At 57.8% G+C, this 114,716-nt stretch carries 109 protein-coding genes and 1 tRNA gene (2 of these 110 running past the window's edge); 50 read left to right on the top strand and 60 right to left on the bottom strand.

From position 1 onward, the window contains the following. From rsmH to ftsZ, 15 genes are all read left to right on the top strand, one after another. On the top strand, positions 1–921 hold the 3' portion of the coding sequence (gene rsmH / locus J2S31_RS04580) for a 16S rRNA (cytosine(1402)-N(4))-methyltransferase RsmH (RefSeq protein WP_237097884.1). It extends 18 nt beyond the left edge of the window; 921 of the gene's 939 nt are visible here — the last part of the coding sequence; its start codon lies beyond the left edge, outside the window; the stop codon is at positions 919–921. After that, positions 914–1,237: a cell division protein FtsL gene (locus J2S31_RS04575; protein WP_237097883.1), complete on the top strand. Its 324-nt coding sequence runs from the start codon at positions 914–916 to the stop codon at positions 1,235–1,237. The genes rsmH and J2S31_RS04575 overlap by 8 nt, the downstream gene beginning before the upstream one ends. Before the next feature lie 10 nt (positions 1,238–1,247). After that, a complete protein-coding gene (locus J2S31_RS04570; protein ID WP_237097882.1) occupies positions 1,248–2,990 on the top strand; it encodes a peptidoglycan D,D-transpeptidase FtsI family protein in 1,743 nt (580 codons plus the stop codon). A 62-nt stretch (positions 2,991–3,052) separates the two neighbouring features. Further along, entirely contained in the window at positions 3,053–4,555 is a 1,503-nt protein-coding gene (locus J2S31_RS04565; protein WP_237097881.1) for a UDP-N-acetylmuramoyl-L-alanyl-D-glutamate--2,6-diaminopimelate ligase, read from the top strand. Beyond that, positions 4,548–5,942 carry a UDP-N-acetylmuramoyl-tripeptide--D-alanyl-D-alanine ligase gene (locus J2S31_RS04560; protein ID WP_237097880.1) on the top strand — a complete coding sequence of 465 codons (1,395 nt, stop codon included), beginning with the start codon at positions 4,548–4,550 and terminating at the stop codon, positions 5,940–5,942. Before J2S31_RS04565 ends, J2S31_RS04560 begins: the two co-directional genes overlap by 8 nt. Before the next feature lie 9 nt (positions 5,943–5,951). Continuing rightward, positions 5,952–7,037, top strand: a complete 1,086-nt coding sequence (gene mraY / locus J2S31_RS04555) for a phospho-N-acetylmuramoyl-pentapeptide-transferase (protein WP_237097879.1) — start codon at positions 5,952–5,954, stop codon at positions 7,035–7,037. Between the two features lie 7 nt (positions 7,038–7,044). Beyond that, positions 7,045–8,382 (top strand): UDP-N-acetylmuramoyl-L-alanine--D-glutamate ligase, encoded by a 1,338-nt coding sequence (gene murD, locus J2S31_RS04550; protein ID WP_237097878.1) that lies wholly within the window; start codon positions 7,045–7,047, stop codon positions 8,380–8,382. Positions 8,383–8,427: 45 nt separating this feature from the next. After that, positions 8,428–9,537 carry a putative lipid II flippase FtsW gene (ftsW, locus tag J2S31_RS04545; RefSeq protein WP_237097877.1) on the top strand — a complete coding sequence of 370 codons (1,110 nt, stop codon included), beginning with the start codon at positions 8,428–8,430 and terminating at the stop codon, positions 9,535–9,537. A 10-nt stretch (positions 9,538–9,547) separates the two neighbouring features. After that, the gene (murG, locus tag J2S31_RS04540; RefSeq protein ID WP_237097876.1) at positions 9,548–10,642 is read left to right on the top strand and encodes an undecaprenyldiphospho-muramoylpentapeptide beta-N-acetylglucosaminyltransferase; all 1,095 of its coding nucleotides are present in this window, start codon (positions 9,548–9,550) and stop codon (positions 10,640–10,642) included. A 39-nt stretch (positions 10,643–10,681) separates the two neighbouring features. Then, positions 10,682–12,100, top strand: coding sequence for a UDP-N-acetylmuramate--L-alanine ligase (gene murC, locus J2S31_RS04535; protein ID WP_237097875.1), 1,419 nt, complete (start codon positions 10,682–10,684; stop codon positions 12,098–12,100). Next, positions 12,094–13,155, top strand: a complete 1,062-nt coding sequence (gene murB / locus J2S31_RS04530; protein ID WP_237097874.1) for a UDP-N-acetylmuramate dehydrogenase — start codon at positions 12,094–12,096, stop codon at positions 13,153–13,155. Before murC ends, murB begins: the two co-directional genes overlap by 7 nt. A gap of 141 nt (positions 13,156–13,296) precedes the next feature. After that, a complete protein-coding gene (locus J2S31_RS04525) occupies positions 13,297–14,220 on the top strand; it encodes a D-alanine--D-alanine ligase (RefSeq protein ID WP_237097873.1) in 924 nt (307 codons plus the stop codon). A gap of 6 nt (positions 14,221–14,226) precedes the next feature. Beyond that, positions 14,227–15,135 (top strand): cell division protein FtsQ/DivIB, encoded by a 909-nt coding sequence (locus tag J2S31_RS04520; RefSeq protein WP_237097872.1) that lies wholly within the window; start codon positions 14,227–14,229, stop codon positions 15,133–15,135. 18 nt (positions 15,136–15,153) lie between these two features. After that, positions 15,154–16,386: a cell division protein FtsA gene (ftsA, locus tag J2S31_RS04515; protein ID WP_237097871.1), complete on the top strand. Its 1,233-nt coding sequence runs from the start codon at positions 15,154–15,156 to the stop codon at positions 16,384–16,386. A 23-nt stretch (positions 16,387–16,409) separates the two neighbouring features. Then, positions 16,410–17,606, top strand: coding sequence for a cell division protein FtsZ (ftsZ, locus tag J2S31_RS04510; protein WP_371831643.1), 1,197 nt, complete (start codon positions 16,410–16,412; stop codon positions 17,604–17,606). A 77-nt stretch (positions 17,607–17,683) separates the two neighbouring features. On the opposite strand, the gene J2S31_RS04505 is transcribed toward ftsZ, so the two are convergent. After that, complete coding sequence (locus J2S31_RS04505; RefSeq protein WP_237097869.1) at positions 17,684–18,409, bottom strand: DUF547 domain-containing protein; 726 nt, start codon at positions 18,407–18,409, stop codon at positions 17,684–17,686. Positions 18,410–18,603: 194 nt separating this feature from the next. Here J2S31_RS04505 and J2S31_RS04500 point away from each other — a divergent pair, with 194 nt between their 5' ends. Together J2S31_RS04500 and J2S31_RS04495 are read left to right on the top strand one after the other, a co-directional pair. Then, entirely contained in the window at positions 18,604–19,470 is an 867-nt protein-coding gene (locus tag J2S31_RS04500; RefSeq protein WP_237097868.1) for an HAD family hydrolase, read from the top strand. 71 nt (positions 19,471–19,541) lie between these two features. Beyond that, positions 19,542–20,195, top strand: coding sequence for a peptidyl-prolyl cis-trans isomerase (locus J2S31_RS04495; RefSeq protein ID WP_237097867.1), 654 nt, complete (start codon positions 19,542–19,544; stop codon positions 20,193–20,195). A gap of 166 nt (positions 20,196–20,361) precedes the next feature. Here J2S31_RS04495 and J2S31_RS04490 read toward each other — a convergent pair whose 3' ends face one another. Genes J2S31_RS04490 through queF form a run of 4 tightly spaced genes read right to left on the bottom strand, consistent with a single transcriptional unit; the run spans position 20,362 to position 21,918 of the window. After that, positions 20,362–20,694, bottom strand: a complete 333-nt coding sequence (locus J2S31_RS04490) for an HNH endonuclease (protein ID WP_237097866.1) — start codon at positions 20,692–20,694, stop codon at positions 20,362–20,364. Then, a complete protein-coding gene (locus J2S31_RS04485) occupies positions 20,669–21,133 on the bottom strand; it encodes an Lcl C-terminal domain-containing protein (protein ID WP_237097865.1) in 465 nt (154 codons plus the stop codon). Before J2S31_RS04485 ends, J2S31_RS04490 begins: the two co-directional genes overlap by 26 nt. After that, complete coding sequence (locus J2S31_RS04480; RefSeq protein ID WP_237097864.1) at positions 21,130–21,477, bottom strand: YkgJ family cysteine cluster protein; 348 nt, start codon at positions 21,475–21,477, stop codon at positions 21,130–21,132. Before J2S31_RS04480 ends, J2S31_RS04485 begins: the two co-directional genes overlap by 4 nt. Positions 21,478–21,516: 39 nt before the next feature. Further along, positions 21,517–21,918 carry a preQ(1) synthase gene (queF, locus tag J2S31_RS04475; RefSeq protein WP_272908586.1) on the bottom strand — a complete coding sequence of 134 codons (402 nt, stop codon included), beginning with the start codon at positions 21,916–21,918 and terminating at the stop codon, positions 21,517–21,519. Positions 21,919–22,179: 261 nt separating this feature from the next. Between queF and J2S31_RS04470 the strand changes: the two genes are divergently transcribed. The 3 genes from J2S31_RS04470 (at position 22,180) to J2S31_RS04460 (ending at position 25,681) form a co-directional block, all read left to right on the top strand. After that, on the top strand, positions 22,180–22,473 hold the full coding sequence (locus tag J2S31_RS04470; RefSeq protein ID WP_237097863.1) for a co-chaperone GroES: 294 nt from the start codon (positions 22,180–22,182) through the stop codon (positions 22,471–22,473). Between the two features lie 40 nt (positions 22,474–22,513). Beyond that, positions 22,514–24,166, top strand: coding sequence for a chaperonin GroEL (gene groL / locus J2S31_RS04465; RefSeq protein ID WP_237097862.1), 1,653 nt, complete (start codon positions 22,514–22,516; stop codon positions 24,164–24,166). Between the two features lie 300 nt (positions 24,167–24,466). Then, entirely contained in the window at positions 24,467–25,681 is a 1,215-nt protein-coding gene (locus tag J2S31_RS04460; protein WP_237097861.1) for a hypothetical protein, read from the top strand. 19 nt (positions 25,682–25,700) lie between these two features. On the opposite strand, the gene J2S31_RS04455 is transcribed toward J2S31_RS04460, so the two are convergent. The 4 genes from J2S31_RS04455 to J2S31_RS04440 all read right to left on the bottom strand — a co-directional run bounded on the left by J2S31_RS04455 (position 25,701) and on the right by J2S31_RS04440 (position 29,062). Next, on the bottom strand, positions 25,701–26,210 hold the full coding sequence (locus J2S31_RS04455; protein WP_237097860.1) for a hypothetical protein: 510 nt from the start codon (positions 26,208–26,210) through the stop codon (positions 25,701–25,703). A gap of 210 nt (positions 26,211–26,420) precedes the next feature. Next, positions 26,421–27,002: a hypothetical protein gene (locus J2S31_RS04450; protein WP_237097859.1), complete on the bottom strand. Its 582-nt coding sequence runs from the start codon at positions 27,000–27,002 to the stop codon at positions 26,421–26,423. A gap of 70 nt (positions 27,003–27,072) precedes the next feature. Beyond that, positions 27,073–28,308 carry an outer membrane beta-barrel protein gene (locus tag J2S31_RS04445; protein ID WP_237097858.1) on the bottom strand — a complete coding sequence of 412 codons (1,236 nt, stop codon included), beginning with the start codon at positions 28,306–28,308 and terminating at the stop codon, positions 27,073–27,075. Positions 28,309–28,495: 187 nt separating this feature from the next. Next, positions 28,496–29,062: a hypothetical protein gene (locus tag J2S31_RS04440; RefSeq protein WP_237097857.1), complete on the bottom strand. Its 567-nt coding sequence runs from the start codon at positions 29,060–29,062 to the stop codon at positions 28,496–28,498. Here J2S31_RS04440 and glgC point away from each other — a divergent pair. Beyond that, positions 29,046–30,281, top strand: a complete 1,236-nt coding sequence (gene glgC, locus J2S31_RS04435) for a glucose-1-phosphate adenylyltransferase (RefSeq protein ID WP_237097856.1) — start codon at positions 29,046–29,048, stop codon at positions 30,279–30,281. The two genes, J2S31_RS04440 and glgC, sit on opposite strands and share 17 nt — an antisense overlap. 24 nt (positions 30,282–30,305) lie before the next feature. Continuing rightward, positions 30,306–31,487, top strand: a complete 1,182-nt coding sequence (locus J2S31_RS04430; protein WP_237097855.1) for an exo-beta-N-acetylmuramidase NamZ family protein — start codon at positions 30,306–30,308, stop codon at positions 31,485–31,487. Positions 31,488–31,493: 6 nt separating this feature from the next. On the opposite strand, the gene J2S31_RS04425 is transcribed toward J2S31_RS04430, so the two are convergent. After that, positions 31,494–32,906: a sigma-54 interaction domain-containing protein gene (locus J2S31_RS04425; RefSeq protein WP_237097854.1), complete on the bottom strand. Its 1,413-nt coding sequence runs from the start codon at positions 32,904–32,906 to the stop codon at positions 31,494–31,496. A gap of 365 nt (positions 32,907–33,271) precedes the next feature. On the opposite strand from J2S31_RS04425, the gene J2S31_RS04420 reads away from it, so the two are divergent. Further along, positions 33,272–33,670, top strand: a complete 399-nt coding sequence (locus J2S31_RS04420) for a hypothetical protein (RefSeq protein ID WP_237097853.1) — start codon at positions 33,272–33,274, stop codon at positions 33,668–33,670. 89 nt (positions 33,671–33,759) lie between these two features. Next, positions 33,760–34,176, top strand: coding sequence for a hypothetical protein (locus J2S31_RS04415; RefSeq protein WP_237097852.1), 417 nt, complete (start codon positions 33,760–33,762; stop codon positions 34,174–34,176). A gap of 161 nt (positions 34,177–34,337) precedes the next feature. Here the strand turns inward: J2S31_RS04415 and J2S31_RS04410 are convergent, their stop codons facing one another. Beyond that, positions 34,338–36,020 (bottom strand): TldD/PmbA family protein, encoded by a 1,683-nt coding sequence (locus J2S31_RS04410; protein WP_237097851.1) that lies wholly within the window; start codon positions 36,018–36,020, stop codon positions 34,338–34,340. A gap of 289 nt (positions 36,021–36,309) precedes the next feature. Between J2S31_RS04410 and J2S31_RS04405 the strand changes: the two genes are divergently transcribed. The 5 genes from J2S31_RS04405 (at position 36,310) to J2S31_RS04385 (ending at position 41,422) form a co-directional block, all read left to right on the top strand. Then, a complete protein-coding gene (locus tag J2S31_RS04405) occupies positions 36,310–36,756 on the top strand; it encodes a GatB/YqeY domain-containing protein (RefSeq protein ID WP_237097850.1) in 447 nt (148 codons plus the stop codon). Between the two features lie 104 nt (positions 36,757–36,860). Continuing rightward, a complete protein-coding gene (dnaG, locus tag J2S31_RS04400) occupies positions 36,861–38,627 on the top strand; it encodes a DNA primase (RefSeq protein WP_237097849.1) in 1,767 nt (588 codons plus the stop codon). A 60-nt stretch (positions 38,628–38,687) separates the two neighbouring features. Then, positions 38,688–40,451 (top strand): RNA polymerase sigma factor RpoD, encoded by a 1,764-nt coding sequence (rpoD, locus tag J2S31_RS04395; protein WP_237097848.1) that lies wholly within the window; start codon positions 38,688–38,690, stop codon positions 40,449–40,451. Between the two features lie 8 nt (positions 40,452–40,459). After that, a tRNA-Ile gene (locus tag J2S31_RS04390) sits at positions 40,460–40,536 on the top strand. Between the two features lie 244 nt (positions 40,537–40,780). Beyond that, the gene (locus J2S31_RS04385; RefSeq protein ID WP_237097847.1) at positions 40,781–41,422 is read left to right on the top strand and encodes a M48 family metalloprotease; all 642 of its coding nucleotides are present in this window, start codon (positions 40,781–40,783) and stop codon (positions 41,420–41,422) included. A gap of 149 nt (positions 41,423–41,571) precedes the next feature. Here the strand turns inward: J2S31_RS04385 and J2S31_RS04380 are convergent, their stop codons facing one another. Continuing rightward, the gene (locus tag J2S31_RS04380; protein ID WP_237097846.1) at positions 41,572–41,751 is read right to left on the bottom strand and encodes a hypothetical protein; all 180 of its coding nucleotides are present in this window, start codon (positions 41,749–41,751) and stop codon (positions 41,572–41,574) included. Between the two features lie 255 nt (positions 41,752–42,006). On the opposite strand from J2S31_RS04380, the gene J2S31_RS04375 reads away from it, so the two are divergent. From J2S31_RS04375 to J2S31_RS04365, 3 genes are all read left to right on the top strand, one after another. Continuing rightward, entirely contained in the window at positions 42,007–42,357 is a 351-nt protein-coding gene (locus J2S31_RS04375; RefSeq protein WP_237097845.1) for a helix-turn-helix domain-containing protein, read from the top strand. 244 nt (positions 42,358–42,601) lie between these two features. Then, complete coding sequence (locus J2S31_RS04370; protein WP_237097844.1) at positions 42,602–43,054, top strand: Hsp20/alpha crystallin family protein; 453 nt, start codon at positions 42,602–42,604, stop codon at positions 43,052–43,054. Positions 43,055–43,206: 152 nt separating this feature from the next. Then, positions 43,207–43,557, top strand: a complete 351-nt coding sequence (locus J2S31_RS04365; RefSeq protein WP_237097843.1) for a hypothetical protein — start codon at positions 43,207–43,209, stop codon at positions 43,555–43,557. A gap of 49 nt (positions 43,558–43,606) precedes the next feature. Here J2S31_RS04365 and J2S31_RS04360 read toward each other — a convergent pair whose 3' ends face one another. The 4 genes from J2S31_RS04360 to J2S31_RS04345 all read right to left on the bottom strand — a co-directional run bounded on the left by J2S31_RS04360 (position 43,607) and on the right by J2S31_RS04345 (position 45,676). Next, positions 43,607–43,831: a hypothetical protein gene (locus tag J2S31_RS04360; RefSeq protein ID WP_237097842.1), complete on the bottom strand. Its 225-nt coding sequence runs from the start codon at positions 43,829–43,831 to the stop codon at positions 43,607–43,609. Positions 43,832–43,901: 70 nt separating this feature from the next. After that, positions 43,902–44,111, bottom strand: a complete 210-nt coding sequence (locus tag J2S31_RS04355) for a hypothetical protein (RefSeq protein WP_237097841.1) — start codon at positions 44,109–44,111, stop codon at positions 43,902–43,904. A gap of 122 nt (positions 44,112–44,233) precedes the next feature. After that, positions 44,234–45,049, bottom strand: a complete 816-nt coding sequence (locus J2S31_RS04350) for a sterol desaturase family protein (protein ID WP_237097840.1) — start codon at positions 45,047–45,049, stop codon at positions 44,234–44,236. A gap of 183 nt (positions 45,050–45,232) precedes the next feature. Continuing rightward, a complete protein-coding gene (locus J2S31_RS04345; RefSeq protein WP_237097839.1) occupies positions 45,233–45,676 on the bottom strand; it encodes a hypothetical protein in 444 nt (147 codons plus the stop codon). A 199-nt stretch (positions 45,677–45,875) separates the two neighbouring features. Between J2S31_RS04345 and J2S31_RS04340 the strand changes: the two genes are divergently transcribed. Beyond that, a complete protein-coding gene (locus tag J2S31_RS04340) occupies positions 45,876–46,583 on the top strand; it encodes a cytidylate kinase-like family protein (RefSeq protein ID WP_237097838.1) in 708 nt (235 codons plus the stop codon). Between the two features lie 81 nt (positions 46,584–46,664). Beyond that, the gene (locus tag J2S31_RS04335) at positions 46,665–47,987 is read left to right on the top strand and encodes an MFS transporter (protein ID WP_237097837.1); all 1,323 of its coding nucleotides are present in this window, start codon (positions 46,665–46,667) and stop codon (positions 47,985–47,987) included. Between the two features lie 9 nt (positions 47,988–47,996). Here J2S31_RS04335 and J2S31_RS04330 read toward each other — a convergent pair whose 3' ends face one another. Both J2S31_RS04330 and def read right to left on the bottom strand, forming a co-directional pair. Continuing rightward, the gene (locus tag J2S31_RS04330) at positions 47,997–48,353 is read right to left on the bottom strand and encodes a hypothetical protein (RefSeq protein ID WP_237097836.1); all 357 of its coding nucleotides are present in this window, start codon (positions 48,351–48,353) and stop codon (positions 47,997–47,999) included. Next, positions 48,350–48,925, bottom strand: a complete 576-nt coding sequence (gene def / locus J2S31_RS04325) for a peptide deformylase (protein WP_237097835.1) — start codon at positions 48,923–48,925, stop codon at positions 48,350–48,352. The genes J2S31_RS04330 and def overlap by 4 nt, the downstream gene beginning before the upstream one ends. Before the next feature lie 312 nt (positions 48,926–49,237). Between def and J2S31_RS04320 the strand changes: the two genes are divergently transcribed. Beyond that, positions 49,238–49,516 (top strand): HU family DNA-binding protein, encoded by a 279-nt coding sequence (locus J2S31_RS04320; protein ID WP_005005830.1) that lies wholly within the window; start codon positions 49,238–49,240, stop codon positions 49,514–49,516. A gap of 159 nt (positions 49,517–49,675) precedes the next feature. Here the strand turns inward: J2S31_RS04320 and J2S31_RS04315 are convergent, their stop codons facing one another. Together J2S31_RS04315 and J2S31_RS04310 are read right to left on the bottom strand one after the other, a co-directional pair. After that, positions 49,676–50,134 carry a hypothetical protein gene (locus tag J2S31_RS04315; RefSeq protein WP_237097834.1) on the bottom strand — a complete coding sequence of 153 codons (459 nt, stop codon included), beginning with the start codon at positions 50,132–50,134 and terminating at the stop codon, positions 49,676–49,678. 73 nt (positions 50,135–50,207) lie between these two features. Continuing rightward, positions 50,208–50,789 carry a lytic transglycosylase domain-containing protein gene (locus tag J2S31_RS04310; RefSeq protein WP_237097833.1) on the bottom strand — a complete coding sequence of 194 codons (582 nt, stop codon included), beginning with the start codon at positions 50,787–50,789 and terminating at the stop codon, positions 50,208–50,210. A 368-nt stretch (positions 50,790–51,157) separates the two neighbouring features. On the opposite strand from J2S31_RS04310, the gene J2S31_RS04305 reads away from it, so the two are divergent. Then, complete coding sequence (locus J2S31_RS04305; RefSeq protein WP_237097832.1) at positions 51,158–54,283, top strand: zinc-ribbon domain-containing protein; 3,126 nt, start codon at positions 51,158–51,160, stop codon at positions 54,281–54,283. On the opposite strand, the gene obgE is transcribed toward J2S31_RS04305, so the two are convergent. From obgE to rplU, 3 genes are read right to left on the bottom strand one after another with little or no spacing between them, the layout of a single operon-like run. After that, entirely contained in the window at positions 54,284–55,345 is a 1,062-nt protein-coding gene (gene obgE / locus J2S31_RS04300) for a GTPase ObgE (RefSeq protein WP_237097831.1), read from the bottom strand. 32 nt (positions 55,346–55,377) lie between these two features. Beyond that, positions 55,378–55,635: a 50S ribosomal protein L27 gene (gene rpmA / locus J2S31_RS04295; RefSeq protein WP_237097830.1), complete on the bottom strand. Its 258-nt coding sequence runs from the start codon at positions 55,633–55,635 to the stop codon at positions 55,378–55,380. A gap of 15 nt (positions 55,636–55,650) precedes the next feature. Beyond that, complete coding sequence (gene rplU, locus J2S31_RS04290; RefSeq protein ID WP_237097829.1) at positions 55,651–55,962, bottom strand: 50S ribosomal protein L21; 312 nt, start codon at positions 55,960–55,962, stop codon at positions 55,651–55,653. A 225-nt stretch (positions 55,963–56,187) separates the two neighbouring features. Here rplU and J2S31_RS04285 point away from each other — a divergent pair, with 225 nt between their 5' ends. Both J2S31_RS04285 and J2S31_RS04280 read left to right on the top strand, forming a co-directional pair. Further along, positions 56,188–56,763 carry a class I SAM-dependent methyltransferase gene (locus J2S31_RS04285; RefSeq protein WP_237097828.1) on the top strand — a complete coding sequence of 192 codons (576 nt, stop codon included), beginning with the start codon at positions 56,188–56,190 and terminating at the stop codon, positions 56,761–56,763. 1 nt (position 56,764) lies between these two features. Next, on the top strand, positions 56,765–57,625 hold the full coding sequence (locus J2S31_RS04280; protein WP_237097827.1) for an SHOCT domain-containing protein: 861 nt from the start codon (positions 56,765–56,767) through the stop codon (positions 57,623–57,625). A gap of 21 nt (positions 57,626–57,646) precedes the next feature. On the opposite strand, the gene J2S31_RS04275 is transcribed toward J2S31_RS04280, so the two are convergent. From J2S31_RS04275 to J2S31_RS04260, 4 genes are read right to left on the bottom strand one after another with little or no spacing between them, the layout of a single operon-like run. Continuing rightward, on the bottom strand, positions 57,647–58,279 hold the full coding sequence (locus tag J2S31_RS04275) for an O-methyltransferase (protein WP_237097826.1): 633 nt from the start codon (positions 58,277–58,279) through the stop codon (positions 57,647–57,649). A gap of 14 nt (positions 58,280–58,293) precedes the next feature. Continuing rightward, a complete protein-coding gene (locus tag J2S31_RS04270) occupies positions 58,294–58,953 on the bottom strand; it encodes a DNA-3-methyladenine glycosylase family protein (RefSeq protein WP_237097825.1) in 660 nt (219 codons plus the stop codon). Next, a complete protein-coding gene (locus J2S31_RS04265) occupies positions 58,953–59,753 on the bottom strand; it encodes a hypothetical protein (protein WP_237097824.1) in 801 nt (266 codons plus the stop codon). The genes J2S31_RS04270 and J2S31_RS04265 overlap by 1 nt, the downstream gene beginning before the upstream one ends. A 3-nt stretch (positions 59,754–59,756) precedes the next feature. After that, positions 59,757–60,275, bottom strand: coding sequence for a shikimate kinase (locus J2S31_RS04260; RefSeq protein ID WP_237097823.1), 519 nt, complete (start codon positions 60,273–60,275; stop codon positions 59,757–59,759). 243 nt (positions 60,276–60,518) lie between these two features. Between J2S31_RS04260 and J2S31_RS04255 the strand changes: the two genes are divergently transcribed. Both J2S31_RS04255 and J2S31_RS04250 read left to right on the top strand, forming a co-directional pair. Continuing rightward, positions 60,519–60,980 carry a tetratricopeptide repeat protein gene (locus J2S31_RS04255; protein WP_237097822.1) on the top strand — a complete coding sequence of 154 codons (462 nt, stop codon included), beginning with the start codon at positions 60,519–60,521 and terminating at the stop codon, positions 60,978–60,980. Continuing rightward, positions 60,977–61,648, top strand: a complete 672-nt coding sequence (locus tag J2S31_RS04250) for a hypothetical protein (RefSeq protein WP_237097821.1) — start codon at positions 60,977–60,979, stop codon at positions 61,646–61,648. Before J2S31_RS04255 ends, J2S31_RS04250 begins: the two co-directional genes overlap by 4 nt. Positions 61,649–61,727: 79 nt before the next feature. Here the strand turns inward: J2S31_RS04250 and J2S31_RS04245 are convergent, their stop codons facing one another. After that, positions 61,728–62,669 carry a hypothetical protein gene (locus tag J2S31_RS04245; protein WP_237097820.1) on the bottom strand — a complete coding sequence of 314 codons (942 nt, stop codon included), beginning with the start codon at positions 62,667–62,669 and terminating at the stop codon, positions 61,728–61,730. 385 nt (positions 62,670–63,054) lie between these two features. On the opposite strand from J2S31_RS04245, the gene J2S31_RS04240 reads away from it, so the two are divergent. Continuing rightward, a complete protein-coding gene (locus J2S31_RS04240; RefSeq protein WP_237097819.1) occupies positions 63,055–63,291 on the top strand; it encodes a sulfurtransferase TusA family protein in 237 nt (78 codons plus the stop codon). 155 nt (positions 63,292–63,446) lie between these two features. Here J2S31_RS04240 and J2S31_RS04235 read toward each other — a convergent pair whose 3' ends face one another. The 5 genes from J2S31_RS04235 to J2S31_RS04215 form a co-directional block, all read right to left on the bottom strand. Beyond that, positions 63,447–64,220 (bottom strand): type III pantothenate kinase, encoded by a 774-nt coding sequence (locus J2S31_RS04235; RefSeq protein WP_237097818.1) that lies wholly within the window; start codon positions 64,218–64,220, stop codon positions 63,447–63,449. A gap of 40 nt (positions 64,221–64,260) precedes the next feature. Beyond that, a complete protein-coding gene (locus tag J2S31_RS04230) occupies positions 64,261–66,099 on the bottom strand; it encodes a carbamoyltransferase family protein (RefSeq protein WP_237097817.1) in 1,839 nt (612 codons plus the stop codon). A 12-nt stretch (positions 66,100–66,111) separates the two neighbouring features. Further along, positions 66,112–66,261: a DUF5989 family protein gene (locus tag J2S31_RS04225; protein WP_237097816.1), complete on the bottom strand. Its 150-nt coding sequence runs from the start codon at positions 66,259–66,261 to the stop codon at positions 66,112–66,114. A gap of 12 nt (positions 66,262–66,273) precedes the next feature. After that, a complete protein-coding gene (locus J2S31_RS04220; RefSeq protein ID WP_237097815.1) occupies positions 66,274–66,699 on the bottom strand; it encodes a hypothetical protein in 426 nt (141 codons plus the stop codon). A gap of 91 nt (positions 66,700–66,790) precedes the next feature. Then, positions 66,791–67,864, bottom strand: a complete 1,074-nt coding sequence (locus J2S31_RS04215) for a multicopper oxidase domain-containing protein (RefSeq protein WP_237097814.1) — start codon at positions 67,862–67,864, stop codon at positions 66,791–66,793. Positions 67,865–67,986: 122 nt separating this feature from the next. Between J2S31_RS04215 and J2S31_RS04210 the strand changes: the two genes are divergently transcribed. The 3 genes from J2S31_RS04210 (at position 67,987) to J2S31_RS04200 (ending at position 69,252) form a co-directional block, all read left to right on the top strand. After that, positions 67,987–68,337: an STAS-like domain-containing protein gene (locus J2S31_RS04210; protein ID WP_237097813.1), complete on the top strand. Its 351-nt coding sequence runs from the start codon at positions 67,987–67,989 to the stop codon at positions 68,335–68,337. A gap of 205 nt (positions 68,338–68,542) precedes the next feature. Continuing rightward, the gene (locus tag J2S31_RS04205; RefSeq protein WP_237097812.1) at positions 68,543–69,034 is read left to right on the top strand and encodes a hypothetical protein; all 492 of its coding nucleotides are present in this window, start codon (positions 68,543–68,545) and stop codon (positions 69,032–69,034) included. Further along, positions 69,031–69,252, top strand: coding sequence for a hypothetical protein (locus tag J2S31_RS04200; protein WP_237097811.1), 222 nt, complete (start codon positions 69,031–69,033; stop codon positions 69,250–69,252). The genes J2S31_RS04205 and J2S31_RS04200 overlap by 4 nt, the downstream gene beginning before the upstream one ends. Positions 69,253–69,258: 6 nt before the next feature. On the opposite strand, the gene J2S31_RS04195 is transcribed toward J2S31_RS04200, so the two are convergent. The 4 genes from J2S31_RS04195 to J2S31_RS04180 all read right to left on the bottom strand — a co-directional run bounded on the left by J2S31_RS04195 (position 69,259) and on the right by J2S31_RS04180 (position 72,761). Next, a complete protein-coding gene (locus tag J2S31_RS04195; RefSeq protein WP_237097810.1) occupies positions 69,259–70,545 on the bottom strand; it encodes a NupC/NupG family nucleoside CNT transporter in 1,287 nt (428 codons plus the stop codon). Between the two features lie 81 nt (positions 70,546–70,626). Further along, positions 70,627–71,514 carry an SDR family oxidoreductase gene (locus J2S31_RS04190; RefSeq protein ID WP_237097809.1) on the bottom strand — a complete coding sequence of 296 codons (888 nt, stop codon included), beginning with the start codon at positions 71,512–71,514 and terminating at the stop codon, positions 70,627–70,629. Then, on the bottom strand, positions 71,511–72,500 hold the full coding sequence (locus J2S31_RS04185) for a CobW family GTP-binding protein (RefSeq protein ID WP_237097808.1): 990 nt from the start codon (positions 72,498–72,500) through the stop codon (positions 71,511–71,513). The genes J2S31_RS04190 and J2S31_RS04185 overlap by 4 nt, the downstream gene beginning before the upstream one ends. 48 nt (positions 72,501–72,548) lie before the next feature. Then, positions 72,549–72,761: a hypothetical protein gene (locus J2S31_RS04180; protein ID WP_237097807.1), complete on the bottom strand. Its 213-nt coding sequence runs from the start codon at positions 72,759–72,761 to the stop codon at positions 72,549–72,551. Between the two features lie 219 nt (positions 72,762–72,980). Here J2S31_RS04180 and J2S31_RS04175 point away from each other — a divergent pair, with 219 nt between their 5' ends. From J2S31_RS04175 to J2S31_RS04165, 3 genes are all read left to right on the top strand, one after another. Further along, positions 72,981–74,471 carry a mannose-1-phosphate guanylyltransferase/mannose-6-phosphate isomerase gene (locus J2S31_RS04175; RefSeq protein WP_237097806.1) on the top strand — a complete coding sequence of 497 codons (1,491 nt, stop codon included), beginning with the start codon at positions 72,981–72,983 and terminating at the stop codon, positions 74,469–74,471. A gap of 136 nt (positions 74,472–74,607) precedes the next feature. Continuing rightward, positions 74,608–75,753 carry a glycosyltransferase family 4 protein gene (locus J2S31_RS04170; protein WP_237097805.1) on the top strand — a complete coding sequence of 382 codons (1,146 nt, stop codon included), beginning with the start codon at positions 74,608–74,610 and terminating at the stop codon, positions 75,751–75,753. 22 nt (positions 75,754–75,775) lie between these two features. Beyond that, the gene (locus tag J2S31_RS04165; protein WP_237097804.1) at positions 75,776–76,576 is read left to right on the top strand and encodes a transporter; all 801 of its coding nucleotides are present in this window, start codon (positions 75,776–75,778) and stop codon (positions 76,574–76,576) included. A gap of 46 nt (positions 76,577–76,622) precedes the next feature. Here J2S31_RS04165 and J2S31_RS04160 read toward each other — a convergent pair whose 3' ends face one another. The 13 genes from J2S31_RS04160 to J2S31_RS04100 form a co-directional block, all read right to left on the bottom strand. Then, positions 76,623–77,825: a response regulator gene (locus tag J2S31_RS04160; protein WP_237097803.1), complete on the bottom strand. Its 1,203-nt coding sequence runs from the start codon at positions 77,823–77,825 to the stop codon at positions 76,623–76,625. Continuing rightward, positions 77,818–80,541 carry an MASE1 domain-containing protein gene (locus J2S31_RS04155; RefSeq protein WP_237097802.1) on the bottom strand — a complete coding sequence of 908 codons (2,724 nt, stop codon included), beginning with the start codon at positions 80,539–80,541 and terminating at the stop codon, positions 77,818–77,820. The genes J2S31_RS04160 and J2S31_RS04155 overlap by 8 nt, the downstream gene beginning before the upstream one ends. A 304-nt stretch (positions 80,542–80,845) precedes the next feature. Beyond that, a complete protein-coding gene (locus J2S31_RS04150) occupies positions 80,846–82,006 on the bottom strand; it encodes a response regulator (protein ID WP_237097801.1) in 1,161 nt (386 codons plus the stop codon). Between the two features lie 234 nt (positions 82,007–82,240). Next, positions 82,241–84,931, bottom strand: a complete 2,691-nt coding sequence (locus tag J2S31_RS04145) for an ATP-binding protein (RefSeq protein ID WP_237097800.1) — start codon at positions 84,929–84,931, stop codon at positions 82,241–82,243. 468 nt (positions 84,932–85,399) lie between these two features. Then, entirely contained in the window at positions 85,400–85,837 is a 438-nt protein-coding gene (locus tag J2S31_RS04140; protein ID WP_237097799.1) for a tetratricopeptide repeat protein, read from the bottom strand. Between the two features lie 167 nt (positions 85,838–86,004). Next, the gene (locus J2S31_RS04135) at positions 86,005–86,481 is read right to left on the bottom strand and encodes a tetratricopeptide repeat protein (protein WP_237097798.1); all 477 of its coding nucleotides are present in this window, start codon (positions 86,479–86,481) and stop codon (positions 86,005–86,007) included. Positions 86,482–87,135: 654 nt separating this feature from the next. After that, complete coding sequence (locus tag J2S31_RS04130) at positions 87,136–87,318, bottom strand: hypothetical protein (protein WP_237097797.1); 183 nt, start codon at positions 87,316–87,318, stop codon at positions 87,136–87,138. A 358-nt stretch (positions 87,319–87,676) separates the two neighbouring features. Further along, a complete protein-coding gene (locus J2S31_RS04125; RefSeq protein WP_237097796.1) occupies positions 87,677–88,681 on the bottom strand; it encodes an ethylbenzene dehydrogenase-related protein in 1,005 nt (334 codons plus the stop codon). A gap of 131 nt (positions 88,682–88,812) precedes the next feature. Continuing rightward, on the bottom strand, positions 88,813–90,090 hold the full coding sequence (locus tag J2S31_RS04120; protein ID WP_237097078.1) for a 4Fe-4S dicluster domain-containing protein: 1,278 nt from the start codon (positions 90,088–90,090) through the stop codon (positions 88,813–88,815). A gap of 117 nt (positions 90,091–90,207) precedes the next feature. After that, positions 90,208–93,669, bottom strand: a complete 3,462-nt coding sequence (locus J2S31_RS04115) for a molybdopterin-dependent oxidoreductase (RefSeq protein ID WP_237097795.1) — start codon at positions 93,667–93,669, stop codon at positions 90,208–90,210. A gap of 440 nt (positions 93,670–94,109) precedes the next feature. Further along, positions 94,110–94,754 (bottom strand): response regulator transcription factor, encoded by a 645-nt coding sequence (locus tag J2S31_RS04110; RefSeq protein WP_237097794.1) that lies wholly within the window; start codon positions 94,752–94,754, stop codon positions 94,110–94,112. Positions 94,755–94,762: 8 nt separating this feature from the next. Beyond that, positions 94,763–96,247 carry a GAF domain-containing sensor histidine kinase gene (locus tag J2S31_RS04105; RefSeq protein ID WP_237097793.1) on the bottom strand — a complete coding sequence of 495 codons (1,485 nt, stop codon included), beginning with the start codon at positions 96,245–96,247 and terminating at the stop codon, positions 94,763–94,765. A gap of 435 nt (positions 96,248–96,682) precedes the next feature. Then, a complete protein-coding gene (locus tag J2S31_RS04100; protein WP_237097792.1) occupies positions 96,683–96,862 on the bottom strand; it encodes a hypothetical protein in 180 nt (59 codons plus the stop codon). 502 nt (positions 96,863–97,364) lie between these two features. Between J2S31_RS04100 and aceE the strand changes: the two genes are divergently transcribed. From aceE to lpdA, 3 genes are read left to right on the top strand one after another with little or no spacing between them, the layout of a single operon-like run. Beyond that, positions 97,365–100,043, top strand: a complete 2,679-nt coding sequence (aceE, locus tag J2S31_RS04095; protein WP_237097791.1) for a pyruvate dehydrogenase (acetyl-transferring), homodimeric type — start codon at positions 97,365–97,367, stop codon at positions 100,041–100,043. Between the two features lie 14 nt (positions 100,044–100,057). Further along, on the top strand, positions 100,058–101,449 hold the full coding sequence (locus J2S31_RS04090) for a 2-oxo acid dehydrogenase subunit E2 (RefSeq protein WP_237097790.1): 1,392 nt from the start codon (positions 100,058–100,060) through the stop codon (positions 101,447–101,449). A 4-nt stretch (positions 101,450–101,453) separates the two neighbouring features. Then, a complete protein-coding gene (gene lpdA / locus J2S31_RS04085) occupies positions 101,454–102,845 on the top strand; it encodes a dihydrolipoyl dehydrogenase (protein ID WP_237097789.1) in 1,392 nt (463 codons plus the stop codon). Positions 102,846–102,956: 111 nt separating this feature from the next. Here lpdA and J2S31_RS04080 read toward each other — a convergent pair whose 3' ends face one another. The 10 genes from J2S31_RS04080 to J2S31_RS04035 all read right to left on the bottom strand — a co-directional run. Beyond that, positions 102,957–103,136: a hypothetical protein gene (locus tag J2S31_RS04080; RefSeq protein ID WP_237097788.1), complete on the bottom strand. Its 180-nt coding sequence runs from the start codon at positions 103,134–103,136 to the stop codon at positions 102,957–102,959. Between the two features lie 380 nt (positions 103,137–103,516). Next, positions 103,517–104,785 carry a tetratricopeptide repeat protein gene (locus J2S31_RS04075; RefSeq protein ID WP_237097787.1) on the bottom strand — a complete coding sequence of 423 codons (1,269 nt, stop codon included), beginning with the start codon at positions 104,783–104,785 and terminating at the stop codon, positions 103,517–103,519. A 154-nt stretch (positions 104,786–104,939) separates the two neighbouring features. Further along, entirely contained in the window at positions 104,940–105,758 is an 819-nt protein-coding gene (locus J2S31_RS04070; protein WP_237097786.1) for a glycine/sarcosine N-methyltransferase, read from the bottom strand. Positions 105,759–106,190: 432 nt separating this feature from the next. Further along, a complete protein-coding gene (locus J2S31_RS04065; protein WP_237097785.1) occupies positions 106,191–108,422 on the bottom strand; it encodes an NADP-dependent isocitrate dehydrogenase in 2,232 nt (743 codons plus the stop codon). 627 nt (positions 108,423–109,049) lie between these two features. Then, on the bottom strand, positions 109,050–110,180 hold the full coding sequence (locus J2S31_RS04060) for an ABC transporter permease (RefSeq protein ID WP_237097784.1): 1,131 nt from the start codon (positions 110,178–110,180) through the stop codon (positions 109,050–109,052). Between the two features lie 2 nt (positions 110,181–110,182). Then, positions 110,183–111,316 carry an ABC transporter permease gene (locus J2S31_RS04055; protein ID WP_237097783.1) on the bottom strand — a complete coding sequence of 378 codons (1,134 nt, stop codon included), beginning with the start codon at positions 111,314–111,316 and terminating at the stop codon, positions 110,183–110,185. Beyond that, the gene (locus J2S31_RS04050) at positions 111,313–112,287 is read right to left on the bottom strand and encodes an ABC transporter ATP-binding protein (protein ID WP_237097782.1); all 975 of its coding nucleotides are present in this window, start codon (positions 112,285–112,287) and stop codon (positions 111,313–111,315) included. Before J2S31_RS04050 ends, J2S31_RS04055 begins: the two co-directional genes overlap by 4 nt. Further along, on the bottom strand, positions 112,274–113,221 hold the full coding sequence (locus J2S31_RS04045; RefSeq protein WP_237097781.1) for an ABC transporter ATP-binding protein: 948 nt from the start codon (positions 113,219–113,221) through the stop codon (positions 112,274–112,276). Before J2S31_RS04045 ends, J2S31_RS04050 begins: the two co-directional genes overlap by 14 nt. Beyond that, the gene (locus J2S31_RS04040; protein WP_237097780.1) at positions 113,218–114,378 is read right to left on the bottom strand and encodes an HlyD family secretion protein; all 1,161 of its coding nucleotides are present in this window, start codon (positions 114,376–114,378) and stop codon (positions 113,218–113,220) included. The genes J2S31_RS04045 and J2S31_RS04040 overlap by 4 nt, the downstream gene beginning before the upstream one ends. A gap of 198 nt (positions 114,379–114,576) precedes the next feature. Then, on the bottom strand, positions 114,577–114,716 hold the 3' portion of the coding sequence (locus tag J2S31_RS04035; protein WP_237097779.1) for a sigma-54-dependent Fis family transcriptional regulator. It continues 1,522 nt past the right edge of the window; the window shows 140 of its 1,662 coding nt (coding positions 1,523–1,662); its start codon lies off the right edge, out of view; its stop codon occupies positions 114,577–114,579.

Genomic DNA, 114,716 nt, shown 5'->3' with positions numbered 1-114,716 from the left:
CCAGTTCTGTTAGAGGAGGTCCTTCATTATATAGAACCCCAAAACAAGAGGCTCATTGTCGATGGCACCCTGGGGGACGGGGGGCACACGCAGGCAATGCTAGACGCCGGGCCGACATTGCGGGTCCTGGGAATCGACCGGGATACCGAAGCCCTGGAACGGGCCAGACAACGACTGGCCGCCTACAAGGAAAGGGTCATTCTGGTGCACGGCAGCTTCAGCGAAGTCAAAAGCATACTGACCCGGCAAAACGAACGGGAAATGGACGGCATCCTGCTGGATCTCGGGGTGTCTTCCCGGCAATTGGACGTCGCCGAGCGGGGGTTCAGCTTCCGTTTCGAAGGACCGCTGGACATGCGCATGGACCGCAGCCAGGAAGGACCCACGGCGGCCGACCTGCTCGAATCGCTTTCCGATTTCGAGCTCGAACAGATTTTTCGCAAGTATGGAGAAGAAAAAAAGCCCAGGCAACTCGTACGGTTGATCCGCAAAGCGCAGGGCTCCCATCCCATCAAAACAACCTTCGAACTATCCCAAATCCTCTCCAGCGCGGCGAAACCGTCGCGTAAGCCCCGAATTCACCCAGCCACAAAAGCCTTCCAAGCCCTGCGCATTGCGGTTAACCGTGAGTTGGACCACGTCCAGAAAGCGCTTGAGGACGCCCTCGACTGCCTCGCCCCCGGCGGGCGCATGGTGGTGATCTCCTTTCATTCTCTCGAAGACCGAATCGTCAAAGATTTTTTCCGTACCGAAGCAAAAGGCTGTATTTGCCCGCCCAAGACGCCGGTGTGCGTGTGCGGGCGCAAAAGCAGGCTCAAGGTTCTGACCCGGAGGGTGGTCAAACCGTCGGCCCGGGAAGTGGAGCTCAATCCCCGGGCCTCCAGCGCGAAGTTGAGAGCGGCGGAGCGCATCCATGTCTAGTCGACAATCCTGGCTGAGATGGGCCCGGACCCAGATCCCCCTGTCCCCGGCGGAGTTCCGCCTGGTGACGGTGGGGTTGTTTTTGTTTCTTCTGGGAGCGCTCTTTTACGTTTGGCCGAACGTAAAGATGGTCAAGCTGGCCTATGAATTTCAGGTCCAGCAGAAGCTCCACACCAAACTGCTCCGCGAGCACACCCTCCTCCAGTTGGAACGGGACAGCCTGCTGTCCCTGGACCGGGTCCAGTACCTGGCCGAAAACCGGTTGGGCATGAAGGACCCCCAGCCGGAACAGATCGTCACGATCTTCGTGAAGTGAGGGCGTGCCCATGCGCCGCATCAAGAAAAACTCACCGCAATCCCTGTATTCCGCCCTGAAGGGGCGCATGGCCGTGGTCTCGGTTTTGATCGTCGCCTTCGGCCTGGCGCTGGCGGGACGGCTGGCGCACCTGCAGATCTTCCAGCACGACAAACTCATTTCGCAGGCGCAGAAACAGTACCTGCGGACGGTGGAAATCGCCACCGGACGGGGCCATATTTTTGATAAAAACCGCAGTCTTTTGGCCACCAATGTGGATGTGGAGTCCGTTTACATCGATCCCCGCGAGATCTTCAATCCCGCCGAAACCGCCCGCACTCTGGCCAGCTCGCTGAACCTGGAACCGGAAACCGTCTTGCAAAAAGTGCATTCCAAAAAACATTTCGTCTGGATCAAGCGCAAAGCGCGGCTGGATGAGATCGCGCGCCTGCGCCAGTTGGACCTGCCGGGTGTCGGCTTCATCAAAGAGAGCCAGAGGTTTTACCCGCGCCGCCAACTGGCCGCCAGCACACTGGGATTCGTCGGCCTCGACAACCAGGGCCTGGCCGGAATCGAACACGAACAACAGTCCCTGCTCAAAGGCAAGCTCCGCCGCAAGGTGGTGGAGAAAGACGCGCGCGGCCGTTACCTGCAAACCGGTCTGGGCGACGATGCCGCGCACCGCAACCGCGACCTGGTGCTCACTCTCGACGAGGTCATTCAGTTCTACGCCGAGCAGGAACTGGAAAAGCAGGTACGCGAGTTCCAGGCCAAACGCGGTCTGGTGATTGTCATGGACCCGAACGACGGCGGCATCCATGCACTGGCCTCGTACCCCGGCTTCAATCCGAATAACTTCGCCGCCTTTCCGCGCAAGCGCTGGGGCAACCCCGCCGTGACGCACGCCTACGAACCGGGATCGATCTTCAAGCCCATCGTCGTCGCCGCGGCGTTGGAAGAAGGCGTGGCGCGGCCGAACGACATCTTTTTCTGTGAAAACGGCAACTACGAAATCGGCGGCATTCACATCGGCGAAGCCGCCAATCACCGTTTCGGCTGGCTGACCCTGCAGAACATCATCTCGAAGTCGAGCAACATCGGCGCCATCAAGGTGGCGCAGAAACTGGGCGAGGCACGCTTTCACGAGTACATCCGAAACTTCGGCTTCGGCTCCCGGCTGGGCGTGGATTTGCCCGGCGAGACGCCGGGCATGGTGCGCGACCTGCCGGACTGGTCCGGCCTGTCGCTCGCATCCATTTCTTTCGGCCACGAGATCTCCGTGTCGCCCCTGCAAATGACCGCCGCCATGGCCGCCATCGCCAACGGCGGCCTGCTGATGAAACCGCACGTCACACACGCGGTATTGAAAAACGGTGAGACAGTGGAGCAATTCGGAGGACAGGTCATCCGCCGCGTGCTCACCCGCCATACCAGCAGGCAGATGATCGACATGCTCAAGCAGGTGGTGAAGAACGGCACCGGCAAGCAGGCGGCCATTCCCGGGTTTGAAGTCGCGGGCAAAACCGGCACCGCGCAAAAGATCGATCCCGAAACGCACACGTATTCCACCTCCGCCTATCTCGCGTCGTTCATCGGCTTCGTGCCGGCGGACGCGCCGCGGCTGGTAATCCTGGTGATGATCGATGAACCGCAAAAATCGTACTGGGGCGGAGAGGTGGCGGCGCCGGTGTTCCAGCGTCTGGCTGAAAAAACCCTGCGCTACCTGCACATTCCATCAAGCAGGGAGCGCGTGTTTGTCCTGGACCGGACATGATCGTCGTCAAAACGGCAAACAATGAAGCATCGTCATCCGCTCACTGCGGAGTGTATTTTGTGATGAACCAGAAACTGGCCAAATTGATCAACGGATTTCCCCTGCAGAACCTTGTGGGCACGCTCGACCGCGACATCGTGTCGATCGCCTACGACTCACGCAAGGTGGAACCCGGCGCGTTGTTCGTCGCCATGCCGGGGCACCACCACGACGGCAGTCTGTTCATCGCCGACGCCTTGGAAAAAGGCGCGGTGGCCTACATCACGGAATCCGGCGTCGAAGACATGATGGAACAGGGCATCGGTGTGCAGAACGCCACCGGCCTTCACGTGAAGGACGCGCGTCACGCACTGGCCTGGGTGTCGGCGCGGTTCCACGGTGACCCATCGCACCACATGGAACTCACCGGAATCACCGGCACCAACGGGAAAACCACCCTCACCTACCTGTTGGAAAGCATTTACAAAGCCAACGAAGAACCGAGCGGCGTCATCGGGTCCATCAACTACCGCTACGCGGACACGCTGCGGCCGGCGCCGATGACCACGCCGGAAGCGCTGGAGATCAACCGCATGCTGGCGGAGATGTGGGCGGCGGGGGTTCAGCGCTGTGTCATGGAGGTGTCGTCGCATTCGCTTGCGCTCAAGCGCGTGCGCGAACTCAAATTCGCTGTCGCCGTGTTCACCAACTTCTCGCGCGACCACCTCGATTACCACCAGACGCTCGACCATTACAAGAAAAGCAAAAAAAGCCTGTTCCTCGATTGCACCGTCGGCAAGCAGGTGATCAACATCGACGACGCCGTCGGCCGCGAGATCGCTTCCGAACTGGAATCAGTGACCCTGACCACCGGACTCGAGCAGTCCGCCAGCGTTACGGCTGAAAACGTGAAGACCGACCCCGACGGCGTGCGCTTCACCTTGAAGACGCCCTACGGCAGCGCGGAAATCCAATCGACCCTGCTTGGCCGCCACAACATCTACAACATTCTGTCGGCGGCGGCGGTGGGATTGATCCAGGGCATTGCTCTCGACACCATCGCGCGCGGCGTGCGTGAACTGGTGCGGGTGCCGGGCCGGTTCGAAAAAGTGGATATGGGGCAGAACTTCACCGTGGCGGTGGACTACGCCCATACCGACGACGCCCTTTTGAACGCGCTCAAGGCGGCACGCACCATCTCCTCCCGCAAGGTGATCGTCGTGTTCGGCTGCGGCGGAGACCGCGACAATACCAAGCGCCCCGTCATGGGCCGGATCGCTACGGAACTGGCCGATTTCGCCGTCGTCACCTCCGACAATCCGCGCACGGAAGACCCGAACAAGATCATCGACCAGATTCTGGAAGGCATTCCCGACAGCGTGAACGCCGAGGAACGCTACATGGTTCTGCCGGAGCGGCGCGACGCCATCCGCTTTGCCATCAACAAGGCGCAATCGGGCGACCTGGTATTGATCGCGGGCAAAGGGCATGAGGATTACCAGATACTCGGCAAGGAAAAGATTCACTTCGACGACCGCGAAGAGGCCGCCGAAGCACTGCAACAAAGGTTCAACGTGAATGGATAGTGACTTGCAAACCGTGATCGAAGCTGTGAAAGGAGAAAAGGTGGTGGGTTCTGCGACGTCGCGTTTCTCCGGCGTGTCGATCGACTCACGCACGCTGAAGGCGGGCCAGTTGTTCGTCTGCATCCGGGGCGACCGCTTCGACGGCCACGATTTCCTGCACGACGCCATCGCCAAAAAACCGGCGGGGGTGATCGTCTCCGACCGGACGCGCCTGCCCCTCGACAAAATGCAGAGCGGTCCGTTCGCCGTCGCCGTGCCCGACACGTTGAAAGCGTTGCAGGATCTCGCGGCGCATCACCGCAATCAGCACAACGTACGAGTGATCGGCGTCACCGGCACCAACGGCAAATCGACCACGAAAGAAATGATCGCCGCCATCACGAACACGCAATTCAAAACGCTGAAGACGCAGGGCAACCTGAACAACCACATCGGCCTGCCGCTCACGCTTCTCAACCTGACACGTGAGCATGAAGTGGCGGTGTTGGAAATGGGCATGAGCGCGGCGGGAGAGATCCGCCGCCTCGCGGAAATCGCCAAACCCGAAATCGGCGTCATCACCAACGTCTCGGAAGCACACATGGTGCAGTTGAAAACCATCAAAGACGTGCAGGCGGCAAAAGGCGAACTGTTCGAGGCTCTGGATGAAAACGGCACCGCCATCGTCAACGCCGACGACCCGCTGGTGCTGGAGCTGGCGAACGGTTTGCGCGCGCGGGCCATCACCTTCGGGCTCGATCCGTCCGCCGACGTGCAGGCGCGCGACATCCGCGCCGCCAACACGACACAAATCGAATTCACGGCAAAGGTGTTCGACGCCACCGCACCGGTGCGCCTGTCATTCTCCGGCATGCACAACGTAAGGAACGCTCTTGCGGCGCTGGCCGCGGGCGCGGCGCTCGGCATGGCGGTGGAACGCATGACTCCCGGACTCGAGGCGGCCCAGGGACTCAACCAACGCGGCCAGGTGTTTGAACACGGCGGCATGACGATCCTCAACGACACCTACAACGCCAACCCGCGCTCCATGCAGGAAGCCATCAAAACGCTCAGCGCCCTGCCCTGCTCCGGGCGCCGCTTTCTGGTGATCGGCGCCATGCTGGAGCTGGGAGACCGGGAAGACGCCGCGCACCGTCAGGTCGGTGGATGGACGGTGGAGAGCGATATCGATTACCTCGTCACTGTCGGACCGCTGGCGGGGCTGGCCGCCGATGCCGCCGTCGAGCGCGGCATGGATGCCAAACACATTCACCGCGGCGAGACGCACGACGACGCCGCGCAATTTTTGAAACAACACGCGCGCAAAGGGGACTGCCTGCTGTTCAAGGGGTCCCGTGGATCGCAAATGGAAACCGTGATCGAAAGGTTCACCGGCACCGCCCGGTAAAAGGGAATCATGTTCTATCACCTGTTCTATCCGCTCAGCTCGGACTATTCCATCCTCAACGTGTTTCGTTACATCACGTTCCGCTCGGCCTACGCCGGCATCACCGCGCTCGTGCTGTGCCTGATCTTCGGCCCCATGGTCATCCGCGCCCTGCAGAAACTGGAGATCGGCGAGACCATCCGCACCGACGGCCCGCAGTCACACATCACCAAATCCGGCACGCCGACGATGGGTGGCCTGCTCGTCATCTTCACCTTCCTGCTCGCCACCCTGCTGTGGGCGAACCTGACCAACATGTACGTCTGGCTGTTGATCTTCGTCGCCGTCGGTTTCGGCCTCATCGGGTTCGTGGACGATTTTCTGAAACTGCGCAAAGGCAAGGGACTAACCGCACGTTCCAAACTGTTCTGGCAGATTCTCGTGGCTACGATGGTGGGCCTGTTCTGCACGTATTTCGATCCCAACCGCATGGGTTTCGCCACCAACCTGTACGTGCCCTTCTTCAAGGATTTCACGCCGGACTTGGGCGGCTGGTATGTGGTCTTGATCGTCATCGTCATCGTCGGCACCTCCAACGCAGTGAACCTGACCGACGGCCTGGACGGCCTCGCCATCGGCCCCATCATCATCGCCACGCTCACTTACACGGCGCTGGTGTACATCACCGGACATTTCAAATTTGCAGGTTACCTGAACATCCAGTACGTCGGCGGAGCGGGAGAGATCGCCGTGCTCACCTCCGCCATCGTCGGCGCGAGCCTCGGCTTCCTCTGGTTCAACGCCTACCCGGCGCAGATGTTCATGGGCGACGTCGGGTCGCTTTCGCTGGGCGCGATTCTCGGCACCGTCGCGGTGATCGCCAAGCAGGAACTCCTGCTGATTCTGGTCGGCGGCATCTTCGTCATCGAGGCGCTGTCGGTCATCATCCAGGTTGCTTATTTCAAGTACACCGGGGGCAAGCGGTTTTTCAAGATGGCGCCCCTGCACCATCACTTCGAACACATGGGCTGGGAGGAGCCGAAGGTGATCGTCCGCTTCTGGATCATCGCCGTCGTGCTGGCCATGCTCAGTCTGAGCACGCTGAAGTTGAGATGAATCGTTTATGGACGTAATGGGAAAACACATCGCCGTCATCGGCCTCGCCCGTACCGGCGTCGCTACCGCCAACTTTCTGGTTCAGCGCGGCGCAAGGGTGACGGTGTGCGACCAGAAACCGCGCGAACAGCTTGTGGATGCGGTGATGGAACTCGAGCCCGGCATCGAAACCCGGTTTGAGACGCCGGCTCCCGAAGAGGCGGCAGTGGACCTCATCGTGCTCAGTCCCGGCGTGGACATCCACAACCCCGCGCTCGCACCGGCACGTCAAAGAGGCGTGGAGATCATCAGCGAACTGGAACTGGCATCGCGCCTGTGCACGACGCCGATCATCGCCGTCACCGGCACCAACGGCAAGACGACAACCACCTCGCTCATCGGCGCGCTGTTGAAAGGTGCGGGGTACGACATCAAGGTCGGCGGCAACATCGGCGTGCCGTTCGTGGCGCTGGTCGATCCGCCACCCAAAGATTACATGGTGATCGAGGTCAGCAGTTTCCAACTGGAGGCCGTCGAGACGTTTCATCCCTTCATCAGCGTGATCCTCAACCTGACACCGGATCACCTGGACCGGCACGGCTCAATAGAAACCTACGCCGCGCTCAAGGAACGCATCGCCGCCCGCCAGACGGAAGACGACTGGATGGTGGTCAACGCCGACGACCCGTGCGTGAAGAAAATGGTCGAGGACAAAAAAGTGCAGAAGGTGTGGTTCAGCACGCAATACGAGCTGGCGGTCGGCGGTTATCTGGAGGAAGACACCGCCTTCCTGCACTGGGGCGGCAGCACCATCCCGGTGATCGAGATGGCCGAACTGAAACCCTCGCTGGCCCGGCAGATGGAAAACGTGCTGGCGGCCGTGATCGCCGCTTACCTCGCCGGGGTGGACCCGGCGGCAATGGCTCCCGTCCTCCGCGAGTTCGAGGGCCTGCCGCACCGGCTGGAGTGGGTGCGCACAGTCAATGGCGTCGATTTCATCAACGATTCGAAAGGCACCAACATCGGTGCGATGAAAAAATCGCTCAACAGTTTCGACCGCCCGGTGATCCTGATCATCGGCGGCAAGGACAAGGGCGGTGACTTTTCCGCCCTCAAGGAAATTTTCCAGGGCCGGGTGAAGTTTTTGATTCTGATCGGCGAAGCCCGGCCGAAGATCGAAGCGGCGCTGAATGGATCGTTCGATCACGAGGCGGCCGACAGCATGGATGCCGCCGTGAAAGCCGCCTTTCGGCACGCGGAGCCCGGCGACGTGGTTCTGCTCTCGCCCGCGTGCGCCAGCTTCGACATGTTCCGCGATTACGCGGACCGGGGAGAACGCTTCCGCGAATGCGTTCAACGATTGTAAACGGAGCGGCGGAGCCGATGCGGCTTTCGCCGGATGATTGGGTTTATGGCGCAGAAACACTCACAACAGGGATGCGACCGCATTTTGGCTTTCGCCGTGGCTTTGCTTGTGCTCATCGGCATCGTCATGGTGTTCAGCTCGAGCGCGGTGTATGCGATGGAGGAGTACCAGGATTCCTGGTATTTCCTGAAACGCCATCTCCTGTGGGTCCTGCTGGGCACGGCGATGCTGTTCGCGGCGAAGTCCGTGGATTACCACAAACTCGACGGCGCGACCTACCCCGCCATGGCGGCGACGGTATTCCTGCTCATCGCGGTGATGATGCCGGAGATGAGCAAGGAAGTCGGCGGCGCCCGGCGCTGGATCGTGATCGGCGGTTTTTCATTCCAGCCGTCGGAGCTGGCCAAGTTCGCCGTCATCCTGTTCATGGCCAAATCGCTGGTCAAGCGGGCCGACAAGCTGGGCAACTTCGCCTACGGGTTTTTGCCGAACCTCATCGTGCTCGGCATCTTCTTCATGCTCATTCTCATGCAACCGGATTTCGGCACGGCGCTCATCATCTCGATCGTCTGCTTCACCATGCTGTACATCGCCGGGGTGAAAAAAAATTACCTGATCTATTCCGCCATCGTTGCCGCGCCGTTTCTGATCTCGGCGGTGATGAGCGCGGAATACCGCAAGCGCCGCCTGCTGTCGTTCCTCGATCCGTGGGCGGACCCATCGGATACGGGATTCCAGGCGGTGCAGTCGTTCATTGCGTTCGGCCGTGGCGGGGTGTGGGGCCTGGGACTTGGCGACAGCCGGCAGAAGCTGTTTTACCTGCCGGAAGCACATACCGATTTCATCTTCTCCGTCGTCGGGGAAGAGCTGGGGTTCATCGGCACCATAGGCATCCTCGCGCTGTTCATGCTGGTGCTGTGGCGCGGATTCACAATCGCGTACCACGCAAAGGATATGTACGGCACGCACCTGGCCACGGGGCTCACGTTGCTGGTCGCCATTCAGGCGTTCACCAACATGGGCGTGGCGGTGGGACTTCTGCCGACGAAAGGATTGACGCTCCCGTTCATCAGTCTGGGCGGGTCGTCGTTGTTGATCACCATGCTCGGCATGGGGGTTTTGTTGAACATCTCGGAGCAAACGGTCCGACGTTGATGCGAACACGATGGCGAACTACGTCGTCATAGCCGGAGGCGGAACCGGGGGACACCTGTACCCCGGCATCGCGCTGGCCAGAGCTTTGAAAGCCATGGACGAGAACATCGAAATCACCTTTGTCGGCACCAAGCGCGGTTTGGAAGCGCGCGTCCTGCCGCGCGAAGGACTGCCGCTCAAAACCATCCTGTCCGGCGGCCTGCTGGGCAAGAAGGGGCTGGGACGCTGGACGTCGTGGTGCAAACTGCCGGTGGGGCTGGCGCAGTCGATGTGTTTTCTCATCCGCAAGCGGCCGAACCTCGTGGTCGGCGTCGGCGGCTACGTATCGGGTCCGGTGGCGGTGGCGGCGTACCTGCTCCGCATCCCGATCCTCGTGCACGAACAGAACACCGTGCCCGGCGTCACCAACCGAATGATCGGCAAGATCGCCAACAAGGTCGCGGTGTCGTTCGAACAGTCGCGGGACTACTTCCCTGCGAACAAGGTGGTCGAGACGGGCAACATGATCCGCGAGGAATTCTGCAAGGAACGGGAACCGGCGGCATGGAAGCCGGGTCAGCCTTTCCACCTGCTCATTCTCGGCGGAAGCCAGGGCGCGCAGTCGATCAACGCCGCCATGCTGGAAGCATTGGAACATCTGGAAAGCGTCAAGGACGAGCTTCGCATCGTGCATCAAACCGGAGAAAAGGACGAAGCGCTGGTGCGTCAACGCTACGAGCAGGCGGGATTCGACGCCCGCGCCGAGGCGTTCATCTACGACATGGAAGAGCAGTACCGCAAAGCATCGCTGGTGATCTGCCGTGCCGGAGCCACAACGCTGGCGGAAGTGACGGCAACGGGCAAGGTCTCGGTGCTCGTGCCCTTCCCGTTCGCCGCTCACAATCATCAGGAACACAACGCGCGCGTGCTGGAGGCGGCGGACGCGGCCGAGGTCATCCTCGACCGCAACATCAACGGCCCCAAACTGGCCCAGTCCATCCTCGACGCCATGCAAAATCCGGACAGACTGGAAGAACGGGCGAAGAACAGCTATCGACTCGGACGGCGCGACGCAACCAACCGCGTGCGCGACCTGTGCCGGGAATTGATGGGCGCGGCAACATAACAGACCGCCCCTTTTTAACAGGAAGGATTATGGGTCCCCATGTTTCTGGGAAAAACGCGGCGCATACATTTCATCGGCATCGGAGGAGCGGGCATGAGCGGCATTGCTGAAGTGCTGATCAACCTGGGATACGAAGTATCCGGATCGGACCTGAACCGCTCGCCGGTCACCGAGCACCTGGAGAAAGCCGGAGCCACGATCTACTTCGGCCACGACGCGACAAACGTCAAGGACTGTCAGGTGGTGGTCATCTCCAGCGCCGTGAAAGCGGACAACGTGGAAGTGAAGGCGGCGCGGGAGCAGTCGGTCCCCGTCATCCGCCGCGCGGAGATGCTGGCGGAACTCATGCGCATGAAGTACGGCATCGCCATCGCCGGCACCCACGGCAAAACCACCACCACGTCGCTGGTGGGCACCCTGCTTGCGGGCGGAGGGCTCGACCCGACGGTGGTCATCGGCGGCAAGCTCAAAAGCGTGGGCAGTCACGCGCAACTCGGGCAAAGCGAGTTCCTGGTGGCGGAAGCCGACGAAAGCGACGGTTCGTTTCTGAAGCTCACGCCAACGGTGGTCGTGGTCACCACCCTCGATGAAGAACACATGGAGTACTACGGCACGCTCGACACCATGAAAGAAGCGTTTCTCAATTTCATCAACAAGGTTCCGTTCTACGGCACGGCGGTGCTGTGTCTCGATGAAGTCAACATCCAGTCGCTGATCCCGCACGTGGAGAAACGCGCCATCACTTACGGACTGACCAGTCAGGCCGACTACACGGCGCGCAACATCCGTTTCAAGGGACTCGACACCTGGTTCGACGTGTTTCATCAGGGCAAGGCGCTGGGCACGCTCCACTCCGTCGCGCCCGGCCGCCACAACGTGCTGAACACGCTGGCGGCGGTAGCGGTGGCGATGGAACTCAACCTCACGTTCGACACCATCGCCGACGCGCTGAAGCAGTTCCGCGGCGTGCAGAGGCGCTTCGAGATCATCCACGACACGGAACCGCTGGTGGTGGTGGACGACTATGGCCACCACCCGGTGGAGATTCAGGCGACCCTGCGCACCGTGCGCGAAGTCTGGCCGGAACGCCGCATGGTGGTCGTGTTCCAGCCGCACCGCTATTCGCGCACGCGTTCGCTCATGCAGGAGTTCTGGTCGTCGTTCCACAACGCCGACTGCGTGATCATCAACGACATTTACGCCGCGGGCGAAGACCCGATCGCGGGCGTCACCGCCCAGCGCATGGTCGAGGGCATCAAAAACTTCGGCCACAAGCACGCGGAATACATTGCAGACCGCAAAACCACTCAGGAGCGTTTGACCCAGCTCCTCCAGCCCGGCGACGTGCTCCTCACGCTGGGCGCGGGGAACATCTGGGAACTCGGACGCGAACTGATCGCCAACCTTCCCGCCCGGCTCCGCGGCGGAGATGCAGGAAAGGATTCCTCTTCATGCTGAACGATCCCTGGAAATCCAGACTCATCCGTTACGCCCATATGAACCACGGACACAGCGTGCACTTCGCCACCGTCACCGATGTGCCCAAAACCATCCTCGGGAAAAAATTTTTCAAGAGAAACGCCATGACCCGTTCCATGAAATGGCTGGATACCCTTCAGGGAGAAGTGCGGCAGAACGAACTGATGTCCCAGCACACGTCTCTTTGCGTGGGCGGCCCGGCCGACTACTTCATCATCCCCAAAAACATCGAAGACATCAGAACCGTATTGAGGAACCGCGGCGACCTGCCGGTGTTTGTGCTGGGAGAAGGCACCAACCTGCTGGTGGCCGACCGCGGCATCACGGGCATTGCCCTCTCGGTCAAGGAAATGTTCAAAACCATCCAGACGCCGGTGTTCTCGCGCCTCACCAACGGCGAGGAAGTGGCGTCCGTGCGCGTCGGCGCGGGCACCAAGATGTCGTACCTCGTCAAGTACCTCGCCAAGTACTCGCTGACCGGCATCGAAGACCTCGTCGGCATCCCGGGATCGGTCGGCGGCGCGGTGGTGATGAACGCCGGGGCCGACGGCACCGAGATCGGCGACGTCATCCGCAACGTCACGCGCATCAGCAATGAGGGAGAAATCGAAACGTTGAGCCGTGACGAGTTGACGTTCCAGTACCGCAAGACGATTTTCCCGACGCCGGGCGGCATCGTCATCGAAGCCGAACTGAAACTGAAAAAGGGCGACCATCTGGAAATCCAGAAAGCCATAGACGCGCACCTCGACCGCAGGCGGCGGAAACAACCGCTCACGCTCCCCAACTCCGGCTCCGTATTCAAGAACCCGGAAGGCGACACGGCGGGGCGCCTGATCGAGGAAGCGGGACTGAAAGGCTTCAGCATCGGCGGCGCGGCGGTATCGATCAAGCACGCCAACTTCATCGTCAACCAGGGCGAGGCCACGGCGGCGGACATCCGCGAGATCATCGAAACCGTGCAGAAGGTGGTTAAGGAAAAATTCGGCGTCGACCTCGAAACCGAGGTCGTGCTCGCCGGCGAATGGGATTGAGTTGCATAGAAACGCGGACGGAGTGAGGGACATCCGCATGACAAACGAATATGGTCCGCAAAACAAAGGTACCCCTCCTTCCTTTGCCCCGAACTTTGGCCGGTTCGGGGGCGGACCAGTTATTTTGAAAGCCGGGTGCGCTTGCAGTCTTTAAACGGAAAAACCATCGGCGTCCTGATGGGCGGCCTGTCGAAAGAACGGGAAGTCTCCCTGACCACGGGCCGCGAAGTGATGCAGGCTATCCGGCGATTGGGCCTGAAAGCCGTGGAGATCGACGTCACGCACGACGTGTGGACGCAGGTCAAGGACGCGGGCATCGATCTCGCCTTTCTCGCATTGCACGGCACTTACGGCGAGGACGGCACCATCCAGGGCCTTCTGGAATACGCACGGATCCCGTACACCGGCTCCGGCGTTCTGGGCAGTGCGGTGGCCTACAACAAGGTCACCTCGAAGGAGGTTTTCATGCAAAACGGCATCCCCACCGCCGCGTACCAGGTGGTGCGCAAGGCAGAGCGCGACGCGTTTCAGCGTCACCTCGACCTGCCGGTGGTAGTGAAGCCGTCGGACCAGGGATCGAGCCTCGGTGTCACCATCGTGCGCGAGGCGGGAGAGTTCGACGCGGCGCTGGACCTGGCGTTCCGCTACACGGAGGAAGTGGTGGTCGAACAGTACATCGAAGGCAAACTGCTGGCCATCGGCATGCACGGCGAACAGCCGATGCCGATCGTGCACATCCGGCCGAAGTCGGGTTTCTACGACTACGAGTCGAAGTACACGAAGGGAAAGACGGAATACATCTGCCCGGCGGATCTGAGCGGTATCGAGCGCGAAACCTGCCAGCAGGTGGCCATCGCCGTGTGCCGCGCGCTCAAGGGACGCGGCTTTCCGCGCGTGGATGTGATTCTGGACGACACCGGCGTGCCGTACGTTCTGGAGATGAACACGATTCCCGGCATGACGCCGACCAGCCTTCTGCCGATGGCGGCGAAGGAAGCGGGGATGAGCTTCGACGACCTCGTGCTGGAAATTCTGAAAAGCGCCACGCGCGATTACATGGACTGACGCGAAATGGTCGATTACAGCACCACCTCACCGCAGAACCGCTCTTCCGGCTGGAAGCGCGCGCACACGCAGAGGTCGAAACGGCAGAAGAAAAAAGCCGTCCGCTACCGCACCGGCCGCAAGCGCGAAGTGAATGTGCAAAAGGTATTGCGCCTCGGCCTGGACTGGGGCGCGAAAGGCCTGCTTGCGGTGGTGCTGATGTACGGCCTGTTTCATGCGTACCAGTTTTTCACCACCGCGCCGCAGTTCCGCATCAGCCGCATCACCTTCCACGGCAACAAAACGGTGAACGCGGAGCACCTGTACACCGCGGCGCAACCGGTGTTTGGAGAAAATATTTTTCACGCGGACATCGAAGGCGTGCTGGAACCGATCCGCCTCAACCACTGGGTGCATGATGTGTCGGCAATCCGCAAACTGCCGCAGAGCCTGCACATCCACGTGCAGGAGCGCACGCCCTACGCACGGCTGGAACTGGAGCAAACGTATCTGGTGGATCCGTACGGCATCCTGATCGCCCCCGACTCCGGCGGCTATGGCGACCTGCCGCTCATCCAGGCGGGGACGCTCGGTGAGGTGGAACTGGGCAAACCGGTGCACATCGACTGGGTGGTGCCGGGCCTCAAGGCCATGAACGCGCTCAACCAGTTGGACGCGTTCCGCGAGCAACCGTTTCATGCCGTGCGCTACACCAGCCCGCATCATCTGGTGTTCACCTCGAAGTCCGGGCAGGTGACGCTTCGCATGGCGGTGGACCGGCTGGCGGAAGGGTTCGACAATTTCAAAGTGGTTCTGGAAGCATTGCAGTCCGACATCACGAAGGTCCGGTTCATCGATCTGTCGTTTGCGGACCGCGTGGTGGTCCGCGACGAGCCGTGGGAGGGCGGGACGGACACACCGATCAAGAAGTCCTAACAGGAGGGAAACCCGCACATGTCCAAAAAGAAAAATTACGTTGTGGGCCTCGACATCGGCACCACCAAGATCTGTTGCATCATCGCCGAGGTCAGCCCGCAGGGTGAAATCGAAATCATCGGGCTCGGCCAGTCGCCTTCGCGCGGCCTGCGCAAGGGCGTGGTGGTGAATATCGACGGCACCGTGGAGTCCATACGAAGCGCCGTGGAGGAAGCGGAGCTGATGGCGGGCACGGAGATCGAGTCCGTGTTTGTCGGCATCGCCGGCGGTCACATCAAGAGCATGAACAGCCACGGCATCATCGCCGTCAAGAACAAGGAGATCAACCAGCAGGATGTGGACCGCGTGATCGACGCGGCGAAGGCCATCGCCATCCCGCTGGACCGCGAGGTGATCCACGTTCTGCCGCAGGAGTTCATCGTCGACAACCAGGACGGCATCAAGACTCCGCTCGGCATGGCGGGCGTGCGCCTGGAAGCGAAGGTGCACATCGTCACCGCCGCCGTCACCTCCGCGCAGAACATCGTCAAGTGCGTGAACAAGGCGGGACTCGGCGTGCAGGACATCGTGCTCCAGCAACTCGCTTCCAGCGAGTCGGTGCTCTCCAATGATGAAAAGGAACTGGGCGTGGCGCTCATCGACATCGGCGGCGGCACCTCCGATCTCGCCATCTTCTACGAGGGCGCGATCAAGCACACCTCGGTGCTGGCCATCGCCGGGGCGCAGGTGACCAACGACATCGCCATCGGCCTGCGCACGCCCAACGCGGAAGCGGAAAAGATCAAACACGCTTACGGATGCGCGTACTCGGCATTGCTCGCGGAAGACGAGGGCATCGAGGTGTCGAGCGTCGGCGGCCGCCCGGCGATGAAAGTCTCGGCGCAGATTTTAAGCGAGATCATCGAGGCGCGGGTGCGCGAAATGTTTGAAATGCTAAATCACGAAATCCAGACGTCGGGATTCGAGGAACACATCTCGTCGGGCATCGTCATCACCGGCGGCTCCGCATCCATGCCGGGCATGGCAGAACTGGCGGAGGAAGTGTTCCAGGCGCCGGTGCGCATCGGCACGCCCATGGGTCTCGGCGGATTGATCGACGTCGTCAACAATCCGGTGTACGCCACGTGCACGGGATTGATCATTTACGGAGACCGTTGCTACAAGGCGGGCAAGTATACGGAGCTCCAGGGAAGGAATCTGTTCGACAAAATTTTCAGCCGCATGAAGGGCTGGATGGAAGAGTTCTTTTAATGAACAAGGAGGAACAAATGGGCTTGATTGAATTTGAGCAGGATAACGAGTATTCCGCCTGCATCAAGGTGGTCGGGGTCGGCGGAGGCGGATCGAACGCCGTCAATGCCATGGTGCGCTCGCACATCCAGGGAGTGGAGTTCATCATCGTCAACACGGACGTGCAGGCGCTGGGATCGTCCCCATGCCTGAGCAAGGTGCAGGTGGGCGCGGAAGTGACCAAGGGGCTGGGCGCAGGTTCCAACCCGGAAATGGGCCGCCTCGCCGTCGAGGAAAACAAGAACCAGATCCGCGCCATGCTGGAGGGTGCGGACATGGTGTTCATCACCGCCGGCATGGGTGGCGGCACCGGCACCGGCGGTGCGCCGATCGTCGCCAGCATCGCCCGCGAACTGGGCGCGCTGACCGTCGGCATCGTCACCAAGCCGTTCGTCTTCGAAGGACGCAAGCGCGAACGGCAGGCGGAAGAGGGTTTGCAGGCTTTGAAGGAAGCGGTGGATACGTTGATCGTCATCCCCAACCAGCGTTTGCTGAGCTTCATCTCGAAGGACACCCCGCTGACCAACGCGTTCAGTCACGTCGATGACGTTCTGCGCCAGGCGGTGAGCAGTATCTCGGATTTGATCGTGATTCCGGGGCTGATCAACCTCGACTTCAACGACGTGAAGACCATCATGTCCGGCATGGGCAAGGCGCTGATGGGTGGCGGTACAGCGACCGGCGAAAACCGTGCGGTGGAAGCGGCGGAGAAAGCCATCTCCAGCCCGCTCCTCGACGAAGCCACGGTGGACGGCGCGAAAGGCGTGCTCATCAACATCACCGGCGGCGACGATCTCACCTTGCACGAAGTCACGGAAGCGGCGTCGCTCATTCAGAAGAATGCGCACGAGGATGCGCACATCATCTTCGGCGCGGTGATCGACAAACACCTGCAGGGCGAGATGCGCGTGACCGTCATCGCCACGGGCTTCGAAAAATCCGGACAGCAGGAGGAAGAGACGGTGGAAGAGGAGTGGACGGTGGCCGCGCCGCAGGAGAGCGCCATCGCGTACAAAAAGGTGGTGGGCGGCGACTCGCAACCCAGCGCCCCCAGGCCGCCCCTGTTCCGTAAAAGCGGGTTGAAGCAACTGGCCGCCTCCATCCGTAAGGAGTCGCCGGACTCGATGGCCAACGAGTCGAATTACGACATCCCGACGTTCCTCCGCAAACACGCGGACTGAGCAGGCAGGAAGCAAAGCCCAGGCGGGGAGGAAGCCTTTGATCAGCGGTAAAGGTTTCCTTCCCGCCCCTCCTTCCTTTACAGCGTGTTCAACTTCCAGTTGTAGTTCATGTACTCGATGTCATAGCCGGAGTCTTTCAACGCGGCGCGGTGGCGCTCCGGCACATATGGCGCGAGGTAGGCCCGCACCCCACCCTTCGCCTCAAAGTCTTCCTTGAACCAGTCGAAGATCGACGACAGGTAAATCGTCTTGCGCTCCTTGTCCACGCGCAGGCCCTTGCCCGGATTCATGAGGAAGTGTTCCGCCTGATCGGTGAGTTGCTGTTCCAGGCGATCGGGCCAGTAGGCCTCCTTGCGGATATCGGGACAACTGACCGACGCGCAGACGATGGCCATGTGGATGCGCGGCTCTCCCATCTTGCGCAGGATGCCGTGCTCGATTTCGTCGAGCGTGACCGGCTGGCCGCCGATGGTGCCCACCTGCTTTTTCCACACCGAACCGAACAACCCGCCCGCATCCTTAATGCTGTCCACGGGATAATGGTCGAGCACCATCTTCACCGCGAACACGTTGTAAGCGTTGATCCAGAAGGCCAGCTTTTCCTCCCGTGTTTTCAACGCGTCCGGTGAATGACCTTCGAACTGCTGAACCACCTTTGCAAAGGCGGGGTCGTTTTTGAGGGCTTTATAAGGAAAAGCGTTCAGGCGGACGCCGTCCAGCGTGGTCGGCAGCACGTGTTTTTTGAGCAGAGCGTCCCAGGCCGAATAATCGAACGCCCACGCCGTGGGCGTTGCAACGAACATCCAGCACAGGCATGCAAATATCTTGATCCCGTGCTGTAAGGTTGGTAATTTGATTGCAACCTTGGAAGATTCTTTCCTCGCAAGCGCCGGTCTGGAGTCCATGCGTGCATCTCCTTTGAGGGTTTTCGCTTCAAAGTCAGGTTTCAGGCTTTCGTCCCCGGCTTTACCGATTCCTTACACCTTATTTTAAAACGATGATCAAAGATCCCAAAAATTGTTTGTATGTGTCCGATCTGGACGGCACGCTGCTGGACCCGCACAGCGAATTCTCCGCCGAGTCGGTGGAGCGGCTGAACCGGCTGATCGACGACGGTCTCATGTTCACCATCGCCACGGCGCGCAGTTACGAATCGACGCACCCCATCCTGCGCGACGTCAACCTGGAGATCCCGGTGATCCTGTTCAACGGCGTGTACCTCACCGATTTCCATTCCGGCCGCAACCTGGAGTTGTGCGACTTCATTCCACATCATGTGGTGCATTCCATGATCGAGATGGTCGATCACCTGAGCGACGATCCCTTCGTATACGCGTATGGTGGCCAGAACCGGTTGTACTACCGCAACGTCACCAATTACGGTTCGCAGGAATACCTGAAAAGCCTGGAAGGCGACGGACGCCTGCACCGGGTGGAACAGTACGAATTTCTGGAAAACGAGGCCATCGCCGGGTTTCTCCTGATCGACACCCCCGAGGCCCTGCAGCCCGTGCACGACACGCTACAGCGCCAGTTCCCCCGCGAACTCAACCTGTACTTCGCCGAAGACATCGCGCACCCGGGTTATTACTGGTTGCAGGCGTTCCACAAGGGCGCGAACAAGGGAAGCATGCTGGACCAGCTGGCCGAACAACTGGGCATTCCCTTGAACCGGGTGGTCGTGTTCGGAGATTATTTGAACGACCTCGAAATGTTCAAGATCGCGGGAAAATCCATCGCCGTCGCCAATGCCCTGCCGGAGGTCAAACAGGCCGCTCATGAAGTGATCGGGAGCAATACCGAGGGCGCGGTTTTGAATTACCTGGAATCGGTGTGGTATGGATCTTCAAAAAAGGTATCGTAGGCGGGTCGGGGTGCGATAAAATGAACCATCGACCATCAATGGAAAACGGAAAACTGGATTGAGGTGTTGAGATGTCGGATACCGAACAACCCCAAGAACCGGAACAGACCATTTACCAGCGGGATTTGACGGCGAAGGAACCGAAGGTTCCGGAAAAGGCCGAGAGTGAAAAACCCAAAAAGCCGCCGGTGAAACCGCCGCGCAAGGTGTTCAAGCCGAAGAAGGCGAAAATCCAGACCAGCAAACCGCTGGAGCACCGCACGCGCCACATCCTGGTTTCGTCCAAGGAAGCGGCGGACCTGGTGCGCCAGACGATTGTCGATTTTCAAAAAGAACTCGCCGAACAGCCGAGCAACGACCCGGACAAGGAATTCATCGACCGCGACAAGGTGGAAAAGTTTTTCGCCAAATTCGCGAAGAAGTACAGCACCTGCCCTTCCCGCATCATCGGCGGCGATCTCGACTGGATCTATCCCAACATGGAGGTGTCGGAGGAAGCCATGACGCCGGACCTCAGGGACGCCATCCTGAAGTGCGAAAAGTTTGTGATCCCGGAGCCCATCCGCTCGAAGCTGGGTTACCACATCGTGCTGGTGTGCGAGTCGCGCATCTGCAAACGGGAAGCGGAAAAAAAAGAAAGCGTGGACCCGCGTTACGAAGCCCTCATGGCGCAGGACAACCCCACCATCCAGGCCCCGCCCAAAAGCATGGACATCCCCACCTGATCCGGTTGCGGGACTGCGGCGGAAACGGGGAAGACGGCTGTGTTCGGGCGGGCGTTCAGGTTTTGAACAGGAACAGCACCAGTCCCAAAACGATGACCACCAAGGTGCCCCAGCCCATGATCTTCAGCATTTTGTCTTCTCCCATGCCGACCGTCTTCCTTTCCAATCAGAATTGAACGTCCCCGCCCAGCTTGTTTTTTAATATCATCTCCGCCGGGGTGTAATACTTCTTTTCATTGTTGCACGGCTTGCACGCCACCACCACGTTGCCCTTGGTGCTTTTACCGCCGCGCGCCAGCGGCACCAAGTGATCCATCGTCAGGTCCTTTTTGTCGAACGTCTCGCCGCAGAAATGGCACACACCGCGGTCGATCTGCACCCGCCACCAGGTGGACTGGCGCAGGTCCTTCGCTTTCTGCTTCTCGCGCGCGATCTGCTGGGCCGTGGGTTTGCCGCCCGGCCCGGCACCTCCGCTACGCGGCGTGCGCGTTCGTTTCATGATGACGTAACAGGAGAAAAGGATTCATATCGCCACGCACCGCCCGCACGGTGCCGGAAAAACTGGCCTTCGGGTACCAGTGCCGGTTGCCCGCATCGAACTCGAACCCCAGCGCACCGGACAGGCGCGAGCGCCACGTCCAGAAACAACTGCCGTAGCCGAACTCGAACACCGGGTCGATGTGCAGGGTGTACGTGCGGCCGCGCGACTCGAACGTGTGCGCGATCTCGTACAAGCTCTGCATCTCCAGCCGGTCGGGCAGACGCCAGTCCGAATGCCCGCCCAACCGGATTTGATTGAGGTGCGCGATGTAATCGTTGGCCTCGTACCACGAGCAGTAGTTGCCGGTCTCGGCGTAGTGGTAACTCTGTTGCCACATGAGGCCGGTTGCGGTGTCGGTCACCGTGCCGTCTTCGTTTTCGACAAACCGTTCCGTCATGGACCCACCCGATCCAGCACCGTCGCGCGGCGGAACGTGTAACCGCATTGCTCGATGTCGTCCGGCTCCGCCGGGTACTTCATGCAGAGCAGAGGCTTGTCCGGCGTGCCGTGCACCCGGCAGTGGTTGCCGTCCGTCAACTGGTCGCAGGGAATGGGAATGGCGTAGAACAGATAATTGTTGTCCACGTCCTCACCCACCAGCTGAATGCCGCGGTATTTCAGATAACGCTCCAGTTCCTCAACACTGCCGTGCTGGCGCAGAGTGACGTCCCGCACCACGGTCACGTTCACCGTTTTGCAACACTCGCCGCATTGATGACATTCACCCTCTCTGATCCACATGATTGCGCTCCCGCTCCGTAGCGATTGCCGCACCGTTTTTTATGACGACGGGCGTTTGGTTTTCGATTTCGGTTTCGGTCCGCTCTTGCCGTAGTGCTCCGCCGATACCGTGGTGTAGATGCCGCCGCGCACGTTGAACTCGCCCACCACCTGCATGTAGCGCGGCCGGCAGGCCTTCACCAGGTCATCGAGGATCTGGTTGATCACCTTTTCATGAAACGCCCCTTCGTTGCGGTACGACCACAGATAGAGCTTGAGCGACTTGAGCTCGAGGCACAGCTTGTCGGGAATGTAGGTGATGTCGATGGTGGCGAAATCCGGCTGGCCGGTCTTCGGGCACAGGCAGGTGAACTCCGGGCACTCCATATCGATCTCGTAATCCCGGTCCGGATTGGGATTGGTGAACACTTCCAGCTCTTTAGACGGTTGTTTTTTTGTCATTTAGGGGACTCGTAATATTTTTTTCATTTTTTTCATCCGGCACCTTGCCTTTGCAGGAAGGCGTCTTATATAAGACCAACATTGCTGGCACTCTCCCTCACAGAGTGCTAACCCTTGCATATTCGACCCAAGCCGAAACAAATAACTTATTATTTTATATAGAGTTAGTCACTAACGCGGCGTTGCAGGCGGACGCCCACCATCACCAATCCAGTTTACTGGATTCCAAGTTTATCATTTTTTGGGAAGGAGCACAGTTCTATGAACATTCGTCCATTGCAAGACCGTATTCTGGTGCAACCCATTCGGGAGAAGGAAATCCGAAAAGGGGGGATCATCATTCCCGATTCCGCCAAGGATGCGCCCACGGAAGGCCGAGTGAAAGCCGTCGGCCCGGGCCGGATCGGTGAAGACGGAAAACGCGTCACTCCGGATGTCAAAGTTGGCGACAAGGTGCTGTACAGCAAATACGGCGGCACGGAAGTGAAGATCGACAACGAGGATTTCCTGCTGATGCGGGAAGACGACATCCTGGGCGTGATCGACAGCAAGTAATTCAAACGACAACCCCCTACTAGAGGAGTACGATATAACAATGGCAAAACAAATCGTATATGACGAGGAAGCACGACACAAGATTCTGTCCGGCGTCAACCAGCTCGCCGACACCGTAAAGCTGACCCTCGGCCCCAAGGGCCGCAACGTGGTCATCGACAAGAAATTCGGCTCTCCGTTGATCACCAAGGACGGCGTGACCGTGGCCAAGGAAATCGAACTGAAAAATCCGTTCGAGAACATGGGCGCGCAGATGGTCAACGAAGTCGCCAGCAAGACCAGCGACAACGCCGGTGACGGCACCACCACGGCGACCGTTCTGGCGCAGGCCATTTTCCGCGAAGGCATGAAGAACGTCACCGCCGGCGCCAACCCGATGGAAATCAAGAAGGGTATCGAAGACGCCGTGGCCGCAGTGATCCCCGCCATCCAGAAGCTCTCCAAACCGACCAAGGACAAGAAGGAAATCGCCCAGGTCGGCACCATCTCCGCCAACCACGACACCGCCATCGGCGAAATCATCTCCGAAGCCATGGACAAAGTCGGTAAAGACGGCGTCATCACCGTCGAAGAGGCGAAGAGCATGGAGACCGCACTGGAAATCGTGGAAGGCATGCAGTTCGACCGCGGTTACCTGTCGCCCTACTTCGTCACCGATGCGGAGCGCATGGAAGCGGTTCTGGAAGACGCTTACCTGCTCCTGCACGAGAAGAAAATCTCCAGCATGAAAGACCTCCTGCCGGTTCTCGAGAAGGTGGCCAAGGGCGGCAAGCCGCTGGTCATCGTGGCCGAAGAGGTGGAAGGTGAAGCGCTGGCGACCCTGGTGGTCAACAAGCTGCGCGGCACCCTGAACGTCTGCGCCGTCAAGGCTCCGGGCTTCGGTGATCGCAGGAAGGACATGTTGAACGACATCGCCATCCTGACCGGCGGCCAGGTGATCACCGAGGACATTGGTGTGAAACTGGAGAACATCACCTTGGACGATCTGGGCCGCGCCAAGCGCGTCACCATCGACAAGGACAACACGGTGATCGTGGACGGCAAGGGCAAACCTTCCGAGATCCAGTCCCGGGTCAAACAGATCCGCGCACAGATCGATGAGACCACCTCCGACTACGACCGCGAGAAACTGCAGGAACGCCTCGCGAAGCTGGTCGGCGGCGTCGCCATCATCAAGGTCGGTGCAGCCACCGAGACCGAGATGAAGGAGAAGAAAGCCCGCGTCGAGGACGCCCTGCACGCAACCCGTGCGGCGGTCGAGGAAGGCATCGTGCCCGGCGGCGGCGTGGCGTACCTGCGCTGTCTCAACGTGCTCGACAAGCTCAATGGCACTCACGACTACAACCTGGGCGTGAAGATCATCCGCCGCGCCCTGGAAGAGCCGGTTCGGCAGATTGCCGCCAATGCCGGTGAAGAAGGCACCGTGATCGTCGAGAAGGTGAAAAGCCTGAAGGGCTCGAACGGCTTCGACGCCCGCACCGGCGAGTACGTGGACATGCTGAAGGAAGGCATCATCGACCCGGCGAAGGTCACCCGCACTGCATTGCAGAACGCGGCCAGCATCTCCGCCCTGTTGCTGACCACGGAAGCAATGATCACCGACCTGCCGGAAGAGAAAGACGACCATGGCCACGCCCACGGCGGCGGCATGGGAGGCATGGGCGGAATGGGAGGCATGGGCGGCATGATGTAAGCCCCCCTCCTTTTTGAATAGAGTCCCCGGTCCCGTTTGGGACCGGGGATTTTTTTTGCCCGTTATGGAGGGTGAAATTCGAGCCAATCCACCGGGAGGATTTACCAATTCCGGTTGACACCTGATCGCAAATCAAATATAATTTTAAAAATCAATCAGTTATAAGTTACCGGTGAGCGACGGACACCACTCACCGCGCTGGAGAGGCCAGGGACTGTCGGCGTTCCGGGCGGAGTTCCATCCCACATCTTTCTCTCCCACCCGTCCGCTTTTAATGGTAAGGTACGGCTCTTGTTTGTTATGGACCCCGCCACTCCCCGTGGCACTTTCGAGTCGCTGACCGCGTTGATCCCCATTCCCAATTCCAATCGACCGTTTTTGAGGACCGCCACCGGATTTCTGGCCCTGTGGCTGACCGGATGCTTGTTCCTGATGGTGCCGCGCCCCGCGATGGCGGATTCCCCGCTCCACTTTGTGGTGGAAAACCAGACCTTCGTGTACAACCAGGAACACACGAACATCGACGCCATCAATGAAGGCTTCACGCTGATCGGCAACCAGACCAAAACCTACTTCCGTTACGCCATCGCACCGGCGGTGGCGGTGGACGTCGGCGCGTTTTTCGATTTCCCCTTCGGCGAGGACGACCGCGTCTCCGGCGTCGATCCCATCATCTCCCTGCACTGGGGATTCGCTCCGGGCTGGCAGTTCACCGCCGGCACCATCGACCGGAACCATCCCCTGCACGACGCGTTCTTCAACGACAACCTGCGTTATATCGAGCCCATCGAGCAGGGCTTCCAGATCCGCGGCGACACGCAACACATCCTTCAAGACACGTGGCTGAGCTGGGAGGAGCGGGAGACGCAGACGAAACGGGAAAAGCTGGCGGTGGGCAACTACACGCAGTTGAAGGCGGGCGGCTTCATGGTGGACGCGCAGATTTACTGGGTGCACCTGGGCGGGCAGAAGAACAGCGGTCCCGGCGTGTGGAACAACCTGAGCTACGGCTTCGGCACCGGTTACACCTACCACCACAGCAAGATCGCACACCCCGGCAGTTTTCTGGACAATATCGGCTTCACCATCCACTACCTGGTCAACCAGGACGATCCCCCCGGCCTGCCGCAGGTGGATGACGAAGGCGTGGCGCTTCGCGTGTTCGCCACGGTGTGGGACACTTACGTATACGGCCTGTTCTGGGAAGGCGGCAGCGCGCATTTCAATTCGCCGAGGGGCGACGTCACCCAGCCCGGCGTGCCCTTGGCCAAGGGCGATCCGTTTTACAAGGCGGAGGATTTTCAGGAGGCGGGGATCATCAAGACCTGGACGCTCGGCAACAACATTTACCTCACCGGGGACTTCCGCGCGCAACACATCCTCGATCGCTTCGTGCACATCGCGCACCTGAACGTCACCTGGCGCGACTCGTTTGCGCTGCTCGAGGAATTCTTCAGCAAGAAGCGGCCCGACCCCACCCGGCCGCCGCAGACCTACTGGCCTCAGCCACGCTGACCTCTCCCGGTCTCCGCATTCACTTCACGTAAAATTCCACCATGAACAACTGCGCCGATTTTTTCACAGCGTTGGCCATTTTCAGTGCGAACTGCTGGGTGATGCCGGAAAACCGGTCGCGGTACTCGGGGCCGAGTTCCAGGTCCAGCCGGTGATCCTTGCCCTTGAAAGAATCCAGGTAATCGCTTCTCAATATAGGTTGGATCCACTGGATCACGAAGTTGGGCGCTTCCATCAGGCGCACCTCCAGGATGCGGCCGTCGTTGTCCAGCGACACCGCCATCAGCAGGACTCCGCCCTGCCGGATGTATTCGCGGAAAGTGACCAGCGTCCGCGTGATTCTGCCTTCCTTCGTTTTGGCGTGGAAGAAGACGAAGGTGTCGTCGTTCGTGTCCCAGTTTTTGAGACGGCGCAGTTTTTCCAGCTTGCGATGTGAAAGCTGAACGTTGCGCTTGCTCAACTCCTCCGCAGACGGCAACAGGGCTTCGACCGTTTCTTTCAGCGTGAGGTAACGGATGACCGGACGCATGAAGTCATCCGCCCAAGCCGTGGCCGCGATCCCCATAATCACGCACAGCATCAACGCCGCCGCAAACAGAACGCCTGTTTTCCTTTTTGAATGTTTGTTAGCCCGTTCCATCCTCAGCGACTCCTGAAAGCATTGCCAATGTCGGCCGAGCGATTCCCTCCCGCTTGACCGGCCTAATACCATTGTACTCCCCCGGAAGCCCGGAACGGTTCACGAACCGCTTTTGAAGACGACCTCGTACAACTGGGCAGCTTCTTTCACGGCATTGGCAATGACCCGGGCGAAGTCCTGGCTGATGCCCGAGAATTGTTCTTTCCATTTGTCAGCCAGCTTCAACGACATATCACTACCCCTCCCCCGGAACGATTTCATGAAATCGGATTTCAAAATCGGCGACACCCAGGTCATGGGTTCCATCATGGAATCGGTGACCAGCGCGTCGGCCACGGTGCCGTCAGGATTCAGGGCAACGGCGACCACCAGCGGACCATGACGGGTGATCTGAGTCATCGACACCATGCTCCGGATGAGCTTGTCCTGCTTGTCTCGGCTGATGTAAAACTTGAACTCATCTACCTGCGTTCTCCAGTTGTCGTAGGAATTCAACTTCTTTTGCTGATCCTCGGTGAGCTTGACCTTCTTCACGAACAGATTGCCCTTGGGCAACAATTGCGAGACGGTTTCACGCGTGGTGAGCAGGCGCACATTGGGTGTGACGTGCGCCCACACCGGCTGAACCAGAAGCCCGATCAGTAACAGAATGCTTGCAGTTAAAATCATTTTCTTCATCATCGTTTCTCCTAGGTTTTCATATGCCTGTATGGCAAAACCCACATTTCATGCAATGAAGTCCAATTCATGGTCAGAATCTCGCTACCAACTCCACAAAGAACGCGTTGCGGAAATCGGTCGGATTGCCTTTTTCATCTTCAAAGAAGGACCCGGGGCCCTCTTCGTCGACCCAATCGCGTCGGTACTCGAACCGCAGGTCGATCGCCGAAACCAGATGTTGCGACTGCGGGATCATGCCCATGCCCATGTACCCCATGAAATCGGGGGACAGGTGGAAGATCGGTGCAAAGGTGATCTCCTGCATGGTGCGTTTCTGGGAATCGTGCAGGTCCGGCCGGCCGCCGCGGTCGTCAAAAAAGCTGTACCGCACCGTGGTGGCGAACCAGCGGGTGAAGTCGTGATGCACCGTGGCCTGCCCGGCCCACCACTTCGCATCCTGGCCGGGATTCACCGTGGACAGGTTGTTGTCCCAGCCGTAGGCCAACTCCATGCCGATCAGCCAGTCCTTGAACGGCGTGATGGTGGCGACGAAATCCAGCACCTGCCGGGCGTCGTGATCGTTACCGGAGGTTTCCGGTCCCCACAGGTACGACCACTTGGTGTTCAGCCAGTAGTACGGCGCGTAACCGATCTGGAACAGGCCGCTGGTGCCGTCGTTGTTGTCGCCGGTGTCCTGCCAGCCGTTGAACACCATGCCGCGCACCTCCAGGTTCAATCCCAGGGGATAGGTGACCATGGCACCTGTCATCTTCACCGGCGAGGCAAACTGGTATGCCAGCGACTGCGTGGTCTGCAAAAGGAACGGCGCGTCCTCCGGCTCAAAACTGACCGGCGAGTTGATCTTTCCCAGGGTGAAGACCAGGCCGTTGCCAATGGGCGCCATCAGGTTGATGTCTCCCTGGTCCAGTCCGACTTCGGTTTCCACGCCGTCGTGACCGTTGTGCAAACCGACCTCCACCGACGCGTTCACCCAAGCCCAGTCGGAAAACCGGCGGGTGAAGCCGAAGGCGATGACGTCGAAGGCGAAGTCGTTGGTCTCGGCCGAGCTCTGGCCGAAGTGCATTTCGTTGCCGATGTCATGATGGCCGACACCGCTGTCGTTGTACTTGTACGAAGTCACGGCATAACCCGTGATCTGCGTTTGAAGGGCCGGGTCATCATACGCCTTGCCCGACAGCCGCTGTTGCAGGGGATTGACATTCAAATCCTCCAACGCATCCGCCTTCAGTTCCTGATCTTCCAGGTCATCGAGCGAAATGGGTTTCTCCGTACTTTCCGCCCAAACGGGACCGGGAACAAAACCCATTAAAAAAACAAAACAAAATATCAAAACAACACGAGCGTGTTTCATGAGCAGAATCCGCAATCATCAGGGTTCCAGAAATTCCAACCCGCGCCGGACACGGATAAACCGCCGCCTCCGGTGCAATCCGCAATACGGGGATACACTCCGAGTGCGTTTGCAATCGGGTCAGTGATTCAACAAGGAATTTTCAGGAACGCCGGGGAGGATGCTCGGGAAGAAAACTAAAACCTTGAAGGGAGAGAGGCGGGTTGGGATCCAGACACAACACCGCGTGCGCGGTGCGGATTTCCGCCGGAACGGCATTCAATGCCATCGAAAAGGAAAACCCAAGCCGTTGGGAAGGAGCCGGCTGGGCCGGGTGCGGGCAGTCGCTGGACAATTCGCAACGATCATGCAAGGCCCGCTGGGGCGTGTAATGCGGGCAGGGGTTGTGAATGTCGTGGCCCATAAGAGCGCAGTGCAGGGCGTGCACCCCGTGCTTTTTGGCAAACGGGGACTTCTCCATGGTGTGGCCGTGCGGGGATGCCGAAGCGGCAGAAGCCACGCAACACACCAAAAAGATTAACCCTGCGCTGATCCAGCTTTTGAGATTCATGCGGCGATTGTACACAATGGCCAAATCTGAAATCAAGTTGAATTCCCATGCCTGTCGATTGCTATTCAATCCAAAAGCATTAAAATAAGAACGGTTGGGCAATTCCCCTTTTCCCCTTTTTACGAACTGGAGCACAAACACGATGAAAATTCTGGGCATGATCATGGCCGGGGGCGAGGGAAGCCGCCTGTACCCGCTGACCGCCGAACGGGCCAAACCCGCCGTCCCCTTCGGCGGCAAGTACAGGCTGATCGATATCGTCCTCAGCAACTTCATCAACTCCCGTATCTACGCCATCTACGTCCTCACCCAGTTCAAAAGCCAGTCGCTCACCGAACACCTGCAGGAAGGCTGGCGGTTCAGCTCGATTCTGGCCGACCATTTCATCCTGCCCGTTCCGGCGCAGAAGCGCACCGGCGAAAGCTGGTATCGCGGCACCGCCGACGCCATTTACCAGAACATCAACCTGGTGCAGGACCGGGACTTCGATCTGGTCGCCATCTTCGGCGCGGACCACATCTACCGCATGGATATCCAGCAGATGGTGCAGTACCACACGGAAAAGCAGGCGGACGTCACCATCTCCGCCATCCCGGTGCCGTTGGACCAGGCGCATCAGTTCGGCGTGATCCAGGTGGACAAACACGGACGCGTCATCGGGTTTCAGGAAAAGCCGAAAAAGCCGACGCCCATCCCGGACCGGCCGAACCTCGCCTACGTCTCGATGGGCAACTACCTGTTCAACGCCAAGTTTCTGACCGAAGTGTTGTTTGCCGACGCGGACAAGGTGGAATCTTCCCACGATTTCGGCAAGGACATCCTGCCTTCGGTGTTCGGCGACCACGCGGTGTACGCCTACGACTTCGCGACCAACCGTGTGCCGGACATCACCGAGGAGGAAATCGGCTACTGGCGCGACGTCGGCACCATCGGCAGTTACTGGGAAGCGAACATGGACCTGCGCAACATAAAGCCGATCTTCAACCTGTACAACCGCAAGTGGCCGATCAAGACCACCTCGTTCGGCCTGCCGCCGGCGAAGTTCGTGTTCAATGTGGATGGGCGGCGCGGACAGGCGGTGAACAGCCTGGTGTCGGAAGGAAGCATCATCAGCGGCGGCATCGTGCAGGACTGCGTGCTGGGAAGAAGCGTGATGGTGGAAGGCGGGGCGGCGGTCATCAATTCCATCCTCATGGACCGCGTGCACATCGGTCCCAACTGCAAGATCAACATGGCCATCATCGACAAGGACGTTTTTGTGCCGCCGGGCACGGTGATCGGCTACGACCCCGCCGAAGACGAAAAACGGTTTCATGTAGACAAGGAATCCAATATCATCGTAATACCCAAGAGATACAAGTTTCCCTCATCCACATAGGGACCGAGCGAAAGCAGGCACACCATGACTCACGTCAAAACCGGCCTGGACCGTCTGCTGGCCGACCCGTTTCATATCCTCAAAGGCAGGCGCGTGGGGCTGGTCGCCAACCACACCTGCATTGCCGGCGACGGGCGCTACGGCTGGCTCCATTTCCAGGAACACGATGAAATCGAGCTGGCGAAACTGCTGGCTCCGGAGCACGGGCTCTACGGCGTGGCGCAGGACATGGAGTCGGTCGACTCCTCCGTCGATCCCGGCACCGGCCTCGCCATCCACAGCCTGTACGGACACGACGAAGCCTCCCTGCGCCCCTCAGCCGAATTGTTCGCCGATCTCGACACCGTGGTGTTCGACATCCAGGACATCGGTTCGCGCTACTACACGTTTATTTACACGATGGCGTTCTGCATGGAAGCCTGCAAGAAAGCGGGGGTGCGCATGGTGGTGTGCGACCGGCCGAACCCCATCAACGGTCACCAGGTGGAAGGCAATTGCGTGAGCGACGGGTTTCAATCGTTCGTCGGGCAGTACCCCATCCTCAACCGCCACGGCATGACGGCGGGCGAGCTGGCCTGCCTGTTCAACGAACATTTCGAAATCGGGTGCGACCTGGGCGTGGTTCACATGGAAGGCTGGCACCGCGACATGTGGTACGACGAAACCGGCCTGCCGTGGATGGCGCCCTCGCCCAACATGCCGACCGTGTCCACGGCGACCGTGTATCCCGGCATGTGCCTGCTGGAGGCGACGCAGTTGTCGGAAGGCCGCGGCACCACCCTGCCCTTCGAGCAATGCGGCGCGCCGGGAATCGATGCCTACCGGCTGGCGGAACGCTTGAACCGCAAAAACCTGCCGGGCGTGCAGTTTCTTCCACGGTATTTCAAACCGGGATTCCAAAAGCATCAGGGCGAGGTGTGCGCGGGGGTGTTCTTGCAGGTCACGCACCGGGAACGCTTCAAACCGCTCATCACCGGCATCGCCATCCTGCGCGCCATCTCGCAGGAGTTTCCTGAAGTGTTCGCCTGGCGTGACAAACCCTATGAATTCATCACCGACATTCCGGCGATCGACCTGTTGTACGGCAACGCCGAATTGCGGGAACGCCTGCTCGGCGCGGACCTCTCCCTGCTCGATATCGAACAGTCGTGGGAGCCGGACACGCAGGCCTTCCTGCCACTCCGCCGCGAATACCTGATGTACTGACCACGCTCAGTTCCGGTTTATAAGCCCCTTCAACCGCGACAGCTTGTAACGGAACGTGGACCGCGACAGGCCCAGCAGGTTCGCCGCGCGCGACTTGTTCTGGCCGCACTGCTGAAGCGCCTGCTGAATGATTCTGCTTTCAAACCGGTTGACTGAATTCTCCAGCGAAAATCCCGGGGGAATGCCGTCGCCCGTTCCCGGCTCGCGGGAATGGCTCAGCTTCATGGCCTCCACGATGTAATGGGGCAGGTCGTCCACCTGAATGGTTTCTCCCTTGGACAGGATCATCAGCCGTTCCATCACATTCTGCAGTTCGCGCACGTTGCCGGGCCAGTGGTAGTTCTTCAGCATCTGCAGGGCCTCCGGCGCGATGCCCTGTATGCGCTTGGCCATGTCGTGGTTGAACTTTTCCAGCAGGTGCTCGATGAGCGGCTCCAGGTCTTCCGGCCGCTCGCGCAGGGGCGGGATCGTGATCGGGTACACGAACAGGCGGTAGAACAGGTCGTCGCGGAACTGCCCTTTCTCCACCAGCGCTTCCAGATCCTTGTTGGTGGCGGCGATGATGCGGATGTCCGCGCGTTGCGGTTTCACCGAGCCCAGCGGTTCGAACTCGCGTTCCTGGATGACGCGCAGAATCTTCGCCTGCGTCGCCGGCGACATCTCCGTCACTTCGTCCAGAAACAGCGTGCCGCCGTAGGCGAGTTGGATTTTGCCCGGCTTGGCTTTTTCCGCGCCGGTGAACGCGCCTTTTTCGTAACCGAACAATTCGCTTTCGATCAATGTTTCCGGAAACGCCGAACAGTTGAGCGCGACAAACGGTTTGTCCGCGCGGCGGCTGTTGTAGTGGATGGCCTTGGCCACCAGTTCCTTCCCCGTGCCGCTTTCCCCCACCAGCATCACCGTCGTGTTTTCCTGCGCCACTTCGGCGGCCAGCTTCATGACCTGCATGATCGGCGTCGAACGGCCGATGATGCTGGAGAAGTCGTACTTCGATCCCAACTCGCCGCGGATCTTGCCGATCTCCATCTGCAGGCGTTCCTTCTCGCGCTCCATGTCCTTGAGCTCGGTGATGTCCTTGATCACACCCATGACGTAGGCGATTTCATTGGTCTCTTCATCGAGGATGGGGGTGTAGATGGTTTCCACCCACACCTGCTTGCCGCTTTTGTGCGGCAGGACCATGCGTTCTTTTTTCGCACCCAATTCGCCATAAGAAATGCGACCGCCCGCGCTGGCCGCCTCCCGCCAGCTTTTTTCAAAATCCGAGAGCTTCCAGCAGGCCTTGTTGATCACATCCTCGCGGGATACGTTGTACAACTCCTCGCAGGCATGGTTGAACAGAACCAGCCGGTGGTCCCGCCCCACGATGAAAATGCCGTCCCGCGCCGAATCGAGAACCTGATGCAGATCAAACTTCATTTCACTCACCTCTATAAGCGAGGAATATCGAAAATACCTTGATAAAAGGTTATAAAACCAATATAGGCACCCCGCAAACCGGTGGCTAATTTTCGTCGACTCGGTGGAATTCCGCCAAAGTGATAGTCAGCAAAAACAAGTACTTACAGAAAACCTACTCAATTTGGGCGGAATTTGGCCGGTTTTCGCCACTCTCCTTTTAACTCCCCAATTTACAAAGAGAATCAAATCAAGGTGTTACAGCCATCCCTCGGTTTGGCATCCAATTTGTATTGATTCTGGAATAGAGAGGATTTCCCGTTTTTGGGAATGAGCCTGCCTAAATAACAACATCACATACAAAAAGTGAGGATGGAGGTCTTTCCATGAAAAGCAAGAAAGCGGTTTTGGCGTTTGCGTTGATCGGTGCCATGGCGGTTTTCGGCGCCAACTCCGCTGGAGCGGAGGAGATGACGGTCGAACCTTGGTTCCTTGAGGGCTACAACCAGGCGGAAACGATTTTGGAACCGGGCACCACGGCCTACTGCAACAAGGATATTACGGTTCAAAACATGAGTGACAGTGAAGAAGCGCACGTACAGATCATCCGGGGCAACGGGGACAATTATGACTGGGATCAGATCGACCCCATGAAATCCCTCGGATACAAAAAAGACGGTACGTCGATTTTTTCTGGCGACGCTGGATCCCGCCAGCATGTGGATGAAACCCGCATTGTCAATGGAACCATGGGCAGTGCGAAATTGAAGGTGCTTTGCAAGTAAGTCAACTTTGCTTGGCTTGTTTGGCCTCACACTTTTAAACCGGGCCCGCGTGAGCGGGTCCTTCATTGGATACAGATTGGAGGTTATTCATGAGAGGGACGAAAACACTTTTTACCGGCATCGCAATTTGTTCCATGCTAGCGTTCAGCGCCAGCACGGCACTGGGCGCGGGTGAAAAGACTGTCGAGCCCTGGTTTGTGGAAGGCATGAACAACGAAGAAATGATCCTGGAGCCTGGGACCACGGCCTTTTGCAACAAGGACATCACCGTTCAGAATCTGAGCGGGGATGAAATGGCCCGGGTCCGGATCGCCCGGGGTAATGGTGACAATTACGATTGGGACCAGTTGGAACCCAATGAGACGCTGGGCTATAAAAAAGACGGCGTCTCGATTTTCGCCGTAGCCCCGGGTGAACGGGGACCGACCAAAGGCCCCCTCTTCGACGAGGCGCGCATCGTGAATGCCACGATGGGCAAAGCTAAGTTGAAGGTCATCTGTAAGTGAGTCAACGTCGTTTGGCTGGGTCGGCTTTCCGGGTATTAAAACTTGAAACCGAAGGCGTCAACTTCCCCAAAATCGGAAAGCCGGCCTGAAGTTTGGGAAGGATGGGTCTGAAAAACGGCCGGGAGACATCTCCCGGCCGTTTTTTATTTTGCTGAAAAAGCTCACTGCATCGACGCGGACACCACAGGCGGCGCGAGGATCGGCGGGCGCACGCGTACCTTCTTCGCGCCCTGCAACTCCACCTCACGCAACAGCACGCTGGGGGCGATGCTGGTGACGGGAATCGACCCGGATTCCGCACTACAGAACCCATTGAGCACTTCCCGGTCCTGCCCGGTGACCATGATCTTGCCGATCATTGAGAGCGGCGTGCCCACAAAATCAACACCGCGCACCAATTCCTCCTGTCCATCGGGATACACTTTGTAGAGATACAGCGGTTCTCCCTTGAACACTTGGAATCCACTGCCCTCGGTGTGCGTCTCGCCGCCGATGATCTTTTTCACGAACAGGCCGAAGGGCTTGCCCTGCCGCTGAACTTCCTCGATGAGCTTCTGCTTCAACGTCGCCGCATCCACCTGCGACTTGGACTCGATGATGAAATTGCTCATGCGCGACATGGGCGCGTGCACACCATCACCGCGAGCGTGGCCGTTGGTGTGGCTGAAACCCAGCACCGGCATGCGCGTGAGGAGAAAGTTCTGTAAGGTGCCTTTTTCCACCAGCACCACCTCTTCACTTTCCTGCCCCTCGTCGTCGAACCGGTAATGACCGAGCAAAGGCGTGCCCTGGAAGCGGGTCATCTCCGGGTTGTCCGTCACGGACAAAAACTCCGGCAGAATGCGCCGCCCGATTTTCTTGAGGAAGGTCTTGCCATCGCGGTCCTGCCGCAGGCGGTCGCCTTCCAGCCGGTGGCCCAGCGCTTCATGGAACAGCACCGCCGTGGCATCCGGACTGAAAATGGCCGGACCGATGTACGGGTCCATGCGCGGCGCCCGCTTCAACTTCTGCAGGGAATCGATCAGCCGGTCGGCCCGCGCCAGCAGTTCTTCCTCGGTGGGGAAAGCGTCGCCTGCCTGCAGGTAAACGGATTCCTCGTCATGCAGGCGGTCACCCTCCGAAGAGCGCACCCAGCCATCGATGACAATGCCGTAGTGCAGTTTGCCTTCACGGATCTTGTTGCCTTCGGAATCGTAGTAGTACCGGATGGTGCGGTTGGCGTACACCTCGACCTTGGACTTCTCGATATCCTCCGCGTGGTGGAACCGCTCGGAGACGGTTTTGGCCAGCGCCTCCCATTCTTCCATGCGCGGCTTCCATTCAGGAATCGGTCCCAACCGTTCCCGCGGCGGCTTGCCGGGGGAGAAGTCGGCGATCTCGTGGCTTTCCACCCCACTGATGAACCGCCCTTTCTTCTTCAGCAGGTTGACGATGGCCTGCTTGTAGCGCAGATCGGTTTCATACCACAGGGCGCGCCGGAGCGCATCGACGTGGTGATCCAGCGGAATCAGCGACTCGGTGACGTACTGATGGCTTTGCGGATGCGAGCTGTCGAACTCCGGCTTGCCCACCTTCACGTCCACAAACAGCGTCTGCTTCTGCTTGATGTCCGATTCCAGAAGCGCGCCGAAGGTGGCCACCACTTCCGCGCGGTCGTGATGCCGCACCTGGTAATTGATGAAATAAGGCGGACCAAAGTCGTCCACCTTGAGCTCTTTCATTGAGCGGGCCATCTCCTCTTCCATGGCCTGGAAAATGTTAGCGCCGTTCCCGGTTTCCGCATAGACCGGCAAAGCGGCCGCCACCCAGATCAACGCGAGGCTTTTCAAGAGATACCGTTTCAAGATCAATCAACCTCCCTAAATAACAGGAAATTCAACTTGCATAACAAATACAACCTTTTGGCGTACAGATTTTGAATTGTACCGCCGTCCCGGGCCGACGACAAAAATGTCTTGGTGGGTGCCCCCCATTTTGAGGGTGCTGTTTTTTCAAGCACCCATTAGCCCTAATATTATCAATCAGTTTCCGCTTATGTGTAGGAAAAAATCCTACAAAAAATTCATTTTGCGGGACATCTATTGACAAAACCCGGACCCGGCCCTATATTTTTTTGTTTATTTGAAAAGGGTTATGGGACTCAAAGACAAGCTCCTTCAGGACCTCAAAGAGGCCTTAAAATCAAAGCAATCCCTCAAAGTCGAGACCTTGCGTCTGGTTTCCGCTGAAATCAAAAACAGGGAAATCGATCTCCGCAAAGAACTGGAGGACGAGGAAATCACCGCTCTCTTGTCCACCCAGATAAAAAAAAGAAAAGAGGCCGCAGTGCTTTATGAAAAAGGCGGCCGCGCCGATCTGAAAGAAAAGGAAGAGCAGGAAATGGCCATTCTGGCAGACTATCTGCCGGAACAGGTGGGGGAGGATGCATTGCGCAAACGCATTCAGGAAGTCATTGCCGAAACCGGCGCGCAATCTCCCAAAGACATGGGAAAGGTGATGAAGGTCGTCGCACCGGAATTCAAAGGCCGGGCGGATGGCGACCGGATTCGATCGCTTGTCACGGAAATGCTGGCTGGGTGAACGTTCCCGTACGCCACAGTCCCACTCACAACCCAAAGGCAATGGAACCCCGGTAACAGCGGCGGTTCTCATCCATCAATCCTCGACAAGCCGGTCCGTTACCGTTGAAACAGCACATCCCGGAACAGGTTATTGAAGACGTACGCCAGCGGGCCGACATCATCGATGTCGTCAGCGACGTCGTTCACCTGAAAAAGGCGGGCAAGAACTACAAAGGCCTGTGCCCGTTTCATCAGGAAAAGACACCGTCGTTCACCGCCAGCCCCGACAAGCAGATCTACCACTGCTTCGGTTGCGGTGCGGGCGGCAACGTATTCAAGTTCCTGATGGAGACGGAGGACCTCACCTTCGTCGAGGCGGTGAAGAAACTGGCGGCGCGCTATCACGTCACCATCCCGGAATCCGCCCTGCGTTCCACCGGCGCCCCTTCGGAACGGGAAACCCTGCTCCACGTCAATTCGCTTTCCGCGGGCTATTTCGCCCAGAACCTGAAACACCCCCAGCACGGCAAGCCGGCGCGGCAGTACCTGGAATCGCGCGGCTTCGACGATGCAGTGATCGACGCGTACCAGTTGGGCTGGGCGCCGGACGAGTGGCGCGGCCTGCTGACGCACCTTGAAAAGAAGACCAAATGCACGCGGGCGCAGTTGGAAAAGTACGGGCTCATCATCCGCAACCAGGAAAAGGGTGTCGAATACGACCGTTTCCGCGGTCGTCTCATCTTTCCCATCCGCGACGCGCAGGGGCAGGTCATCGGCTTCGGCGGCCGCGTGCTGGGGGACGGCGATCCGAAGTACCTGAACAGTTCGGAAACCCCGGTTTATAAAAAGGGAAGCCATCTGTTCGGCATGAACCTGGCGAAGACCGCCATCCGCCAGCACGACCGGGTGCTGATCGTGGAGGGTTATTTCGACCAACTCCGCGCCTGGCAGGCGGGCATGCAGAACACCGTCGCCACCTGCGGCACCGCCCTCACGCCGCAGCAGGCGTCCATGCTCAAGCAATACACGCACAACGCGGTGCTGGTGTTCGACGCGGACAACGCGGGGCTCCAGGCCGCGGCGCGTGCGTTCGAGGTGCTGAAAGAGCAGGGACTCAACGTGTACATGGTGGCTTTGCCGGAAGGCGAGGACCCGGATTCTCTCATCCGCAAGCAGGGCGCGGGCGCGTTGCTGTCGCGGGTGGAACAGGCGCCGCCCTACATCCATTTCGTGGTGCAGAAGGCGATGAAAGAAGCGCCGCCCAAAACGCCGGAGGCCAAGCTCGACCTCATCAACCGCCTCCTGCCGCTTCTCACCAGGGTGACCAATGCCGTCGAGCGCAGTGAGTACGTGCGCCACATTGCCGAAACCGTGGGGGTGGAAGACCGGGCCCTGCTGGACGAACTGAGGAAAACGCTGGCACAAAACAAACCGCGCGTCAAAGCCCCGGTGCGGGAACAACCCGTGACGCACAGCCCGGAATGGTATCTGCTCCACCTCATGCTAACCGATGCCGAAGCGGCGGTGGAAATCCGCCGCTCGGTGCCCATCGAGGGGTTCCGCCGTCCGGAATGCCGAAAAACGGCCCAATTTCTTTACGAATTGATCGATGCCGATCAACCGCTTGCGCTTCACCGCCTGTTGGACCATGTTGAAGATACGGAGGTGAAATCGGTGCTGACCCGCATCGGGCTCGCCCCGCTCACCTTCGACAACCTGAAACGGGCGGTTTCCGACTGCATCCTGGAGATTCGCAAACGAACCATCCAGGACGAAATCAACGATTTAAGGCGGCAGCGCAACGAAGCGGCACGGGCCGGGGACGACGATCGCTCCCGGCAATTGCACGACCAGGTGAGGAAAATGCAATTCTCCCTGATACCCGATTGAATTATTTGCATCCTATTAATAGAAACCGTTGGAATTCATAAAACAGGAGAGTCGGACCTCATGTCGAATGCGGACAAAATCGCGGATGTTTCGGAAATCAACCAGCTCATCTCACTGGGCAAGGAAAAGGGTTACCTCACCTATGAAGAGGTGAATGACGTCCTGCCGTCGCATCTCGTGGCGCCGGATCAAATCGACGACCTGATGCACCTGTTCGGCGAAAATGAAATCGACATTGTCGATTCCGCCATGAAAGAGGACAAGAGCACGGAAGAAGAAGACGATTCGGACAAGGACGAGGCGGCGGTGGAGGAAAACATGACTGAAACCAAAACCGACACCGTAAGTATCGACGATCCGGTCCGCATGTACCTGCGGGAGATGGGAACCATTTCCCTGCTCACCCGCGAGGGCGAGGTCGAGATCGCCAAGCGCATCGAAGAAGGCCAGAACGAAGTGCTTTCCGCCGTGGCCAACTGTTCGGTGACCATCTACGAAATCGTCTGCCTCGGTGAGTCCATCAAGGAAGGCCTCATCAACGTGTTTGAAGTCATCAACCAGGGCGAGCCGGACGAGAAAAAAGAAGTCGATGAAAAGGAAGAGGTCAAGCGCCTGCAAAAGGCCATCCGCAACCTGCTGGCGCAGGAGAAAAAGGTGTTCCGCCTGCGCGAGCGCAATGAGAGCAAGCTCTCCGACAAGATGCGCGAGAAGGTGGAGAAGGAATTAACCGAACAGCAGAAGAAGCTGGAAGACATGGTGCTCGATCTCAACCTGAGCAGTGAGGTGATGGACGGCATCATCGAAAAGATTTACGAGATCGCCGCCCGCTTCCGGGAAGCAGGCAAGCAGGAGCGCATGATCGAAAAAGAGCTCGGCATGTCTCTGGCCGAAGTGAAGAGGCAGGCCAAGAACTGGACCAAGCAGAAAAGCGTCAAACTGCCGTCGAACAAGGTCGTCACCCGCGCCCAGTACGACAAGCACATGAAAGTCGCGCAGGCGTGCCGGCGCAAGATCAAGAAGATCGAGAAGGAAACCAACACCTCGAAGGACCAATTGCTCGCCACGGTGCGCACCATCGCCCGCGGCCGGGTGAAAGACAAAACCGCCAAGCGCGAACTGGCCGAGGCCAACCTGCGGCTCGTCGTCAGCATCGCCAAGAAATACACCAACCGCGGCCTGCAGTTCCTCGATCTCATCCAGGAAGGCAACATCGGCCTCATGAAGGCGGTGGACAAGTTCGAATACCGCCGCGGTTACAAGTTCAGCACTTACGCCACGTGGTGGATCCGTCAGGCCATCACCCGCGCCATCGCCGACCAGGCCCGCACCATCCGCATCCCGGTGCACATGATCGAGACCATCAACAAGCTCATCCGCGTCTCCCGCCACCTCGTGCAGGAGCTGGGACGCGAACCGACGCCGGAGGAGATCGCCGAAAAAATGAGCCTGCCGGTGGACAAGGTGAGAAAGGTGCTCAAGATCGCCAAGGAGCCGATCTCGCTGGAGACGCCGATCGGCGAGGAAGAAAACAGCCACCTGGGCGATTTCATCGAAGACAAGAAAGTCCTCTCGCCCATCGACTCCGTGGTGAAGAAGAACCTCAAGGAGCAGACGCTCAAGGTGCTGGGCACGCTGGCCAGCCGCGAGGAAAAAGTTCTGCGCAAGCGGTTCGGCATCGGCCTCGACTCCGAGCACACGCTGGAGGAAGTGGGTCAGGACTTCGCCGTCACGCGAGAGCGCATCCGGCAGATCGAAGCCAAGGCCCTGCGCAAGCTCCGGCACCCCAGCCGGTCCAAGAAACTGCGCAGTTTCATAGAGGGCTGACCACTTTCGGGCCCATAGCTCAGCTGGTCAGAGCCCCCGGCTCATAACCGGATGGTCCCAGGTTCGAATCCTGGTGGGCCCACCACATTCGCTACAGATTTATATATAAAGGACAGAAGGCCCGGGCGCCCCGCGCACCCGGGCTTTTTTCATGCCTTTTCGCGCAACCCGCCTGCCCCGTCCCCCCGATCTGCATCTTTTTCGCGCCCAAACAAAAATCTCACAATCCCCACATAAAACCCTCTCGGGCCGCCGCCATATTGAAGGCAATAGAAACGGGGCCTGTTTACAACGCTCCTTTCCATCTTGATCCATTTTTGAGTGAACGGATGAACCTGAACCGCCTGATGAAACGAAGCCTGCTGTTGATCCTGCTGACCTTGCAGTCCGCCTGCGCCGCACAAATGGCGCAGGTTCCCTGCGGACCCGGCGCCTGCGCCGGACAGAACCGCTGGCAGGAGAGCATCGACCAGATCGCCGCATCGAACTTTCCGGGCGAGGAGTTTGAGGGGGTGGTCTATAAAGACCGTCTTTCCAATGCGTGGACCACATTCGATCACCGCGTGCACATCACCGAAGACCTGTTGAATGCATTGAGCCGCACGGGCAAGCCACACCTGTTGAGCATCGCCGCACACGAGATGGCGCACATCGAGGCCGATCACTTTGTAGAGAAAGCGACGAAAACCTACGTGCAGTGGTTCAAGTCGCTGTTCGATCACGATACCTACAAAAACAGCGCGCGCCACGTGCCGGGAGCCATCGACCCCGAAATCGCCGCGATGAGCCGTGAGCATGAGTTCGAAGCGGACCGCCTGGCCGTACGCTACCTGCAAAAACTGGGATTGGGAAAAACCGAGTACGTGGATTTTCTAAAGTGGATGCAGGCGCACCTGCAGGACGCACCACAGACGGAATCCGCCAGCCACCCGTCGTTCGCCGAGCGCATCACGCGCATCGAATCGTTGTAAAGACAACCGGTGTGGCCAATTCCCGTAGAAGCCGAAGAGAACGATCCAGAGCGGTATCAGCAAATAAAAAAGAGGCCGGTTTTTCGCCGGCCTCTTTCGTTTTTGTCTGGGATCCGATCCGGGTGAGCCGAGGCGCTCACTCCTTATATTCAATCCATGCGGCCTTCGTTGAAATCGTGTTCTGGATATTTGTAGAGACTTTTGTCTCCATTTTTATAATCACCGGATTGAGAGGGGGCCGCCTGGTTGGGGGCAACCGTGGCGCAACCCGTTCCCAAAACGAAGACCAGCAGAATACACAACAGCCAACCACTCCATCGCTTCACCATCGGGCACCTCCGCCCTGTGCGGGCCGTACGGGGTTCATGAATGTCTAATATCAATATTATGAGCTTTGGTGAATGCCGCAACAGGCAAAAGCGCGCAAAAAAACAGAAAAAACAAGAGGGCTGATTTTTATAGTTTTTAACTATAAAAATTCACGCCGAAATATCTGACTTGCGAGAGAATCCGGAAGCAATATCAAAACTCGCATGGATAAGAACATCCTGAGGTCAGGTTTCGAAAACCACAAAATTCGACGCATGGGATTCACAGACGCGTTCAACCGCATCCGCCTCGAAACCGACTTGCAGACGCAGGAACAACTGGCGCGGTTTCTCGAAATCCGGCAAAGCTCCGTCTCCGGCGCCAAAAAACGGGGGCGCTTCCCCACCGCCTGGGCGGAAAAAATCAGCCGCCATTACAACCTGCGCTATGAATGGATCATGGAAGGTCACGAGCCCAAGCGGCTGGTGCCGGGCATGACCCCGGGTGAGATCCAGCAGTTGGTGGATCGGTTCTGGTGGGTTCTGCTTCATGCCTCCGACGCCGGGCGCACCCGGGTGAAAGAAGCGGTGGAAACGGCTTACCGCGAAGTCCGTGAAAGCAGGTGACCGCCCGCACGCCCCCGCATGGCCAATTTCCGCCCCCTCCCGCGTGCTTGTCTGCAATGCCGCCGCCCCCCGAAAACAATTCATTTTTAAGCCCGTACCGGCTCGCATAAAAAAAATTTGCGGCTGGCTTGACACGTCCGCGAAACGTCTTATTTATTGAACAAGAGATGCGAGGCTCCTCGGTACCGAATCCTCCATTCTGGACCCAAGCATTGCGTGAACCCGTATCCTTTGGAGGATGATCATGACCAAGATTGTGAGTTACAAACCCAAAACCTACATGGACAAGTTTTTTGAAGATGCCGACTGGTTCGGCCAGATGAACCCGTGGGCTCCGTTGTGGGAACCCGTCTCCAAGGCGCAGGAATCCCTGCGTTGCAACATCGAGGAAAAAGAAGACCGTTATATCCTGACTGCGGCCGTTCCGGGCTGGAAGCAGGAGGAAATCGATGTCGGTATCCACGATGGTTATCTGACCATCAAGGGCAACCACCAATCGGAGAGCAAAACCGAAGATGAGAAGTATCACCTGAGGGAGTTCAGCCACACCAGGTTTGAACGTTCCTTCACTCTGGGCGATGGCATCGACCCCGAGAAGGTCGAGGCCAAGCTGGAGCACGGCGTGTTGACCGTCATGCTTCCGAAAAAGGAAGATATGAAGCCGCGCTCGGTAAAAGTTCAGGTCAACAACGCGTAACCTCCCCAATCCAAGCCTGCGTTTCCCAATGGAAACGCGGGCTTTTTTTTCTCCGGATTTCTTCATATAATGAGGTCAGGAATCGGCGGGCCTCCCGGCCCCGCCCTCCGCCCCATTGCCAACCCCGCAGAAATTAGAATGGAAGGAACCGAATGAAATCGCTGGCATCCATCAATGCGAAGGATATCGAAACCATCAAGATGGCCTTGAACGACGCCATTTCGGATATCAACATGGAACTGAAAACGGACCTGCCCGAAAGGAAGAAGCGGGACATCATGGAGTACAAAGCGAAGTACAGCCGCGTTTATGACAAACTGCGCGCCAACCCTTCCATATACGCCCTGGTGGAGCATGAGTTGGACATCGCCGCCGGCGGCCTGAACGACGCCATCGAACTGCTGGAAGAAAACATGACGGACGACCTGGACGAGCAGGAGAAACAGGACATCCAGGAATACAAAAACGAGTGCGAGCGGTTGATCGATATTCTGGCGAGTTGACTTCGAGTCCGGGCCGGGCGCGGCCCTTCCCCGTTTCGGCGGGACCTGCCTAAAAATTCACGTAATATCCGTAAGCGAACATCCAGCCCGTCACCCCGGCCCCTGCGGCCATGCAGAGGATCCAGGCCTTCTTGCTGTTGCGCGGCAGGTTCGGCGAGTCTTCGTACATCCAGGCGGAGTGGATCATCATGCCCATGAAAAAGGATATGAATACAAACGCGATCCCCATGATGATGAACATGATGGGGCTGAATTCCATGTTGCTCGTACCCACAATTCCACTCCGTAATTCCTGACCTGTTGAAGATCGCCTCTTCCGCGGCTTCGGCGGCGGAAACCCCGGATCAAAACAAAAATCCGGACTGCGCGATGCCGAGTGCCTCCAGCAGTTTTCCCAGTCCGGCAATGAGCAAGCCGATGACGACCAGCCCCCCGGCCACACCGGCCATGATGGTGAAAAATTCTTTTTTCGTGCGTGTCTGTCGGAGCCAACTGATGACGACCGTCAGCACCAGCACGACAATGAAACTGATCCAGTAATACCTGACGGACATTGGAAAATTGTATCAGGGATGAATCGGACAATGGGAAAAAATCCGACACGGGCCCAAGCCCGCCGGCAAGCCTGCAACAGGGCCCGGCCGGGCACCTTTAAGCCCACATGGGCTTGTTGATGTCACGGTGAGGGCCGGGGCGGCGCGCCCTGCGGGGCGGCGGACAGCGGGAGCATCACCACCCGGCGGAAGGTCAACTGCTCCGGCCGCTTGTATTGCGGTACCCCGATCACGATCTCCGGCTGGGCTTTCTGTGCATCGGCGATGTACGTTCCCAGCATGCGGTCCCAGATGGAAAGGTTGAAGCCGTAGTTGGAGTTGGTCTCCCGCATCACTTCCGAATGATGAATGCGGTGCATGTCCGGCGTCACGATCAGGCGGCGAAGTGCGCGGTCCAGCGGCTCCGGCAGGTAAATATTGGAATGAGTGAACTGCGCCATGCCGTTCAGCACCGCTTCAAAGAGGATCACCGCCAGCACCGACGGCCCGATCGCCAGCACCAGCCCCATCTTGAACAGCATCGACCCCAGAATTTCCACCGGATGAAACCGCAGGGCGGACGACACGTCCAAATCCAGATCGGAATGGTGCACGATGTGGAACCGCCAGAAGAAGGGAATCATGTGCACCACGACGTGTTGCAGGTAGATCATGAAATCGAAGAACACGACGGTGAGAACAACCTCGATCCACACGGGCCAGTCCAGAAAATTGAACAAGCCCCATCCGCGTTCGGCGGCGAAGGCGGCCGTGCCCACGGCGGCGGTGCTGAGAAACAGCTTCACCAGGACGATGTTCACCCCCGTCAGGCCGAGGTTGATGCCCAGCCGCCTCAGCTTGGAATCCACCGTCGGGTGGCGCGGAATCATCCACTCCAGTCCGAGCAGGAACACGAACACTCCCAGAAAAATGGCAAAGCGGATTTGATCGACGTTCATGGCGAACCTCTTTGGGAGCGAGACCCTTGCACAGCCTGACTAAGGAACCAGCGCATCGATTCTTCACTTCGTTCAGAATGACCGATCCCGTGCCAGCCTGTCATTCTGAAGAACCGTAGTTGACGAAGAGTCTCCGGGCCCACTAAAAAAGACCCTTTGGGGCACAGGGGGTTTCCCGGCGCGTCACACCGGTTCCTGCTGGCGCACGAGGTTGACCACGCCCTGAATCATGAGGCCGATAAACCAAAAAGCGGAAAACCCGATCATCCACAATCCAAATATATTGAACCAGTACTGGTAGGGTGTGTAGTCGATGGACTCGTGGTAGATTTTGCTGATCTTCCCTTTCTCCACCTCTGAGGCCTTCATGTAGGTCTGGTAAAACGGGTGTTCGGCTTTCTTCGCCGCCTTCACTTTTTCTTCGTAAGGCAGGCGCAGAAACTCACCGACCTGGATCGCGTTTTCCTTGAAGAACAGGCGCATGCGTTTCAGTTCGTCGCTGTCGGGTGGATTGGCCATGGCGTACCAGACGGTCACAGCCGTAGCCAGAAAGAGCGATGTCCAGAGAGAAATTTTACCAACAAGCCGGTCGAGCTTGTCATCGAGTTCCTGCGGGGTTTCTTCCATAAGTCGCGGTCGTTTGTGAGTGTTTTAAAAGAGGTCCAGTTTGAACTGTTATTTTATCCCATTCACGTAATTTCCGGCAGGGTCTTTCACCTCATTTCGGTGAAATTCCGGCAATTAAGTTTGAGGAATGCCGGAGGATACCCTATATTATTGTTGGAATCAAAATCATCGGGCGCCCTTCACCATGGAGGAGGGAATCATGTCTGCCACCTTGCCGGAGTCCATAGCAGAAAAAATCATTGAGGACAAAATTCAGGAATGGGAAGCCAAAAAAACCGGCCGGGCGCGCACGGCAATGGCCATCGGAGCTTTCCCCTTCATTGCCATTTCACGGGACTACGGATGCCTGGAAGAAAAACTGATTCCCCTCTTCGAAAAAACGTTTCAGTGGAAGGTTTACGGGCGCAACCTGCTGGACCACATCGCCAGCCGCGACGCCCTGAGCCGCAGTTTCATCGAAACCCTCGACGAACACCATGCCAACCAACTGGACCAGTGGATCCATTACCTCATCTCTTCAGGGGCATTGCGTTCGGACGAATACATGGTGAAGCTGTCGAAACTGATGAAGGTGATCGTCACCCACGAAAGCGCGATCTTCATCGGCCGCGGCGCGCATTATATCCTCGCCGACAAACCGCACGGCGTGTTCGTGAAACTCACCGCGCCCTTCACCTACCGCGCGGCGCACATCGCCCGCCTGAAAAACCTTTCGCAATCCGAGGCGGAATCGCAGGTGCGGTGCATCGACCGCGAACGGCAGGAATTCATCCACCATCATTTCAAGCAGGACATCGAAGACGCGTCGCATTTCGACCTGTCGCTCAACACGCAGACGATCCCCGCGGAAAAGGTGTGCCAGCTGGTGGCGCGCGTGCTGGAGATCAAGACTTCCGCCGTGCTGTAATCCATCCGGAATCCCCCGGCCCGAACCCGTTGTGCGGGGTCCGCGCGTCCGCCCCTCTCATCCTTTTCTGAATCCGCGACCATGGCCACCGACCGCTCGGCCGGCTACGTCCGGTTGCTCAAATCCAACCGCCCGTTCCGCAACCTGTGGTACGCGCAGGTCGTCTCCGAGCTCGGCGACTGGCTGAACAGCATCGCCATCTTTGCGCTGGTGCTGAAAGTCGGCGGCACCGGCATGGCCATGGCCACGGTGATGATGGCCAAGCTCCTTCCGATTTTTTTCGTCAGCCCCATCGCCGGCGTGCTGATCGACCGCATGGACCGCCGCGCCATCATGATGGCTTCCGATGTGCTTCGCTTCGTCGTGGTGCTGGGCTTTCTTATGGTGGAAGACCAGAATGATCTGTGGCTGTTGTACTCGCTGGCGGTGGTGGAGATCGCACTGGCGGGTTTTTTTGAACCGGCGCGCAGTGCGGTGATCCCTTCCCTTTGCACGCGCCAGGAGTTGGTGACGGCAAATGCCCTGAGCGGCAGTACCTGGTCGGTGATGCTGGCCCTGGGCGCGGCGCTGGGCGGCGGGTTGGTCAGCCTGTTCGGCATCAAGACCGCATTCGTCATCGATGCCTTCACCTTCCTCGTGTCCGCGTTTTTCGTCTCGCGCATTCAGTTCCCGGCCAAAGCCGCCGCACGCACGCAGGAAGCAACCACGGGCGCCAAAAAAGAAAACGACTGGGTGGAGGGCATGAAGTACCTCGTGCGCCAACCGGTGGTCGGCGTGCTGGCGCTTTTGAAATCCGGGCTGGCGCTGGGCGGCGGGTTGATGACCCTCATCCCGCTCTATGCCAACAGCCTGTTCTCCACCGAAGCCGCCATCTCCATGGCCACGGGGTTGATGTACTCCGCGCGCGGGCTGGGTGCGGCGTTGGGACCCGTCCTCGTGAAACGCTTTTTCGGCGACTCCACCCGCGTCCTGCAAGTGTCTATTTTCTCCGCGTTCTTCATCAGCGGCGTCGGGTTTTATTTTCTGTCGCGATCGTTCACGCTGGGAACCGCCGCGATGAGCATCGGGCTGGTCACTTTCTTTGGTTCCATCATCTGGGTGTTCAGTTCCGCGCTCATCCACCTGGAAGCGGAGGACCGGTTTCTGGGCCGCGTGTTCAGCACGGAAATGGCCCTGCTGACATTGGTGATGGGTCTCAGCAACTGGTGGGTCGGGTATGCCATCGACCACCTTGGGTGGACCTTGAGCGAGGTGACAGTGAGTTTGGCTGCGGCGTTCGCCCTGCCGGGAACCTGCTGGGGACTGTTCCTTGCGGTGCGCCGCCAGGCCGAGAAAAAGAAAGCGGTGGATTCCGTCTGCCCGGTGGAGCCGAGCGATTCCAAACTGCCGCCGTCGAATTACTGAGGGGAACGATCAGGGGGGATTGATGACGAAGTGCTCGGCCAAGGATTTGCCGATGTCGAAATGGCTGGTGAACATGTGACTGTCATCACGCCCCTGCGCCCACTGGTATGCGTTCTCCACGTGGTCGTGCATGCCGAGCGCGTGCAGGACGCCGACGGAAACGTAACTGGAAGCCAGGTCGTCCGACTGCGAAAACGTGACCACCATGGACTTCATGTATTCCATCTGCTCCGTTTCCAGGCTGTGGAACTTGTTCACCAGGTTGACGAGATTGGCCTCGCCATAGGTGTTGCTGTAGCCGGAGCCGATGACCGGTTCCTGGTACAGGTGCAGGACTTCCTGCTCCAATGTGTCGTGCCAGCTCATATGGTTTCCTGCGGTTCGACGGCTTCTTCGGCGGGCTTCACCCAGTAGGTCATGAACTCTTTCTCGTAGGAAAGTTGGGTGAGGTCGTCCATGCGGTCGAGGAACACCTTGCCATTCAGGTGATCGATTTCGTGCTGAAGCACCACAGCGAGAAACCCTTCCGCATTCACCACCACCTTCTCACCCTGGCGGGTGTAAGCTTCCATGGTGCAGGCGGAGGGGCGCCTCACCAGTCCGCGCAGGTCTTTCACGCTCAGGCACCCTTCCCAGAACTCTTTTGTTTCCTCGCTGGTCCAGGTGATGATCGGGTTGACGTACACTTCCAGCGGAATTTCCGAGCCTTCAGGATAGCGCTCGTTGCCGTGGTACTCGACCACGATGATCCGCAGGGAACGCTGAACCTGCGGCGCAGCGATGCCCACACCGCCTTCATCGTGCATGGTGTCGATCATGTCGTCGATGAAGGTTTGCAGTTCGTTGTCCCCCGGCGCCGTCAGCACATTGAGATCCACCGGCTCGGCAACCCGGCGCAGGACCGGATGCCCCAGGTACGCGATGGGTAATACAGCCACTTCTGCTCTCCTAAACATTTTTCTTATAACATCGTCATTGTATCGCCGATGGAGAACGTGTCCAATCAAAAATGAAAACCGTTGCGATTATTTTCCCTGTCCGCGTCTTCAAAAATGTTTGCAATCACGCTCGCAAAAACACGCATACCCCGGATCGGCCTTAATTACCGGGAGGGAAAAGGGTATCGCTTCGGATTTTTTGTTTGACATTTAAACCCCATTTTTTATAATGAGCCCGCTTGATGTCCTACACCATACTCACCTTACAAGAAGGTCCTGTCTCAAAAAAATCTCGAAAGGAGGGATGATCCATTGACTAAAGATGAGCTCATCGCCAGCGTAACCAAAAACGTAAAAGATTCGAACCTCAGTAAACGATTGGCCGGAGATGTTGTCGACGCCACTTTCGATGTCATTGCCAAGGCGATCAAAAAAGACAAGCGTTTTGCTTACCCCGGATTTGGCACTTTTACCGTGAGGACTCGCAAAGCTCGCAAAGGACGAAACCCGCAGACCGGTGAAGAAATTAAAATCAAGGCTAGCAAGACCGTCGGTTTCAAGCCCGCACCGAACATGAAGAATTCCCTCTAATTCCAATCAGATCGAATTCACGGAAAAACCGCCCGCACGCCGGGCGGTTTTTTTGTGCCCGCAAGAACGCTGGGCGGAACCTTCCAGAAACCCCCTAAATACCTAAAAACAAACGGCTTGATGGATCGGGCGCGGCGCTTCGTGGAGGCCGTTCGGGACTCAGGGCATGGGCCCGTCTTCAGTCAGGGGCGTGGTTTTCTGTGATTCCAGAAACTCACGTTCGAAGATCTTGAATGCACCCTGGTTGGCGTCTTTCGGACGGCGTGTTTTTCGCAGAAAATCGTTCAGGTACCAGTGTCTTTCCAGGTAATGGCAGACCCGGCACTCGGTGGCGTAGCGGAACACCTTGCGGTTGTACGTCAGCGACATTTCCTCGACGTGAGTGGTCGAGTTGAAGTTGCGGTGCAGGTGACAGCTCATGCAGTATTCATTGATGATGCGGTTGTTCTCATAGGACTGGAACTCGCCGTCGAACGCCCGCTCGATCTGCATGGTGTAACACCCCGCACCGACCAGAACCGCCGCGGCCAGAAGTGCGCCCAGCCATTTCCTCCGGCGCAAAGCCAGCCGGGCCCTTTCCGCGGGCGGACCAAATGAATGTCTCGCGATTCGTTTCATGACGATTTCATTTTACTGAAAAAGACCGGTACATTGCCAACCGGATGGCGGTGTGATGAAAGGGCGGGAAGGATCAAGTGGTTTTCGACCGCAACTGGCCATACATGCGGATGACCTTGCGGGAATACGTTTTCGGTTTCTTGCCCTGGCGGAGATAGCGCGAAAGCCGCGACGGCCCATGGTTGTACGCCTCCAGCGCGAGGTCCAAGTCCTGAAACCGTTTTTGCAGTTTGTCGAGGTACATCGCACCGAGGGCGATGTTGGTCTCCGGATTGAAAAGGGAGAAATTGCCCTTCCACGCCATCTGCGCTTCCGTCGCCAGCGCCGAACCCGTGGCCGGGCGGATCTGCATCAGCCCCAACGCACCTTTGTGCGACTTCGCTTTCTGGTTGAACGAGCTTTCGGTGACGATCAGAGCCGTCAGCAGAAGGGGATCGTGCCCGTATTTCCGGCTCTCGCTGAAAATGCGGTTGGAGATGCTCCGCATGCCCTTCTTGTCGAGGCCGGAATTGTATTTGCGCATCACTTCATGAATCCGGTTTTTGATGCGCCGCTCCTGCCGGATGGCATCGAACCGGGCCTTCAGGTACAGGTCCCGGAACGTCCGTTTATCCAGCTTCATCAGGTACCGCGATTCCGCAGAAATCCCTTTCACGGCCCTTGATTTCTCAGGAAAAAAACCGAAAAGAGTTAACAGGAGAACCAACGACAGAAAACTGCCCTGTTTATGAAGTGCCTTCATGGAACGTGCGATTCAGAGTTACGGGTCTAGGTTGCGATACAAAATGTGCTGATTGAAAAATTGAGGTGAGAGCCCCGGTCCAGCGTGAGCCACAGCCGCACCTCATTTAATAGCCAACCGCCCCAGCCTCAGGAAAAACAAGGTGGCTGTGTCTGGCCAAGGATTATATATTTAATTAAAACCCTTGTCAAACGGGGACTTATGGGCTTTTTACCGATATCCATTGGCCGGTCATTTGGCTTTCCCTATAATAGAAATTAAACCTTATTTAATAAGTTCTTATGAAGATCGTATGTCCGAAATGCCGTGCTAATTATGAGGTCGCCCTGCCTCCCCTGGGCGAACAGGGCATTGAGCTGAAGTGTGCGGTCTGCCACCATCCGTTCCGTATCAAAAAGAAAGGGGCCAAAGCCCCGCCCCCTCCCCTCACCGCTTCCCAAACCGCAAGGGAAGATGTATCTTCCGGCTTCGACAGCACCGCCGGCCCACCTGTTGTATCTTCAACCATGGAGCCGTCCGTGAGGGAGGAACCGGACGCAGATACACTCGGCCTGGGCAAGGAGCCTGTCGATCCCGACCTGCCGGAGGAAGTGACCGCGCCCATTGGCGACCTGGAAGGCTTTCCGGATTCCAAGGACTGGGATGAGGTGGCCGATTCAGCCAAAGCGCTGGAGGATGAAGAACTCGCGGAAGCCGCCCAGCACGCGGAAGCACTTGCCCGGAGCGGGGAGTCCGCAACCGAAACTTCGGAGAGCACCGGAGACGCTGAAACCCCGGCGGAACCCGCTGACACGGTCGCCGAAGAACCCGCCGGCCTGGTCGATCCGGAAATCTGGCTGGACGCATTCACCGATGAACCGCAACCCGAACCCGCGCGGGAAGAAGAGGCCGACGCCCCGTTCGAGGACCCGGAGTTGTGGGCCGAGGCATTCGCGGACGAAGCGGCGCAACCCGCCGCGCTCCCACCGGAAGCGAAAGACGAAGTGCAGGAACCGGACACCGAAGAAGAGGTCCCGGGCACCGATGCCTGGGCGGAGATGTTTGCTGAAATGGCGCCGGAGGATGACCAATGGGAGAAAACCGCCGCCGAAAGTGAGGTGGAACCCACCGCTTCCGGATCGAAACAAGCGGGAACAGAAGACACCGTCGCACAGGAGCCTTCCCCCCCGGAAGAGATTCCGCCGGGTGAGCCCGAAGAGGTTCCACCGGAGTCGGAGCCTGTTCCCTCTCCACCTCCTCAGGAAATCCCGCCCGGCAGCCCGGAAGAAGTCCCGCCCGAGCCGGAAGGGAGGACCCGGCAATCTCCCAAGTCATGGGAGGACCTGGAATCCGAACTGAATGTTCTTGAAGAGCAAAGAAAGAAACTGAAAAACAAAAACGCCGATCAAAAACTGAAACAACTCGAAGAGCAACGCCTCATGCTGGAGCTCGAACGGCAGAAGCTGCAGGGTGAAGTCTATGCGCAGGAGGAATCGGAACCGGCCTCGAATGAGGAATCTCTGGCTTCGCAGGAACCCGAGCAGGAACTCGAACCGGAAACGGCGACCGCGGCGAATTCCCGGCAACCGGAGTCCAAGCCCCAAGAGACGGCCACAGAGCCGCTCACCACGGTGGATGAGTGGGCATCCACCTCAGACGAGCCGGATGTCCCGGTGACCGCTGTGGACGACGATGTGGATGTGATCGGATTGGACGACGAATTCGCCGAGCAGGAAAAGGAAGTCATCGGTCTCGATGAAGAGTTTGCGCGCACCGAAGGAACGGCTTCTCCGGAATCCTTCGAAACGGCCGCGGAAACCCCCATCACCGAGCTGCATGAAGAGACCTCAACGTTCGCAGAAGAAAAGGCCGCGCCGGTGGAAAGCCAGAAAGCACCCATCCCCGCGGCGGGGCAGGAACCCCCGCCCTCTTCCGAGGAAGAGCCGCAACCCCGAACCACCTCGAAACCCCTGCACCCGGAGTTCACCGCGTTGGAAAACCTTGGGGGCGAATTTTTCTCCAGAGACCGCGCCACCGAGGAACCCATCACATCGGCCGGGGAATCCGCCATGTTCGACGATCTGGGCAAAATGGATGTGGACGACTGGTCCGCCGAATCTCCGGCAATCCATGACTATTCTTCCGTCGCCGCAAATGAGGAGCCGGACGATTTCACGGCCGCATTTTTCGGTCAAGCCGGAGAACCGGACATGGAAACACTGGGGAAACAGGAAGAGAAAACCGAATCCCGTGCAGACACTCCCTCGAGTTTCAACTGGACTGAGTCGCTGGACGACTCCGAAGAAGAAAGCCTGACCAATGAAGAACAGTGGGAACGGGAGTTTCCCGACCTGGAGGACGAAGAAGAAGAGGAAGATGCCCCGGCTACCGCAACCGCAGACGACCCGTTCTCGGAGGTCACGGAATTCTCCGAAGAGGAGGACGCGGACGCGTACGATGACGAGGACGCCCAGCCCATCGTTATCGGCAGGGAATACGATGACGACGCCGCGTACGACGACGAAGGGTTTGAAGGCCTCGATGAGTCGGCCTACGAGGACGACAACGACGATGACAACTACGACCTGGCCTTCCAGGAGAAAAAAGGCGGACTCTTCTCCATGCCACGGGGGCGTAAGAGCGGCGTGATCATTGCTTCGGTCATTGTGGGCCTTCTGCTTCTCGGCGGAACGGGGTATTTCCTCATGCAGACCTTCACGCCGAGCGAGTTGACCGATTCCATGGTGGCCAACGGCAAAATTCCGGAAGACCTCGTCCCGCACAAAGACGAGGGCGCTCAGACCCCGCTCGACACCCATCCCGAGATGCAGGACCTGTTGACGGAATCGGAGGAGGAAAAGAAACTCGACATTGACCAATTGATGGGGAACACAAAGGTTCCTCAACCGAAGCCGGAACCGGAAACTGAAACGACGGTGGTGAAAGAACCCGAACCCAAACCGGGCAACCAACTGGAGGAAGCGGCGCAACTGCTGGAGCCGTCCGAAGACAATGAGCTGTTGAAGGAACTGGAGCAATCCGAGATCCTGAAGGAATCCCAGCAGGAAATCGAACAGGCGGTGCAGAAGGAGGAGAAACTCGCTCGGTTCATCGATCCCAACGCCACCATCGTGACGTTCAACACCATTCTGCCCGTGGCCTACAACACCACCGACATCCGGGTTCTGAGCTTCCGCCTGGAAATCGAAATGGACACGCCGGACAGCGCTGAGGTCATTCGGAAAGCATTGCCGGTTTACGAGAACATGATGGTCTCGACGGTGGAACGGTTCTTCCAGCAGAGGTTTTACACGGACGTGGTGTATGCCAAGGAAAAACTGCGCGACAAACTGCGCGACGCGTTCAACAAGAGCATCGAAAACGGCAAAATCCGCAAGGCCAACTTCACCGACTTCGCCATCCAGTAATCAGTCCTCTTCCACCCACTCTTCCCTGTCCGTACGTTCGCCGGGCGCGATGTCCGGGGGCGGCACCTGCTCCTGCAACAACTGGTAGGTCTGGTGAATGAGGTCCGAAATACCCCGCCCCGTCACCGAAGACACGGCGAGCAGTCGCAGGTTGATGGCCTTCAGGCGGTCGCGGTAGCGTTCGAACTTTTCTTCCGCCTCCGGGTGGTCGATCTTGCTCGCCACCAGGATCTGCGGCTTCTGGTACAAATCCTCACTGAACGCCTTCAACTCTTTCTGGATGACTTCATAGTCTTCGATGGGATCACGATCCGACAGGACGGAGAAGTCCAGCAGGTGCAGGATGACGCGGGTGCGCTCGGTGTGCTTGAGAAAGCGGGTGCCGAGTCCCTTGCCCTCGTGTGCGCCCTCGATGAGGCCGGGGATGTCCGCCGCGACGAACGACTGGTATTCGTCCACCCGCACCAGCCCCAGGTTGGGCGTGAGCGTGGTGAACGGATAGTCGGCGATCTTCGGCCGCGCGTTGGAGATTTTGGAGATGAGCGTGGACTTGCCGGCGTTGGGGAACCCGATGATGCCGACATCGGCGAGTAGTTTCAGCTCCACCAACAGCACGCGCGAGTCACCGGGCTTTCCGGAATCAGCACGGCGTGGTGCGCGGTTGGTGGACGATTTGTAATGATCGTTGCCGAACCCGCCGCGTCCGCCCTTGGCCGCAACGTATTCCTGAAACTCTCCGGTCAGGTCCGCCAGCACCTCGCCGGTTTCGTAGTCCTTGACCACGGTGCCAAGCGGCACGCGGATGATGCAGGTCTCACCGCTTTTTCCGGTTCTGAGGTTGCCGCTTCCGGGGCGGCCGTTTTCGGCGCGGTAGAGTTGCTGGTAGCGCAGGTCGAGAAGCGTGGTGAGGTTGGAGACGGCCTGCAGGATCACATCGCCGCCGCGGCCGCCATCGCCGCCGTCAGGTCCGCCCTTGGGGATGAACTTCTCTCGGCGGAAACTGCAACAACCGTCGCCGCCATTGCCCGCGCGGACGGTGATCTTGACCTGATCGACAAACATGTATGGAAACGCATCCCCTTAAGGGGTGCGCCTCAGTTGGCGGGATAAATACTGACTTTTTTCTTGGTGCGGTTCATCCACTCGAACTTCACCACGCCGGGGGCTTTCGCAAACAGCGTGTAGTCGTTGCCCACACCCACGTTGGTGCCGGCATGAATGGTGGTTCCGCGCTGGCGCACGAGGATTTCGCCCGCTTTCACGGTCTGCCCGGCGAAACGCTTGACGCCCAGCCGCTTGCCAATGCTGTCGCGGCCGTTGGAAGTACTGCCCTGTCCTTTTTTGTGTGCCATGACGTCTCCTTCGACTTACTTGGAAATGCCGGTGATCTTGAGGCGGGTCACCAGTTGGCGGTGTCCATTTTTCCGGCGGTAGTTCTTCCGGCGCCGCTTCTTGAATACCAGAACTTTCTTGTCCTTGAACTGTTCCACGATCTCGGCCGTTACCGCACTGCCGGAGATCAGCGGATTACCGACCTGAATGTCCTCATCCGCACCAACCAGAAGAATCTGGTCCAGAGTGACCGTATCGCCGACGTTCCCTTCCAGCTTTTCCACCTGGATTACGTCGCCCTCGGCAACCTTATACTGCTTTCCGCCTGTTTTGAGTACCGCGTACATTCCAAATAACTCCAATGAACCTGTCTGACAGGGACCGGTTTGACTGGTGAGAGAGGCTTTCCTGCGAGCCTGAAACGAAAGAAAGAATATACCGAAAACCCCCCGTCAAGTCAACCCGGACCGAGGGCCTGTCAAAATTATTTTGATACGCCCCCAAAATGGCATACCATGCTGGTTTTCCGAGAAATCAGGGGGGGAGCCGCAGGAATCCCGATTCTGCACAATATGTCGGCAAAAGACAAGGAAAAATGGAACGCCAAGTACGAGGCCGCCGATTGCCTGGCCGGGCGCGATCCCTGCGAATGGCTGACGGAGCACGCCCCCCTTCTGACCGGCCACGGCCGGGCGCTGGACATCGCCATGGGTGAGGGCCGGAACGCCCTCTACCTCGCGGAACGGGGGTACCAGGTGACGGGGGTGGACATTTCCGAGGTCGCCATCGACCGGGTTCACCGCCTCGCCCGGGAAAAAAATTTAAGGGTGGAGGCGATTGCCGCCGATCTGGATGCATACGAGATCGAAAAAAACGCCTACGACGTGATCGTCTGCTTTTATTTTCTGGACCGCAGGCTGTTTCCGGCCATTCGCGACGGACTGAAAGCGGACGGGTTGTTGATCTACGAGACGTTCAATCAGGATTATCTGAAATACAGCCGGTTCAAGCCCGAATGGGTGCTTGCCCCGAATGAACTGCTGAAAACTTTCGGCGACTGGCTTGTGTTACATTACCGGGAAGTGGACGACCCGAAAGAGGAAAGGGCCTTCGCCTCGCTGGTGGCCCGCAAACCAAGACAGGAGTGACATGTCCCCCTTCACACACACGCAACCGAAACCGAACGGCTTCCCAGGCTGGACCGCTGTTCTGCTGACTGTCTGCCTGCTGGTCGCAGGCGGATGCCAGATCAAACACGAACCGGAGAGTTCCGGCCGGGTACTGGAAGCGGATAAGCTCACCCTCCGCTACATCAGCAAATTCCAGCTGGGAGAAGAGGTCGCCAAGATGGAACTTCAGCATCCCCTGGACATCAGCGAGGAAGCACTGGTCCAGCAGATGTGGTCGCTCAAGTACAAACCCAATTCCCTTTTGGGAGATACGGGACGCGTGTTCACGAAAGACGACGTCATGAACTCAAAGCGCCTGTTGACCAAGGCGCTCAACCGTGCGCAGATGGGCAACGTCATCGGCTTCACCATCGAGTCGGATGCAGGAGACACGGAGGGAGCGGTCTTCGCCAGTGACAATCACCTGTACTGGAAGTTTGAAAAAATCCAGGGCGTGGCGCACAACCTGACGCGCAACTTCAACGCCCGCTACGGCTCCTCGTGGCACCTGCTCCCGCAGGAAGGACAGAAACTGTTCGTCTCCGGAAAACTGTTTGGCTCCAAAACCTGGGAAAACTGGATCGTTGCCAACCTCGATCACGAGGGTCCGGTGAAAATCCGGCGGCTGAAACGCAAAACCGGCACCACCGTTCCCCAGAAGCAAACGCCGCAACAAACGGTTCCGGAAAACACCCAACCGCAGGCCACCGGCAACGAACCGCCGCTCAATCCCGAACTGGTGAAGAAGCTGGAATTTTTGAAGAGCCTGCACGACCGCAAGCTGATAGGCGAAGAGGAATACCTGCAAAAGCGGAAGGAACTGCTGGACAGTTATTTTTAATCCAGGTCCGGACCGCCGGCATCATTTCTTCCGCAGGCAGTACACCCCGTCGCGCACGGTCAGCATGACGCCCTCCACCCGGTCGTCGGCGTGCACCGCGCGGTTGAAGTCGTTGATGGCGTGGTCCGACTCATCCTGCGGATCCAGCACCCGGCCGCTCCACAACACGTTGTCCACCACGATCAGGCCCCCGCTCCGCACTTTCGGCAGAACCGCTTCGTAATAATTCAGGTAATTGGCCTTGTCGGCGTCGATGAACACCATGTCGAGCGGGCCTTCTACTTTTTCGATCGACTTCAACGCCTCCCCTTCGAGGAGGGTGATCTTGCTCCCGTGCTCACTGCGGTGGAAATATTTTTTCGCCACCTCGATGGCGGCTGGATCGATATCACAGGTGAACAGCCGCCCGTCTTCCGGCAGGCCCTCGGCCATGGACAGCGCGCTGTAGCCGCTGAACGTGCCGACTTCCAGCACGCGCTTCGCACCGAGAATCTGCACCAGCAGTTTCAGAAACCGCCCCTCCAGCCGTCCCGTCAGCATCACCGGCAGTTCCAGTTTCTCATGGGTTTCCTGCTTGAGCTGGGTCAGCAGGGGACCTTCGTCCTGCGTGTGGTTGAACGCGTAGCGTTCGATCTTGTCGTCAATGAAATCCATGGGGACTATAGCCTTCAGTAGTTGATGATGGTGCCGTCCAGCGTACGCCATGCGTACCAGGTGGCTACGGTCTCCAAAGGATGCCACGCCTCCGCCAGCGACCGCAACTGTTTTGCCTTTGGCAATTCCGGCAAATCGTAAATCGTCTTCACCGCCGCGCGCAGGCCCAGATCGTCCACCGGCAAGACGTCCATGCGGTTGAGAGAAAAAATGAGAAACATCTCCGCCGTCCAGCGGCCGATGCCGTGCACCGTGGTCAGGCGCTCGATGATGGCTTCGTTGTCGAGGTAGTTTAACTGATGCGGGCGGATGGTCTTGTCGATGAAGCGGGCGCTCAGGTCGTGCAGGTACGCCGCCTTCTGCCGGGACAGGCCGACGGCACGCAGGCCGTCGGCGGTCACCGCCGCGACACGCTCCGGCGTCGGCGGTTTGCCGTCGAACAACGCCAGAAACCGGGCAAAGATGACGTCCGCCACGCGCGTGGAGATTTGCTGGCCGACAATGGCTTTGCACAGCACCTGAAAATAATTGCGGTTGCGCTTGAGCCGCATGGGGCCGGTCTTGCGGATGACCGCCGCCATCACCGGGTCCTGCCTGTCGAAATGATGCAGGATGGAGCGCGACGCCGGGATGACGTGGTTGCGCGAGCGGGCCGATTTGGTGCGCGGCGGCATCAGTCCACCTGCAGGAACTTGAAGCTTTTCAGCTTCGGCGCTTTTTTCAGTTTCTGCGCGTAACCTTCGGTGAACCGGTTTTTGTACAGGTCGAGCGTCACCAGGTTCGGCAGGTGGTCGCTCTCGGCCAGCATGTCGATGGCGCTGTCGGTGAGGCCGTTGTGCGGCAGGGTGAGTTTCTCCACACTGTCGAGCACTTCCGATCCGCACAACGCCTGCAACCCCTCGTTGCCGATAGAGGCGCGGTCGAGATAAAGTTCTTTCAGACTGCGGAGCTTTGGAGAGGCGGCGAGCGCAGACGCACCCTCGGGGCCGAGCGACGTCGCCTTCAGGTACAGCGTGGTGAGGCCGGAGAGCGTGTCGGAGTTGCCGAGCGCCTCCATCGCCGCCGCGCCGATGTGGTTGTGATGCAGGTACAGCACACGCAGACGCGTGAGGTGGGGCGACTCCGCCAGCGCGGCCACTGCGGCATCGGTGAGCTTGTTGTCGGCGAGCGACAAGGTGTGCAGTTTCTTGAGCGCGGAGGTTTGCGCCAGAAGCGCCACGCCTTCGTCGCCGAAGCTGTTGGCATCCAGGTACATCATCTTCACCAGCTTGAGCCGGGCGTAGCCCATCAGGTCTTCCAGCTCGTCGTAAATGACATCCTTGTCATTGAGGTCGAGCTTGAAGGTCGGCTCCTCGCTGGTCTCGGCATTGGCGAACATGTCGCCCTCGTGCACCACCATCGACTCGCTTTTGTCGATGTCGGTGATGAGCGTCATGCTGTTGCGCACGAGGCTTTCAAACAGGGACCCTTCCATGCTTCAAATCCATCCGTAGTTGTAAATACGTTCGATGATCTGCTGAACCGTCTGTCCGGGGCGGGCGCGGCTGGTGTCGCACACCATGTCGGCGGCGGCGGAGTACAACGGCGCCCGTTCCTCATACACTTTTTTCTGCTCTTCCTCGAAGGACATGCCTTCTGTGAGGGGCGGACGGTCGCGGCCGCGTTGCAGGCGATCCAGGATCACCTCCAGCTCCGCATCCAGAAGGATCACCTTGCCGTTGCGTTTCAGGAATTCGACGTTGTCCGGGTTCAGCACCACACCGCCGCCACAGTCGATGATGCAGTTGTCGCGCACCGCCACCCGGGACACCATGTCCGCTTCCATCTCGCGGAAGCGCGGCCAACCGAACTTCTCCACGATTTCGGAAATGGGACAGCCCATTTCGTCCACGATCATGCGGTCGATGCTGTACAGCGGCCGCTTGAGGCGCTTCGACAGAATCTTGCCGACGACCGATTTGCCGGTGCCGCGGTAGCCCATCAACACAATGTTCATCGCCTGTCCCTCCGCCGGATTCCGCACAAGGCGGCCACGGTCACCATAAACAGCTTCAAATCAATAACTCCGATAACGCATGAAGGTTAGTGGATTTTCGAAGCCGTTGCAAACCAAAGACACCGGTCCGCAACGCGGCGAAAATGATATCGCCCGGCTCATGTTCCCCAAGATATGTTAAAATGCGCGCATTGTCGCATGAAGGTCGGGTGTGGCTTCACCTCGTTCAGGAAAGGGCATGCCGTGAAAACTTTCGAAATTGTGAAGACGTTGGTATTGACCGGAATACTGGTCGTCCTGGGGAGCTCCGTCGCCTGGGCCCAGGAGGACAAGCTCCTCAAGTTGTGCGAAGATGGAAACTCCGCCGCATGTTTTGAACGGGGGAAGAAATTCATCGCGCTGGACAACGACATCAAAAGCGCAATCCCCCTGTTCCGCAAGGCCTGTGATGATGATTACATGACGGCCTGCATCTGGGGCGGCATCTACATCCAGAACCAGGGCAAGCAGTACAGCCCGGAATGGAAGGAAGCGGCCAAAATGTTCGAAAAGGCCTGCGAGGCAAAAGAAGACGCCGCCTGCTTCAACCTGGGCGCTTTGAAATACCGCGAAGGACGGCAGAGCGCGGCGCTGAAATGGTTTCGAATCGCCTGCGACATGGGCAATCAACCGGCATGCGGCAACATCATTAAAATAGAAAAATGAGCACGCAACCGAAGAAAGCCAAAAACTGGGAAGAACTCATCAACGATGGGGAAAACTATGCGGGGCGCGGCGCGGAACTCACGCCCGTGCAGAAAGCCCTGTTTGAAAGCATCCGCGACAAGGTGGTGCTGAAAGTGCAGGACTCCTTTGTCTTCGCCAAGCTGATGGACACCGAAGACCCGGGCTACCCGGTGGAACTGGCGAAACTGATCGCCGACTTCGAGCCGCTTGACAAGGTGACCTCCCTCATCATCACCCACAACAAAATGAACGCGGAGGCCCTCCGCATCATCACCGAAAGCAAGGTGCTGGGCAAGATCGAGTACCTGCACCTGGGATCGAACGCGCTGGGCGATGAGGGCGCGCGGGTGGTGGCGGAAGCGCCGATGTTCAGCGAGGTCCACACGCTGAACCTGGAATGCAACGGCATCGGCCCCGAAGGCGCGAAAGCACTCGCCGCTTCTCCCTACCTCACCAAGGTGCAGTCGCTCAGCCTGGTGGACAACCGCGTCGGCGAGGAAGGCGCGTATGCGTTTGCCGATTCCGACACGTTTTCCAATCTCACCTACCTGCACCTGGGCGGCAACCGCATCAAATCCGACGAAGCCAAAAAGGCGCTCCGCGAATCACCCAAACTCTCCAAAATCGAAAAACTGAAAGTGTTCTGAAATTCGCACAGGGAACGACCACCGACTGCCGCCACACGGTGGCACGGCGTGATCGCGGAAGGATCGGACTCCCGTCCCCTCACTCCTCTTCGTAATCCGGACGCAGGAGTTCCGGGCGGGAGTAGTTGACGAAGTCGGGGTTGGTCTCGACGCCCTCGGTCAGCACCAGCGTTTTGAGTCCGGTGAGCGTCTTCGTGTAATACACCGCATCGCCGCCTTCCTGACCAAAGTAGTTGCGGCCCATGAACAGCTTTTCCAGGTTCGGAAAGTGCGTGCTTTCGCCGATGGCCCTGGCCCCGGCGTCGTCGATGGCGTTGTTGGTGAGCCACAGTATTTTGAGGTTGGGCAGGGGTTTGAGCGTAGCCAGCGCCGCCGCGCCCGCTCCCATCAGCTTGTTGGACGCCAGGTTCAGCTCCTCCAATCCATCGAGCACCGTGCCCGCAAACAGGGCGCGCACACCGGCCTCGGTGATGTAGTTGCGCTCGAGAATCAGCGTCTTCAGGCTTTTCAGGTTCTGGCTTGCGCCCAGCGCTTCGGCCGTGGCGTCCGCCACTTCGTTCCAGCCCAGGTTCAAGACCTCCAGTTCCTGAAAATGCGCCGAGTTCACCAACGCCACCGCGGCAGGATCTTTCAGGCGGTTGTCTTCCATCGACAACGCCTTCAGGTGCGTCACCGTCACCCCGTCTGCTTCCGCGAGTTGCTTCACCCCGGATTCGGTGATGAAGTTGATGGACAGATTCAAATCCTCCAACTGCCCCAGGTTGGGCGACTGAAACAGCGCCAGCAGGGCCTCGTCGGCGAGCTGGTTGTCGGACAGATCGAGGGTTTTGACCGTTTTCACCGCTTCGCATTCGGCAATGATACGGGCCTCGTCGGTGCCAAAGTAGCGGCCGGTCAACGCCAGACGGGTGGCGTCCTGCTCCAACTGCCGAGCGATTTCCGCGTGCAGTTTTTCCGCTTTTTCCTCGTACGTGGGCTCGTTCGCTTCATATTCTGTATTTCCATCGCTTCGGACCGCCATAGCGTTTTCTCGACTTTCCTTAGTAAAACAAGGTTGGTTGGAACTACCGGCTTTTTCGATCCGGCGCCCCCGATTGTAACAAATCCCCGGCCCGCGCCAAACCTTCCCCAGGGCTAAAATGGACCTGCCGAACCCGCCTGACCGGCACCGCCCGCCATCTCCCACAAAAAGGGGGAATGGACTGCCCCGGAAACCTCCCCCCTCACCATAGAAGCAATATCCCAATATTTATCAGCTAGTTACAACCCACCCTGATGATTAAAAAAAATTAATGAACTGTTCATTTTCTTTTAATGTTGCCGTCCTATATTAACCACAGTACACAAAGTCACCCGGGAGAATCCTTCAACCGACCACCATCATCTTAATAAACAGGAGTGGGACAATGACCGTGTTCAAAACGCTCGATACCCGTGGGCTGTCATTTTTCAGCGCAACCGACCAGTTGAACCAGGCCTTCAAAGACGTCAAAATGAATGGCATCCTGGAAATTATTCTGGATAAAAAGAAAAGTTTTTCCGAAGCCTTCAGCGGCTGGGTGGAATCTAAAGGATATAAGGTGTCCAACCGGGATGAGGACGCCCGGCTGGTGCGCTTGTTTATAAGGAAATCAAAACGATAAAATAGAGATAGAAGAATATAGCGGATAATGAATACGCCAGATATGCCGTTGCCGGCTTTTTCGACTACTGATTTTCCTGGGGTCCCTCCTCTCCCCGGGTTTTAGCCCCTCCTCTAGTCGGGAAAGCCGGTTTTTTGTGTAAGCCATTTTGCGCTTCACTTTCCCTGCCGGTTGCGGTCGTACAGAATCTTCAAACCTTCCAGCGTCAGAAACGGATCGATCACCTCCACCACCGGCGCCTGGTCGGCGATGGCTTTGATGAGCCCGCCGGTGCCGATCACTTTCGCCTTCTCCCCCAGTTCTCCCTGCATCTTCGACACGATGTTTTCGATCATGCCCACAAAACCAAAGATGGCTCCGGCCTGGAGGCTCTCCACCGTCGATTTGCCGATCACCTTTTCCGGCCGCACCAGGTCCACGGGCGACAGCTTCGCCGTGCCTTTGTAGAGCGCTTCCATTGAGATCTGCAGGCCCGGGAAAATCGCGCCGCCCAGGTACTCGCCTTTCTTCGACACCACGTCAAACGTGATGGCCGTGCCGAAATCGACGATGATGAGCGGCCCGCCGTATTTTTCCAGTCCCGCCACGGCGTTGACGATGCGGTCCGCGCCCACTTCCGCCGGATTCTTGTACAGGATGGGGATGCCCGTCTTGATGCCCGGTCCCACCACCAGCGGTTCCGTCCTGAAATACTTGCGCGACAACTCCTCGAACACCGGGATGAGCGGCGGCACCACGCAGGAGATGACAATGTCGTCGATCGTGCCGGTGGTGATTTTGTTCAGCAGAATGAATTCGTTGACCAGCACCCAGTATTCGTCCACGGTGCGGTTGCGTTCCGTGCGGATGCGCCAGTGCGTGCGCAGGCAGTCCGCGTCATACAGCCCGAACACAATGTTGGTGTTGCCGATGTCGACCGCTAAGAGCATGTGCGGAAATCCTGAAAGACGGCGGAAGCGGCGGGACGGTTCAGTCCAGCTCAAACGCCCCGGCGTGGTTGTTGATGAGAGCGGGGTTCTGCTCTTCCTTTTTCAAATAACAGTTGCCAATGGCGAGCACATCGATCTGGGTGCCCATGAAACAGCGAAACGCGTCTTCCGGCGTGCACACGATGGGCTCGCCGCGCACGTTGAAGCTGGTGTTGACGAGCACCGGGCACCCGGTGCGGCGCTGGAACGCCGTGATCAATGCATGATAGCGGGGATTGGTCTCTTTGTGAACTGTTTGAATGCGTGCCGAACAATCGACGTGCGTCACGGCAGGCAGATCGGAGCGCGGCACTTTGAGTTTATCGAAACCGGTCCGCGCGAGATCGTCTTCGGTTAAGGCGCGGCGGCGCGGACCGGCCACCTCCGCCACCAACAGCATGTACGGGCTGTCGGTGTCCATGTCGAAATACCGCCCCACCTCCTCGCGCAGGACCGACGGTGCGAACGGGCGGAATGACTCGCGGTTTTTGACCTTGAGATTGAGCACCGACTGCATGTCCGGCGAGCGTGGATCGGCGAGGATGGACCGGTTGCCGAGCGCGCGCGGACCGAACTCCATGCGTCCCTGAAACCAGCCTACGGCGCGCCCTTCAGCCAGCGCCTCGGCGCAGGCGTCGATCACCCCACCCTCCTCCATCACCACGAACTGCGCCCCCGCCGCATCAAGCCGTGCCTGGATTTCCTCCTGCGAAAACTGCGGACCGAGAAACGCGCCCTGCATGCCGTCGAGGGACGCGCTCACCGTGCGGGGCTGACCCGCGTGCAGGTGGTGGGCGCAGTATGCCGCGCCCAAAGCGCCCCCGGCATCCCCGGCGGCGGGCTGAATCCAGATGCGCTCGAACGCCCCGTCACGCAGGACACGTCCGTTAGCGACACAGTTGAGCGCCACCCCACCCGCCAGGCACAAATTTTTCATGCCCGACGCTTTGGCGATCGACCGCGTGAGTTTCAGCAGAACCTCTTCCGTCACAGACTGGATCGACGCCGCGATATCCATGTGCCTCTCCGTCAGCGCCTCGGCGTCTGCGTTACGCGGCGGGCCGCCAAACAGGGCGTGGAATTTTTTGTTCGTCATGGTGAGGCCGGTGCAGTAATCGAAGTAAGACAGATCGAGCCGGAACGTGCCGTCGGCTTTCACATCGATCAGATGTTCAAGGACGGTGTCCTTAAAACGCGGCTGGCCGTAGGGAGCAAGGCCCATCAGCTTGTACTCGCCGGAGTTCACCTTGAACCCGATGTACTGCGTGAACGCGGAATACAGCAGGCCCAGCGAATGCGGGAAATGGATTTCCTTATGGAGAGCGAGTTCGCGCCCGCGGCCGATGCCGAACGAGGTCGTCGCCCACTCACCGACGCCGTCCAGGGTCAGCACCGCCGCCTCTTCAAACGGCGACGGGTAGAATGCGCTCGCCGCGTGGCTCAGGTGGTGCTCGGAAAACAACAGCGCCCGCTCGGGGTCGCCTTCCCATCCCATGGCGCGCAGTTGACGCACCAAGAGCGGTTTCTGAAACAGCTTCTCCTTGATCCAGACGGGGATGGCTTTATGAAAAGTGCGGAATCCTTTGGGCGCGAAGGCGAGACTGGTTTCCAGCAGGCGCTCGAATTTAAGAAAAGGTTTGTCGTAAAAAGCGATGCAATCGACCTCGTCGAGGCCGAGGCCCGCCTGTTCCAGGCAGGAACGGATGGCGTGGCGGGGAAAGCGGGCGTCGTGTTTCTTGCGGGTGAAGCGTTCTTCCTGCGCCGCGGCCACCACCACTCCGTCCCGCAACAGCGCCGCCGCGCTGTCGTGGTAAAAAGCGGAGATGCCGAGAACAACCATGACCCGGCAGAATCAGAACAGGGTGTAGATGAATGGCGCCACGGCGGACCCTTGAGTCAGAATCACCAGCCCGCTCATCATGAGAAGCAGAGTCACGATGGGCAACAGCCAGTACTTCTTGCGGACCCGCATGAACACCCACAATTCCTTAACGACCGTCACGGAAACCTCCCGCTAAAACTGATGGATCAGCGATTCCGGCTCGGGACCGGGGGGATCGCGGTCAATCCAGTAACTCGCGGCGGCGGGGTCCCGCCGCATTCGCAACAGGTCTTTTCCTAATATACTGAGGAAATTTCCTGTCGGAGTCACCACACAGAAATAGAGAATGCCAAGAATCACCGGGCTGATCACGCTACTTAAAATCTCACCCAATTGAATCCATCTCCGATTGAGCGGACGCAACCAGATGGGCCGCCACACGGCGATCGCCAGGGTTCCAGCCGCAGGGATCAGAAATACCGTACGGGCTGGCTCGCCACCCAATAACGGCCACAGCCCGATCCCCGCAAACACAAAGGTAAAAACGAGGCCGAAACTCCTATCGGAAGAACCTGATGCTCGATCGTCTTCCACGCAGTCGATTTCGATGGCATTCATGCCGACAGATTATATATCAATTTTACGTTTTCTTCACCTGCATAGGAAAACAGGAATGGCGGGAAGGAGGATACGTACGATAAAAACCGCTTCAGGGGCTGGACAGCAGGCTGGGGATGGGGGCGCCCTCGACCGTCAGCAGTCCGTAGGAGCCGCGGTCGATGCGAGCGATGGCGTGGTCGAGCAGGACGTAGTCGCCGGCGTTCTCCAGGGTCAACTCGACCGCAGACGCGCCACCGGCGGGCACCAGCGTGGTTTGCACTCCGTGACGGGGCGGGCTCATGGCCCCTTCCGGATACACCCGGTCAAACACCTCGCCGATGATGTGGAAATTGAGCACCCGCGCCACCCCACCGTTGCCGACGAAAATGCGGATGCGTTCCCTCTGCTTCACCTTGAGTGCGCCGGGACCGGTGAGCGACTGCACCCGGCCGTTCCACACGATATACTCCGGCTGTTCCCGCATCATCTTGTCGGGGGAAAAATCCTGAAAACCCGTCTCACCGACCGCACCCCGGGTATAAAATTCGCCCTGCATGATGTAAAATTCACGGTCCACTTGGGGCCAGCCGTCTTCGGGATCGATGACGATCAGCCCGTACAGGCCGTTGGTGATGTGCGACGGCACATTGGGCGTGGCGCAGTGGTACAGGTACACGCCGGAATGCAGGGCCTTGAAGGCGATGGTCCGCGTCTCGCCCGGCTTCACCTCGGAGAGCGCCGAGCCACCGCCCGGACCCGTGACGGCGTGCAGGTCGATGGAATGCGAGTGCGTGCTGGTGGCGTGGTTGGTCAGTGTCAGCTCCACCGTATCGCCCACACGCGCACGCAGGAGCGGGCCCGGCACGGTGCTGTCGAATGTCCAGAACACATACTCCGTGCCCGGGGACAGGGTGGACACCAGCTCGCGAAATTCCAACTTGAACTTGACGGTTTCGGATTTCTTGCGTTGAATGGGCGGGGGCAGGTCGTGCGGCCGCTTGGCGATGTCGTCAACGCGGATCAGTTGGTCCACATCGACTTCATGAAAATGCGGCGCTTCGCCGGGCCCCACGGAAGGCAGATGGCCCGAACGGTGCGGATGATGATGCAAGTCCTCCGCAATGGCGGGGGATGCCAACATCCCCGCAAACAGCCACAACAGCGGGCTGATACGAATACTCATGACATCTGGTACTCCCGAATGGCAAAGCGAACTTTCTTTTCAATCGCCCGCATTGGTGCTTGAAATCAGTATAAGGGATCGCATCATGCAGGGAAAACCTTATATTTCCCAGGAATTCGAAAATGGAAATCGCACTGAAGGAAGATATCGGCACCCGGTGTGTTGCGCTCGACGACGGACTCCGGCTTTATGAAAAAATCCTGCCGCAATTGAAGACAAAGCAACCGGTACACATGGACTTCACTGGAGTGGAAGCGGTGTTCTCGCCCTTTTTGATGGGGTGTATCGGGCGCCTGCTGGATCACTTCGAAAAAGAGTTTTTGATGGAAAACCTCGTGCTCCGCAATATTTCGCCGGAACACCTGAAGACCGTCAACGAATTCATCGACCGTGCCGAACAACGGCTTACTGAGAAAACCGACCTGGAATCGATGAAGGAATTTTTCGAGGAAGATGAACTCGGCGACATCTGAGCCGGACGGGTTCGTCCAGCCGGGGCGGGCGCAGTCCCCCAGCCTCACAACCGGCGGGAATGAATGCGTTGAAATTGGTGTTCCGTCCGCATACCCTGCGTATTTTTCAACGCCTGCGGCGGGCTCGGTCCCGTTCTTCCCACAGGTGGGAAGACAAATTCGATCTGAATTCGTATAATAGGTGGCTCAACCAAAAGGGCCTGACATGAATCTTTATAAAGCTTATTCGCTGATTCCATCGACACGTCTGACGATGGACCACGAAGAGGATGACATTCGCATCGAGTGGATCGTCTATTTCCGCGACGAGCCTCTGCCCGTACACCAGATCCTGGCCAACTACCCGCAGGCGCTGGAAATGCACGAGGAGCAATCGGCGCCCGAATACCTGCGCTGGATCCAGAGCCGCGTCAACAACCTGTTACTGGAAGAGGAAAAAGAAGAGTTGGAGTTGTACCTGACGGAGAAATACGGCATGCCGGTGTATTTCGAGAAAATGATCATCCCGATCGATGTCAAGAAACTGCCGTGGTTCCGCGAACGCTACATCAACAGCATGGTCATCCTGCACGAGCGCGGCGACCCCTTCATCCTCAACTCCTGCATCGTCGGTATGGTTTCGCCATTCAAAAACTTCAACACCGTCCACACCGTCAGCGATTTCCTGCAGGAAATCGACCGGCAGAACGAGGTGTGACCCATGACCCCTTCCCTTCCGGCGCTCCGCTTCCACGCCGCTCCCTTCCCGGCATCATGAACGACCCGCGCAAACCGGGGGAGAACGAACGCGCTCCTCTCTCCGAAAAAGAAAAGCGCGAGGTGTACTCCGTGTACGTCGCGGTGATCGGCGTGGTGATCATCATCATCTCGTTTTTCTGGAACATCGTGTCCCTGCTGTTCGGCGGCGGCGAGTGACGCCCGTCACACCAGCACCCCGGCGACGCATCCCGTAAGCAGGGTCGCCAGAAACGACGTCCACAACGCCCGCACACCCAGCACCGACACTTCACGCACCCGCTTCGGCAGAAGACTGGACACACCGCCGATGAAAATGCCCATGCTGGCGATGTGCACGAAGCCGCAAAGCGCGTAGGTCAGGATGGTGAGCGAACGCGGCGTGAATGCCGGGACCTCCCCGCCCTGCACCGCCGCCAGCGTGAAGTACGCCGTCACCTCCGTTTCCACAAAACGCGAACCGAGAATTTCGGACGCCGTCTGCCACTCGCCGGGTTGCAATCCGAGCAGAACCACAAACGGCCACGTCAGCCAGCCCAGGATGCGCGCGAGTGTGACCGGTTCCCCACTCACAGCGGGCAACAGCTTCAGCAGAAGGTCCAGCACCGCTTCCAGTCCCAGCACCACAATCAGCAAAGTGGCGATGCCCACCGCCATGCCCACACCCTGTCTGCCGCCGTCCATCAACGCCACCATCAGGTTGGCGGGCGGCGTCTCGCTTCCGTCGTACGCCGCTTTGGCGGGCACCTCGCCCGCGGTGACGGGCGATTCGCTTTCCGGCAGGGTGAGCTTGCTCACCAGGATGGCGCAGGGGATGGAGATGATCGACGCGGACACCAGATGCCCCGCGATCTGCGGAAACACGTTCTGCAAGGCCAGCACGTACACTGCAAGCACGGTGCTCGCCACCGTCGCCATCATGCAGGTGAGGAGCGTGAGCAACTCCGAGCGGGTCATGCGCTCCAGGTATGGCCGCACGGTGAGGCTGGACTCGATGCCGACAAAGATGTTCGCCGAAGCAGACAGCGCCTCCGCGCCGGACAGGCCCATCAACCGGTAAAAGATGCGCGCGAAAAAACGCACCACCGCCTGCATGACATTCAGGTGATACAACCCGGCCACCACCGCCGAGAAAAAAATCACCGCAGGCAGAACCTGCATGGCGAGCACGAAACCGATCGACTTCGTGCCATCGGGCAAACCCTCGCCCGGACCCAGAGCCAGCGGGCCGAACAGGAACACACTGCCCTTGCGCGATGCGGCGATCAACGCGAGCAACGCGTCGTTCACCCACGACAGCGCGTCGCGCGTGAACGGAAGCCAGAAGGTGAGCGCGCCGATCAGCCAGATGAGAATGAGGCTTCCCGCCAACGTGCGCGCGTTCGGGCGGGCGCGGTTACCGGTGGCCCAGGCCACCAGGGCGAGAACGAAAAATCCGGTGAGTGACAGCAGTCGGTACGGGGCGTCGTCCATGCTCCTCCTTATGCGGGTTCCATTGGCAGGCGGACCCGCGGGGGTCCGGGTCGTTGGATTATACCAAAGTGCCCGTTCGGATCATTCCAGTTTGGCGGCGAGCGCCTTCAACCCCTCACGGTAGTCCGGGTAATGCAGGCGCACCTTCAACTCTTTTTTGATGCGGAAATTGTTGACGCGCTTGTTGGTCAGGTAAAAGCTTTTTCCCATCTCGCTTAAGTTGGCCTCTTCAAACGGGATCAACGGCGGCGGTTCGATGCCCAGCAGTTTGCAGGCGAACTCGGTGACTTCCGCGGGCGGCGCGGGACAGTTGTCCACTACGTTGTACACCCGGCCCGGGTGCGGCCGTTCGATGGACGCCTTCAGCACCTGCACCACGTCCGCCACGTGCACCCTGCCAAACATGAGGCCGGGTTTGTCGATGCGCTGGGCGGCACCTTGCCGGACCTTGAGCAACGGATTGCGGCCCGGACCGTAAATGCCCGCCAGCCGGAACAGGTTAACGGGAAGCGCGCGTTTGTAGGCGAGGCGCATCCACTGGGCCTCGGCCTCGGCACGACGTTTCTGGTGCGGGAACGTCGGCGCGGGCGGCGTCTCCTCATCCACCCAGTCGCCATCGCGGTCGCCATACACGCCGGTGGTGGAAAGGTAACCGATCCACTCGAGGTTCGGCAGGGACATCAACATCTCGCCGAAGTGGTGCAGGACCACGTCACCCGCCTCGCCTTTGGGTGCGATGGTGACCAGCACGTGCGTGGCGCCGGCTAGCAGAGGGGCCGCATCGGGCACCGTATCCGGGGCGTCGAACGGGCACACCCGCCAGCCCCGCTCCTCGAGCATTCGCTGTTTTGCTTCACTGCGGCAGGTGCCGGAGACACTCCACCCCTCGCCGTGCAACGCCGCCGCCAGGGCGGAGCCCACGTAGCCAAGACCAAAACAGAACAGTTTTTTTTGCGTTGAGGAAGTCACACCATGCAGGATTCAACGCCCGCTTGCAGGCGTTCGCGGTTGAGGTTTCTGCCGATGAACAACAGCGTGTTCTGGCGTGGGGTGCCGCCCCACGGACGGTCTTCCCTGACATCGAACATCATGTACACGCTCTGGAAGATGTAGCGGTTGGGCGAGTCCTCGACATTCAGAATGCCCTTGGCGCGGAACACGTCCATGCCCTCGGTGAGAAACAGCATCTGCAACCAGATGTTGAAGCGGTTGGAATCGATGCAACCGGGAACGGTGATGCCGACGGAGGTGATGGCGTCTTCCGCGTGGGTGTGGGCATGGTCATCATGATGTCCGACGAGTCCGTCGGCATCGTCGAATGCCAGCCGCTTCAGATCGAATCCGCCGATGTCCAGCACCCATTCCAGATCCAGTTGCGAATGGCGCGTCTTATGAATGGTGGCCATGGGGTTGATCTCGGCGACACGCTGGCGCACGCGTTGCAATTCGTCTTCCGTCACCAGATCGGTTTTGTTGAGCAGGATGACATTGGAAAAGGCGATCTGCTCCCACGCCACGTCCAGCTCGTCGAGGTAGTTCCAGATATGTTTGCAATCGACCAGCGTCACCACCCCGTCCAGCGTCAATCCCTGTGCGATCTCGTCCTCCACCATGAAGGCCTGCGCGATGGGGCCGGGAGAGGCGAGGCCCGTCGCCTCGATGACGATGTAGTCGATCTGCTTCTGCCGGGCGAGCAGTCGGTTGAGCGTTTCGATCAGGTCACCCTTGATCGAACAGCAGATGCACCCGTTGCTCATCTCGAACAGATCCTCATCGGCGCCGATGACGAGGTCGTGGTCGATGCCGATCTCGCCGAACTCGTTTTCGATGACGGCGATGCGCCGGCCGTGCCGGCCGGTGAGGATGTGGTTGAGCAGGGTGGTCTTGCCGGAGCCGAGAAACCCCGCCAGCAGAGTGACAGGGAGCTCCCTGTGTTTTCCATTATGGTCTTGCATGAAAGCCTGACGGCAAAAAGGTGAGTTTGCAAAAACGGAGGCGAACGCTCAGGAAGCGCGTGGTCCGTCGGCAGGCGCGTCTTCCGTGCGGCCTTCCGTCTCCCGGACTTCCTCGTAACGTTTGTCGATTTCCAACTCGTCGTACACCTTGTCGATCTTCGACTTGATGCCGGGCCGGGGCTCGCTGTCCTCTTTTTTCACAAAACTTTTGTCGGCGAGCACCGACTGCCAGAGTTGCTTTTTCTTTTCATTCTCCGCCATTGGTTTCTTGCCTCCACATACTGAATGAAATGAAAAAGGGGCGGTTATCGCGGCCGCGTTTTCGGGCCGGCCCCCATTCTACAATAGGCCGCCTTTTTCCCAATGATTTTTATAAACGATTCTGTTAGTCTGAAAATTCAGGGGGTTGCCCGATCATACCCATGATCCGCGCCCCCTTTTTTGTGGGCTTCACCCCAAGGCCGATCACACGGACTGAACATGATTGTTCCCGTCATTCTCTCTGGCGGCGCGGGCACGCGGCTGTGGCCCCTGTCGCGGGAGGACCATCCCAAACCATTTCTGGCTCCAGCGGGCGGCGACTCCCTTCTACGCCGCACCTTCGACCGCGTTCTGAAATTTGACGACACCGAGCGCATCGTCGTCGCCGGACCGCATCACCTGCAATACCCCATTCTAAACGAGTACGCGGCGCTCCCCGGCCACGGCAACGTGCCGCTGGATTTCATCCTGGAACCGATGGGACGCAACACCGCTCCGGCGATCGCGCTGGCGGCGTTGTATGTCTCGCAGGAAGTGGGGCCGGAGACGGTCCTGTTCGTCCTGGCGGCGGACCAGCACCTGGCGCGTCCGGAAGTGTTGCAAACGGCGGTGGCCACGGCGCGCGAACTGGCGGAGAATAATTTTCTCGTCACCATCGGCATCGAGCCCGAACGTCCGGAGACGGGTTACGGTTACATCGAGTTGGGCGAATCGCTGGAGCATATGCTGTCGCCTTCGCCGCTTCGCGCCGAGCGCGGCGTGACGGTGCAGGAAGTCACCCAGTTCGTGGAGAAACCGGACCGCGAACGCGCCGAGGCGTTTCTCGCTTCCGGCCGTTACCTGTGGAACGCGGGCATGTTCTGTTTCCGTTGCGACGTGTTCATGGGGGCACTGTTGCGCACGGCGCCGGAGGTGCACGACAGCGTGCTGAACTGCTGGCAGGGGTCGCGCGTGCGTGACCGGGCGCTGAAGGTGAACCGCGACCGCTTCCGGAAAGTCCCGGCCATCTCCATCGATTACGCGGTGATGGAAAAAGCGCGGCAGGTGGCGGTGGTGCGTTGTGATCCGGGCTGGGACGATTTGGGCAACTGGGAGGCGGTGGCGCGTTGTTTCCCCGAGGACGAGCACGGCAACCGCGGCGAAGGCGACATCCTGCATCTCGGCAGTGAACACTGTTTCGTGCAGGCGGGGTCGCGGCTGGTGGCAGTGGTCGGCATGAAAGACGCGTTCGTCATCGACACCGAAGACGCCCTGCTGGTGGCGGACCGCGGTCATCTGGACTCGTTGAGACAGGTGGTGGCGGAGTTGCGGAAACGCAACCATCCGGCAGGCGACACCGGCCGCGAGGTGATCCGCCCGTGGGGCCGGTTCGCGGTGATCGACCAGGGCGAAGGCTACCAGGTGAAACGCATCGTCGTCGCGCCCGGCGGCATGCTGTCGTTGCAACTCCATCACCATCGCCTCGAGCACTGGGTGGTGGTGCAGGGCGAATGCCGCGTGATCCTGGCGGACAGCGAACGTGTGCTTGGCATCAACGACACCATGCGGATCCCGCCCGAAACCCGCCACCGCGTGACCAACTGCGGAGACGGGCCGCTCATCATCATTGAAGTTTCCACCGGCACCTATCTGGGCGAGGACGACATCGTGCGCTTCGCCGACATTTACGGCCGGGTGCCGTCGCCGGACGAAGCGGTGGAACCGGATTGAACCTCCCTCATACTGAATTCAAGCCCAGGCAGGCGATATTCCAAAAATGTTTGCAAATCGCCCCAAAATCCCGCAAATTGGATACAACTCTTTGAATCCAAATAAATTTCCAGCTTTGAAGGAAGGCCGTCTTCGTTTGAAACTGATCGTCAACACAGAAATCCTGACGCCTCCGCCGCGAGGCATTGGAAATTATGTCTTCCATCTCCTGCAGGAACTCCAGGAGCAGGAGACCGTGGGGACGGTGCTGTGTTTCAACGGCTCCGACCGCCTGCTGACGGTCGACGAAGTCACCGCCCGGCTCAATGCCGCTTCCACCAAGCCGAAAACCCTGGCCTGCCGGGAAGCGTTGTGCGAAGCGCCGCGCGATGCCATCGATGCCCTGTTCCGGGAGCTGACCCGGCCGCATGCCGACGCCCTGTACCTGGAGCCCGAATTCCTGTCCCGCCCGTTTGAAGGCCCGATGGCCGCTCTCGTTTATGATCTGTCTCCGGTCCGGCATCCGGAGTTTCACCGCCAGGCGTACTGCACCATGATACAGACCTATGCGCCTGTCTGCCTGGAACGGGCGGCGCACGTGTTCACCGTCTCCGAGTTCACACGGAGCGAAATCATATCTTCGTGGGGGGTGCCGCGGGACAAAATCACCATCATCCCGCCCGGCGTTTCCCCCGCCTTCCGGCCACGCAAACCGGATGAAGTGGAGGCGGTGCGGGCGAAATACAACCTGCCCTCGCACTATTTGTTGTCCGTTGGCACGCTGGAACCGAAAAAGAACCAGACCAACCTGATTGCGGCGTACTCCCGACTCCCCATGAATCTGCGGGAGGATTATCCCCTGGTGCTGGTGGGCGCACCGGGATGGGGCACGGAACGGTTGCAGGCGGTGATTCATTCCTACCACCATCCGGGAGAGCTGTTTTACCTGGGGTATGTGGACCAGGAGGATCTGCCTTTCCTTTACAGCGGCGCTTATGCCTTCGTGTACGTGTCGGTGTACGAGGGATTCGGCATGTGCCTGCTGGAAGCCATGGCCAGCGGCCTGCCGATTCTGACCTCCAACCAGTCGGCTTTGCCGGAGATGGGGAACGAGTCCATGTTGATGACCAATCCCCTCAACCTGAATGCCTTGACGTCCAACCTGGAACGTTTGATCCGTGACGATGAGTTCCGGTCCAAAGCCCGCGCGACGGGACCGAAAAAAGCACGGAGCCATTCATGGGAAACCAGCTGCCGCAAGATGGTGCAGACCCTGTGCAAAATTTCGGAAACTGCTTTCTGAACCCAAGACCAGAGTCAGCGCGATGCGAGTCACCTTAACGGGGTCCTTCCTCGCAGTCCTGTTGCTAACGGCGCCGCCTTCATGGGCCGCAGACACTTCACCCATTGTCACCGACCGGCCGGGGCAGTCCGACGCGAGCAGTCTGGTGGCGCCGGGCACCCTGCAATTCGAGTTGGGGTACACCCTGACACACGATGACAACAATAGCCACACCCTCTCCCACGCCCCAGCCCAAGCTCTTTGGCGGCTGGGATGGACGGAGTGGCTGGAGTTCCGCTTTGCCCTGGATGGCTACGCGCACCAGGAAACCCCGAGCGGGGCGGACAATGCGGGATTCGGCGACGGCAATATCGGCACCAAATTTTATTTCTGGGGGCCGCGGGGAATGCGCCCGGAATTCGCTCTCGACTGGGGAGTGAGCCTTCCCTTCGGCGATGACGAGGTGTCCCGCAACCGATACGATCCCTTCGTGCGTTTGCTGTTCACCAGCGTGGTCACTGACCGCTTCAGCATTACCTACAACCTGGGCACGGAATGGGATACCACCACCCTGCCCAGCGGCGCGCGGGAAACCCTGGGCGCTTACACCTACACTTTTTCGCCCACATATGTGCTCACCCCGCAATGGAGCGTGTTCGCGGAAGTGTTCGGCTCCATCCCGATGGACCCGGCGGACGACGCGCACACCTTCAACGGCGGGGTGTTGTGGCTGATCACGCCGGACTGGCAGTTCGATCTGTCGGCCGGTGTGGGGCTGAACGATGCGGCGACCGATCTGTTCATCGCCGCGGGTCTGTCCACCCGCTGGGCGAATCTGTTTTGAGCCGATGGGTTGCCGACGACGGTGGGCCGAGGCGGGCCGGGCGGGATCACTCCTCCGCCATGACCTGGATGGGTTCCTTGATACCGGTGATGAGGTGGTGGTTCTTCAGGAGAAGCAGTTTGGCCTGAGTGATGATCTGGCCCGGTGAGAGCAACAGCGTGCCGTCCACCGAGTCCACCCGCTTCGCAATGACGTGGCCTACCTTGAGGCCTTCGAGCGTGACGGATTTCAAGCGCTTTTTTTCTTCCTCCTGAACCTGGTTCTGGAAGTAGCCGTACAATTCACGCATCAGATCCAAATCGTACCGCCCCTTGCGCTCCTTCATTTTTTCCAGCGCCTGCATCCGGGTCAATCCCATGCTTTCCAGCTCGACGAGATCGAACACCAGGTTGAGGATGCGCGAGCCAAGCGGAATGGATTTGCCTTCCAGCGTACCGGGAGGGTAGCCGGAGCCGTCGTATCCCTTTTTGTGATACAGCACGATTTTGGAAACGTCCTTGAGGTGGGGGATGTTTTCCAGAAGTTTCATGCTGGTTTTGGGAATGCTGCGGAATAGTTCCTCTTCGCGGACGGAAAGCGGCGCTTTTTTGTTTCTCTTGTAGAGGATGTGCGGTGGAATGGTGATGTTGCCGATGGGAGCCAGCATGGCGGCCAGTTCCAACTGCCAGATTTCTTCATACTCCAGAACGTCCGCAATTTCCCTGACCACTTCCCGCACCCGGGTGCCGCGGCTGAACAGGTTGCTGTCGAAATTGGTCAGCAATTCCATCAGGATGGACACACTGCCGTTGAGGGTTTCTTCCAGCACTTCGCGGGTCTTTTCGTATTGTTGCTTGAGGGACCGGCGCAGGTGAAGCAGTTCGAGATGGTTGCGGACGCGGGCGCAGACCTCCTCCTGTTGAATGGGTTTGCGGATGTAATCGACCCCCCCGGCCTGGAAACCTTCCACCACGTCCTGGGTTTCGCGCCGGGCCGTGATGAAGATGACTGGAATGCCGAGGCCGACCTCTGTTGCCTTCAAACGGCGGCAGGTTTCGAACCCGTCGATGCCCGGCATCATGACGTCGAGGAGAATCAGGTCCGGAAAGAGTTCCGGCACGATCTCAAGGGTTTCGTTGCCGCTGGAGGCAAATGCGAGACGGTACCCTTCCGGCTCCAGCGCTCCTCTCAAAACGGCGAGGTTGGAGGGAGTGTCGTCCACAAGCAATATGCGTTTGTTGGTTCTGTCAAATTTCTGGAAATCAACCATGCCCGACGGTATCTAAAACTTTGAGAATTCCTTCTTTATCAAACTTTTCGGCTAGAGATCTGAGGTGTAATGCCAGTTGAGGTCCCTCAGGCTGGATTTTTTCGACCTCGGCCAACTGCTTTTCTATATCGGCAATCATACCTAATTTTGCCATTTTTTTCAGGTTAAGTAATAGAAAATCAGGGACCTTCACCTTGGAAAAATTCACATCGGACGTGCACAACTTCGGCTTTACTATATCTTCCGTCGATCTGCTTCCCGGTCGATGTTCATACTCGACACCCAGCACCTCTTGCATGGTTTTCAGGATTTCCTCCCGCAGAAAAGGTTTGCCGACAAACGCATCCATGCCCTCATTGAGGAAGCGGTTGCGCTCGTGGCGGTAATTGGAGGCGGTGACGATAACAATGCGGATGTCATGGTTTTCGTGCTGGATGGCTTTCGCCGCTTCGAGGCCGTTGAGGTGCGGCATTTTGAAATCCATGAAAATGATGTCAGGCTTCCATTCGCCTGCGATCTCGATGCCTTCCTTTCCTGAAAAGGCCTTTTTAATTTCCACACCGATGTCGATGAGCATTTCACACAGGACATCGACGTTGGCCTCGTTGTCATCCACAACGAGGGCCCGCACCCGGCAGCCGGGAGCCAGCCGCGCGACGCTGGACAAACTCCGCGTGGCGGGTTTCCGCTTCTCGACGACCGCCGGGAGAGGAATGGAAAACCGGAACAACGAGCCTCGGCCCAATTCGGAGTCGATTTTCAGATCTCCGTTCATCATTTTTGCGAGCCGTTGGGAAATAGTCAAACCCAGACCCGTCCCGCCGCGTTCCATTCCTTCCCAGTTTTGCTCGTAGTAACTGAAAATCGTCTCCTGCCTGTCTTTGGAAATGCCGATGCCCGTGTCCCGGACTTCGAACTGATACACACCATCGGTTTTTTTCAGTACCCGAAAGCCCACGGCGCCCTCATCGGTGAACTTGAGGGCGTTGTCCAGCAGGTTGATGAGGATCTGACGCAGTTTCCCCTGGTCGCCGTGCACCCATTGCTCGCCGCTTCCGAGATCATCGCGAAGGTCGAACTCAAGGCCTTTTGCATCGCACCGGACGCGAAAGATGTCACACAAGTCGCTGACCAGGGCGGACAGGTTGAAATCCTGATAGTTCAACTTCAGTTTGCCGGCTTCGATTTTGGAGAAGTCGAGAATGTCATTGATGAGGTCCAGCAGGTGGTACCCCGCTTTCTGGATGCCTCCCAGTTTGGCCCGCTGTGTGTGGTTCAATTCCGGATCCTTGTTCAGGATTTGGGTGTAACCGAGGATGGCGTTCATGGGGGTGCGGATTTCGTGACTCATGCTGGAGAGAAAAACGCTTTTGGCGCGGTTGGCCTGCTCGGCTTTTTCGCGCGCGGCGACGATTTCGCGCTGAATTTTCTTTTTCTCGGTAATGTCGAGGGCAACCGCGAGAACCCAGTCCTCACCATCCACACGGGCCAATTGAAGCCGCACTTCCACCGGATACGTGGTTCCATCCTTTCGCTTGTGCAGGGTTTCCACCACCGGCTGGGGATTTTCCCCGCTTCTCAACCCTTTAATCAGATCACTGAGCCTGCGTTCGTTGTACTCCGGGGCGATGGCCAGTGGGGTGCATTTCTGCAATTCTTCCAGCGAATACCCCAGGTTCTGGCGGGCGCCCGGGTTGACGTAAACGAACTGATAGGTTTCAGGATCGACCAGGTAAATTTCATGGAAGGCCTGGCTGAGCAGGTTTCCCAACTGGATCGACTGGCGCGTGGCCTCCAGAATCCGGTTGAGCAAGGAGTGCAGGAGGTAGGTGGCCATCATGAGGCCGAACAGATACACCTGCACGAAGAGGACGCTTTTGTCGTGATCTCCGGCCTGCGTGTAAACGGTCTGGCCGATGCCCCAGATGGTCAAGAGACTGATTCCCACCATGAGCACCACACCCCCCAGATGACGGAACCGGAAGATCGCCCACACAAGCAGAGGAAAGGACAGGAGGATGAGCGGGTATTCCTCAAAAGTGCGCGGGGTGTGGAAAAGGATCCGGGCGCCGGCGTACAAAAGAACCGCCAGCAGGACCGCCTCCATTTTTTTCTGTGAGGTCAGCGGTTGCAGGCGGGAGGCTTGAAACGCGGTAAAGATCGGGGTGACCATGAGAACGCCCAGGCTGTCGCCCAGCCAGCCGGTCAGCCACGCGATTCCATAATCCTCCCAGGCCAGGAGGTCGGCCCAAACCAGCGCGGTGACGGTGAAATTGGTATGAATGAGGCTGTTGAGAAGCCCACCCACAAACACAAATACGGCGAGGTCCCGAAGATGATACAGGGGGTGGGGATTGATCAGCCACCGGCGCTGAATGTAGCCGCCGGTCCAGGTTTGCAGGGTCGCGCCGAAGGCGATCAAAATACCGATGCCGATGAGTGTGCCGAGAGAGAGGTGGGACACTGGGTGGGGGTGCAGGCCCAGCCAGAAAATCAAAGTCATACAGAACGCACCCGCAAACACGCCCGGAAGAATGCGATCACCAAAAAGCAGATAAAACCCCAGGGCCACGCCCAGTGGAAGAAATACCGGGAATGAATGGCCGTGAAAATGCGCCAGTGCGGCAAGCAGGCAACCACTCAAAATGTAAAAGGTCGCCACCAGGGCATTGGTATAGACGATTTTCAGCCTTTCGGATTTGGCTGGCGTATGCATCCCTGTTCACCTTCCCTCTCGGAATGGAAAGCGCCCATTCGGTTCCAGCCGGACCTATTTGATGGATTTCGCGACAACGATCCATTCTGAAAAACCGGGGCGCATGACGGAGTATTTAAAAACAACGGTTCCCCAAATGTGCAGGGCCACTGATCGCATGCCCGGATGGACTCCGGGAACCGGCAGATGCTCTTCTTTTTCAGATTAAAGAAATCCGGGGGTTTTTGGTATGCCAAATTTCGCTTTTCCAAATTTTTGCCGGGCGCCTTTCAGCCGACCATGGGCAACGTATAAAGCCCTCTCCTCAATCCTCTCTTATCAGGATCGGTTCCTTGATGCCGATGAACTCCTGATGATTCTGCAACAGCATCATATGCAGTTCCGTGATGGTCTGCCCCGGGTTGAGCAAAACCATCCCTTCCTTGTTTTCGATTTTATCGGCCAGGACCAGTCCAGTTTTCAATTCGCGAAAGTAAACCGCTTTTTCAGACCTTGTGTCCATCTTCGCCAGTCGTTCTTGCCGGTCTACATACACTTGAAACTTGGCCATCAGGAAAGGATCGTACGGCTTTGGTTTCACAGTCAGGCGTTCCAGGGCCTTGAGGCCATTCAAGCCTTCCATTTCTTCTTTCACAAAATCGGCAAGCAGTTTGATCGCCCGCGATTCGATGGGTAAAGACTCGCCGCGCGGGCCGTCTTCAGGATACCCACTGCCGTCATAACCCCTTTGGTGATAACGCACGACATTGGCGATTTTTTTCAGGTGCGGAATCCTTTCCAACAGTTTGGCCCCGGATTCGGGAACCTGGCGGATCATGTTCCTTTCCACCATGGTCAACGCTTCGTTATTCCGGTAGCGGGCAATGGTGGCCGGGGGGATGGCAACGAACCCGATCGGCAGAAACATGGACGCGATTTCAAGTGTGGCGGTATCTCCAAACCCGAGGGCGGGCCCACTCTCTTTCACCAGTTGGCGCAGGCGCGCGGCGTGGTTGAAAAGAAGGGCATCGAACCCCGCCAGCACTTCATGGAAAATGTTCAGGCTTCCGGTCAGTGTTAGCCCGAGGAGTTCCTGCGTACGGCTTACCTGCGTTTCCAGTGATTGACGCAGGGTGACCAGTTCAATATGACTGCGGACGCGGGCGCAGACTTCCTCCTGCTGGAAGGGTTTGGTGATGTAATCGACTCCCCCCGCTTCGAATCCCTCCATCACATCCTGGGTTTCCCTGCGAGCCGTGATAAATATTACGGGGATATCTTTTCCTAAGGGAATTTGTTTGATTCGGCGGCACGTTTCAAATCCATTGATGCCGGGCATCATGACATCCAGCAGAATCAAATCCGGTTTCAACTCGGGCAGGATTGCGAGCGCATCCTCGCCGTTGGAGGCAAAAGCCAGTTGATACCCCTCTACCTCCAGGGTCCCTCGAAGGACGGTGAGGTTGTCCGGTTGGTCATCGACCAAGAGGACCGTCCAAGACTTTTTTTCGGTTTTCACTTTCTCCATCCGGTCTCTTTGGAACCGCGAAGCCAACCGTTGCCCAATCACGCAAGGAGTCCGTTTTTTTCAATGGCGTTGCCCGGACGGAGTGGCAAGTCCGGCCTTCGCGAACAGCTCCCGTTCCCGGCGCCGTGTTGCTTATCCCCTTTTAAGGAACCTTCCTGCAGGAAACTTTGCGATTCCACATGCAAATCAAAATCACGGGAGCGGTTGCGGCGCAGACGCCTCCAGGGCCTTCAGGATTCCCTGTTTGTCAAAGTTATCCGCCAACCGGCGTAGCCGCCTGGCCAGGTTTGCTTCGTCCGGCCCCATGCTCTCGAGTTCTCTCAGAGTTTCTTCAAATTGACTCATTAATCCCAAACGGGCGGATTGCTTCAGATTTACAAACAACTGTTCCGGAAGAGTTACGGGAGCGCCCCCGCCTTTCGCTTCCACGGGCTCCTCCTGAAAATCCGTTTTCATCCGGTAGACAAAATCGACGCCCAGAATATCGTGCAAGGCCTTGAACACTTCCGCACGCAAAAAGGGCTTTGCGATGACACCCTGAGCGCCTTCCTTCAAAAAATATTCCTGCTCATGGCGATAACCGGAAGCGGTGACCATGATGATTTTGGTGGTTTCCGCACCCAGGTTCTTGTGAATCATTTTGGCGGCATCAAGTCCGTTCAAACCCGGCATCCGGTAATCCATAAAAATCACATCCGGCTTCCATGCCAGGGCGCGGTCAATGGCATCCCAGCCGCTGACCACCGCCTGGCATTCCACGCCGATCTCGGTGAGGGTCTCCTGCAGAACCTCAATGCTCGACTGGTTGTCTTCCACGATGAGGGCGCAAACGGCCTGGTCCGCGGCCAGCGCCACCACACGGTCGTAATCGCTCAGATCTTCCATCGGGCATTCCTGGGCGGGAGACAGCTTTATGGAAAAATAAAAACGGGAACCCCACCCGGGATCGGATTCCAGTTTCAGGGTTCCCCCCATCATCCCCACCTGTTTCCTGGCAATGGCCAGGCCCAGCCCGGTGCCCCCCTTTTCCAGACCGATTTTATTCTGGATGAAATAATCAAAGACCGCTTCCTGCTTTTCGAGGGGAATGCCGCATCCCGTATCGATGACTTCAAACAGGTATCGATCCTCCTTTTCCTCAGACACGCGAAAAAGCACCTCACCACGGTCGGTGAATTTGACGGCGTTTTCCAGCAAGTTGATGAGGACCTGGCGTAGCTTGCCTTGATCGCCTTCCACCCACTGTCCGGGATCGCCAAAACTGCAATCGACCTTCAACGTTAAATGATTCCTTTCACACCGGGGCTTGAAAATGACCCTGAGGTCTTCGACGAGGCTCGACAGGCTGAACTGCACCACGGTCAATTCCATTTTCCCGGCTTCAATTTTCGAGAAATCCAGAATATCGTTGATCAACCCCAACAGATGATTGCCCGCTTTTCGGATTCCCTCCACCCGCTTCTTCTGTTCGGATGACAAGGCGGCGTCACGTTCCAGAATCTGTACATAGCCCAGAATGGCATTCATGGGCGTGCGGATTTCGTGACTCATGTTGGAAATGAACATGCTTTTAGCCTGGTTGGCTTCCTCCGCACGGATGCTAGCGTTGAGGATGGCTTCCTGCGCCTGGAGTTTGTCGGTGACGTCCATGGCGATGGACGTCAGGTATTTTTTATTTCCGAACCTGGCTAAGCTCACATATTCCTCGATAGGGTAAGTCGAGCCATCCTTGCAGACATGAATGGCCTCCACCCGCTCCATTCTGTTCGGGTTCTTCAACAAACGTTCGACCAGGTCGTTCAACTGTTGGGGGGTCATGCCCTGTGTGAAATCCAAAGGCTTCATGCGCAGGACTTCTTCCAGCGAATACCCCAGCCTTTTGCACGCTCCCTCGTTGACAAAAACGAAGTCCCCGGAATCCAGATCAACCACGTAGATTTCATTGATGGCCCGGTTGAGCAGGTTTCCAAGCTTTTCGGATTTGCTTTGGTGATGATGGCTGGTGGCGATGGTGGCGCCCAGGATGAGCGACATCATGGCCAACACGAACAAGTACAACTGAAGCAGAATGACCGCTGTTTCCACAGGTTTGGCCCCCATGGGGCCGCGCCCTTCCACTGTTCCCCAGACGGCGACCAGGGCAGTATAAAGTACCGCCAGAACGGCGCCAGGCTGATGAAAACGGAGGGCCGCCCACGCCAGAACCGGAAACAGCAGGTAAACCAGGGGATAGTCGGTTTGCGGCAACCAGAGCCCATACACCAGCTGACTCACCACATATAAAAGGAACGCAAGCGCCACCGCCTCCCAGTATTCCGCGGGGGAGAGCGATATTCGGCGCTTTTTCTGAAACACCAGAAAACAGGGGGTGACGTGCATGACGGCAAGCAGGTTCGACATCCAACTGATGAACCAGTATGACCCACTTCCTGAATACGGGACCTGCCCCACAAGCCCCAAAAGGAGCAAAGACCAGGTGGGAAACACAAGAGTGGAAAGGGTAGTCACACCCAACACAAAAGTCAGGACCTCACGGATACTATTGAGCGAGGTGTCCCGCGCCAACCACTTTTGAACCAGGGTTGCTCCCACCCATGCCTGCAATAAACTACCGAGAGCCAACAGCGAGGAAAGTCCCAGAATTTCCGCTTGAGCGATATCCGTAAAATGGGTTTGACCGAACCATGTGAAAAATGCCGCGGCACCGAACCAGATAGCCGGACCCACTCGGTGGGAGTAACGCAAATAGACGCCCAGAGCGATCCCGTGGGGCACATGGATGATGAGGCTGGCATCAAGCGGATGAATCAACTCAGCCATCATCACTCCGCTGGCAAAGATCAGGAGCATGACGACCAGGTTGAGTTTCAGGACTTGAAACATTGTTTGAGAATTCGCTTTCGTCATGGGTCTGCCTGCATCGCAACTATTGAAAACCACCACCAGGCCCAGATGAAAGGGGAATTCAATCTATTATGGCAACTGGTACCCTCCCTGGTTCCGTTCACCTAAATAATTCTCGCATATTAGAAAAGAAACAGAAAGCTCTATTTGGCATACCGAAAGGTTTTGGTGGAAAGGCATGAGCGGGGACAAGGGTCGGCCGAAGGAGCGCTGCCTCTTCGGGTGCGGGAAGATAAAAAATTTAAAGCAGGTCTGCCGGGAGGGGCCTCCGGGCTGGAAGGCAAGGCAACCTGCTTTCAAGCACTCCATAGCGGAAGTGCATCGGGAAAACCACCGGGGATGCTTACGCAGGCGGTCCTTTAAGAAAGTACCGCCTGACTTCAGGCAAGGGGCTCTTTGTCGAGTGAATCGACCTACCCCAACCCGATGAGCCCCGGATCAGAACGGTCAGGCGGCGGACTGCCCCATTCTGGAGAAAAGGAACTTGATCTTCTTTTCAATCTCGTCCGCCATAGCCTGCATTCCAGATTGGCGGGCAATCTGCAGGGCACGTTCAAAAAACTGGATCGCCTTGTCGAATTCGCCCTGCCCCGTCAACGCGAGACCCAGATTGTTGCAGGTCTGCGCCAGCAGAGGGTGATCGGGACTGCACACACGATGGAATCCCTGCAGGGCCTGGTACATATTCTGCGCGGCGAGCTCATAGTTCTTCTTCTTGAAAAATATACTCCCTATATCACTGTAAATGAAAGAAGTTTCAGGATGATACTCGCCGCAGACCTGAATCCGTTCGTCAAGAGCCTGCTGGTAGTAATCCATCGCCTGATCCAGCAGCCCATTGGCCTGTGCTTCTTTCCCCAATCTTACCCATTCGTTCGCATTCATGACTTCCTCCGCTCCTTTTTCGTTTGGCTCCGGCCCCTTGACCTTAGCCAAGCTTCTCGTTGCCTCCCAGACTCATTACATCCAAGTTCAAGCCAATTGATTTATATTTACAGGGTAGGTAAATTTAAAAGCAAACGCAACCCCAAAATGAAAAGAAAATCCTTAGTTTATTTAGGTTTTGTAATCGATTGAATTTTAATGGGGTCAGGATCGGCGTTTTTTTCCAGAGTGACAAACAAATCGTCGATTTTTCCTTCGAGGTCTGGGACCCTATCCGTCATTCCATTTTTCTGGTAGATGGCCATCGCTTTTTCATAAAGCTGAATGGCCTTTTCCGAATCCCCATATTCGCTCCAAACCACACCCAAATTCCGGCAGGCTTCCGCCAGCATCGGATGGTTTGGCGTGCATATTCTGTAAAGAATTTTCAACGCATCTTCCAAATACTCAATGGCTTGATCGTGGCATCCTTTTTTAAACCACACCGTCCCCAAACTATTTTTGATAAAAGCCACATCAGGGTGGAATTCCCCTAAAGAGGCCACATTGGCCTCCAAAACCCTTTCATAATAAGCCACCGCCTCGTCAAAGTTGCCTTTCGCCTGAGCCTCTTTACCCTGTAAAAAGCAGTCCGTTGCAATCATTTCCTCCTCCTCTCCGCGTAGAAGTTGCTTGCCAAACCGAGGTTTTATCTACTCCCCCTACATGCAGAGAAGAATTGCCTGGGGGTCTGGGAAAGTCAGCCTTTTTCAATTTGCCTTTATCGAATTGAATCTCCTTCAGGTTAAGGCTTTCCGTATATTTTGGAAAGCGGAATTTTTCAAATTTATTCAAAAAATGTTAATTCTCGTTTTAAGAGGTGTCTTTTCAAAATTTGTCCCCGGTCTTTTGCGCTTTTATTTTTGGCCTTTTTTGGCTTTGTATTCTATTACACGGTTTTTCAAAGCAGATTCTGCGTTCCCTCCCTGATGCACGAATTCGTTTTCTGCTTTGACAAACGATTCAATCCGGGATGGGAGGCGCCTCAAAAACTCACTGCCAAAAGCCAGAAAGGGACAAAATGGTTCCCTCTCGCCGGAGGGTCCCCCGGATCGGTCTCTTTCTGAACTGCAGAAACCCCATTTGGAGCTTAAAAAGAAAGGGGGCTGCCTTTTACTTTTTTCAAACTGGTGTCCGCAGTGGTTTGGCGTGGATTCCCCGTAAGCGCCAGGCTGGCTGGAGGAAGGAACGGCTCACTCCCGGACGCAGTACGAGCGGAGAATCCTCAAATTAGAAACTCTCCTGGGTGGAGAGATGAATCATTGGGGGGTGTCTCTTTTCTCTATTCCCTGGATGACCACGCGGCCCACCATCCGGCCGGCTACATTAGGAGCTTGCGTCCGTAAATACTCACGAACCTTTTGAACTGCGTCCCGGTCATCCAGCGCCTTGACGAACATGCTGAAATCGTCTTCGGTGTTCGCCTCGTCATCGACGATCATGCCGCGGATCTTAAAAAAATATTCTTTCACGGTTTGACTGCAGAGAATGCGAAAAGTTTGGGATTGCTGGAAGGTTTACCAGATTAAGAGAACTTTGCCAAGACCGGAAATGCTTAGATACCGAGGGAGGCTTGTTCGACCGAGAGGGAAGGAAGGGGTTGGATAGGCTCGCCATTCTTGCACGAATTGAAGGAATCTGCCGGGTCAAAGCAAACTCCTGTCCAGCGAAACAATCAACCCCCCTTCACTCTTCAGCCGACTGTAAACCCTAAGGGAGGATGGGTTGTAAAATCTCCCGGAAGCCCGGGGGAACGGGACTTCCGGGAGACGTTTCCAGTCTAAAAAAGGAATTCCCGAATTAGTACTTCAGGGTATTCCAGGCCGTAATGGCTTTCTGGCCATTGCGTTCCTTGTTGGCGCCGTTCCAGATGGCGATGGACATCGGCGTGCTGTTGCCGGTGAACTGAACGTCGTTGGCGTCTTCAGTTTTCAAAGGACGTTTGAAAACCACGGCCCAGCGATCGTTGTTCCAGTTCCCCTCACCATCCACGTCCTGGTTTGCCTGCGTGGTCAGCGTGCTGAAGCCCTCTGCGTTGAGGTCTTCAACCGGAGACCGGCGCATGGAAGCGTCGGACATGATGTTGTGGGTTGCACGGCCCGGGTTGTAAACGCCTTCGTTTTTACCCATGCCCAAGTCAACGAAAGTAGAGCGTTTAACGATATCACCAGCGCCGCCGGTGTGAACGCCTTCTTTGCTCCGCTCATCCTTGCTACCGGACATTCCCGGTTTCAAGGCGCCTTTCAGGGCCAGGTTGCCATCCGGCTCATACATGTAGTAACCACCTGCACCCAGAGCCATATCGGCGTAGTAGTCCTCCAGGTCCTGCATGCCTTCGTTACCGGCACGGCCAGCGCCCTCTTTGTCCCAGGTCGCTTTCCACTGCCAGATGTTGACACGCTCGCCTTCGGAACCCATGGTGAACGGAGGCTCACTGCCTTCTTTCACCGGGAACATCAGCGCGGCCTGATCTTTGTAATGCTGAGAGCGGACCATGATGTCGTTGCGGACACCATCGTTCCACTCCAGGCGGATGGCGATTTCCTTATCATTGCGTGCCGCCTTGACGTTCACCCACTTCGTAGCCGGGTTCGGCCACATCGGGTTGGTGATCATCTGCGGGTCCATATCAATCACGACGCCTTTGCCTTTAGTGGGGCCGTAAGGCGACCAGAAAAGGTCGGTAGGATCGATCGGAATATTCCGCTTACCGACATTCAGGGCTTCGATGGTTGCCGCGGAAGACACCATCGCACCACCCAGGACAAACGCGGCAACGGTTGCCAGTACTACGCTTTTTTTCATTTTCACGGTTTTCCTCCTGTTTAGCAGTTTCCGGGTTTGAAAGCGCATTCCCTCTCGTTCCAAACCAGGTTCAAACCGCCTCCCGGAACAGGGCATTGTGCCCTGTTCCGGTGCGGCAGATGATACCCGACTTAGAACGCACCAGGATGCTCTTCGGGCCGGACGTAGAAAGGCTCTTCAACCGTCACGCGGATGATCTCCTTACCCTTCCGGTTGAACCCGATGATGGTGTCGTTGTACATCTCGAACTTCTTGCCGTGAATGTTCGTCTCGAAGATCTTCGGACCCGGCTCGCGCTTCCACTTGAAGATGATGCGCTGCGTCGTCCGGAACAACTGCAAGACGCCCAGCAGATCCCGATCCGGAACCATGTACTGGTCGATCGAATGATCCACGCCCGGGCCGAACATCTGCTGTGAGTACGCACGAGGTACGTGCCGCGACGGAACATAGTATCCGTTCGGCTCCGTGCCAAACTGCGGGTACAGCGGCAGGGCCACTTTCCGGTCCTTGATCAGGTAGTACTGAGGATTGTCCGGATCATGCGCCCATTCTCCGTTCGAACCGATCTTCACCAGACCCTGCAGACGGATCTTGCCAACGCAAGCCGCCATACAGCGCGTCTCCATCTGGTCGCCCTCGGTCAAGGGATCCAGTCCCTCGATCCGCGGATAACACGCGATGCACTTCTCGGAAATCCGGGTCGTGCCGCGGAACATCGGTTTCTTGTACGGACACTGCTCAACACACTTCTTGTATCCGCGGCAGCGGGACTGGTCGATCAGTACGATACCGTCCTCCTGACGCTTGTAGATCGCCTTGCGCGGACATGCCGCCAGACAACCCGGATACGTGCAGTGGTTGCAGATGCGTTGCAGGTAGAAAAACCAGATCTTGTGTTCAGGCAATACCGACTTCACGCCGTTGTCGCCGCCGAAGGTGCCTTCGCGCGACTGCGTGAACTCGCGGCCGTGAGCCGTGTCTTCACCGAAGTTCGGGAAGCGCCACTCTTCGTCCGTCGGTACGTAACCGATTGCCTGCTGGTTCAGACCGATCTTCGCCGGAGCCTCGAAGATGGTCACACCTTCGTACACACCGTGGATCGCCTTGTTCGAAGTCTTCCGGACGTTCCATACGTTCTGACCCGGATTCGACTGCTCCAGCATCTTCAAGATCTTCCAATCCCAAAACTGAGGATAACCACCGTAAGGCTTCGTCTCCACGTTGTTCCACCACATATACTCCTGGCCCTTCGAAAAGGTCCAGGTCGACTTGTGGGCCATCGTGCACGTCTGACACGCAATACAGCGGTTCGTGTTGAACACGAACGTGAACTGCTCCTTCGGATGCTTCTCCTCGTACACATAGGTCATCATGCGACCCAACTGCCAGTTATAGACTTCAGGCATCTTGTAACCTCCATTAAAACCGCCGCTCTTTCAGAGCTACGGTCCCGGTTGCTAATCAGATTTGAAACACCGCATTCAAAGCCGGCGCGGGCCCCCGAAGGGACCCGCACCCACACTTTAAATTTTTACGCGGATGTACTGACCTGCCAGGTACATCTCGGCGAAGCGGTCTTTCAACGGAGACTCCGGAGTGTAACCGGTACGTGCCGGTTCCCACAGTCCCTTACCATGCATACCACCGTCTTCCGCCTTGGAGAACTTAACCAAAGTCTCTTTCGGCACAGCGTTGATGGCATGGTTGTCTGCCTCGTACCCGAACAAGAACTTCATCTTGGTTTTGGACTTATGGAACAGACCGTCCGTCTGATGCATCGGCATCAACCAAGAGCGGGTGATCGACTGCTGACCGCCGTACCGGAAGTTGGCCTGGTACGGAGTGGTCATTGACAACGCGCGTCCGTCCGGGCGCTCTTCGTGCGCTTTAACCGAACGCTCCGTGCTCTGCCATGCGGAATGCTTCATCATGGAAGTGTGGTACGGATACGCGGGGTTGTACTTCGCACGGAGCATCAGGCGGGCAACCTTGTAGCGCGGATCCGACGGCTTCCAGCCCATGTACGGGCGGTCGGCCGGGTTCGCGTCTACATACACGTAGTCGCCGTCGTTGATACCCAAGTCCTTACACAGGAACGGGTTCATGTGCACCTGCCACTCACCAACACCCGGAGACCGCTTATCCATGCGGTAAGGATCGCCAAAGTTGTTGTTCCAGATCATGTTCCAGTCAGTCGTCGCCCAGGACGAATGAGCCGTATGTCTGGATTTCGGAGTGACGCAGTAGAACCGGTACCCCTTCTCCCACAAGAAGTTCTTGGTCGTACGTACCGAAGACCACGGCTTCTTGATGTTACGAACGTGACGCAGATCCGGATCCTGCTCGTCTTCCGGAATCCCGTAATCGTCCGGGCGGATGTAGGGGTTGGTGGATACGATGACGTTCGGCAGGTAAGGAGTCGCCTCAGGACCTTCCCTGTGAACGATGAAGTTTTCACCGTACTCGATCGCTTCCGGCTCGTCGTTGTAGAACTGGATGCGGCCGTGCGCGGTGTAGAAGGGTTTGGACTCCGTGTACATTTCCCAGAACGGAGACCGCGGATAGGTGCGGTACAGCAACAGACAACATCCCGGCTCACCATACTTGCCGTTGATGATGTCGTCGATGTTGTAGCCCATACCCGAAGTCGAGGTGGTGAACAACCGGCGGATCTGAGCTTTCGTCCGGTTCGGCGCTTCACCCTCGTATACCTTCATGTAATCCGCAAAGCGCTTGTCGCCGGTTACCTGGGCGAGGCGTTTTGCGAATTCGCGGTGGATCAGGTTGTCATCGATCGTGTCGAATACCGGTTTGATGCCGGTGCCGCCCCAGATCTGATGGAACGGGTTCGAACACGCCGAAGTGATTTCGTAAGACTCGAACTCGGCCCAGCTGTTCGCCGCGAGCACGATATCGGAGTACTCACAGGAACCGGTGAACTCGATGTCCTGAGCCACGATCATGTCTACGTTGTTGTTGGTGTTGAACACCATCTCGTAGAACCACTTCGCGTTGTTGATGACGTTGACGTTAACGAACCAAAGGAGCTTGGTCGGAGTCGGCATATGGGTGCGACCCGTGAAGACCTTACGTCCATACCGCGGGGTATTGACGATCAGAGCCTTGTCACGATGCGCCCAGTAGCCGGGCTCTTCACCTTTTGCATACCCCTTGATGTTCTCCCAACCCACGTTCTTGGTCACATCGAGAACCGGGTTGAAGGGATCTTCCGCAACCATGGAGGCGAAGCCCGGTCCCGACCAGTGAGAACCCTGGTAGTTGCCGGCCTTGTAGTTACCGGACCAGGTGTGGGAACCGGAACCTTTCGGCCCGACGTTACCCGTCAACATGAGGGGAACGAAAGACGCACGGTTGTGCATGGTGGCGTGGAAGTAATGGTTGATACCTTCACCGTAGTGAATCTCAACCGGCTTGATGGTACCGATGTCGCGCGCCAGACGTACAACCAGATCCTTCGGGGCATGACAAATCTGGTTGACCGTATCCAGATCGTAGTCCTTCAGGTGGATTTTATACAGCTCGTACAGCGGCATAACGGTGATCGTCTTGCCGTTGACCAGCTTGATATCATAAACACCGTCCAGAGCCGGGTCGATGTTCTTTTTCCGCATCTTCGCGCCAATGTCCTCGCGAGTCAGCGCAACCGGCTTGTCGGTGTTGGTATCCCAAACCACAAAGTCGGGCATCTTATCCCGATCATAGTTCTTCATCCACTTGGTCGTAAAACCATCCTTAGGCAGGGGCTGGTTTTTGTAACCGGGGATGTAGTCGTCCGGGTGCAACCGGATCAGGTTGTCCGTGCGGACCAACAGAGGCATGTCGGTGTACTCCTTGACGTATTCCGTGTCAACGAGACCCTCATCCATCAAAATTTTGGCCACACCGAGAAAGATGGAGATATCGGCCAGACCCGCACGAGTCGGAATCCAGTAATCGGCCTTGGTCGCCGGAGGATTGTACTCCGGAGCAACCGTAACCAGCGTACCGCCGCGCTCCATGATTTCCGTGTACCAGTGGGCTTCCGGCATCTTGTTTTCGATGAGGTTTTTACCCCACTGAACGGTCAGCTTCGCATACCGATGGTCGGCGAAGTCGATGTCGGAAGTCTGCATACCATGCGTCCAGGAATGACCCGGAGCCTGGTCGCCGTGCCAGGTGTAGTTGGACCATGCGCGTCCACCCAATACCTGACCCGGGCCGCGGCCGCGAACAATCGCGTCCAGAACACCCATCATGTTGGCGAGGCGGTAAATACCATACTTACCGACAACACCCAGCAGACCCATACCGCCGCGATACTTCATCGTGCGGGATCCGGATCCGCCCATGGCTTCGATCATCTCGGGCTGATAGCCTTCGTTCTTCAGGCGCTGGGCACCGCGGGAACCGCTGTACGCCTTACCGATCGCCACGTGACCTTTCGCCAGATAGGTGAAGGTCTCGTCCCAGGTGACGCGGACGAACTCGTCCGTGCCCCGGCTGGTGAACTTATATTTTTCCCGGTTCTCCTTGTCCAGATAAGGAAAGCCGTCGTCGGCCCACTGCTTCCAGCCAACGCGCAACATCGGATACTTGTTGCGGTACGGTCCATAAACACGACGCGGGAACGTCATGCCGCGGAGACACATGCGCGGGTTCCACGCAGCGTCCGCCTGGTTGCCGTACAGATCGCGAACCTTGTGGTGATCGTAGTTCTGCTCGATCCGCATCAGGATGCCGTTACGCACGAAACCGCGGACACGACACTGATGGGTGTCGTTCGGCGAACAACAGTACGTGAACGAACGTTCATACTTATACTGGTCGCGGTACACTTCTTCCCAACGACGGTCCGGATAGGATTCCAGAGGATTCCCAACCTTCACTACGGGTTTCAACTGAGCACCTACCCTCTTGCTCGAAAGCGCCATGGCCGAAGCCACACCAGCACTCACCTGCAAGAACTTCCTTCGATTCAAACGCATAGATTTAAACCTCCCTGCATTAGAGATAAAATGGCCCATCTAGGGCATACAACTACTTCACTTCTTCCTCTTCCAAATAATCATCGAGACCGCAGGCGATCCCGTTTTCACTTCATCCATGGCGGCATCAGCGGTTTACAACAAATTGCGCGCCATAAAATCTTTTCACTTCTCCAGGCAACGGAAGAGAGACACAAAAATACGCAATACTATTTCTAGCGAATGAGATTCTATGGGTTTTTGGCAAGCAAGGTAATCAGATGGCCCTGATTGGAGGATAGGATTTGGCTGTTTTTAAAAAAGGATTGGGTCCTATCGATTTGTAGGAAAATATGCTTATTAATTTGTGGGAAGGCGCATCTTCCCCTGAAAAACAAAGGGTTTGAAAACACCTGGTGTGGTGGGCTCAGGCAGGGCGGATTCAGGTACAGGGTGAGGAATCAGAGCAGCCGGTTTAAAAGAGCGTACTGAGTGAGTTCAGAATTAGTCTTCATATTCATTTTTTGCAGGATGTGGGTTCGGTGGGTGCTGACGGTTTTCACGCTGAGGCACAGCTTCTGGGCGATCTCGGTGAGTGACTTGCCGCCGGACAGAAGGCAGAAAACTTCAAACTCACGGTCCGTCAGGTATTCGTGGGGTTGTTTGTCGAAGCCGTTGAAGTTGAATGTCAGCTTCTCCATGTATTCCGGGCTCAAAAACTTCCCTCCGGATGCCACTTTGCGAATGGCGTTGATGAGGACTTCCAACGGGCTTTCCTTTGTAACGTAGCCGGAAGCGCCGGCTTTCAGATAGCGCATGGCGAAATGTTCTTCCGGATACACACTGACCACGACCACGGGCAAACCGGGAAACTCTTCCTTCAGTTGCTTCATGTACTCCAGGCTCCACTCGCCGCCCATGGTGATGTCGAGCAGAACGAGGTCCACCTTCGTCTCCCGGGCCTTCTGAAGCATCTCTCCACCGTTGACCGCTTCTTCCACGACTTCCATGTCTTTAATCGCGGAAAACGCACGGTGGATGCCTTGACGGAAAATGGGATGATCGTCCGCCACAAGAATTTTTATATGTTTCGATGAAGGTTCCATGGCGAGTCTCAATGTTTCAATTCTATGGTTATGGTCGTGCCTTCGTTCTTCTTGCCGTTGAAGTGAACCTGGCCGCCCCAGATCTGCGCCCGCTCTTTCATACCAAGCAAACCGAGCGAGAAGTTTTCATTGATCTGTTCCGGAACAAGTCCCTTGCCATTATCGCACACTCTCATGGTCAACAATCCCTCGTAATCCGTGAGGTCCACGTTCACCTTGCTGGCCTCGGAATGGCGGATCACATTGGTGAGACATTCCTGAAAGATCCGGTAAATGGTGCCGGACCTCTGCGTGTCGAGGCTGATGACATCCGGTTGCGTGGACAGGTCGAATTCGATTCCCGTGCGGCTTTGAAACAACTTGCCCTGCCATTCAATCGCTTCGGTCAGGCTCATGCGATCAAGAACAGGCGGCCGCAGGTCCAGGGAAATGCGCTTGACGGTTTGAATGGTTTTCTGGATCAAATCGGAAATCAATTCCACATCCTCGGAAATGTCCTCTCTTTCCGGAGGCACCTTGGCCTGCACGCGGGAGATATCCAGCTTGATCGCCGTCAACACCTGGCCCAGTTCGTCGTGCACTTCGCGTGCGATGCGCTTGCTTTCCTCTTCACGAATGGAGTCGAGGCGATGGTACAGACGGCGCAGGTGATTGTTGTAATCTTCCTTGTCGCGGTCCACCCTCTGCCGTTCCATCACACGGCCCAGCAGAATGCCGATGCTTTCCATCACCTCAAGAAGGCGGGCGTTGGGTTCCAGCTCTTTATTGGAGAAAAACTCCATGACTCCCACCACCTGCGAGCCGATGTAAACCGGAAACGCCAGCCCGGTTTTGACGCCCAGCTCTTCCACCATTTTGTTACGGGAGAAGTTGGTATCCTGCCCCACATCCTGAATCCAATGTGGTTTGGAGTCGGCAAGCACCCGCCCCGGCAACCCTTCCCCTTCTTCCAGCTTGGTGATCTCAGTCACCTTGATGAATTCTTCGTAACGGTGGGGAGTTTGGCAAAACCAGATTCCCGTTGGTATCAGCGTTTTTTCTTTTTCCTCAACGTAAAAGAAATGCCCCAGCACCCAGTCGATTTCCCGGCAGATTCTTTCCAGCGAATACTCGATCGCTTCTTCCAGAGTTTTGCTCATATTGGTCTGGAAGGCGATGTCGCGGTTCAACTGAAGGTAAGAGCTTTCCTCTTGAAGCCGCTTGTATGCTTTTTCCAGTTCCCCCGCCTTTAAAAACTTTTCCGCCCACTCCAGCTCCAGCAGACAAAAGTAGGTGGTCATCCAAATGACCAGAATGGTGAGACACCGGTTGATCACCGCAAACCACCAGTTCCCCGTGGGCGGCGAAAAGAAGAGCCCGACAAAGGTCAACACGGTACCCACGATGGCGCCGGTCCAGATCGCCTTACTCGCCCGGGACCGGAAACCAATCAGGACCAATACCACAAACGGCAGTCCGCTGGCGACACCCAGAGGGATCTGAGTGTCTGCCACCAAAATCAATAAACCCAACGCAAAAATCACTCCCGGGCGGCTCAACTTCGAAGCACGTCGTTTTGCCATGGGAGACCGGTAACGTATGTTGCTCACTTCGTCCCTTACTTGCAAACCAGCCTTTATCAACAAACTGAATGCGGTTTTGTTCCTTTAATACAAGTCAGCCCAATTGTAATTTACTCTAAAACAAACACCCTGTAATCAGAAATAGGACTACATGCAATAGGAAATCATATCCACTCCATTCGTCGGGGAAAAGCCCTTCTCCTCGCATCGGCAGTTCCCCCTTTTTAAAGGCAAGGGGAGAAAACGGCATACCGGCGTGGAGCCAGTCTGATAAGGGTGAACTGCGAATGCGGAATTCTCCAGATTGAGTTCAAGCGCCTTGTAATCGATGGAATCCCTCAAGGGCGGGCTGCCCGCCTCCATGCCCTACTTCGATGCGGGAGCCAGTTGCTCGACATTTTCCTGGAGCGTGGAAGATTTGTCCGGGGTTGGATCGATGAGGGGCCAGATCAATATAAAGACCAGGAAACTGGTGACCACGACACCGATGATGAAACCAAACCAGTCGATGAATGCAAACTTTTCTTTCTGCTGTTTTTCGGCCATACCAAACCAGAATGTGTAGATAAGTAAAGGATTCGGAACTTTCTTACAAGCAGGAATCCTTATCCTGCCGTTTGTATAACTCCCGATTCCGTTTACGAAACTTAACCATAACCTTCGCCAAAATCAAAAAAATTTTAAACTATCAAAACCCGCCATCGCCCCAGTTAACCGCATTGAACAGACTTCGAACAAGAACGACTCATTCATCCCCGTTTTTTAAGCTTGTCAATTTAGGCGTTAATTTAATTTCGCGTATTTTTTCCAAATATTGCACTGGCAGCCAATCCATTTTGGGGTTGAATGGAAAGCCCCACCCACTCAACAAGAGACATGGAAATAGCACCGCACACTCCCTGGGAATGCCGGAAGCAGTCATCATCGACGCCGGTTGGGAGGATCTCTTTTTGGCTGAATACGCCATTGAGGTCTGTTTCATAATCCAGTAATCTGGAAACACGAAAATATTGAGGACGGCGCCTGATCTCTTTTTGAGGAGGTAAGCATGACGCAATGGGCGAACATTCCCATGGACGATACCGACCCGGCGGAAACGCGGGAATGGGTGGATTCGCTCCACTATCTGTTGCGCTCAGCCGGACCGGAACGCGCCCGGTTCATCCTGCATCGCCTGCGGGACGAAATGCGAAAATCCGGGCACGATCTCCCCTTCACCGCCAACACGCCCTACATCAACACCCTTTCCGCCGAGGGCCAGCCATCCTATCCCGGCGACCCGGAGCTCGAGCGGCGCATCCGCAGCCTCATTCGCTGGAACGCCATGGCGATGGTGGTGCGCGCCAACCGCAACAGCGCCGGCATCGGCGGCCACATCTCCACTTACGCATCGCTTGCCCTTCTTCTGGAGATGGGATTCAATCATTTTTTTCGCGGGCCGGGAAACGGCGAGCCGGGCGACCAGGTTTACTTTCAAGGCCACGCTTCCCCCGGGGTGTACGCACGTGCGTTCCTGGAGGGGCGCCTCACGCAAAAGCAGCTGGAAAACTTCCGCCGCGAACTGCAGGAAGGCGGCGGCCTGTCTTCGTATCCACATCCGTGGCTCATGCCGGGGTTCTGGGAATTCCCCACGGTGTCCATGGGGCTGTCGCCGATCATGGCCATCTACCAGGCGCGGTTCAATCGCTATCTGCACCACCGCGGACTCAAGGACACCGCCGGCAGCAAGGTCTGGGCGTTTCTCGGCGACGGCGAAACCGACGAGCCGGAGAGTCTGGGCGCCATCACCCTGGCCTCCCGTGAAAAACTCGACAACCTGATCTTCGTCGTCAACTGCAACTTGCAACGGCTGGACGGACCCGTTCGCGGCAACGGCAAGATCATCCAGGAACTGGAAGCGGCGTTTCGCGGCGCGGGGTGGAACGTGATCAAAGTGATCTGGGGCACGGACTGGGACCCCCTGCTCGCCAAGGACAACCAGGGCCTGCTCAAGAAACGCATGATGGAGGTAGTGGACGGCTGGTACCAGAAATACGTGGTCGAAAAAGGCAAGTTCATCCGCGAACATTTTTTCGGCGTGCACCCGGAACTGCTGGAGATGGTGCAAAGCATCACCGACGACAAACTGGAAACCCTGCGGCGGGGCGGACACGACATGGAAAAGGTGTATGCCGCCTACCACGCGGCCGTCAACCACACGGGATCGCCCACCGTCATCCTCGCCAAAACCATCAAGGGGTACGGATTGGGCGAGGCGGGAGAAGGCAAGAACATCACGCACCAGGCAAAGAAGCTGAACGAAAACGAACTGCTCAGCTTCCGCACGCGTTTCGGCATCCCCATCGGCGACGACGACGTCGTGAACGCACCCTTCTACAAACCGGCTGACGACAGCGAGGAACTGACCTACCTTCACGAACGGCGCAAATACCTGGGCGGCTACCTCCCGGAAAGAAAGGTGCGCGCCGAGCCGTTGTCCGTTCCCGGCCGCGATCAGTTCGAGGAATTTTTCAAAGGGTCCAATGGACGCGAGGTATCAAGCACCATGGCCTTCGTGCAAGTGCTCACCCGGCTCCTCCGCAACCCGGACCTCGGCAAGCTGATTGTGCCGATCATTCCCGACGAGGCGCGCACCTTCGGCATGGAAACCCTGTTCCGCCAGTACGGCATCTACGCCAGCCAGGGCCAACTGTACGATCCGGTGGACATGGATCAACTGCTGTATTACCGCGAAGCGCAGGACGGGCAGATTCTGGAAGAAGGCATCAGCGAAGCCGGATCGGTCTCGTCGTTCATCGCCGCAGGCACCGCTTATGCCACACACGGCATCAACACCATTCCGTTCTTCGTTTTCTATTCCATGTTCGGCTTCCAGCGCATCGGCGATCTCATCTGGGCGGCGGCGGACATGCGCACGCGCGGCTTCCTGCTCGGCGGCACGTCGGGACGCACCACATTGAACGGCGAAGGCCTGCAACATGAAGACGGACACAGCCACCTGCTCGCCGCTACGGTGCCGAACCTCCTCACGTACGACCCGGCGTACGCGTACGAACTCGCCATTATCATTCAGGATGGACTGCGCCGCATGTACCAGCAACAAGAAAGCGTGTTCTACTACATCACTCTCTACAATGAAAACCAGGTCATGCCGGAAATGCCGAAAGGCGTCGAGGACGGCATTCTCAAAGGCCTGTATAAATTCCAGCGCGGACCCGGCAAACCGGACATGCCGAAGGCGCACCTGTTCGGTAGTGGCAGTCTGTTGCAGGAAGCGCTCCGCGCCCAGCGCATCCTGGAAGAACATTTCCAGGTATCGGCGGATGTGTGGAGCGCCACCAGCTACAAGGCACTGCGCCGCGACGCGTTGGAAGTCGATCGATGGAACCGCCTGCACCCGACCGAAAAACCGCGCGCTTCTTATATCGAAGACATTTTGAAAAAGGAGAAGGGGCCCATCGTCGCGGTGACCGATTACATGAAGCTGGTGCCGGACCAGATCGCGCCGTGGGTGCCGAATGCGTACACCACCCTCGGCACCGACGGGTTCGGCCGAAGCGATTCTCGCGAAGCCCTGCGCCGGTTTTTCGAAGTCGATGCGGAGTCGATTGCGATCGCCGCCTTGCACGCACTGGCCAAAGAAGGTGCCATCCCGATGAAACGCGTACAGCAGGCAATCGATCACCTGGACATCGATCCAGAAAAACCCGATCCGGTTTCTAACTAACCAAGGACGCATCCATGAGCGAAGACATCAAACTGCCCGCACTCGGTGAAGGCATCGAATCCGGCGATGTGGCGAAAATCCACGTGCAAGAAGGCTCGGAAGTGAAGGTGGACACGGTGCTCCTCGAACTGGAAACGGAAAAAGCGCTCCTGGAATTGCCGTCGCCGGTCGCCGGACGCATCACCGCCGTCAAAATCTCGGAAGGCGACACCATCAAAGTCGGTCAATCTCTTTTCGATGTAGATACCGACGGATCGGGTGGAGACTCCAAACAGGAAAAGACGGACGATAAAAAAGAAGAACCGGAAACCAAACCAGCGGAGAAAAAAGAAAAAGATACGTCTGAGAAAAAAGAACCGGAGAAAAAGGCGTCGAAAGAAAAAGACACCTCACCGCAAAAAGCACCTCCTCAAACCCGGGAAGATTCGGCGGAACAGAAAAAGACAGAGAAGAAGAAAGAAGAAAAAGAAAGTTCCAAAGACACGTCAAAGGAACGGCAGGTGGAATCCCTTCCCGTGCCCGCCGGACCCGGCGCGCGGCGGCTGGCGCGCGAGTTGGGCGTGGACCTGCGGCAGGTGGCAGGGTCGGCGCGCGGCGGGCGCATCACTTTGGACGACATCAAGGCCTACACCAAAAAGAAAATGACGGCTCCTTCGACCGGACCCGCCGTCCAGCCGGAACCGCTTCCCGACTTCACACAGTGGGGCAAGGTGGAAACCAAACCCATGGGTTCCCTTCGCGGCAAGATCGCAAGCAACCTGACCCGCGCGTGGAACGCGGTGCCGCTGGTCACGCAGTTCGACGAGGCAGACATCACCGACCTCGAAGCGCTTCGCAAGTCGCAGGCGGAGTTCATTAAGAAAATGGGCGGCAAGCTGACGGTCACCGTGCTGGTGCTGGAAGCGCTGGTGGCGGCGCTCAGGGAACATCCGCAGTTCAACGCAAGCATCGATCTGAATGAAGGGATCATCCATTACAAAAAGTATTACAACATCGGCGTCGCGGTGGACACGCCTTCGGGCCTGATCGTGCCTGTCATCAAAAACGTCGATCAAAAAAGCGTGGCGGAACTGGCGGTGGAGTTGACCGAACTTTCCGAACGCGCACGCAACCGCAAGGTGTCGCTCGACGAGTTGCGCGGCGGCAATATTTCGGTGTCCAATCTCGGCGGCATCGGCGGCACCGGTTTCACGCCGCTGGTCCTGCCGCCGGAGGTGGCGGTGGTCGGCCTCTCGCGCACACGCATGCAACCGGTGTACAAGGACGGTAAATTCCAGCCGCGCCTCATCCTGCCCTTCTGCGTGTCGTACGATCACAAGCTGATCGACGGCGCGGACGCCGCCCGCTTCGCCCGCACGCTGGCGGAACGGCTGGAAAATTTCACCGGCACCCTGCTTCAAGGATGAGACCATGAGCGAGCATCCGCTGATCGTGATCGGCGCCGGACCCGGCGGGTACGCCGCGGCATTCCTCGCCGCCGACAAGGGCATGGACGTGACACTGGTCGATGACCGCGACGCCCCGGGCGGCGTGTGCCTGCATATTGGATGCATTCCCTCCAAAACCCTCCTGCACATCGCCAGGCTCATCGGCGAAGCGCGACAGGCGAAGGAATGGGGACTCGACTTCGGCGAGCCGCGCATCGACCCCACCGCGCTCCGAAAATGGAAGAACAAGGTGGTCGACCAGATGACCGGTGGCCTCACGCAGTTGTCCAAACAGAGAAACGTGAAACGCATCACCGGACGCGCGGTGTTTCAGAATGCGCATTCCATTCAAGTCGGCGGCGAGGTGTTGAAATTCAAACACTGCATCGTCGCTACGGGATCGCGTCCTACCTGGCCAAAAGGGTTTCCAAAACCCGGCGGGCAGGTGATGGATTCCACCTCCGCGCTCGAGATCGAAGACATCCCCGGACGCCTGCTGGTGATCGGCGGCGGTTACATCGGACTCGAGATGGGCACGGTGTACGCGGCGCTGGGGAGCCGCGTTACGGTCGTGGAAATGACGGGCGATCTTTTACCCGGCGTGGACCGCGACCTGGTGCGTCCGTTGCAGAGAAAACTGGCGGGCGATTTCGAAGCCATTCACCTGAACACAAAGGTCGCGTCGCTCAAGCAAAATAAAGAGGCCGTCCACGCCGTTCTCGAAAACGAGGATGGCCAACGCGAGGAAATTTTTGATCGCGTGCTGGTCGCCGTTGGCCGCCAACCCAACACGGAGGGTTTGGAACTCAACAGCACGTCGATTGAACTCGACGCGCACGGATTCATTCCGGTGAACGCGCAACGTCAAACCACGGAGCCTTCCATTTACGCCATCGGCGATGTCACCGGCGGTGCCTTGCTCGCACACAAGGCGACACATGAGGCACGGGTGGCGGTGGAGGCGATTGCCGGAGAAAAAACGGAATGGGGCCCGCGCGCCATCCCGGCAGTGGTGTTCACCGACCCGGAGATTGCGTGGTGCGGGCTGACAGAAAATGAAACGAAAGAAAACAATATCGAGGCGGAGATCGCAAAATTTCCGTGGGGCGCGTCGGGACGGGCGCAGAGCCTGGGCCGCGCCGAGGGCGTGACCAAACTCATTCTGCAACCCAAGACCGGCCGCGTGCTGGGGGTGGGCCTCTGCGGTGCGGGCGCGGGAGAATTGATCTCCGAAGGTGTGCTCGCCGTCGAGATGGGCGCGGTGGCGGAAGACATTGCGCATTCCATCCATCCGCACCCGACGCTCTCCGAGACGCTGATGGAATCGGCGGAAACTTTTCTCGGCAGTGCCACGCACCTCTTCCGCAAAAAATAATCGCGCGCGTTGCCTCCCCGGCAAAAACAAAAACGGACCCGGCCGCGGCGGCCGGATCCGTTTTACCTCATGTTGCCGGAATTCGTTTTGAAAGACGTTTTTTAAATCAGGTCAGCCCAGGCTGTTTTTCTTGTCCTGGATTTCCGCACGGCGGGCTTTTGCCAGCTTGCCGATTTCGGCAAGCGCCTTGCGCGCGCGGGCGGCGGCGGCTTTGATGTTTTTGGTTTCGAAGCTTTCGTTTTCGGCAATGTATTGCTCAAACGCGGCAACAATCTGTTCATGAGTGCTCATACGTCTCTCCGTTTAAGTTTATTGATAATTATATAGACTGCGTTTCGCTGAGAATGAACCAAACGTTGAATCCGAATTGAAGCGGGTGGCATGAACCTTCCGGCAAATTCATGAAGCATCCCGTCATTTAAATTCAAATGCCCGGGGCGGGCACAGCGGCCGTCCTCCCCCTCCCAATAAGATACCGTTTCGCGCCCCAATAGCCCAGCCAAATTCCTCAACCGACAGAATATCAAGGATATTAAAATCAACGCAAGCGGCAATGAAATAAACGTTTGCCACTCTTTAGCTTACAACAGAAATTTTGAAAAACTTTGGCAATTGGGGATTGAAAATTTCAAAAGAATTTTCACGGAAGATGTCGTTTTTTTCCGACGCCCTCACGCGATTTTCATTTGACTTCGCAACGAGGCGATGCGGGATTTCCAGGGGTCGGTCCAACTGCCTTCGAACAGATCGAACAGGGCTTCGGCATCGTCCAGGCAGTCGAAGGCGCGTTGCGGTTCGTTCAATGCTTTGTACAGTTCCGCGAGGTCCACGTTCAGGCGCGCCTCTTCTTTGCGGTTCTCGACGTACCGCGCCGACACCCGCGCCTGCTCCAGCGTTTCCGCGGCCTGCGAAAGGTCGCCGGCCTTTTCCTGGTTGAGGCCGATACCGACCAGCAGTTCCAGTTCCTTGTCGTGGTCTTCCAGATCGCGGTAGTGCGTCAACGCTTTGCGGTAACAGTCGATGGCGCAGGCGAGTTCGCCGCGCTTGACGTGAACGTGGCCGAGTCCGTTATACGCACTGCCGATGAATGGGGCGAAGCCCATTTCATCCGCGCGGCACAACTGTTCCTCATAGTATTTTTTGGCGCGAGCGAGGTTGCCGGACACCGCATACGCGTCGCCCAGGTTCGCCAGCAGTTCGCATTCCTCCTTCGCGTCCTTCAATTCGCGGACGAGGGGAAGCTGTTCCTCGAAGCATTCGATGGCACGCTGGGTCTGACCCAACCGCGCGTAAGCGAGGCCGAGCGCGGCGAGCGCCTGTTTTTCCGCGGGACGGTCGCCGCTTTGGCGCGCCCGTCCCAGGTTGTAATGTTCCGCGTCGAGGGTGCGGCGCAGTTCCTGTACGCCGGAGAACTCCAGCCCCATGCGCGGCGGCTCCAGTGGGTTGCCCTGGGAATCCTTCACTTCCGGCAAAGGACCCGTGCCCGCTTTCATCACCTTGTCCATGACCTCACGGCGGAATGCCAACTCCGCCAAGATTTCGTCCAGCACCTCATGGAGATCTTCCGACCAGCGCGCAGTGCGCAGGCGGTGCGCTTTCGAGTTGAGCAACCACTTCCACACCCCGCCAACTTCGCCCTTGCCGGGAAGGCGTGCATCGTCGATGAGCAGGGGCACCAGGATGAGATCCTGATTGACAGCGGTGACGATTTCCTCACGCATGCGTTTGTTCAGTTGCGGTGCACCGGGGCCGCTGGACCCGATGGCGACAATCAGCACGTCGCACCGTTTCACGCGGCGGCGGATCTCCGGCGTGGGTGGCGACTCTTCCGCCGTGGTCCAGATGCACTCCGCGTGCAGGGCGGCGTCGCACTCTTCCGTGATCGGCGCGATCAACGGTTGCAGGTGCTGAGTGTTCAGTGTGAAGTACAAAGCCGGCATACGCTCCGCCCTCCGGCGGCAATACAAAAAGGGGTCCGCCTGAAACGGCGAACCCCTTTGCATGAATGGTTCACGAATCCGGTAGATAAGGAAGGATTCGCAGAGTGACTGTGTCAGGCCCACGCTTCGCTTCGCATCCGTCGTGAAGACCTGTCTAATCCTCCTCGTCTTCTTCCTGGTATTCCTTCTCGGCAACGTGTACCAGAAAGTCGGGTTCGTGGGCGTCGAATGTTCCCTTGAAATCCCCGTACGTCTCGATATGCTGGAAGCCGACCTCGTGCATGAGGCGGCGGGTGTACTTGCGCCGCAGGGGAAACATGTTCAGATGGTACGTTGAATTGTCGGGAAACGTGTAGCGGAACCGCGCGAGGCCGTCATCCATGTATTCCGGCTCGGCGGAAACATTCTTTCCACAATAATAATACTTATGCTTACTGGAGAACCCCTGATCCAGAATGGAGTCGTAGTTGCGCTGGTCGAGAATCAGGATGCCGTCGTGATTGAGCGTGGCGTAAAACTCCGCCAGGGCCTTTCTCCGATCGTGCTCCGCAAACAGGTGCGTGAACGAATTGCCGAGACAGATGACCGCATCGAACTGTTCGTGGATGGTGCGGTTCAGCCAGCGCCAGTCTGCCTGCACCGTGCGCAGAATGAGACCGCGGTTGCGCGCGTTTTTGAACGCTTTGGCAAGCATTTCCGGGCTGCCATCGGCGCTGGTCACATCGAATCCCGCGCTCAACAGACGCACGGAATGGAAACCGGTGCCGCAGGCCACATCCAGCACGCGTTTGATGCCACGCGACCGTAACAGCTCGATAAAAAATTCTCCTTCGCTTTTCCAGCGCTGTTCCCAGTCGATCAGTTCATCCCATTTCTCGACGAAGCTTTTGACGTACTCCTCTTGGTAGTGGTCCGACTCGCGGACTTGCGTCGGGTTCGTCCCAAATGATTGCTCTGGGTTTGCTGTAGTCAAAACATACCTCGCTGTTGTTTCCGATTATTTTTCTTAGGATAGGTGCTGATTATATCATGAGATCAACAATTTAACCTGCCCATCGGGGAGAAAATTTTAAATTCAAGTCATTTTGGGCTGTTTTTATTTTCGATCGATTTTCGACACTTCGGTGGTATGGCCTGCAATTATTGGGCTTATGCGGACCAGAAAAAGAAATGCTGAATTCCTGTGCAATTCAAAAAAAATATTTTTTTCTGGGAATAAATCGGCAATGCACGGCCAAAACGAAAAATCCGCTTTGAAAAATTTTTGCCGCAGGGTAACGCGCAAGTCAAATGAACCGTCTTGTTTTCTGGACTTTCGCCAAGGTTTGCCGTTTTTCACGCACAAAAAAAAAGCCCGGCCGCGAAGGCCGGGCTTTCCTGAAATTACCGAACGGGTTCGATTCGTTTAGATGCTGTCCAGAATCGAGTTGAAGGTGTTGCTCGGGCGCATGGCCGCGGCAACCTTCGCCTGATCCGGGTGGTAGTAACCGCCCAGATCGACCGGCTTGCCCTTCGCATCCTGCAATTCCTTGAGGATGGTGTCGAGCTTCTCCTCCATCTGCTTGGCGATGGGGGTGAACCGTTCCTTGAGGTCCGGATCGTCGTTCTGCGCGGCCAGCTCCTGCGCCCAGTAGAGCGCTTCGTACACGTGGCTTCCCGCGTTGTCCAACTGACCCAGCTCGCGGCCCGGATTCTTTTTATTCTCCATCAGCTTGCCGGTCGCGCGGTCCAGCGCATCCGCCAGCACCTGGGCTTTTTTGTTGCCGAAGGTTTTGCTGAGGTGAGCCAGAGACTCGGCCAGCGCCAGGAATTCACCCAGCGAATCCCAGCGGAGATGCCCTTCCTTCTGGAACTGCTGAACGTGCTTCGGCGCGGAACCGCCGGCGCCGGTTTCGAACAGGCCGCCGCCGTTGATGAGCGGAACGATCGACAGCATTTTCGCGCTGGTGCCGAGTTCGAGGATCGGGAACAGGTCGGTGAGGTAATCGCGCAGAACGTTACCCGTGGCCGAAATGGTGTCCTCACCCTTCTTGGCGCGTGCCAGCGAGTGCTTCATCGCATCCACCGGAGCCATGATCTGAATATCGAGGCCGCTGGTGTCGTGATCCTTCAAATACGTCTCCACCTTTTTGATGACCTCGGCATCGTGCGCGCGGTTTTTATCCAGCCAGAACACAACCGGCGTGGAAGACGCGCGGGCACGGTTGACGGCCAGCTTCACCCAGTCCTGAATCGGGATGTCCTTGACCACACAACTGCGGAAGATGTCGCCCGCTTCCACCTGTTGCTCGTGCAGGGTGTTGCCCTTTGCATCGACGAGGCGGATGACGCCGTCGCTTTTGGCTTCGAAGGTTTTATCGTGGGAGCCGTACTCCTCCGCCTTCTGCGCCATCAGGCCGACGTTCGGCACGGTGCCCATGGTGGACGGGTTGAATTCGCCGTTTTCCTTACAGAACTCGATGCAAGCCTGGTAGATGCCGGCATAACTGCTGTCCGGAATCACCGCCAGGGTGTCGTGCTCCTTGCCGTCCGGTCCCCACATCTTTCCGGAATTGCGGATGGCCGCGGCCATGGACGCGTCGATGATGATGTCGCTCGGCACGTGCAGGTTGGTGATGCCGCGATCGGAGTCCACCATCGCCAGATCCGGGCCCTGCTTCATGCAAGCCTGGATGTCGTCCTCAATTTCCTTCTTCTTGTCGGCAGGCAGTTTCTCGATGCGCGCCAGCACGTCGCCGAGGCCGTTGTAAGGATTGGCGCCCAGTTCCTTGAAGGTGTCGCCGTGCTTCTTGAACACGTCTTCGAAGTATGAAACCACACCATGACCGAAGATGATCGGGTCAGAGACTTTCATCATCGTCGCCTTCATGTGCAGGGACAACAGAACGCCGCGTTTTTTGGCTTCTTCCTTCGATGCCTTCAAGAAAGCGTCAAGAGCCTTGGCGCTCATCTTGGTGGCATCGACGACGTCGCCCTCATCCAGCGTGATGTTGTCTTTCAGAACCGTGGTGTTGCCGCCGGCATCGGTGAACTCGATTTTCGCCTTGCCTGCCTGCGCCGCGGTGACGGTCAGGGATTTTTCATTCGACCGGAAATCCCCGCTGCTCATCTGGGCGACGTCGGTCTTGGAATCCTTGGACCACTTGCCCATTTTGTGCGGGTTTTTCCTGGCAAAGTTCTTAACCGAAGCCGAAGCACGGCGGTCGGAATTACCCTGGCGCAGAACCGGGTTCACCGCACTGCCCTTGACTTTGTCAAAGCGGGCCTGGATTTCTTTCTCCTCATCCGTTTTGGGCTCGTCCGGGTAATCCGGAATGTCGTAACCCTGTTCCTGCAACTCCTTCACCGCGGCCTTGATCTGCGGAATGGATGCGCTGATGTTCGGCAGCTTGATGACGTTGCAGGTGGGCTCCTTAACCATGTCGCCCAGGATGGCCAGGTCGTCCGGCTGTTGCTGTTCCGGTTTCAGCCGTTCGGGAAACTGCGCGATGATGCGGCCCGCCAGCGAAATGTCCATGGTGCCGACTTTCAGGCCCGCCACTTTACTGAAGGACTGAATGATCGGCAGAAAGGAACCGCTCGCCAACTCGGGAGCTTCATCGACTTTCGTGTATATAATATCTGGTTTGTCTGACATCTTTGTGTACCCCATTTTTAAGGTCGTGTTAGGTTGAAAACTATGGATTTTACAGAGATATTCCGGCAAATACTAAAAAAATTCCAGTTTCTGTCAACCGTTTTTTAGCTAACAAATATGAGAAATTCCAGGAAGTCAGAAACCGTTCACACCCCACCCCGTAGCAGAATTTTCCCTGCATTTTCCCTTCCAGCCGGGAGCTGGGTAATGGGAAGCGTTTCAATCGTGTTTGGAAAATGAGCGGAATGGGTTCATGAACCGATGCATACTATAACGCAGGTTGGCCCGCAATCCAACCACTGCTTTGCGGATTGTGGCGGCTTTTTTTATGGGGGCGCCGGCGGGTCCTTCCTGCCTTGGGGGTCCCGGAGAAAACCAGGAAGTCCGCGCAAAATATGCTTTTTATTCGAAATTCATTCGACCGGTTTGACCGCGTCGCCCCTCCCCCGGGTTTCTGACGGGACAAAAGAGGGGGACACTTTCTTCTTCCGTTGTTTGTAGGCCTTCTGGGCCATCCCCCTCCCGGGTTCCCGACCCGTTTTCACTTTTCCGGTACAGCATAAGCCCCGTCACCGGCAGACTTCCGGCGCCGGACGAACCTGCCATAACCGGGAGGAGGAGAAGGCGTCACGCCAGCGTTTTTTTGAAGCGGTGGATTGTCAGCAACAGGATGGCCGAACCCAGGGCGAGCAACGCCGCCATCTGCGGCCACAGGATATCGAACCCCACACCTTTCAGGAAAATGCCGCGGGAAATGATCACAAAATACCGCATGGGGTTCAGGTACGTGGCCCATTGCACCTCCAGCGGCATGTTGAGGATGGGAAACACAAAGCCGGAAAGCAGGACCGCGGGGAAAATGAATAAAAACGTGGTCACCATGGCCTGTTGCTGGGTGCGGCTTACGGTGGAAATGAACAGACCGATGGCCAGTGTATTCAGCAGATACAGTCCTGCGGACGCCAGCAGGATGAGAGGATTGCCCCGGATCGGCACCTCAAACCAGAACACCGCCACCACCGAAACGAGGATTACATCCAAAAACCCGAACACGGCAAAAGGCAACGTTTTGCCCAGGATGAATTCACCGGGCTTGATGGGGCTCGCCAGCACCTGTTCCATTGTGCCGATCTCGCGTTCGCGCACCACGGCCATGCTGGTCAGCATGGTGGTGACCACCAGCACCAGCAGACAGATCACCCCCGGAATGTAAAAAAGCCGGCTTTCCAGATTTTCATTGAACCAGGCGCGGGTCTCGAGCTCCACCCGGGCGGGTTTGTCATGCGCCCCCAGCACCCGCACCAGCCGTTCCTGGAACCGTTCCTGGGAATACGCCTGCACGATGCGCTGGCAGTAACTGAGGATGATGCTCGCCGTGTTGGAATCGGTGCCGTCGACGATCACCTGGAAGCCGGTGGTTTTCCCGGCGCGCAGGTCGGTGTCGAACCCTTTATGGAAATGCAGCACCGCCTGGGTGCTGCCGTGATCGAGCAGCGTTCGCAGTTGCGACTCATCAGCCAGGCGGGCGACCACATCAAAATACCCGGAATGTTCGAAGCGGGCCGCCACTTCCCGGCTGGCGGTGCTGTTGTCCAGGTCCACGATGGCGGTGGCGACGTGGCGGACGTCGGTGCTGACGGCGTAACCGAAAATGAGCATTTGCAGGATCGGCGTGACCAGCAGAATGGCCTTCATGCGGGGGTCGCGCAGGGCCTCGATGAATTCCTTGATCAGCATGTGCTGGATGCGTCGGAACATGGCTACACCAGTTTCTTTTTGAAGGCGGTGAGTGCGAGGGCGATCATGACCAGCGCGAACAAGGCCAGCATGCCCGCTTCGAAATACATGACCTCCAGCCCCACGCCTTTCAGAAAAATCCCCTTGTACAGATACACGAGGTAACGCGCCGGCACCAGAAAGGTGACCCACTGCACCACCGTCGGCATGGAGGTGATGGGAAAAGCAAACCCGGAAAGCAGAAACGCCGGAATGAAGGTGGTGAGGAGCGCCAGGTGGTTGGCGAACAGCTGGTTTTTGGTGAGGATGCTGATGAGCAGGCCGAGGGAAAGGGTACCCAGCAGGAACACCGCCCCCATGCCGAAAACCAGGGGCATGCTGCCATGCAGGGGCACCGCAAACTGGTATTTGCTCAGCACCACCGCCAACAGCACGTCGAACATCCCGATCAGGAAATACGGAATGAGTTTGCCGAGGACCAGCTCATGCCCTTTCACCGGTGTCGAGATGAGCTGTTCCATGGTGCCGCGTTCCCACTCACGGGCGACGGTCAACGAGGTCAGCAAGGCGGCGATGACCATCATGATCACCGCGATCAATCCCGGGATGATGTAGTTTTTGGATTCCAGCTCCGAGTTGAACCAGATGCGCGGACGCAAATCCAGAGGCACGTTCGGCGTTTTGCCCGTGATACGGCGCACGTGCCGCATCTGCACGGCTTCGGAAAAGGCCTGCGTGACCGCCGTGGCGTACCCCGTCGCGATGAACCCGGTGTTGGCATCACTGCCATCCACAATCCACTGCACCGCCGCCGGACGCCCGGCGTTCAGCCGCTGTGCAAAATCACGCGGGATGACCAACCCCGCCAGCGCCGTCCTCTCATCGATCGCGCGCTCGATGTCGTGATAATTGCCGGCGTGTCCCTCAATCTGAAAAAAACGCGAGGCGGCGTAACGGTGGACATAGTTCCGGCTGAGAGCGCTGTCGCTCTGGTCCCAGACGAGGATCGGCACACGGTCAACATCCATGGTCAGCGCGTAGGCAAACAACAGCAACAGCACAACGGGAATGGCGATGCCCAGAATAATACTGCGCACATCGCGGACGATCTGGATGAATTCCTTGCGGGCGACGGCCCAGACGCGGCGGAGGCTCATCGTTCCACCTCCTGTTGGGCCTGGAGCGCCCGTTCGCGGCTTTGAATGAGGGTGACGAAAATATCTTCCAGAGCCGGTGGGATTTTTTCCACACGCTCGACACGGCAATTTACTTTCTGCAGTGAATCCTGAATGCGTTGCGGCATCGACGGGTCCTCTTCCGCCACCACGTGCAGGCTGAGTCCGAACAGCGACACGTCCCTGATGCCCGGCTGACCCTCCAGCGCCAGCATGGCAGACTGCGGCCGGTCGCAGTGAACTTCCCAGACCTGCCCTTCCAGTTCATTGGCCTTCAACTCCTCCGGCGTTCCGGTGGCCACCAGTTGGCCGCGGTAGATCAATCCCAGCCGGTTGCAGTTCTCCGCCTCGTCCATGTAGTGCGTGGTGACAAACACGGTGACGCCCTGCCCCGAAAGCTGGTAGATGAGATCCCAGAAGCGCCGCCGGTTGATGGGGTCCACACCCGACGTCGGCTCGTCCAGAAACAGCACCTCCGGCTCGTGCAAAATGGCGCAACCCAAAGCCAGCCGCTGCTTCAATCCGCCGGGCAGGATACGCGTGAGCACATGCCGGTGATCCTGCAAGTGCGCCATCTCCACCACCCATTGCTTGCGCTCGCGTTTTTTCTTCTCGGGTATCTGATAGACGCCGCTGAAAAAATCGATGTTCTCTTCCACCGTCAGCGTCTCGTACAACGAAAACTTCTGGCTCATGTAACCGATGTGGAACTTGATCTGCTCGGTTTGCGTGAGGATGTCCAGCCCGGCGATGCGACCGGTCCCGGAGGTGGGCAGGAGGATGCCGCACAGCATGCGGATGGTGGTGGATTTCCCGGAGCCGTTTGGCCCCAGAAACCCGAACACCTCGCCTTGCTTCACACGGAAGCTGATGCCATCGACGGCGGTGAAATCACCAAAGCGCTTGACCAGGCCGTGGACGACCACGGCGTCTTTCGTGTCATGGTTGGTCATCGGGAGCGACTCCCTGTTTTTCTGCCAGGACGGAAATGAAAACATCCTCCAGGCTGGGTTCGGCGACGCGGAGGCCCAGGTTTGAAATGCCCGCGGCATCCAGAGTCTTCCGGATTTCCTCCATCATCGCCTGCGGCTGTTCGCTGACCACGTGCACCCGGTCGCCGAACAGGTTGGCGGCCTGCGTTCCCTGCTTCGCGCGCAACAGATGGAACACCTCCCGCGGTTCATTCGTGCGTATTTGAATGACCGCGCCCCGCATCAGTCGCTTCACTTCATGCGGCGTGCCCACGCCGAGGAGCTGGCCGTGGTGAAGAAGGCCGATGCGATGGCACCGTTCCGCCTCATCCAGATAGGCGGTCGAAACAAAAATGGTCACGTTCTGCTGGAGCAACTGTTCCAGAATGCGCCAGAACTCGCGGCGCGACAGGGGATCGACGCCGTTGGTGGGCTCGTCCAGAAACAGAATCTTCGGGGTGTGGATCAACGCGCACACCAGCCCCAGCTTCTGCTTCATGCCGCCCGAAAGGTTTCCGGCCATCCGTTTTTTGAACGGGGTCAGGTCGCTGAACGCCAGCAACCGCTCGATGCGGTCGCGCCACTCTCTGCGCGACACGCCATAGATGTCCGCATAAAAGCGAATGTTCTCCATCACGGTGAGGTCTTCATACAAACCGAAGCGCTGGCTCATGTAGCCGATGTCTTCCTTCACCGCTTCGGAATGGGTGGCCACGTGATGGCCGTTCACCCACGCATCGCCGGAGGTGGGATCCATGATCCCCGTCAGCAGACGCATGAGCGTGCTTTTGCCGGAGCCATCCGGCCCGACGATGCCGAAGATTTCTCCGTGCTCCACCGACAGCGTCAACCCATCGATGGCGGTGACGGCGCCGAACTGTTTGGTCAGGTGTTCCAGGCGGATGGCTTCTTTCACGACGCCTCCTGCTGGAAGAGAAGGTCCACATCCACCGGCATGCCGGGTTTCAGTTCCATGTGGGGATTGTGCACGTCGACCTTGACGCGGTAAACCAGCTTCACGCGCTCTTTCTCGGTCTGCACGTTTTTCGGTGTGAATTCGGATTCCGACGCAATGAAGGTAAGGGTTCCGTCGTAGACTTTACCGGGAAACGTGTCCGTCATCACCCGCGCCGGCATGCCCAACTTCACCCGCCCGAGATCGGTTTCGCTGAGGTAGCCCCGCACCCAGACGTCGACCAGGTCGCCGACGGTGACGATGGGTGTCCCCGGCGATACGAACTCGCCCGGCTCGATGTTTTTGGAAAGCACCACGCCGGTGAGCGGCGAGACCACCTCGGTGTAATCCAGTTTGGTTTCGGCCAGTTTCAGGACGGCTTCCGCCTTGGCCAACTGGGCGCGGGACTGCTCGATCTTCTCCGAGCGCGGCCCCTTTTTCACCAACTGGTAGCGCTGCCTCGCTTCCTTCAAGGCGGAACGGGCCTGATCGATGTCTTCCTTGCGCGGCCCTTCCACCGCCAGTTGCAGGCTTTCTTTCACCCGCTGCAGTTGCGCCAGCGCCATGTCATAATCGGTGCGCGCCTGATCGTACTTCTCTTCCGCCGCCACGCCTTTTTCGAAGAGGCGTTTGTACCGCTCCATCTCCACCTTCAGGTTTTGCATCCTCGCCTGAGCCTGCTCGACTTCGGCCCGGGCGGCGGCCACCTCTTCCGGACGCGACCCCGCCAGCAGTTCGTCCAGATCGGACTGGGCTTTCTCCAGCTTGGCCCGGGCCTCCCTGATTTCTTCCGGACGCGACCCCGCCAGCAACTCCGCCAGGTTGGCTTTCGCCTCGTTGACTTCCGCCTTGCGGATGGCCACCTCCTGTTTCAGGTCGCGGTTTTCGAGACGGGCGATCACCTGCCCCTTCTCCACCATCTCGCCCTCATCCACCAGCCGTTCTTCCACCCAGCCGCCGATCTTGAAACTGATGTCGGCATCGACCACTTCGATGTTGCCGGAAATGCGGATCACTTCCTTTTCCGCGCGGTCGCTCCCATAAAAGTATTGCCTGACTCCAAACCCGGCAGCCGCCAATACCAGCAGAATGAATAGGATTCGAACAGGACGCGGCACGTTCCCCCCTCAACGGTTAGGACGTTTCCCTTCCGTGTCTCGCGGTTCCCCGGAGACCACTGACAGGAAAAAAACAGGGACTTCTTTCATTTTAGGATCGTTCGCCAATTCAGGCAATCGCATTCCCCGCGTTCAAAATAAAATCCATGGAGATGAAAGACAGGAGGCCGCCCCCCTCGCGGTCCCGCAAGGGATGCGCTATTCAGGCAGGAATTGTTTCTTCAGGCCCATCGACTTGATGCGCGTCGCCAGGGTGGTGGGTTTGATGCCGAGAAGTTTGGCCGCGCCGTCGTCGCCGTAAATCTTGCCGCCGCTTTGTTTCAGCGCGCGCAATATGT

The organism is Nitrospina gracilis Nb-211 (assembly GCF_021845525.1).
Lineage (GTDB): Bacteria > Nitrospinota > Nitrospinia > Nitrospinales > Nitrospinaceae > Nitrospina > Nitrospina gracilis_A.
Note: the sequence above shows the minus strand (reverse complement) of the source record. Positions and strands in the feature narration are given on the sequence as shown.

Excerpts from the sequence above, each read along its gene's own strand:
- J2S31_RS04125 (WP_237097796.1), bottom strand. The coding sequence starts at position 88,681 with ATGAAAAAAAGCGTAGTACTGGCAACCGTTGCCGCGTTTGTCCTGGGT.
- murG (WP_237097876.1), top strand. The coding sequence starts at position 9,548 with ATGGCGAACTACGTCGTCATAGCCGGAGGCGGAACCGGGGGACACCTG.
- ftsW (WP_237097877.1), top strand. The coding sequence starts at position 8,428 with ATGGCGCAGAAACACTCACAACAGGGATGCGACCGCATTTTGGCTTTC.
- J2S31_RS04055 (WP_237097783.1), bottom strand. The coding sequence starts at position 111,316 with ATGAGCCTCCGCCGCGTCTGGGCCGTCGCCCGCAAGGAATTCATCCAG.
- J2S31_RS04050 (WP_237097782.1), bottom strand. The coding sequence starts at position 112,287 with ATGACCAACCATGACACGAAAGACGCCGTGGTCGTCCACGGCCTGGTC.
- J2S31_RS04120 (WP_237097078.1), bottom strand. The coding sequence starts at position 90,090 with ATGCCTGAAGTCTATAACTGGCAGTTGGGTCGCATGATGACCTATGTG.
- murC (WP_237097875.1), top strand. The coding sequence starts at position 10,682 with ATGTTTCTGGGAAAAACGCGGCGCATACATTTCATCGGCATCGGAGGA.
- J2S31_RS04220 (WP_237097815.1), bottom strand. The coding sequence starts at position 66,699 with ATGAATGCCATCGAAATCGACTGCGTGGAAGACGATCGAGCATCAGGT.
- J2S31_RS04275 (WP_237097826.1), bottom strand. The coding sequence starts at position 58,279 with ATGGATTTCATTGACGACAAGATCGAACGCTACGCGTTCAACCACACG.
- J2S31_RS04355 (WP_237097841.1), bottom strand. The coding sequence starts at position 44,111 with ATGTCCGTCAGGTATTACTGGATCAGTTTCATTGTCGTGCTGGTGCTG.
- J2S31_RS04485 (WP_237097865.1), bottom strand. The coding sequence starts at position 21,133 with ATGACGGAACGGTTTGTCGAAAACGAAGACGGCACGGTGACCGACACC.
- obgE (WP_237097831.1), bottom strand. The coding sequence starts at position 55,345 with ATGTTTGTCGATCAGGTCAAGATCACCGTCCGCGCGGGCAATGGCGGC.
- rpoD (WP_237097848.1), top strand. The coding sequence starts at position 38,688 with ATGTCGAATGCGGACAAAATCGCGGATGTTTCGGAAATCAACCAGCTC.
- J2S31_RS04365 (WP_237097843.1), top strand. The coding sequence starts at position 43,207 with ATGAAATCGCTGGCATCCATCAATGCGAAGGATATCGAAACCATCAAG.
- J2S31_RS04285 (WP_237097828.1), top strand. The coding sequence starts at position 56,188 with ATGTCGGCAAAAGACAAGGAAAAATGGAACGCCAAGTACGAGGCCGCC.
- J2S31_RS04195 (WP_237097810.1), bottom strand. The coding sequence starts at position 70,545 with ATGGACGACGCCCCGTACCGACTGCTGTCACTCACCGGATTTTTCGTT.
- J2S31_RS04230 (WP_237097817.1), bottom strand. The coding sequence starts at position 66,099 with ATGGTTGTTCTCGGCATCTCCGCTTTTTACCACGACAGCGCGGCGGCG.
- J2S31_RS04420 (WP_237097853.1), top strand. The coding sequence starts at position 33,272 with ATGAAAAGCAAGAAAGCGGTTTTGGCGTTTGCGTTGATCGGTGCCATG.
- J2S31_RS04560 (WP_237097880.1), top strand. The coding sequence starts at position 4,548 with ATGGATAGTGACTTGCAAACCGTGATCGAAGCTGTGAAAGGAGAAAAG.
- queF (WP_272908586.1), bottom strand. The coding sequence starts at position 21,918 with ATGACAAAAAAACAACCGTCTAAAGAGCTGGAAGTGTTCACCAATCCC.
- J2S31_RS04450 (WP_237097859.1), bottom strand. The coding sequence starts at position 27,002 with ATGATGAAGAAAATGATTTTAACTGCAAGCATTCTGTTACTGATCGGG.
- J2S31_RS04180 (WP_237097807.1), bottom strand. The coding sequence starts at position 72,761 with ATGGCGGAGAATGAAAAGAAAAAGCAACTCTGGCAGTCGGTGCTCGCC.
- J2S31_RS04185 (WP_237097808.1), bottom strand. The coding sequence starts at position 72,500 with ATGCAAGACCATAATGGAAAACACAGGGAGCTCCCTGTCACTCTGCTG.
- J2S31_RS04080 (WP_237097788.1), bottom strand. The coding sequence starts at position 103,136 with ATGAGCACTCATGAACAGATTGTTGCCGCGTTTGAGCAATACATTGCC.
- J2S31_RS04455 (WP_237097860.1), bottom strand. The coding sequence starts at position 26,210 with ATGCGTCCGGTCATCCGTTACCTCACGCTGAAAGAAACGGTCGAAGCC.
- J2S31_RS04380 (WP_237097846.1), bottom strand. The coding sequence starts at position 41,751 with ATGGTGAAGCGATGGAGTGGTTGGCTGTTGTGTATTCTGCTGGTCTTC.
- ftsA (WP_237097871.1), top strand. The coding sequence starts at position 15,154 with ATGTCCAAAAAGAAAAATTACGTTGTGGGCCTCGACATCGGCACCACC.
- J2S31_RS04480 (WP_237097864.1), bottom strand. The coding sequence starts at position 21,477 with ATGTGGATCAGAGAGGGTGAATGTCATCAATGCGGCGAGTGTTGCAAA.
- J2S31_RS04500 (WP_237097868.1), top strand. The coding sequence starts at position 18,604 with ATGATCAAAGATCCCAAAAATTGTTTGTATGTGTCCGATCTGGACGGC.
- J2S31_RS04075 (WP_237097787.1), bottom strand. The coding sequence starts at position 104,785 with ATGCCGGCTTTGTACTTCACACTGAACACTCAGCACCTGCAACCGTTG.
- J2S31_RS04495 (WP_237097867.1), top strand. The coding sequence starts at position 19,542 with ATGTCGGATACCGAACAACCCCAAGAACCGGAACAGACCATTTACCAG.
- lpdA (WP_237097789.1), top strand. The coding sequence starts at position 101,454 with ATGAGCGAGCATCCGCTGATCGTGATCGGCGCCGGACCCGGCGGGTAC.
- J2S31_RS04440 (WP_237097857.1), bottom strand. The coding sequence starts at position 29,062 with ATGCCCAGAATTTTCATCGTGTTTGTGCTCCAGTTCGTAAAAAGGGGA.
- J2S31_RS04335 (WP_237097837.1), top strand. The coding sequence starts at position 46,665 with ATGGCCACCGACCGCTCGGCCGGCTACGTCCGGTTGCTCAAATCCAAC.
- J2S31_RS04575 (WP_237097883.1), top strand. The coding sequence starts at position 914 with ATGTCTAGTCGACAATCCTGGCTGAGATGGGCCCGGACCCAGATCCCC.
- J2S31_RS04250 (WP_237097821.1), top strand. The coding sequence starts at position 60,977 with ATGAGCACGCAACCGAAGAAAGCCAAAAACTGGGAAGAACTCATCAAC.
- J2S31_RS04130 (WP_237097797.1), bottom strand. The coding sequence starts at position 87,318 with ATGATCGTCGATGACGAGGCGAACACCGAAGACGATTTCAGCATGTTC.
- J2S31_RS04235 (WP_237097818.1), bottom strand. The coding sequence starts at position 64,220 with ATGCTCTTAGCGGTCGACATCGGCAACACCAACATTGTGTTCGGGCTG.
- J2S31_RS04315 (WP_237097834.1), bottom strand. The coding sequence starts at position 50,134 with ATGAAACGAATCGCGAGACATTCATTTGGTCCGCCCGCGGAAAGGGCC.
- J2S31_RS04135 (WP_237097798.1), bottom strand. The coding sequence starts at position 86,481 with ATGATTGCAACGGACTGCTTTTTACAGGGTAAAGAGGCTCAGGCGAAA.
- J2S31_RS04280 (WP_237097827.1), top strand. The coding sequence starts at position 56,765 with ATGTCCCCCTTCACACACACGCAACCGAAACCGAACGGCTTCCCAGGC.
- J2S31_RS04205 (WP_237097812.1), top strand. The coding sequence starts at position 68,543 with ATGAATCTTTATAAAGCTTATTCGCTGATTCCATCGACACGTCTGACG.
- J2S31_RS04330 (WP_237097836.1), bottom strand. The coding sequence starts at position 48,353 with ATGAGCTGGCACGACACATTGGAGCAGGAAGTCCTGCACCTGTACCAG.
- J2S31_RS04240 (WP_237097819.1), top strand. The coding sequence starts at position 63,055 with ATGACCGTGTTCAAAACGCTCGATACCCGTGGGCTGTCATTTTTCAGC.
- J2S31_RS04160 (WP_237097803.1), bottom strand. The coding sequence starts at position 77,825 with ATGGTTGATTTCCAGAAATTTGACAGAACCAACAAACGCATATTGCTT.
- rplU (WP_237097829.1), bottom strand. The coding sequence starts at position 55,962 with ATGTACGCGGTACTCAAAACAGGCGGAAAGCAGTATAAGGTTGCCGAG.
- J2S31_RS04110 (WP_237097794.1), bottom strand. The coding sequence starts at position 94,754 with ATGGAACCTTCATCGAAACATATAAAAATTCTTGTGGCGGACGATCAT.
- J2S31_RS04175 (WP_237097806.1), top strand. The coding sequence starts at position 72,981 with ATGATTGTTCCCGTCATTCTCTCTGGCGGCGCGGGCACGCGGCTGTGG.
- J2S31_RS04245 (WP_237097820.1), bottom strand. The coding sequence starts at position 62,669 with ATGGCGGTCCGAAGCGATGGAAATACAGAATATGAAGCGAACGAGCCC.
- J2S31_RS04145 (WP_237097800.1), bottom strand. The coding sequence starts at position 84,931 with ATGTTTCAAGTCCTGAAACTCAACCTGGTCGTCATGCTCCTGATCTTT.
- J2S31_RS04345 (WP_237097839.1), bottom strand. The coding sequence starts at position 45,676 with ATGGAAGAAACCCCGCAGGAACTCGATGACAAGCTCGACCGGCTTGTT.
- J2S31_RS04100 (WP_237097792.1), bottom strand. The coding sequence starts at position 96,862 with ATGGCCGAAAAACAGCAGAAAGAAAAGTTTGCATTCATCGACTGGTTT.
- murD (WP_237097878.1), top strand. The coding sequence starts at position 7,045 with ATGGACGTAATGGGAAAACACATCGCCGTCATCGGCCTCGCCCGTACC.
- J2S31_RS04445 (WP_237097858.1), bottom strand. The coding sequence starts at position 28,308 with ATGGGTTTTGTTCCCGGTCCCGTTTGGGCGGAAAGTACGGAGAAACCC.
- rpmA (WP_237097830.1), bottom strand. The coding sequence starts at position 55,635 with ATGGCACACAAAAAAGGACAGGGCAGTACTTCCAACGGCCGCGACAGC.
- groL (WP_237097862.1), top strand. The coding sequence starts at position 22,514 with ATGGCAAAACAAATCGTATATGACGAGGAAGCACGACACAAGATTCTG.
- J2S31_RS04470 (WP_237097863.1), top strand. The coding sequence starts at position 22,180 with ATGAACATTCGTCCATTGCAAGACCGTATTCTGGTGCAACCCATTCGG.
- J2S31_RS04210 (WP_237097813.1), top strand. The coding sequence starts at position 67,987 with ATGGAAATCGCACTGAAGGAAGATATCGGCACCCGGTGTGTTGCGCTC.
- J2S31_RS04305 (WP_237097832.1), top strand. The coding sequence starts at position 51,158 with ATGAAGATCGTATGTCCGAAATGCCGTGCTAATTATGAGGTCGCCCTG.
- J2S31_RS04425 (WP_237097854.1), bottom strand. The coding sequence starts at position 32,906 with ATGAAGTTTGATCTGCATCAGGTTCTCGATTCGGCGCGGGACGGCATT.
- J2S31_RS04565 (WP_237097881.1), top strand. The coding sequence starts at position 3,053 with ATGAACCAGAAACTGGCCAAATTGATCAACGGATTTCCCCTGCAGAAC.
- murB (WP_237097874.1), top strand. The coding sequence starts at position 12,094 with ATGCTGAACGATCCCTGGAAATCCAGACTCATCCGTTACGCCCATATG.
- mraY (WP_237097879.1), top strand. The coding sequence starts at position 5,952 with ATGTTCTATCACCTGTTCTATCCGCTCAGCTCGGACTATTCCATCCTC.
- J2S31_RS04405 (WP_237097850.1), top strand. The coding sequence starts at position 36,310 with ATGGGACTCAAAGACAAGCTCCTTCAGGACCTCAAAGAGGCCTTAAAA.
- J2S31_RS04260 (WP_237097823.1), bottom strand. The coding sequence starts at position 60,275 with ATGAACATTGTGTTGATGGGCTACCGCGGCACCGGCAAATCGGTCGTC.
- J2S31_RS04265 (WP_237097824.1), bottom strand. The coding sequence starts at position 59,753 with ATGGAAGGGTCCCTGTTTGAAAGCCTCGTGCGCAACAGCATGACGCTC.
- J2S31_RS04340 (WP_237097838.1), top strand. The coding sequence starts at position 45,876 with ATGTCTGCCACCTTGCCGGAGTCCATAGCAGAAAAAATCATTGAGGAC.
- J2S31_RS04460 (WP_237097861.1), top strand. The coding sequence starts at position 24,467 with ATGGACCCCGCCACTCCCCGTGGCACTTTCGAGTCGCTGACCGCGTTG.
- J2S31_RS04090 (WP_237097790.1), top strand. The coding sequence starts at position 100,058 with ATGAGCGAAGACATCAAACTGCCCGCACTCGGTGAAGGCATCGAATCC.
- J2S31_RS04065 (WP_237097785.1), bottom strand. The coding sequence starts at position 108,422 with ATGTCAGACAAACCAGATATTATATACACGAAAGTCGATGAAGCTCCC.
- glgC (WP_237097856.1), top strand. The coding sequence starts at position 29,046 with ATGAAAATTCTGGGCATGATCATGGCCGGGGGCGAGGGAAGCCGCCTG.
- J2S31_RS04430 (WP_237097855.1), top strand. The coding sequence starts at position 30,306 with ATGACTCACGTCAAAACCGGCCTGGACCGTCTGCTGGCCGACCCGTTT.
- J2S31_RS04165 (WP_237097804.1), top strand. The coding sequence starts at position 75,776 with ATGCGAGTCACCTTAACGGGGTCCTTCCTCGCAGTCCTGTTGCTAACG.
- J2S31_RS04415 (WP_237097852.1), top strand. The coding sequence starts at position 33,760 with ATGAGAGGGACGAAAACACTTTTTACCGGCATCGCAATTTGTTCCATG.
- J2S31_RS04140 (WP_237097799.1), bottom strand. The coding sequence starts at position 85,837 with ATGAATGCGAACGAATGGGTAAGATTGGGGAAAGAAGCACAGGCCAAT.
- aceE (WP_237097791.1), top strand. The coding sequence starts at position 97,365 with ATGACGCAATGGGCGAACATTCCCATGGACGATACCGACCCGGCGGAA.
- J2S31_RS04490 (WP_237097866.1), bottom strand. The coding sequence starts at position 20,694 with ATGAAACGAACGCGCACGCCGCGTAGCGGAGGTGCCGGGCCGGGCGGC.
- J2S31_RS04350 (WP_237097840.1), bottom strand. The coding sequence starts at position 45,049 with ATGAACGTCGATCAAATCCGCTTTGCCATTTTTCTGGGAGTGTTCGTG.
- J2S31_RS04505 (WP_237097869.1), bottom strand. The coding sequence starts at position 18,409 with ATGTTCGTTGCAACGCCCACGGCGTGGGCGTTCGATTATTCGGCCTGG.
- J2S31_RS04270 (WP_237097825.1), bottom strand. The coding sequence starts at position 58,953 with ATGCCGCCGCGCACCAAATCGGCCCGCTCGCGCAACCACGTCATCCCG.
- J2S31_RS04570 (WP_237097882.1), top strand. The coding sequence starts at position 1,248 with ATGCGCCGCATCAAGAAAAACTCACCGCAATCCCTGTATTCCGCCCTG.
- J2S31_RS04520 (WP_237097872.1), top strand. The coding sequence starts at position 14,227 with ATGGTCGATTACAGCACCACCTCACCGCAGAACCGCTCTTCCGGCTGG.
- J2S31_RS04370 (WP_237097844.1), top strand. The coding sequence starts at position 42,602 with ATGACCAAGATTGTGAGTTACAAACCCAAAACCTACATGGACAAGTTT.
- J2S31_RS04215 (WP_237097814.1), bottom strand. The coding sequence starts at position 67,864 with ATGAGTATTCGTATCAGCCCGCTGTTGTGGCTGTTTGCGGGGATGTTG.
- J2S31_RS04385 (WP_237097847.1), top strand. The coding sequence starts at position 40,781 with ATGAACCTGAACCGCCTGATGAAACGAAGCCTGCTGTTGATCCTGCTG.
- J2S31_RS04115 (WP_237097795.1), bottom strand. The coding sequence starts at position 93,669 with ATGCGTTTGAATCGAAGGAAGTTCTTGCAGGTGAGTGCTGGTGTGGCT.
- J2S31_RS04375 (WP_237097845.1), top strand. The coding sequence starts at position 42,007 with ATGGGATTCACAGACGCGTTCAACCGCATCCGCCTCGAAACCGACTTG.
- J2S31_RS04060 (WP_237097784.1), bottom strand. The coding sequence starts at position 110,180 with ATGTTCCGACGCATCCAGCACATGCTGATCAAGGAATTCATCGAGGCC.
- J2S31_RS04155 (WP_237097802.1), bottom strand. The coding sequence starts at position 80,541 with ATGCATACGCCAGCCAAATCCGAAAGGCTGAAAATCGTCTATACCAAT.